This window comes from Pseudomonas sp. AN3A02 (assembly GCF_011765255.1).
Classification (GTDB): Bacteria; Pseudomonadota; Gammaproteobacteria; order Pseudomonadales; family Pseudomonadaceae; genus Aquipseudomonas.
On the sequence record NZ_JAARNI010000011.1, the window covers coordinates 1 to 111,728 of the forward strand.

A 111,728-nucleotide genomic window follows, 5' to 3' on the forward strand; every position below is an offset into this window, starting at 1 on the left:
TAATTGCCCGTGAGGCTTGACCATATAACACCCAAGCAATTTGCAGGCTTCGAGCTGAAAAGGCGAAAGAGCACCAGATTGCGGTGTGTGAAGACGAAACGAACCGAAAGTTCGAGATACTCACAAACACCGAAAGCTATCACATACCCAATTTGCTGAAGCGAGACCAACTGGTCACGACTCAGTACCCGAATTTCTTGACGACCATAGAGCATTGGAACCACCTGATCCCATCCCGAACTCAGCAGTGAAACGATGCATCGCCGATGGTAGTGTGGGGTTTCCCCATGTGAGAGTAGGTCATCGTCAAGATTAAATTCCGAAACCCCTGATTGCTAACGCAATCAGGGGTTTTGTTTTGGGCGGTCGGAAAGTTTTGCGAGCGTCCTCAAGTGTTCCTCACTTGCAGCCTACGACTGCCTTCAATGCTAAAGTCCATCCCTCGATTTTGCTTTTCCCAAGGAAGCCGTTATGCCGGATGCGACGTCCCTCAGTGCTGGATTCATGGTGGTTCACGGCAACCGCCTGGATGAGCTGCGCAGCCTGGTTGTCAGCTGGATGCGCCGTTACCCACTGGCTCCCCTGGAAAACGAAATCGCCCTGGTACAAAGCAACGGCATTGCCCAATGGCTCAAACTGGCACTGGCTGAAGACCCTGAAGATGACGGCATGGGTGGTTGCGGCATCGCTGCGGCTATCGACGTACAACTTCCCGGCAGCTTCATGTGGCAGCTCTATCGCATGGTCCTGGGCAAAGACGAGATCCCGCCCAAGTCCCTGCTCGACAAAGCCCCACTGACCTGGCGCCTCATGCGCCTGCTTCCCGAACTGATCGACCAGCCCCACTTCGAACCCCTGCAACGCTTCCTGACCCACGACACGGATCTGCGCAAACGCTACCAACTGGCAGAACGCCTCGCCGACCTGTTCGACCAATACCAGGTCTACCGTGCCGATTGGCTGGAAGATTGGGCTGCGGGTCGGCATCAACTACGCAATGGCCGAGGCGAATCCAAACCCCTGAGCCCAGCCAACTGCTGGCAAGCCGAACTATGGCGTGCCCTGCTGCTGGATGTCGGAGAGGAGGGCATGGCCCAGAGTCGCGCCGGCGTTCACCAGCGCTTTATCGAGCGCATCAACACCCTCGAAAAAGCCCCGGTTGGCCTGCCCTCCCGCGTGATCGTTTTCGGCATTTCTTCCCTGCCAGCCCAAGCCCTGGAAGCGCTCGCCGGCCTCGCCCGTTTCAGCCAAGTGCTGCTGTGCGTGCACAACCCTTGTCGCCACCACTGGTCCGACATCGTCGCCGACAAAGACCTGCTCCGAAACGAATACAAACGCCAGGCGCGCAAAGCCGGAATGCCGGTCACCATCGACCCGCAAACCCTGCACCAGCACGCCCACCCGCTGCTCGCTGCCTGGGGCAAGCAAGGTCGCGACTACATCAACCTGTTGGACAGCTACGACGACCCCAACAGTTACCGCTCGGCATTCCGTGACGGCCGCATCGACCTGTTCAGCGAGAGCGAGCCCACCACCTTGCTCAACCAGCTCCAGGACGACATCCTCGAACTGCGACCGCTCAACGAAACCCGCGAACTCTGGCCTGGCGTCGATCTGCAGCGTGACACGTCCATCCGCTTCCACATCGCCCACAGCGCCCAACGCGAAGTAGAAATTCTCCACGACCAGTTACTCCAGCGTTTCAGCGCCGACCCCACGCTACGTCCACGGGATATCATCGTCATGGTCCCCGACGTCGACAGCTACGCGCCGCACATTCGCGCCGTATTCGGCCAGCTTGAAAGAAGCGACCTACGCTTTATTCCGTTCACCCTGACAGATCAAGGCCAGCGCGGCCGCGACCCATTGCTGATCGCCGTCGAACACTTGCTCAAGCTCCCCGACAGCCGCTTCCCGGTCAGCGAAATCCTCGACCTGCTCGACGTCCCCGCCCTGCGTGAACGCTTCGCCATCAAGGAGCGCGACCTGCCGACCCTGCACCGCTGGATCGAAGGCGCAGGCATCCGCTGGGGCCTCAACGCCGAACAGCGCGCCGGTCTCGGCTTGCCTCAGGAGCTGGAGCAAAACAGCTGGCGTTTCGGCCTGCGCCGCATGCTCCTGGGCTACGCCGTCGGTACGGGTTCGGCCTGCGATGGCATCGAGCCTTACGATGAAATCGGTGGCCTCGACGCCGCACTGATCGGCCCGCTGGTCGCACTGCTCGACGCACTGCACGACGCCCACCAGGCACTGTCACAACCCGCCGCGCCGAGAGAGTGGGGCGAGCGCCTGCAGAACCTGATGCAGTTGTTCTTCCTTCCGAGCAACGAGCACGATGACTACCTCTTGGGGCAGCTTGAGCAACTGAGAGAAACCTGGCTCGAGACCTGCGAGTCCGTCGGCTTGCACGACGAGTTACCCCTGACCGTAGTCCGTGAGGCCTGGCTGGCTGGGCTCGACCAGGGCCGCCTGTCTCAACGATTTCTCGCCGGGGCTGTCAATTTTTGCACCCTGATGCCGATGCGTGCCATCCCGTTCAAGCTGGTGTGTCTGCTGGGCATGAACGACGGCGACTACCCGCGCGCGCAACCGCCGCTGGACTTCGACCTGATGGGCAGCGACTACCGCCCAGGTGATCGATCACGCCGCGAAGACGACCGCTACCTGCTGCTCGAAGCCCTGCTCTCGGCCCGCGACCAGCTCTACATCAGTTGGGTCGGCCGCAGCATCCGCGACAACAGTGATCGTCCGGCATCCGTCCTGATTGGCCAGTTGCGTGACCACATCGCCAGCGGCTGGCACACCACCAGCGGCGAACCACTGCTGGAAGCCACCACCCAGGAACACCCGCTCCAACCCTTCAGCGCCCGCTACTTCCACGAAGGTGATGAGCTGTTCAGCTACGCCCGCGAATGGCAGTTGCTCCACGCAACAGCGGACAACCTCCCAGATACCGGCAGCCTGGCGCCCTACATCCAGGAAGAACCGCTGAGCCTCGGCCAACTGCAAGACTTCCTGCGCAACCCGGTCAAACACTTCTTCAGCCAGCGCCTGAAAGTGTTTTTCGAAGCCGCCGAAGTCCCGCTGGAAGATGAAGAACCCTTCGTCCTCGACGCACTGCAGCGCTACAGCCTGAGCGACAGCCTGCTCGCCGCCGCATTGACCCGGCCCGACAACCTCGACGACGCCCTCAACGCCCAAGCCCTGCGCCTGCAAGGCAGCGGCTTGTTGCCCATGGTTGGTTTCGGCGAATGCCTGCGCAAAGAGCTGATTGAGCCCTTGCCGGATCTGCTGCAACGTTATCAGCAACTCCTGGCTCTCTGGCCAACACCGCACACCAGCGCCGAACCGATCATTTTTGAGCATCAGGGCATCCAGCTGGAAGGTTGGATCAGCGGCCTGCACCAACGCAGCGACGGCAGCTTTTTAAGTGTCACCGCCATTCCTAACAGCATCGGCTCGATCAAAACCCGCAAGTGGCATCGCCTGATTCGCCCGTGGGTGAACCACCTGGTGGCTTGCGCTTGCGGCCTCCCGCTAAGTACCGGCCTGGTCGCCAGCGATGACACCCTGCTATTGGCCCCGCTGGAGCAAGCCACCGCCCAGGAACTCCTCGGCAACCTGCTGCTCGCGTGGAAAACCGGAATGAGCGAACCACTGCCGATCGCCGTTAAAACAGCGTTCGCCTGGCTCGGTCAAACCGACCCGGCCAAAGCGCAAGCCGCCGCCAGCAAAGCCTATGAAGGCGACGGCCAAACCACCGACGGCGAGCGCCGCGAAAGCCCTGCGCTTACCCGGCAGTTCCCCGACTACGCTGCCCTGCTGGCCAGCGAAGAGTTTGAAGGTTGGTGCGAAACCCTCTATCGACCGTTGATCAACGCCCCCTGGCGATCACTCACCAGCGCGGAGGCCAGCGCATGAGCGGCACAAAACCCCTGGCCCTGGCGTTCCCGCTCAAGGGTAGCCAACTGATCGAAGCCAGCGCTGGCACTGGCAAGACGTTCACCATCTCGGCGCTCTACCTGCGTCTGGTACTCGGCCACGGCGGTGACGAATCGGGCTTCGGCCGCGAGTTGCTGCCGCCGCAAATTCTCGTCGTGACGTTCACCGATGCCGCCACCAAAGAACTGCGCGAACGTATCCGTATCCGCCTGGCAGAAGCTGCGCGTTTTTTCCGCGAAGAAATCGAAGAACCCGATGCACTGATCGCCGAACTGCGCGACCAATACAGCCCCGAACAATGGCCCGGCTGCGCCAATCGTCTGGATATCGCTGCCCAATGGATGGACGAAGCCGCCGTTTCTACCATCCACAGTTGGTGCCAGCGCATGCTGCGCGAACACGCCTTCGACAGCGGCAGCCTGTTCACCCAGACCCTGGAAACCGACCACAGCGACCTGCTCGGCGAAGTGCTACGCGACTACTGGCGATTGTTCTGCTACCCGATGCACGACGACGCATTGAACTGGGTGCGCAACAATTGGGGCGGCCCGGCAGCCCTGATGCCACGGGTACGCGCGTTGTTCAATAGCGAGCGGCCCACGGATGAAACTCGCGCCCCCGCCGAGCTGATCAACGAATGCCTACAGGAACGCCGCCAAGCCCTCGTCGCGCTCAAGGCACCCTGGCAACAATGGGCAGAAGAGTTGCGCAACATTTGCCTGCAGGCCGTCGCTGCCAAAGCGGTCGATGGTCGCAAGATGCAAGCGCGTTACTTCGAGCCTTGGTTTGAAAAAATCAGCGCCTGGGCGGCTGATGAATCCCTTGAGCAACTGGACATCGGCACTGGTTTCACCCGCCTGACGCCAGACGGCATGGCCGAAGCCTGGAAAGGCGAGCCACCAAGCCATCCGGGTATCGACGCCATGGCCAGTCTCAAGGCCAGCCTCGACGCCCTGCCAACGCCGGATGCCGCAGTGCTGCAACACGCCGCCGGCTGGGTTGGAAAACGCTTCGAAGAAGAAAAGCGTCGTCGCGCCGAAATGGGCTTCGACGACATGCTGATCCGCCTCAACGCCGCGCTGCAGGCCGACGGCGGCGAACGCCTGGCCAGTGTGATCCGTGAGCAATTCCCGGTCGCCTTGATCGACGAATTCCAGGACACCGACCCGGTGCAATACAGCATCTTCGACAGCATCTACCGCATTGAAGAAAACCACCTCGACAGCGGCCTGTTCCTGATCGGCGACCCGAAGCAGGCGATCTACGCGTTCCGTGGCGCCGATATCTATACCTACCTGCGCGCGCGCCAATCCACTACTGGCCGCCATCACACTTTGGGCACCAACTTCCGTTCGAGCCATGCCATGGTCGAGGCGGTAAACCATGTGTTCCAGCGCGCAGAAAAAGGCCGTGGCGCGTTCCTGTTCCGCGAACCCGACGGTACGAATCCGGTGCCGTTCCAGTCGGTATTGTCTCAAGGCCGCAAGGAACACCTGCAGGTCAACGGTCAGACGTTGCCCGCGCTGAACCTCTGGCACTTGCCTACCGATCAGCCGATCTCCAGCGTGCTCTACCGCCAACAGCTGGCCGCGACCTGTGCCAGTCAAATCGTCGCATTACTCAACGGCGGCCAGCAGGGTACTGCCGGATTCCTGAGCAAAGACGCTAGCTTCAAAGGCGTGCTGCCGTCAGATATCGCCATCCTCGTGCGCGACGGCAAGGAAGCCCAAGCGGTGCGTGGTGAACTGGCCGCCCGTGGTGTGCGCAGTGTCTACCTGTCTGATAAGGATTCGGTGTTTGCCGCCCAGGAAGCTCACGACTTGCTGGCCTGGCTCAAAGCCTGCGCCGAGCCGGACGTCGAGCGTCCGCTGCGTGCTGCCCTGGCCTGCGTTACCTTGAACCTGTCATTGCCCGAACTGGAGCGTCTGAACCAGGACGAACTAGCGTGGGAAAAACGCGTGATGCAGTTCCGCGACTACCGCACGATCTGGCGGACCCAAGGTGTGCTGCCGATGCTGCGTCGCCTGTTGCACGACTTCCAATTACCGCAAACCCTGATCACCCGCAGCGATGGCGAACGGGTGCTGACCAACCTGTTGCACCTCTCGGAATTGTTGCAACAGGCGGCCGCAGAACTGGACGGCGAACAGGCACTGATTCGCCATCTGGCCGAACATCTCGCGCTCTCTGGTCAGGCCGGTGAAGAGCAGATCCTGCGCCTGGAAAGCGATGAGCAACTGGTCAAAGTAGTGACGATCCACAAATCAAAGGGGCTGGAATACGACCTGGTCTTCCTGCCGTTCATCTGCTCGGCAAAACCGGTGGATGGCAGCCGCTTGCCGTTGCATTACCACGATGCAAACGGCAGATCCCAAGTCAGCCTCAGGCCCACCGCCGAGTTGATCGCCCAAGCCGACGACGAGCGCTTGGCCGAAGACCTGCGTTTGTTTTACGTAGCGCTGACCCGGGCCAAACACGCTTGCTGGCTGGGGATCGCTGACCTGAAGCGCGGCAATAACAACAGCTCGGTGTTGCACCTGTCGGCCCTGGGCTACTTGCTCGGCGGCGGTGCTTCACTGGGCGAGTCCGCCGGCCTGGCCCGCTGGCTGCTCGACTTGCAGCAAGGCTGCCCTGCGCTGCATTACTCAGAGATGCCCGAAGCCGATGCGGTCATCTTCCACCCGCCGCGCAACGAAGCCACTTTGCTTGCGCCGCTGTTGCCCAAACGCAAGGCCGCAGAAAACTGGTGGATCGCTTCCTACAGTGCTCTGCGCATCGGCGAAAGCATGAGCGCCGCCAGCCTCGAAGCACCGGAAAGCCCACAAGCGCAGAAGCTGTTTGACGACGAACGGCTCGACCCGGATGCCCCGCGCGAAGTGCCGGCTTCCGGTGGAGATATCCACCGTTTCCCACGCGGGCCAAACCCCGGCACCTTTCTCCATGGTCTGCTGGAATGGGCGGGCGGCGAAGGCTTCGACGTCACCCCCGAAGCCATCGAAGATGCGGTCGCCCGCCGCTGTAACCGGCGCGGTTGGGAAGGCTGGATCGGCACCCTCAGCGGCTGGCTCGGGCACCTGTTGCAAGCCCGGTTGCCGCTGGATAACGGGCAGTTGGCCCTTAGCGAGTTGCAGCACTACCAGATCGAAATGGAATTCTGGTTCGCCAGCCACAAGGTCGACGTCCTCGCACTCGACAAACTGGTGTGCCAGCACACTCACAATGGCGTATCCCGCGTGTCGGCTGAACCTGTGCTGCTCAACGGCATGTTCAAGGGCTTTATTGACCTGACGTTCGAGCACCAAGGCCGTTACTACGTGGCTGACTACAAATCCAACTGGCTCGGTCCCGACGATTCGGCCTACACACAACAGGCCATGGAACTCTCGATCCTCGATCATCGTTACGACCTGCAATACGTGCTTTACCTACTGGCCCTGCATCGCCAGCTCAAGGCTCGTCTGCCGGATTACGACTACGACCGCCATGTCGGCGGTGCGTTGTACCTGTTCCTGCGGGGCACTCATTCCTCGAGCCAGGGTGCGTATTTCACTCGTCCGCCCCGGGAATTGATCGAAAACCTGGACCTGCTGTTCCAGGGTAAACCGCTACCACCCAAGGCCGAGCCCGCCTGGGAACAAGGAGAGCTGCTATGAGCCTGTCGCCGTTACCGCTTGAGGAGTTGACGCCCCTCAGTCGCGCCGCCGACCTGGTGCAATTGCTCGATCTTTGGGTGCAGCGCGGCTGGTTGCGCGCGTTGGATAAAGCCTTCGTCGGCTTCCTCCACGAGCTTGATCCCCAGGCTGATCCCCTGGTGTTGCTGGCGGCCGCCCTGACCAGTCACCAACTGGGCCATGGCCATGTGTGCCTGGACCTGTTCGAAACCCTCAAGGCCCCGGATTTCGCCCTGTCGCTGCCGCCCGAAGGTGATGCGCAAACGGGCGTCATGCTGTTGCCATCGCAATTGCTCGACGGCCTGGATGGCGCTCACTGGTGCAACGTCCTGGCCGCCAGCCGCCTGGTGGCACTGGCCGTCGACGGCAGCGCGGACGCGCAAAGCCGGCCACTGGTGCTGTCGGGCAAACGCCTGTATTTGCGCCGCTACTGGACTTACGAACGGCGCATCGACAGCGCCTTGCGCCTGCGACTCGCCACCACCGAAAGCGTTGCCGACGATCTGCCCGAACGCTTGAATCGGCTGTTCGACCAAGCCCCGCCAGACGGTGTCGTCGACTGGCAAAAACTCGCCTGCGCCTTGGCCACACGCGGTGCATTCAGCATCGTCACCGGCGGCCCGGGCACCGGCAAGACCACCACGGTGGTGCGCTTGCTCGCGCTGTTGCAGGCGCCAGCGGTAGAGAGCGGTAGCGCGTTGCGCATCCGCCTGGCGGCACCCACCGGCAAGGCGGCCGCGCGCTTGACCGAGTCCATCAGCCAGCAAGTGCTGTCGCTGAAAGTGCCGGATGAGGTGAAGGAAAAAATCCCGACTCAGGTCACCACCGTCCACCGTTTACTGGGCAGCCGACCCGGCACCCGACACTTCCGGCATCACATCGGCAATCCGTTGCCCCTGGATGTATTAGTGGTGGATGAAGCCTCAATGATTGACCTGGAAATGATGGCCAACCTGCTGGACGCGCTGCCGCCCCATGCCCGCCTGGTGCTGCTGGGTGACAAGGACCAGTTGGCCTCGGTTGAGGCCGGCGCGGTGTTGGGTGATTTGTGCCGCGACGCCGAAGCCGGTTTCTACAGCCCGCAAACCCGCCAGTGGCTGCAACAGGTCAGCGGCGAAGACCTCGGCGCCATCGGCCTGCAGGAAGACCTCGACGGCAGTCATCCATTGGCGCAACAAGTGGTGATGCTGCGTTACTCGCGGCGTTTTGGCGAAGGCAGCGGCATCGGCCAACTGGCCCGTTGGGTCAATCAGCAAAACCCTGACCAGGCCCGCAAGCTGCTGGCCGCTCGCAGCCATGCCGATCTGTTTTGCGTCAGCCTCAAGGGCGAGCACGACCATGCCCTGGAGCGCCTGGTGCTGGACGGCCACGGTGACGGAGCCCACGGTTATCGCTATTACCTGAAGCTGCTGCAGACCGCGCGCCCGTCCCTGGAGACGCCACGGGATGCCGAGGCCTGGACGCTCTGGGCGCAAAAGCTGCTGAAAGCCTTCGACGCATTCCAGTTGCTCTGCGCCGTCCGCAAGGGCCCGTGGGGTGTCGAGGGCTTGAACCTGCGCATCACCGCGGCGCTGCTCAAGTCCCGGCTGATCGACAGCGATCAGCAGTGGTACGAAGGCCGCCCGGTGTTGATGACTCGCAACGACTACGGCCTTGGCCTGATGAACGGCGACATTGGCATCGCCCTGAAACTACCCGAAAGCGACGGCGGGCCGCAGGTGCTGCGGGTGGCATTCCCGCGCAACGATGGCCAGGGCGGCGTGCGCTTTGTGCTGCCCAGCCGGCTCAACGACGTCGAAACCGTTTATGCGATGACGGTGCACAAATCCCAAGGCTCTGAATTCACCCATACCGCACTGATTCTGCCGGATGCGCTGAACCCGGTGCTCACCAAAGAGTTGATCTACACCGGCATCACCCGCGCCAAGGACTGGTTCAGCCTGATCGAACCCCGGGGTGGCGTGTTCGAAGAGGCGGTGAGTCGCAAGGTGAAGCGCTTGAGTGGGCTGATGCTGGAGCTGGGCACTTGATCGTTAAAGAACCTGACCAATGGGTCATCTAAATTTTCTGATCCAAATGTGTGATTTTTCTTAATAAAATGTCGGAATCCTCCTGGGTGTCGCCTCGGGGGTTTTCCGCCGTTGTGCTATCGTTGCGGCATCATCCCGAGAAGATCTTAGAGAATCGCTGCATGAACGTGGCTGTCTCGCCCACAGAGCGAAGTTTGAGCTGGAGACGAATGCTGCTGTTGGCGCTTCTGTGGATCTTCACGCCTCTCGCTTTTGCCCAGCCCCCTGCCGACATGGCCGATCACCGGGCCAAGTCTGTCACGCAGGTGGTCCTCGGAATCCTCAGTTATGCCCGCTGGCCGGTAGAGCCCGCGCAATTGCGCCTGTGCATCGTCGGGCCGACCCAATACACCGATGACCTGGTCAAAGGCACCACCCAGGCTACCGGCCGTCCGGTAGTGGTCCAGCGCCTGCTGGCCGACCATCCCGACATTGCCAGCGCATGCGACGCGGTCTACATCGGCCAATTGACCAGCGAGGAGCGCAGCCGCCTGTTCACCGCATTGGCCGGCCGTCCGGTGCTCAGCATCAGCGAAGGCGGTGACCAATGCACCGTGGGTAGCCTGTTCTGCCTGCGAGTGGCCGACGAACAGGTGTCCTTCGAGGTCAACCTGGACTCCGTTGCCCGCAGCGGTGTGCGCATTCATCCGAGCGTACTGCAACTGTCCCGCCGTCGAGCGCCGGGCTCATGAGAGTTGATAAGGCGCCAGTGCGCCCTACTTTGCGTTCGGTGATCGGGCGTGGGCACCTGAGTCTGGCGCTGATGGCCGTCAGCATGGCCAGTATCTCCCTGACCCTGCTCGGCGTGCTCGCGCTACGGGTGTATGCCGACCACAACCTGCACCTGATCGCCCGCTCCATCAACTACACCGTGGAAGCGGCGGTGGTGTTCAACGACAGCGCGGCAGCCACTGAAGCATTGGCTGTGATTGCCTCGGAAGAAGAGGTGGCCGAGGCAGAAGTCTTCAACGTTGAAGGCAAGCAACTGGCACATTGGGAGCGCCCGGAAACCGGGATGCTGTCGATGATTGAGCTGCAGTTGGCGCATGCGCTGCTTGAACAGCCCATCACCCAGCCGATCCTGCACCAGGGCCAGGTCATCGGCAGCGTGCACCTGACCGGCCATGGCGGCAGCCTGTTGCGCTTCCTGCTCAGCGGCCTTGCCGGGATTTTGGTGTGCACCGCCCTCAGCGCCTGGGTTGCGCTGTATCTGGCGCGGCGCCTGTTACGCGGCATCACCGGGCCGTTGCACAGCCTGGCTTCGGTGGCCCACGCCGCCCGCAGCGAGCGGGCCTTTGACCGGCGCGTACCGCCGGCGCAAATCGCCGAACTCGACAGCCTGGGCAACGACTTCAATGCCTTGCTCGACGAGCTGGAAGCCTGGCAGACCCACCTGCAAAGCGAAAACGAAACCCTCGCCCACCAGGCCAGCCACGACAGCCTGACCGGGCTGCCCAACCGTGCTTTCTTCGAAGGTCGGCTGATTCGCGCCCTGCGCAGCGCCGCCAAACTCAACGAGAAGGTCGCGGTATTGTTCCTCGACAGCGACCGCTTCAAAGACATCAACGACAACTACGGCCACGCCGCCGGCGACGCAGTATTGGTGGCAGTGGCTGCGCGCATTCGTGCGCAACTGCGCGAACAGGACCTGGTGGCACGCCTGGGCGGCGATGAATTCGCCATCTTGCTGTCGCCCCTGCATAGGCTTGAGGACGCCCAGCGCATTGCCGAAAAAATCATCGCCAGCATGGACGCGCCCATTGCGCTGCCCGGCGACACCCACGTATTGACCTCACTCAGTATTGGCATTGCCATCTACCCTGATCATGGTGCCACCCCCGGTAACCTGCTCAACGCCGCCGACGCGGCGATGTACCAGGCCAAACGGCTCTCCCAGGGTGGCCAGCAAACGGCGGAATCCGAGTCTCCCGCCGCCAACGTTCAACACAGGAGTTGATCCCTTGTTCTCGACCGCACGCTTTTTATTCATCACCTTGCTCGTGGCCATGCTCGCCCTGAGTGGCTGCCAGACACCGCCGCCCAAAGGCCTGACACCGGCGCAAATCGCGGTGCTCAAACAGCAAGGCTTCGAACTGACTGACGAGGGCTGGGCCTTCGGCCTCTCGGGCAAGGTCCTGTTTGGCAGCGACGTCGAAAGCCTGAATGCCCCCAGCACCGAGATCGTCCAGCGCATCGGCAAGGCGCTGCTGGGTGTGGGCATTGAGCGCGTACGGGTCGACGGCCACACCGACGCCTCGGGCAAGGAAACCTACAACCAGCAACTGTCCCTGCGCCGGGCAAAAAGCGTCGCACAGGTGTTGGTGGGCGTTGGCATGAAAGAAGAAAACGTACAACTGCGCGGGCTGGGCAGCAGCGAGCCGGTGGCGTCCAACACGACAGCGGCGGGGCGCACCGAGAACCGCCGGGTGTCGATTGTGGTGATTGCGGACTAAGCCGACGCCCTGGTTCGCTCTATGGAATGCGTTCAAAAATGTGGGAGCGGGCTTGCTCGCGAAGGCGGTGGATCAGTTGATGTATTTGGCGACTGACACGCTGCTATCGCGGGCAAGCCCGGCTCCCACATTTATTTAATCCGCAAACCTCATCTCCCGCGTTTCCCCCATCAACAACGGCTGATTCTGCTCCGTCACCTCACGGATGTAATCCCACAGCAGGGTGATCCGTTTCAACTTCCTCAGATCCTCACGGCAGTACATCCAGAACTGCCGCGTAATGTTGATCTCCTTCGAAAGCACCGGCAGCAACCGCGGATCCTGCGCCGCCAAAAAGCACGGCAGGATCGCCAGCGACCGCCCTTGCTGCGCCGCCACGTACTGCGCGATCACGCTGGTACTGCGCAAGCTCGCGCTGGCGCCGGGCACCACGTTCGCCAGGTACAGCAGCTCCGAACTGAACGCTAAATCATCCACATAACTGATAAACGGGTGTTCGGCCAAATCCGCTGCCCGGCGGATGGGCGGGTGCTGGTCCAGGTATTCCTGTGTCGCGTACAGCTGCAGCTTGTAGTCGCACAGCTTGCAGCACACGTATGGCCCATGCTCCGGACGCTCTAGGGCGATGACGATATCCGCCTCGCGCTTGGACAGGCTGATGAAGTGGGGCAGGGGCAGGATGTCCACGGAGATCGCCGGGTAGGTGTCGACGAAGTGGCTCAGTTGCGGGGTGACGAAGAAGCTGCCGAACCCTTCGGTGCAGCCCATGCGCACGTGGCCGGACAACGCCACGCCGGAGCCGGAAACCTGTTCACAGGCCATGTGCAAGGTGCTTTCGATGGACTCGGCGTAACCCAGCAAACGCTGGCCTTCGGTGGTCAATACGAAGCCGTTGGTCCGGGACTTTTCAAACAGCAGAGTGCCCAAGGATCCTTCAAGGGAGGTAATGCGCCGCGACACGGTGGTGTAGTCCACCGCCAAGCGCTTGGCGGCGACGCTGGCCTTGCGGGTGCGGGCGACTTCGAGGAAAAACTTCAGGTCATCCCAGTTCAGGGAGCCTAGTGACGTGATGTTTTTTTGCATATTGGACCGGCTTTTATGTGCGTTCTTATTAGAAGTTTGCACATCTATACTCCAAAAACAGTCCGAACGCCTCATGTGTAGGAGCGAGCTTGCTCGCGAAGGGCGTTAGCGATAACGCGGGGAGCCTGAATGAATACGGCGCTCTGCGGTTCTTCGCGAGCAAGCTTGCTCCTACAAAAGTCCGAACGCCTCATCCTCAAGGCGATTCAACGCCTTGGTTCTCTGCATACCTACAAGAATTGGAGACCACATGAACGCATCTGCCGATATTTCCGTGAAACAGGTCAAGCTGCTGATCAACGGCGAGTGGGTCGAGTCCAAGACCACCGAATGGCAAGACATCGTCAACCCCGCCACCCAGCAAGTACTGGCCCGTGTGCCTTTCTCCACCCCCGAAGAAGTCAACGCTGCCATCGACGCCGCCCATCGCGCCTTCCAGACCTGGAAGCTGACGCCGATCGGTGCGCGCATGCGCATCATGCTCAAGCTGCAAGCCTTGATCCGCGAGCACTCAAAGCGCATCGCCGTGGTCCTCAGCGCCGAGCAGGGCAAGACCATTGCCGACGCTGAAGGCGATATTTTCCGTGGCCTGGAAGTGGTCGAACATGCGTGCTCCATCGGCACCCTGCAGATGGGCGAATTCGCCGAAAACGTCGCCGGCGGTGTGGACACCTACACCCTGCGCCAGCCGATCGGCGTTTGCGCAGGCATCACCCCGTTCAACTTCCCGGCAATGATTCCGCTGTGGATGTTCCCGATGGCCATCGCCTGCGGTAACACTTTCGTGCTCAAGCCTTCGGAACAGGACCCGCTGTCGACCGTGCTGCTGGTTGAGCTGGCAGTCGAAGCCGGTGTGCCAGCCGGTGTGCTGAACGTGGTTCACGGCGGCAAGGATGTGGTGGATGCGCTGTGCACCCACAAAGACATCAAGGCTGTGTCCTTCGTCGGCTCGACCGCCGTGGGTACTCACGTCTATGACCTCGCCGGCAAACACGGCAAGCGCGTGCAGTCGATGATGGGCGCCAAGAACCACGCCGTGGTGCTGCCGGACGCGAATCGCGAGCAAACCCTCAACGCTCTGGTAGGTGCCGGATTCGGCGCGGCCGGTCAGCGTTGCATGGCAACTTCCGTGGTGGTGCTGGTGGGCGCGGCCAAGCAATGGCTGCCGGACCTCAAGGCCCTGGCGCAAAAACTCAAGGTGAATGCCGGCAGCGAAGCCGGTACTGATGTGGGCCCGGTGATCTCCAAGCGCGCCAAGGCACGCATTCTCGACCTGATCGAAAGCGGCGTGAAAGAAGGCGCCAAGCTGGAGCTGGATGGCCGTGACATCAAGGTTCCAGGTTTCGAAGACGGCAACTTCGTCGGCCCGACCCTGTTCTCCGGCGTGACCACCGACATGCAGATCTACACCCAGGAAATCTTCGGCCCGGTGCTGGTGGTGCTGGAAGTCGACACCCTCGACCAAGCCATCGCCCTGGTCAACGCCAACCCGTTCGGCAACGGCACCGGCCTGTTCACCCAGAGCGGCGCGGCAGCGCGTAAATTCCAGAGCGAAATCGACGTCGGCCAGGTCGGCATCAACATCCCGATCCCGGTGCCAGTTCCGTTCTTTAGCTTCACCGGTTCCCGCGGTTCGAAACTCGGCGATCTGGGCCCGTACGGCAAGCAAGTGGTGCAGTTCTACACCCAGACCAAAACCGTCACCAGCCGCTGGTTCGACGACGACAGCGTCAACGATGGCGTCAACACCACCATCAACCTGCGCTGATCGAGGAGACGACCATGAAGATTGCATTTATTGGCTTGGGCAACATGGGCGCGCCGATGGCGCGCAACCTGATCAAGGCTGGCCACGCGCTGAACCTGTTCGATTTGAACCAGACCGTGCTCAAGGAACTGGCCGAACTGGGCGGCACCATCAGCGCCTCACCGCGTGCGGCAGCAGAAGGCGCCGAGCTGGTGGTGACCATGCTCCCGGCCGCGGCCCATGTGCGTAGCGTATGGCTCGGTGAAGATGGCGTGCTGGCCAGCATTGGCAAAGGCGTGCCGGCGGTGGATTGCAGCACCATCGACCCGCAAACCGCCCGCGACGTAGCGGCGGCGGCGGCGAAACAAGGCGTGGTGATGGCCGACGCCCCGGTGTCTGGCGGTACCGGCGGCGCCCAGGCCGGGACGTTGACCTTCATGGTCGGCGCCACCCCGGAACTGTTCGCCACCCTGCAGCCAGTGCTGACGCAGATGGGCCGTAACATCGTTCACTGCGGTGAAGTCGGCACCGGGCAAATCGCCAAGATCTGCAACAACCTGCTGCTGGGTATCACCATGGTCGGCGTCAGCGAAGCCATGGCCCTGGGCGATGCGCTGGGCATCGACACCCAAGTGCTGGCGGGAATCATCAACAGCTCCACCGGGCGCTGCTGGAGTTCGGACACCTACAACCCATGGCCCGGGATTATCGAAACGGCGCCGTCGTCGCGGGGTTATACCGGCGGGTTTGGTGCGGAACTGATGCTCAAGGACCTGGGGCTGGCCACTGAAGCCGCCCGCCAGGCGCACCAGCCGGTGATCCTCGGCGCAGTGGCGCAGCAGTTGTATCAATCCATGAGCCAGCGTGGGGAAGGGGGCAAGGACTTCTCGGCGATCATCAACAGCTATCGCAAGCCCCAATAGGGGATTTTCCGGGAACTGTGGCGAGGGGGCTTGTCCCCCGTCGGGCTGCGCAGCGGCCCCAAAAAAAGCGGGAGCGCTACGCACTGGAGCGCCAGCCCGGTCCAACGGGGGCAAGCCCCCTCGCCACAATGGCTGTCAGGCAAACACAAAATACTTACGCACCGTCTCCACCACTTCCCACGTCCCCTTCATCCCCGGTTCCACCACAAAGATATCCCCAGCCCGCAAATGGATTGGCTCCAGGCCATCCGGGGTGATCACGCAGTAGCCTTCCTGGAAGTGGCAGTATTCCCACTTCACATACTCCACCCGCCATTTGCCCGGGGTGCAGATCCAGGTGCCCATGATCTTGCTGCCGTCTTCGCTGGTGTAGGCGTTGAGATTGACGGTGTGGGGGTCGCCTTCGAGTTTTTCCCATTTGCAGGCGTCCAGCACCGGCAGTGGGTGGGTGTCGCGCAGTACGGTGATCGGCTTGGACATGATGATTCCGAGGCAGTGGAAGGGAAGTCTGAACCCTATCGCCTTGGGCCGCCCGCCTGTGGTCTGATCTCGACATCGGGATGCCCAGAAGCGCAGGCGGCCGTTGATCTTGATCCCCTGTAGGAGCGAGCTTGCTCGCGAAGGTCGTTAACGATGACGTTGGCATTCTGACTCCACGCGGGGCCCTCGAATTTTTCGCGAGCAAGCTCGCTCCTACAGGGGGCAATGCCTGACCGGGCGCTTTGAAACATCCAATCACCAATCGGCCATTTCCTCGCAGTAAGTGCGAAAGATTTCCCGCTTTGCGCTGGAATTCGCAAGAATATTTACAGCTGGCCCTCGTATCATTCACCCCAGTAACGATCGAGAGCCTTGAAATGAATCCAATAAAAACGTGGTGGGACATCAGCCCGCCCTTGAGCACCGCGACCCCGACTTGGCCGGGTGATACGCCGTTTCAGGAAGAGCGCGTGTGGCAGTTCGGCCCCGAGTGCCCGGTAAATGTCGGGCGCATCACCCTGTCGCCCCACACCGGCGCCCATGTGGACGCGCCGTTGCACTACAGCGCTGACGGTGCGCCCATCGGCGAAGTGTCCCTGGAGGTGTACATGGGCCCGTGCCGGGTGCTGCATTGCCTGGGCAGCGGCGTGCTGGTGCAGCCACATCAGTTGGAAGGCCGCCTGGAGAACCTGCCGGAGCGTGTGCTGTTGCGCACTTATCAACAGGTGCCGCTGGATACCTGGGATTCGAATTTCACCGCCGTCGCCCCGCAAACCGTCGAGCTGCTGGCCAGCCTCGGTGTGCGCCTGATCGGCATCGACACGCCGTCTCTGGACCCGCAGCAGTCCAAGACCATGGACTCCCACAACGCCGTCGCCCGTCATGGCATGGCGATTCTCGAAGGCATCGTCCTCGACGAGGTGCCGGAGGGCGATTACGAGTTGATCGCGCTGCCGCTGCGTTTTGCCAACCTCGATGCCAGCCCGGTACGAGCCATTCTCCGCCCGCTCAAGGAGCCCACGCGATGAGCCAGTGTCCTTTCTCCCCTGACTACCAGCCGCCGGAAGAATGGCATAACGCCGAGCTGAATTTTTCCGAGTCCATGAGCTATGGCGACTACCTGGACCTGGGCAAAGTACTCAGCGCCCAGCATCCGCTGTCGCCGGACCATAACGAAATGCTGTTCATCATCCAGCACCAGACCTCGGAGCTGTGGATGAAGCTGATGCTTCACGAACTCAAGGCCGCGCGTGAACACGTACGCCTGGGTGAGTTGCCACCGGCGTTCAAGATGCTGGCGCGGGTGTCGCGAATCTTTGACCAACTGGTGCACGCCTGGGCGGTGCTGGCGACCATGACGCCGTCGGAGTACAAGTCGATTCGCCCGTACCTGGGCCAGTCGTCGGGCTTCCAGTCGTTCCAGTACCGGGAAATCGAATTCATCCTCGGCAATAAAAGCGCGGCGCTGTTGCGGCCCCACGCCCATCGCCCGGACTTGTTGAACGAGCTGAAAGTGGCGATTGCCATGCCGTCGCTGTATGACGAGGCGATCAACCTGATGGCCAAGGCCGGGCTGGCGATCGACCCCACGCGCGCCGAACGCGACCCTACGGCGCCGACGGTTCACGATGATTCGGTGGAGGCGGCGTGGCGCGAGGTTTATCGCGATCCGAGCCGTTATTGGGACCTGTACCAACTGGCCGAAAAGTTTATCGACCTGGAAGATTCCTTCCGCCAGTGGCGGTTCCGCCATGTCACCACCGTGGAGCGGATCATCGGCTTCCAGCCCGGTACGGGCGGCACCGAAGGCGTGGGCTACCTGCGCAAGATGCTCGACACCGTACTGTTCCCCGAGCTGTGGCGAGTGCGCTCCACGCTGTAATCAAGGCCCAACAAAAAGCCCCGGTACTCACCAGTACCGGGGCTTTTCATTTGGAATGCGATCAAAATGTGGGGGCGGGCTTGCTCGCGAAAGCGGTGGGTCAGTCAATACATCAGGTGACTGACAGGACGCCTTCGCGAGCAAGCCCGCTCCCACACAAGCCCGCTCCCACATGGGTTATTGCGCTGTTACTGCCTTCGCGTTATTCAAGCGCAACCGGTACGCCACATAGATAATTCCGACCCAAACCGGAATCGCATACACCGACGCCCGTACACCCGGAATCGCCAGCATCACGCAGATAATCATCAGCATGAACGCCAGGCACAGGTAGTTGCTGAACGGGAACCAGAAGGTCTTGAACGTCGGCACCACGCCTTGCTCGCCCATGGCCTTGCGGAACTTGATGTGGGTCAGGCTGATCAGCGCCCAGTTGATCATCAGCGAGGCAACCACCAGCGCAAACAACAGCTCCAGTGCGTCATGCGGTGCGACGTAGTTGATCACCACGCACAGCAGCGTCACCAGGGCCGAAATACCCAGGGCACGCAGAGGCACGCCTTGCTTGTTCAGCTTCATCAGCGCTTTCGGCGCATCGCCTTGCTCGGCCAGGCCGAACAGCATGCGGCTGTTGCAGTACACGCCGCTGTTGTACACCGACAGCGCCGCGGTCAGGACCACGAAGTTGAGGATGTGGGCGGCGGTGTCGTTACCGATCAGCGAGAAGATCTGCACGAACGGGCTGCCGCTGTAGGCATCGCCCGATGCGCCGAGGGTTTGCAGCAGTTGATCCCATGGGTACAACGACAGCAGCACGGTAAGTGCGCCGACGTAGAAAATCAGGATCCGGTACACCACCTGGTTGATCGCCTTCGGGATCACCTTGCGGGGCTCGCTGGCTTCGGCGGCGGTAATACCCACCAGCTCCAGGCCGCCGAACGAGAACATGATGAACGCCATGGACATCAACAGCCCCATGCCGCCATTGGGGAAGAACCCGCCGTGGCTCCACAGGTTGCTCACCGAGGCTTGCGGGCCGCCGGTGCCGCTGAACAACAGGTAGCAGCCGAGCACGATCATGCCGACAATCGCCACCACCTTGATGATCGCGAACCAGAACTCGGTCTCACCGAAGAACTTCACGTTGAGGGTGTTGATCAGGTTGACCAGCACAAAGAACACCACCGCACTGATCCAGGTCGGAATCTCCGGCCACCAGAACTGGATGTACTTGCCCACCGCTGTCAGCTCGGCCATGCCCACCAGCACGTAGAGTACCCAGTAGTTCCAACCGGCGAGGAAGCCTGCGTAACCGCCCCAGTATTTGTGGGCAAAATGGCTGAAGGAGCCGGCGACCGGTTCCTCGACGATCATCTCGCCCAGCTGGCGCATGATCAGGAACGCGATGAAACCGGCCACCGCATAGCCCAGGATCATCGACGGCCCCGCCGACTTGAGCACGCCTGCCGAGCCGAGGAACAGCCCAGTCCCGATTGCCCCTCCCAAGGCGATCAGCTGAATATGCCGGTTCTTCAGGCCACGCTTGAGGCCTACCGGGTTAACCATGTCATCCGCCATTAACATTCCCTTCTACTTGTTTTTTTCAGGGTTGATCGCACACCGAACCAGCCCCTCATACCGCTGAGGGGTCAGATATTACTCTCGGTAAACTTTTCGTAATACAGCTGAACGCCATCAAGTGCCTGATCCAGCAGCCATTGTTTGATGGATTCGACCATCGGCGGCGGGCCGCACACGTACATATCTGCCGATTGATCCCGCAATTCGGCCAGGTCGAAATGCTCCGTGAGGTAGCCACGCTTGCCGGCCCAATCGGAGGGCGGATCGCTGAGTACTTCGGTGTAGCGAAAACCCGGGATTCTATCGGCGTAGGCTTTTATGCGTGTTGCCTCGCATAAATCTGCCGCACCGCGCACGCCGTAATACAGGTGCACCGGCTGTTGGCAGGCGCTGGCGGCCAGTTCATCAAGCATACCAAGCAGCGCCGATAAACCAGTGCCGCCGGCCACCAACACCAGCGGTCGGGTGACATGCCGAAGGTAGAAGGCCCCCAATGGCGCCTCCAGCAGCAACTCATCGCCGACCTGGCAGCGTTCGCGGATGTAGTTGCTCATGACGCCATCGGGCAGCAGGCGGATCAGGAACTGCAATTGATTGCCCGGGCGGTTGGCGAAAGAGTAAGAACGCCAACAGTCGGTGCCGGGAATCGACAGGCGGGCGTATTGGCCCGGCAAAAAGTCCAATGAGTTTTCCAGCTGCAGGTGCAGGATCGCGGTGCTGGTCGAGATCTGCTGCACATTGCTCACCGTGCTGCGGATTTGCACTGGCCCCGGCGCGTTGCACAGGCTGGAATCAAAATCGAAATAAAACGCCGCGTCGGACTGGACCCGGGTCTGGCAACTGAGCATTTTGCGTTGTTGCAGGTCCAGGCTGGAGAGGGCTTCCTCGTCCACGTAGTCCTGAGTGAAATCGCCGGACTCGCAACGACCCTGGCAGGTGCCGCACACGCCTTCGCGGCAGTCGAGCGGGATCTTGATGCCGTTGCGCAAGGCTGCGTCCAGCAGGATCTCATTGGCGCCCACCGGGAAAAACAGGGTTTTGCCGTCGGCAAAACTGAAGGCCACTTTGTGATTCATTCGCAGAACTCCGCGAGTTTGATGGTTATGCCTGACGAGTGAGCTTTTGTGGTGAGGGGGCTTGTCCCCCGTTGGGCTGCGAAGCGGCCCCCAATCCAGGCACCGCGATCTGTCTGTCAGAGCGCGTTTAGCTTATTGGGGCCGCTGCGCAGCCCAACGGGGGACAAGCCCCCTCGCCACAAGGTCGCGCTCGCCACAAAAGCTCGCTGTCAGAGGTGATAGAAATCCAGCACCGAGTTGATGGTGTCGTTGAGCAGCAGCGCATGCTTGCGGGTGATCAGCCAACTGTCGCCATCGGGCTTGAGGCTGTAAGTGGCGCTGCCGTAGAACTGCTCCGACGTCGCCAGCCGATAGAACAGCGTGTGCCAGTTCAGCTTCACTTCCAGCAGCCCGTCCGGTTGCTCGGCAATCCGCACGTTGTTGATCAAATGCAGCGTCCTCGGCATCGGCGTGGCCGACGCGGCCTTGCCCGTGCGCAGGCGAAACACCCGATCCTCCAGGCCCGAGCGGTTGGCGTAGTAGATCAGCGACATCTCGCGCTTCGGGTCGCGGGTGTAGACGTGTTCCGAATCCCACTGCGGCAGATGAAACTCACTCTGCGGGTCGAACAGCTGCACATACGCGTCCCAATCCTGGGCATCGCACAGCTCGGATTTACGGTAAAAAAACTGCTCGATCCGGTACTGCAATTGCGCATTCATCATTTCACCTCCCGCAGTTTCAGGGCTTGGGCATCGAGCCCGTCCAGCAGGAATTTCTGCCAGTTGCGGTGCTGGTTGACGTACAGCCCTTCGTGGGTGAATTCGGTGCCGGTCATCGCCGGCTGGATGCCGATGGATTCGCTATTGGGCGTCGGCCCGGTTTCCCAGCGATGGCTGCCACGGGAGATGTCGCTCCAGCGCTCCAGGCGGCCCTGGAAGCCGCGCTGGGCTTCGCGAAATTCCACCAGGTCATCCGGCGTGCCCATACCGGAGACGTTGAAGAAATCCTCGAACTGGCGAATGCGGTTTTCTCGGTCGGCGTCAGACTCGCCTTTCACCCCCAGGCACTGGCTGATGATCTCGGTCTTGTTCCAGGCGATGGGGCGGATGATCCGCAACTGCGAACTGATCTGGTCGAGAAAGAACAGGCTCGGGTAGATGTTCAGGTTGCGCAGGCGGTGCATCATCCACTCGGCTTTTTGCTGGCCGTGTTCTTCGATCAGGCGCGGCATGATGGTGGCGTAGCCGGAGCGGACCGTCGGATTCGGCATGTCACTGAACAGCAGGCTGTGGCCATTGTTGAAGGCGAACCAGCCGTCATCGGTATTCGCGTCGCCGGCGCCGAGCTTGCTGTAGTCCAGGGTCGTGCCCGAGCCGGTACCGTTTTCAGTGTTGACCTGCTGGCGATGCTGCACCGTGGCCACGTAGTTGTAGTGCACGGTGCTGACGTGATAACCGTCCAGGCCGTTTTCGTTTTGCAGTTTCCAGTTGCCGTCGTAGGTGTAGGCCGATTTGCCCGGCAGCACTTCCAGTTCACCGGTGGCCGACTGGGCGACCATCATGTCGAAGAACACTTTGGCGTCGCCGAGGAAGTCTTGCAGGCTATTGGTGCCGTTCACGTCCAGGCTGATAAACACGAAGCCCTTGTAGCTCTCGATCCGCGCCTTTTTCAGGCCGCGAGTGGCTTTGTCGAACCCTTCGGGGTATTCCCCCGGCGCCTTGACCTTCACCAGCCGGCCATCGCTCTTGTAGCACCAGGCGTGGAACGGGCAGGTGAAGGTGGACTGGTTGCCCTTGCCGACCCGCGTAAGGGTGGTGCCGCGGTGCTGGCAGGCGTTGATCAGTGCGTTGAGCTGGCCTTCGCCGTCGCGGGTGATGATCATCGGCTGGCGCCCGGCGCGCATAGTGATGAAGTCATGCTTGTTGGCCAATTCGCTTTCGTGGCAGGCGTAGATCCAGTTCTTTTCGAAGATCAGTTCCATCTCCAGATCAAACAGCTCCGGCTCGGTGAACATGTCCCGGGCGATGCGGAACACTTCATCCACCGGACGAAAGTCCAGGCAGCCTTCGATAAAGCTTTTCCACTGCTCGACGCTTCTTGCACCACTCATGGGAGGCACCTTTTTGATAATGGCTAAACGGGTAGGCCATTAAGAGGCTGCGGCGGGGTGGCGGGCTATCCGGTTAATGGGGGAAGGTGGGCCACTTAGTTGGGCACCAAATACCCACGGCGGTGCAGGGCAGTGGCGGAATGCGCTACTGTCTAGCAAGGCGATTGTCGGAAAAGTCGGCGTGTTATCCACTTAATCGACGGTTGCTATCCACCCAGTGGCAATGCCGCTGGCGTGGCGCAAAACTTGCTGTTGCTCTACCAGGACGCGCCGTCAGAGCGCGCCGGCCACAATTGCCGTGGGTGCCCCGTGATGAGTAGCAATACACGCGATATACGTATCGAGCGCTTCGACCTTGAAGGCGCCTGCAGCTGGATGTCCGGCATTTGCGGGCCACACCGGCTGCAGACCGCGACGCCAGAGCGCATCCGTTTTCACCACAGCGCCAATGTGTTCAAGTCCCGCGCCACCACGCTGGGGATTATTGAGTACGGCACCGACGTCACGATCGACATCGAAGACGCCGAGCACTTCAGCAGCTACAGCCTGAGCCTGCCGCTGGTGGGCGAGCAGGAACTGAGCAAGAACGGCGAACGGCTCAGTTCCAACCGCGACCAAGGCGTGATCATCTCGCCCAATGAGCATCAAGTGCTGGCGATTTCCGGCGACTGCCGCAAGTTGCAGGTGGTAATCACCCGCGCGGCGATGAGCGAATCCCTGGAAGGCCTGCTGCAACGGCCGATTGAGGCGCCGCTGCGCTTTGAGTCGGTGATGGATGCAGTGGATGGCGCCTCGGCGTCATGGTGGCGTATGGCGCGGTATTTCATTGCGGAGCTGGAGCGTAGCAGCGAGCTGTATGACCAGGCGGCGTTTACCCGGGATCTCGAAAGCTCGCTGATCAAGGGCCTGATTCTCGCCCAGCCGAATAACTACTCCGAAGAACTGCGGGACGTGCTGGGGGTGAAGCTGCCGCACTATCTGATCCGTGCGCGGCAGTACATCCACGACAACGCCCGGGAAGCGGTGCATCTGGAGGATTTGGAGACGGCGGCGGGTGTGTCGCGCTTCAAGCTGTTCGATGCCTTTCGAAAATACTTCGCCCTGTCGCCCATGGCCTATTTGAAGAAATACCGCCTGGGGGCTGTGCGCCAGGAAATCCTCGAACACGGCTCGACCCGCACCATCTCCGAAATCGCCCTGGGCTGGGGCTTTACCCATTTGGGGCGATTCTCGGCCGAGTACCGCAAGCTGTTCGACGAGTCCCCCAGCCAGACGCTGCAACGCAACGACGCACGGCGCATGCGGGGATGAATACTTTACTCAAAAACAACGGAGATCAAATGTGGGAGCGGGCTTGCTCGCGAATGCGGTGCATCAGCCAACTCATTCGGTGACTGACACTGCGCATTCGCGAGCAAGCCCGCTCCCACATTGGATGTGTGGTGTTCTTTTAAATCAACTCTTCCACCAATTGCAGGCAATGACTGAGCCCCGGCGACTGGTCATTGATCCGCCGGCTAAGAATGATCGGCGAAGTGGCGGTGGCTTCCACCACCGGCGTGTAGCCGATATCGGCACGATGCAGCACTTGCACCGAGGCCGGCACCAGGGTCACGCCCATGCCCGCGCCCACCAGGCCGATGGCGGTCTGCAATTCATTGGTCCACTGCGCCACCTTCAGGCTCAAGCCGTGGGCGTCGAACAGCGCGATCACATGGTCGGCGTAGCTGGGCCGCGGGTTACCGGGGTACAGCACGAAAGGTTCTGCGGCCAATTGCGCCAAGGTGGCCGGAGCGCCCAGCAAGGGATGCCCGGCGGGCAACACCGCCACCAGCCGATCCTCCACCAATACCCGCTGCACAATCGCCGGATCGTCGATGCGAATCCGCCCGAAACCCACGTCTATCCGCCCGGCCTTGAGGGCTTCGACCTGTTGCAACGTGGTCATTTCCGACAGGCCCAATTCCAGCTCCAGGCCATCGTGGCTGCGCAGCCGTCGAATCAACTCCGGCAGCACGCCATACAGCGTCGACGGCGCAAAACCGATGCCCAGCCAGGTCTTTTCGCCCAAGCCAATGCGCCGGGTGCTATCGCACACCTTGCCCAGTTGCTCCAGCAGCACATTGGCGTGCTCATAGAAAAACCGCCCGGCCTCGGTCAGGCGCAACGGCCGCCCGCGTTCCAGCAGGACCACGCCCAGTTCGTCCTCCAGTTGCTGGATCTGCCGGCTCAACGGCGGCTGGGCAATGTGCAGGCGTTCGGCGGCGCGGGTGAAGTTGAGGGTTTCCCCCAGCACCTGGAAGTAACGCAGATGGCGCAGTTCCATAAGGACTCCTTTCATACCTTGAGGGTATTGTTCGAGACTCATTCTATATTGGAAGCCAGCAGAGATCCGGAACAGAATCAGGCCAAATCTATAAAGAACCCAACGGGTATTGCCATGCCGATTTGCGCCATCGAGTCGATCGAGACCATCATCGTCGATCTCCCTACCATTCGCCCGCACAAGCTGGCGATGCACACGATGCAGAACCAGACCCTGGTGATCATCCGCGTGCGCTGCGCCGACGGTATCGAAGGCATCGGTGAATCCACCACCATCGGCGGCCTGAGCTACGGCAATGAAAGCCCCGACAGCATCAAGATCAACATCGACCGGCACTTCGCGCCGCTGCTTCTTGGCCAGGATGCGAGCAACATCAATGCCGCCATGTTGCGCCTGGAGCGCAGCATCCGGGGCAACACCTTTGCCAAGTCGGGTATCGAAAGCGCCTTGCTGGATGCCCTTGGCAAACGCCTGAACCTGCCGGTCAGCGAATTGCTCGGTGGCCGTGTGCGGGACGCCTTGCCAGTGGCCTGGACCCTCGCCAGCGGCAACACCGAAAAAGACATCGCCGAGGCCGAGAAGATGCTCGACCTGCGCCGCCACCGCATCTTCAAACTGAAGATCGGCGCCGGTGAAGTCAGCCAGGACCTGGCCCACGTGATTGCGATCAAAAAAGCCTTGGGCGATCGCGCCAGCGTGCGGGTTGACGTCAACCAGGCCTGGGACGAAGCCGTGGCCCTGCGCGCCTGCAAAGTGTTGGGCGACAACGGTATCGACCTGATCGAACAACCGATTTCGCGCAATAACCGTGGCGGCATGGTCCGGCTCAACCTGTCGAGCCCGGCGCCGATCATGGCCGACGAATCCATCGAATGTGTGGAAGACGCCTTCAACCTGGCCCGCGAAGGCGCGGCCTCGGTGTTCGCCCTGAAGATCGCCAAAAACGGCGGCCCGCGTGCGGTATTGCGCACCGCGGCGATTGCCGAAGCAGCGGGCATTGGCCTGTACGGCGGCACCATGCTCGAAGGTGGTATCGGCACCCTGGCCTCGGCCCATGCCTTTCTCACCTTGAACAAACTGGCGTGGGACACCGAGCTGTTCGGCCCGTTGCTGCTCACCGAAGACATCCTCGCCGAGCCGCTGGTGTACCGCGATTTCCACCTGCATGTCTCCACCGCTCCGGGCCTGGGCCTGGCCATCGATGAAGAGCGCCTGGCGTTCTTCCGTCGCGATAAATAACCCGAGGACACTTGCGATGTTGTTCCACGTAAAAATGACCGTGAACCTGCCCGTCGACATGAACCCCGAGCGCGCTGCCGGCCTCAAGGCTGAAGAAAAAGCCTTCTCCCAGCGGCTGCAACAAGAGGGCAAATGGCGCCACCTGTGGCGCATCGCCGGGCTGTATGCCAACTACAGCGTGTTCGATGTCGACAGCGTGCAGGAACTGCATGACCTGTTGATGCAACTGCCGCTTTATCCTTACATGGCCATCGAAGTGAATGCCCTGTGCCGGCATCCATCGTCGATCCGTGAGGATGATCGCTGAGTCTGTTTTTTCACCTAATAATTACAAGATGAGGATTGCACCATGTCCATCCGACTTTCCCAGACTGCTCACGCCCAACAGTTTCTCGAAGAAGCCAGCGGCAACCTTAACGACGGCGGTAACCCACGGGCCAAGGCGCTGATCTACCGGATCCTGCGGGACACGGTGAACATCATCGAAGACCTGGAAGTGACCCCGGAAGAGTTCTGGAAGGCGGTCAACTACCTCAACGAACTGGGCAAGAACCAGGAAGCCGGGTTACTCGCGGCCGGCTTGGGCCTGGAGCATTACCTGGACATGCTGATGGACGCGGCAGACGAAGAAGCCGGCAAATCCGGCGGCACCCCGCGCACCATCGAAGGCCCGCTGTATGTGGCCGGGGCGCCGCTGTCCAAATATGAAGCGCGGCTGGACGACGGGCAGGACCCGGGTGTGCCGCTGTTCATGCAAGGCCAGGTGCGCGACACCAACGGCAAGCCGCTGGCGGGGGCGATTGTCGACGTGTGGCAGGCCAATACCGGCGGCACGTATTCGTGGTTTGACGGCACGCAGTCGGAGTTCAACCTGCGTCGGCGGATCGAGACCGATGCCCAGGGCAACTACCGTTTCCGCAGCATCGTACCGTCCGGGTATGGCTGCCCGCCGACCGGTCCGACCCAGCAGTTGCTGGACCAGTTGGGCCGCCATGGCCAGCGGCCTGCGCATATCCACTTCTTCATCTCGGCGCCGGGCCATCGGCACCTGACCACGCAGATCAACCTGTCGGATGATCCGTACCTGCATGATGATTTTGCCTATGCGACGCGGGACGAGTTGATCGCCGAGATTCGTTTCAGCGAGGACGCAAACCTGGCGAAAGAGTTTGGGGTGGAAGGGCAGTTCGCGCAGATTGATTTTGACTTTGAGTTGCAGCCGGCGGCAGCGCCGGTGGAGCAGAAGCGCATGCAGCGAGTGCGCGCGCTCGAAGACTGAACGCGGTAAAAAATGTGGGAGCGGGCTTGCTCGCGAATGCGGCGGATCAGTCAATATTTCCGGTGACTGACACTCCGCCTTCGCGAGCAAGCCCTCTCCCACATTGGATCTGTATCGTTTGGCCTACTTGCGAACAACCAGGTCGAGCAAATCATCCCGATCCTTGATCTTCTGCAACACGATCTCCGACCGAATATCCATCACCCCCGCCGTGCGGTTCAGGTGGTTCACAATAAAGTCCGAAAAGTGCTTCAAATTACGCGCCTGCACCCGCAGCACATAATTGCTCGCCCCCGTAATCACATACGCACTGGCCACCTCCGGCCACCCTTGCACCTTCTTGATAAACGTCTCGTGCCAATCCTCCACATCCTGACGCAACGACAGGTGGACGATGGCTTCCAGCTCAATCCCCAACTGTTCGGCGTTCAACACCGCCCGATAACCGCTGATGATTCCTTCGCTCTCCAGCAGGCGCAAACGCCGCAGGCAAGCCGAGGGCGACAGAGCGACTTTCTCCGCCAGTTCCTGGTTACTGATACGGCCATCCTGTTGCAGGAAATGCAGAAGGCGCAGGTCGGTGGCGTCGAGAATCATGGTTAGAATAAATCCGCGTGTTTGGGGGTTAAATTCGAATTTCCTACAGCTTAATTAGCCTGTTGCCCACCACTTTGCACGAAAATTCTCTAAAGCTTCGTTCATTATTTGGCTCATTGTTACTACAAGAACAGGACTGACCATGACCACCCGCACCCATTGCCTGACCCTCGATGCCCAGGATCCGCTAGCGCCACTGCGCGACCAATTCGCCTTGCCTGCCGGGGTGATCTACCTCGACGGCAACTCCCTCGGCGCGCGCCCGGTGGCAGCGCTGGCGCGGGCGCAAGCAGTGATCGCCGAGGAGTGGGGCAATGGCCTGATTCGCAGTTGGAACAGCGCCGGCTGGGCCGACCTGTCCCAGCGCCTGGGCAATCGCCTGGCACCGCTGATCGGCGCCCGCGACGGCGAAGTGGTGATTACCGATACCACCTCCATCAACCTGTTCAAGGTGCTCAGCGCGGCGTTGACTGTGCAGCGCGAGCGAGCGTCAAGCCGCAAGGTGATCGTCAGCGAAGCGAGCAATTTCCCCACCGACCTGTACATCGCTGAAGGCCTGACCGAACTGCTGCAACAGGGCTATTCCCTGCGCCTGGTCAACAGCCCGGACGAACTGCCCCAAGCTATCGACCAGGACACGGCGGTGGTGATGCTCACCCACGTCAACTACAAGACCGGCTACATGTACGACATGCAGGCCCAGACCGCGTTGAGCCATGAGTGCGGCGCGCTGACGATCTGGGACCTTGCGCATTCGGCGGGCGCGGTGCCGATCGACCTGCATCAGGCCGGTGCTGATTATGCGATTGGTTGCACCTACAAATACCTCAACGGCGGGCCTGGCTCCCAGGCGTTTGTGTGGGTCAACCCGGCGTTGGTGGATGTGGTCATGCAGCCGCTGTCGGGCTGGTTCGGGCATACCCGCCAGTTCGCCATGGAGTCGCGTTATGCGCCAAGCCAGGGCATCGCCCGCTACCTGTGTGGCACCCAGCCGATTACCTCGCTGGCGATGGTGGAGTGTGGCCTGGATATTTTTGCCCAGACCGACATGGCCAGCCTGCGCACTAAATCCCTGGCGCTGACCGACCTGTTTATCGAGCTGGTGGAATCCCGTTGCGCCGCTCATGACCTGACCTTGATCACCCCGCGTGAACACGCGCGGCGGGGCAGCCACGTCAGCTTCGAACACCCGGAAGGCTATGCGGTTATCCAGGCCTTGATCGCTCGCGGCGTGATTGGTGATTATCGCGAGCCGCGGATCATGCGTTTCGGTTTTACCCCGCTGTACACCAGCTTTGCTGAGGTGTGGGATGCGGTGGAAATCCTGGGTGAGATTCTCGACCAGAAAACCTGGGACGAGCCGCAGTTCAAAGTGCGCCACAGCGTCACCTGAGTAAACACAGAGCAAAAATGTGGGAGCGGGCTTGCTCGCGAATGCGGTCTATTAGTCCCTGATGTATTGACTGGCACACCGCTTTCGCGAGCAAGCCCGCTCCCACAGGGGACAGTGTTTCAACCAGAAAGCAGTGCAATCACAATAATAAAGGGGCACGCCACGTGACCACGCCAGACCAAGGCTTTGCCGCAATAACCAATCGCGAACTGGGCCTCAGGCGCCAGCTCACTTCCGGCCAGATGAGCATGATCGCCATCGGTGGAGCCATCGGCACCGGGCTGTTCATGGGCAGCGCCTACGCCATCGGCTATGCCGGGCCCAGCGTGCTGGTGAGCTATGCCATCGGCGCACTGATCACCTTGTTGCTGATGGGCTGCCTGGCGGAGATGACCGTGGCGCATTCCACCTCGGGCTCCTTCGGCGCGTATGCCGAATTTTACGTCAGCCCGCTGGCCGGTTTCCTGGTGCGCTATGCGTACTGGGCGGCGATTGTGCTGGCGGTGGGCGCCGAGGTCACGGCGGTGGCGATGTACATGAAGTACTGGTTCGCCAACGTGCCGGAATGGGTGTGGATCGTGTCGTTTTCCAGCGTGTTGATCGTGCTCAACGCCATCAGCGTCAAGACCTTCGGCAACTTCGAATACTGGTTCTCCACGATCAAGATCAGCGCCATCGTCGGCTTCATCATCCTCGCGGTGTATGTGGTGTTCGGCTCCGGCAATCCGGATTACGGTATGCAGAACTACACCGCCCACGGCGGCTTTTTCCCGAATGGCTTGAGCGGCATGTGGATCGCGGTGATCGTCTCGATCTTCAGCTACCTGAGCGTGGAGATGATCGCGGTGGCCGCCGGTGAAGCGGCCGACCCGGAGCAGGCGGTGAAGAAAGCCTTCCGCGCGACCATCGTGCGGCTGGTGGTGTTCTACCTGCTGACCCTGGCGCTGATGCTCGCCATCGTGCCGTGGAACCAGGCCGGGCATGCTCAGAGCCCGTTCGTCACGGTGATGCAGACCATCGGCATTCCCGGCGCCACGGGCGTGATGAACTTTGTGATCCTGATCGCGGCCTTGTCGGCGATGAACAGCCAGCTCTACATCACCACCCGCATGATGTTCAGCCTGTCTCGCGCCGGCTTCGCGCCCAAGTCCATGGGTGCCTTGAGCAAGAGCGGCATCCCGTTGAACGCCTTGCTGCTGTCCAGCTCGGGCATTGCCCTGGCTACCTTGCTGAACGTGGTGTATCCGGAAAGCTCGTTCACCTTGATGATGGCGATCTCGATGTTTGGCGCGATCTTCACCTGGTTCATGATTTTCCTTACCCACCTGTTTTTCCGCCGCTACCGCAAGCGTCACGGCGGGCCGAAGCTGTCGTTCCAGCTGGCACTGTTTCCCTACAGCACGCTGCTGGGCCTGGTGCTGATGGGCGCGGTGATGATCACCACGTTCTTCACCGAGGCCTTCAAGATGACGCTGGTGTTCGGGGTGCCGTTCCTGCTGATTCTGTCGCTGGTGTACTACGTGTTCTTCCGCAAGGGTCGCCAAAACCCTGTAGGCGCGAGCTTGCTCGCGAAAAACCCGAGAGCGCCGGGTTAAATCAGAAAGCCCGCGTTATCGTTGACGTTCTTCGCGAGCAAGCTCGCTCCTACAGGGGGAAAGGGCGTTTAGCAGTTGGGCGGCGTAACCGGGCAATTGGTCGAACCCGCGCGCGCATAACAGCAGTTTGCGACAGGCCCAATCCTCGGTCAGGGGTTGGGCCTGGAAGCGCCGCTCCAACGGCCAGCGTTCCAGCGCGGCCAACGGCACGATCCCCAGCCCGGCGCCCCGGGCGACCATGCGAATCAAACCATCAAAGCCGTCCGCGCGGATGCGGGTCTGCAAGCGAAAGCCTGCGTGCAACGCCTGTTCTTCCAGGTATACCGCCAGCGCGCTGTCGGCAGCCAGGCCTACGTAGTCGTGCTGCAAGCTGTCGATAAAACTCACGGTGCGGTCTGCCAGCGGGTGATCGAGGGGCATGATCAGCACCAGCGGGTCGTCGCGAAAGGGCAGGGTCTGCAAGCCGTGGGTGTCCACCGCATCGGAAATAATCCCCAGGTCTGCCGCACCCTGGCGCAAGGCGTGGGTGATGCGCAGGCTCGGCAGTTCCTGCAGGTCGATATCCAGGTTGGGGTGTTCCCGCAGAAAGTCCGCCAGCAATTCCGGCAGGTATTCGCTCAGGGCCGTGGTGTTGCACAGCAGGCGCACCTGGCCTTTGACGCCGTTGGCGTACTCCGCGAGGTCTTGCTGCAGGTGCTCGGCCTGCTGCAACAGCAGGCGGGCGTGGCGGGCCAGGGCTTTGCCTGCTGCTGTTGGCGTTACGCCACGGCGGCCGCGTTCCAGGAACGCGATGCCCAGCGAGGCCTCCATCGCCCGAATCCGCGCACTGGCGGCGGCCAGGGACAAATGGCTGCGGCTGGCGCCGGCGGTGATGTTGCCGGTGTCGAGGATGTGCAGGTACAGGCGCAGGTCGATCAGGTCAAAGTGCATGGGCTGGGGATCTCGGTGTCTGGACGGGCCTCTTCGCGAGCAAGCCCGCTCCCACATTTAGATCTGTGAACCCTTTCAAAATGTGGGAGCGGGCTTGCTCGCGAAGAGGCCATCTGCCTCACGCGGAACAAGAGGCTGCCTCAGTATATGGCGAATTTTCAGACATCACCCAAACCTGCAAAATCCGACCCATGAATACCTTACTCGCGTTCTACCAAAATCTCGGCCCGGCCCTGACATTGCTGGTGATCGGCACCTTCCTGCTGGCCGGTACGGTCAAGGGCGTCATCGGCCTGGGCTTGCCCACCGTCGCCATGGGGATGCTCGGCCTGGCTATGTTGCCGGCGCAGGCTGCGGCCTTGCTGATCATCCCGTCCACCGTCACCAACCTCTGGCAACTGGCGTTCGGCGGTCATCTGAGCGCCTTGATCAAACGCCTGTGGCCGATGCTGCTGCTGATTTTCCTCGGCACCGGGCTGGGCTCGTTGTGGCTGGGTATGGACGGCGGGCACTGGGTGGTGCGGGCGTTGGGCGGGGCGTTGCTGGTGTATGCCTTGAGCGGGTTGTTGTTGCCGACCTTCCAGGTCAGCCCGGCCACCGAGCGCTGGCTGGGGCCATTGTGCGGCGTGCTGACCGGGGTCATCACCTCGGCCACCGGAGTATTCGTGATCCCGGCGGTGCCGTATCTGCAAGCGTTGGGCTTGAACCGCGATCAACTGGTGCAAGCGCTGGGGCTATCGTTCACCGTGTCGACCCTGGCGCTGGCGGCCGGGTTGTTCTGGCGCGGCAGCCTGGGCGGTGGGGAATTGAACGCCTCGTTGCTGGCATTGGTGCCGGCGCTGCTCGGCATGTGGCTGGGCCAGGCCCTGCGCCAGCGCATCAGCGCGGTGCTGTTCAAGCGGGTGTTTTTTATCGGGATGGCCGCGCTGGGTGGGCATCTGCTGATCAGTGGTTAAGAATCTGCTGTTGATTTGTGTATTTTGGTCAAATGCGTTTTGACCGTCCGGTACGTATTCCAAAGCACAGGCCCCGTTATCCTGAGTCTGTAATGCGGCTAGTATCCGTGTAGCCGCTATAAAGAGGATTCACGTTGAAAGCCCGATCCGATGAGCTACAGATCTTCGTCTGCGTAATTGAATGCGGGTCGATTTCCGCCGCCGCCGAACAGGTTGGGCAGACGCCGTCGGCAGTCAGCCGCACGTTGTCGCGCCTGGAAGCCAAGCTCGACACCACCCTGATCAACCGCACCACACGGCGCATGGACCTGACCGAAGAGGGCAAGTATTTCTTCGAGCGGGCCAAGGTGATCCTCGAGCAAATGGACGACCTGGAAGAGCGCCTGTCGTCGCGCCAGCAAACCCCCTCGGGGCGCCTGCGGATCAACGCGGCATCGCCGTTCATGCTGCATGCGATCGTGCCGTACATCGCCGAGTTTCGTGGCCTGTACCCGGACATCCAACTGGAGCTGAACAGCAACGACCTGATCATCGACCTGTTGGAGCAGAGCACCGACATCGCCATCCGCATTGGCGCCCTCGCGGACTCGACCCTGCACGCCCGCTCACTGGGATGCAGCCCGCTGCATATCCTCGCCAGCCCGGCTTACCTTGAACAACACGGCACGCCCACCACCGTAGCCGAACTGGCCGGACACAGCTTGCTCGGGTTCACCCACACCGAAACCCTCAACCACTGGCCGCTGCGCCATGTGCACGGCGATCGCTGGCAGATCCAGCCGAGCGTCGCCGCCTCCAGCGGTGAAACCTTGCGCCAGCTGGCGCTGGAAGGGCAGGGCATCACCTGTCTGTCGGACTTCATGACCGCCCAGGACATCAAGAGCGGGCGCCTGATACCGGTGCTGGCGGAGTTCAACAGCGGCTATCGCCAGCCGATCAACGCCGTGTACTACCGCAACTCGCAATTGGCCTTGCGCATCCAGTGCTTCCTGGACTTTATCCAGGGCAAGCTGGCCAGCTACGCCAGCTGATTCGTGACCCCTGCGCAAGAGTGAATTGGGCAATACGGACTTATTCGGAATGGATAGGTCCGCAATACTGACGCCATCAATTACTCACGCAGGGAGAAACCTCCATGAACGTATTCATTACCGGCGCTGCCGGTTTTATCGGCGGCTCCATCGCCAATGGCCTGGTCAAGGCCGGCCATAAAGTGACCGGCCTGGTACGCAGCGCCGAACAAGCCGAAGAAATGACTGCACTGGGCATCATGCCGGTGATCGGCACGTTGGATGACAGCGCACTGTTGACCGAGCAGGCGAAGAACGCTGACGCCGTTATCAACGCCGCCAGCAGTGACCATCGCGGCGCCGTGGAAACCTTGCTGGCCGCGTTGCGCGGTTCCAACAAAACCCTCCTGCACACCAGCGGTTCGAGCATCGTCGGCGATGCGTCGGGCGGTAAGTCCAGCGATGTCATCTATTTTGAAGACAACTTGCCGGAGCCGACCGTCGACAAGGCCGCTCGCGTGGCTATCGACAATTTGATCCTTGCTGCCGCCAAAGACGGCGTGAACTCGGCGGTGATCTGCAACACCCTGATCTACGGCCACAGCCTGGGCGTTAAGCGCGACAGTGTGCAGTTGCCACGTTTGCTCAAGCAGGCGCGTAAAAGTGGCGTTGTGCACCATGTGGGCACCGGCCAGAACATCTGGTCCAACGTGCACATCGAAGACGTGGTCGCGCTGTACCTGCTGGCGCTGGAAAAGAATGTGCCGGGCACGTTCTACTTTGTGGAAAGTGGCGAAGCGGCGTTTGTCGACATGACCACCGCGATTGCCGAAGCATTGAAGCTGGGCAAGCCACAGGATTGGCCGTTGGCAGATGCTGAAGCCGAGTGGGGCTATGAAATGGCCAACTACGGTTTGGGCTCCAACAGCCGTGTGCGTGGCAAGCACGCCCGCGAACTGCTGGGTTGGGCGCCGAAGCGCACTTCTGTAGTCGAGTGGATTCGCAACGAGATGGTGTGATGTTCGCTTGAAACCGAGGCGAGCCCTTCGCGAGCAAGCCCGCTCCCACATTTGACCGCATTCCAAAGTTGGAACTCGGTTAAGTGTGGGAGCGGGCTTGCTCGCGAAAGGGGCGACTCGGTCCAACAGTCTTATCCAACACTAGCCCCACTTCACTCATTTCCGTACCATCCCCCGCCTTATCCCTCGCAACTCCCCGGTACTTCAATGAACCTCACCCGTCTGCGCGCCGACGCCCTGGCCGGACTCACCACGTCTTTTGCCTTGCTCCCCGAGTGCATCGCCTTCGCCCTGGTGGCTCACCTCAACCCGCTGATGGGCCTCTATGGCGCGTTCATCATCTGCACCCTCACCGCGCTGTTCGGCGGCCGACCCGGCATGGTCTCCGGTGCCGCCGGTTCGATGGCGGTGGTGATCGTTGCACTGGTGGTGCAGCACGGCGTGCAGTACCTGCTGGCCACGGTGTTGCTGGGCGGCTTGATCATGGTCGCCTTCGGCCTGTTGCGCCTGGGCAAGCTGGTGCGCATGGTGCCGCACTCGGTGATGCTCGGGTTCGTCAACGGCCTGGCAATCATCATCGCCCTGGCGCAGTTGGAGCATTTCAAGAGCGGTGACACCTGGCTCAGCGGCACGCCGTTGTACGTGATGACCGGGCTGGTTGCGGCAACCATGGCCATCGTCTACCTGCTGCCGCGCCTGACCCGCGCGGTGCCGCCAGCCCTGGTGGCGATCCTCGGCGTGGGCCTTGCGGTGTACCTGCTCGGCTTGCCGACCCGCACCCTGGGCGATATGGCTCACATCGCCGGCGGCCTTCCGACCTTCGCGTTGCCGCAGATTCCCTGGACCCTCGAAACCCTGCACATCATCGCGCCTTACGCGATCCTGATGGCCATGGTCGGCCTGCTGGAAACCCTGCTGACCCTCAACCTTACTGACGAAATCACCGAAACCCGTGGCTACCCCGACCGCGAAAGCGTGGCCCTGGGCGCGGCGAATATGGTCTCTGGCCTGTTCGGTGGCATGGGTGGCTGCGCGATGATCGGGCAAACCGTGATCAACCTCAGCTCCGGCGGGCGCGGGCGGTTTTCCGGTGTGTTCGCCGGGGTGATGATCCTGTTGTTCATTCTGTTTCTGTCACCGCTGATCGAGCGCATTCCGCTGGCGGCGCTGGTAGGCGTGATGTTCGTGGTGTCCCAGCAGACGTTTGCCTGGGCTTCGTTGCGGGTGATCAACAAGGTGCCGCTGAACGACGTGCTGGTGATCATGGCGGTGACGGTGATTACCGTGTTCACCGACCTGGCGACCGCAGTGCTGTGCGGGATTGTGATTGCGGCGCTGAACTTCGCCTGGCAGCAAGCGCGCGAGCTGTACGCGGACGAGCATATGGAAGCGGACGGCAGCAAACTCTACCGCGTACACGGCACGCTGTTCTTCGCCTCGACCACGCCGTTCCTGAACCGGTTCGACCCGGCCAACGACCCGGCCCAGGTGACGCTGGATTGTCGTCATTTGAGCTTTGTCGACTATTCGGCAATTGCCGCGTTGATGACCCTTCGGGAGCGCTACACCAAGGCCGGCAAACATCTGCGGGTGCTGCACCTGTCTGAGCGCTGCCGCAAACTGCTCAAGCGTGCGCGGGTGCAGCACGACTGACAGTTGTGATCGTTCCCACGCTCTGCGTGGGAACGCCGCCCTGGACGCTCCGCGTCCGCTCTAGTCGTGACGCGGAGCGTCACAGGATGCATTCCCACGCAGAGCGTGGGAACGATCACGGTCCGACCAGGTTTTCCAGTTCCTGGGCGCGGGTCTGGGTCATGTCCAGCACGCAGCCGGAGCCGTTGACCTGATCAATGGTGCCGCCGGTTGCCGAGCCGATGAAGCCGCAGTTGGCATCGCGAAACTTGAGCCACTGGCGTTGTACGTCTTGCAGCTGCTGCTTGCGGTTGCCTTCCATCGCGGTCATGGCGGCTTTGTAGGCGGTGTTCAGGCGTGCGTCCTGCACCTTGGTTTCCTTGGCGTTGCAATCGACCATGTCGGCGGTGGTGTTGGCGCCGTCCATGCATTTTTTCAGCGCCGGATTCTCGTCGGCTGAAGCCGTGCCGCAAAAGGCCAGCAGCAGTGCTCCGGCAGCGAAAGGAACAAGCAGGTGGTTACGATTCATTCTGGGTTTTCCTGGTCATGAGTCGGTGTGCAGTTTAAGACTCGGCCTGCGCAGTTGAGTTTCCAGCCCCGGCGATCTTCATGTAAGAACGCCCCCCGAATTTTCATCCACTGACCCAGGGCATATCCCTGTGCGACAGGGCTTGTCTGTGGGCGAAAATTACTTTCATAAAAATTGAAAATCCACCCCGGTAATGATTTATGACTTTCACAACCTATTCGACGTGACCCTTTCCGAGGAGTACCGCATGGCCGCATCACCGGGGTATTGGCTGCTGATCTACGCCGCCATCGCCATCATTGCATTGATCGTATTGATCGCGCGTTATCGGCTCAACCCGTTTATCGTCATCACCCTGGTGTCTATTGGCCTGGCGCTGTTGGCCGGGATGCCGGCGGATACGATCATGGGTTCCTACGAGGCCGGCGTCGGCAAGACGCTGGGGCATATTGCACTGGTGGTCGCGCTGGGCACGATGCTCGGCAAGATGATGGCCGAGTCCGGCGGCGCCGAGCAGGTGGCGCGCACGTTGATCAATCGGTTCGGCGAGCGGAATGCGCACTGGGCAATGGTGTGCATTGCGTTCCTGGTGGGGCTACCGCTGTTCTTCGAGGTCGGTTTTGTGTTGCTGGTGCCGATCGCCTTTACCGTGGCGCGGCGGGTGGGCGTGTCGATCCTGATGGTCGGTCTGCCAATGGTGGCCGGCTTGTCGGTGGTGCATGCGCTGGTGCCGCCGCATCCGGCGGCGATGATGGCGGTGCTGGCGTATAACGCGTCGGTTGGGCAAACGGTTTTGTATGCGATTCTGGTGGGTATCCCAACGGCGATCATTGCCGGCCCGCTGTACGCCAAATTCATCGTGCCACGCATTCACCTGCCGGCGGAAAATCCGCTGGAGCGCCAGTTCATCGACCGCGAACCGCGCACCCGTTTGCCGAGTTTCGCCCTGACCATGGGCACCATCCTGTTGCCGGTGGTGCTGATGATGATCGGCGGCTGGGCCAACCTGATTTCCACACCGGGCACCGCCTTTAACCAGTTCCTGTTGTTTATCGGTAACTCGGTGATTGCGCTGCTGGTGGCGACCCTGGTGAGCTTCTGGACGCTGGGCCTGGCCCAGGGTTTCAACCGCGAATCGATCCTCAAGTTCACCAACGAATGCCTGGCACCCACCGCCAGCATCACCTTGCTGGTGGGCGCGGGCGGAGGTTTGAACCGGATTCTGGTAGACGCTGGCGTCACCAATGAAATCCTCGGGCTGGCCCATGCCTTCAACCTGTCGCCCTTGGTGATGGGTTGGCTGTTTGCCGCGTTGATGCGCATCGCGACCGGCTCGGCCACGGTGGCCATGACCACCGCCTCGGGCGTGGTAGCGCCGGTCGCCATGGGGCTGGGTTATCCACACCCTGAGTTGCTGGTGCTGGCCACCGGTGCGGGCTCGGTAATCTTTTCCCACGTGAACGACGGCGGCTTCTGGCTGATCAAGGAATACTTCAATATGACGGTGATCCAGACCTTCAAGACCTGGACCGTGCTGGAGACCCTGATTTCGGTGGTTGCCTTCGGTCTGACGTATGGTCTGTCCTGCATCCTGTAACCGGAGACCTCATGGACATCCTCTACCAGATCCGCGCCCGCCAGGATTCCTTCAGTGCCGGCGAAGGGCGTATCGCCAAGCTGATGCTTGATGACGTTGGTTTCGCAGCGTCCGCCAGCCTGGAAGCGTTGTCCCAAAGGGCCGAGGTCAGCACCGCCACCTTGTCGCGTTTTGCCCGCAGCGTCGGGTGTCGTGACTTGCGTGACCTGCGCCTGCAACTGGCCCAGGCCAGCGGCGTCGGCAGTAGGTTTCTCGACCCGGCGGGTTTGCCTGAGCAGTCGGCCTTTCACCGGCAGATTCTCAGCGATATCGAATCGACGTTGCGCCGGCATTTGTCCGGTTTCAACCAGCGCAGTTTTGTCGACGCCGTGAGCCTGCTGGGCAAAGCGCGGATGATCCACGCGTTCGGCATGGGTGGGCCGTCGAGCCTGTGCAGCGACGAGTTGCAAGTGCGCCTGGTGCGGCTGGGCTACTCGATCGCCGCCTGCCACGACCCGGTGATGATGCGTGTGACCGCCGCCACCTTGGGCCCGGAACACGCGCTGATTGTTTGCTCGCTGACCGGCATCACCCCGGAGGTATTGGGCGTGGTGGCGCTGGCGCGTAATTACGGCGCCAAAATCATCGCTATCACCCTGCCGGATTCCCCGCTGGCGCAGTTGGCCGATGTGCTGCTGCCGCTGCAACCGGCGGAAACCAGTTTTATCTACAAGCCAACGGCGGCGCGCTACGGAATGCTGTTGGCCATCGACGTACTCGCCACCGAGCTGGCCTTGGCCATGCCGGACGACAACCAGGAACGCCTGCGACGGATCAAGCTGGCCCTGGACGATTATCGCGGCGGCCCCGACAGCCTGCCGCTTGGAGATTGAAATGAAGTACCACACGTTGATCCGCCAGGCGCTGATCATTGATGGCAGCAATACCCCCGGCTATGTCGCCGATGTGGCCGTGCACGAGGGCCGTATCGAGAAGATTGGCGACTTGTCCCGAGACAGCGCCGAGCATGAAATCGACGCCACCGGGCGCGTATTGGCGCCGGGGTTTATCGACGTGCACACCCACGACGACACGGTAGTGATCCGTCACCCGCAGATGCTGCCAAAGCTGAGCCAGGGCGTGACCACGGTGATCGTCGGCAACTGCGGCATCAGCGCTTCGCCGGTCAGCCTGCGGGCCGATCCGCCGGACCCGATGAACCTGCTGGGCAAGCGCGAGGCCTTCGCCTATCCGCGGTTTGCCGATTACCGCGCGGCGGTGGAAAGTGCCCATCCGGCGGTCAACGTGGCGGCGCTGATCGGCCACACGGCGCTGCGCAGCAACCATATGGACGAGCTGCACCGCACCGCCACTCCCGATGAAATCGCCGCGATGCGCGTGCAGTTGCAGGAGAGTCTTGCGGACGGTGCCCTTGGGTTATCCACTGGGCTTGCCTACGCCAGCGCCTTCAACGCCGAGACCGATGAAGTGCTGCAACTGAGTGAAGAACTCACGGCGTTCGGCGCGGTGTACACCACCCATTTGCGCAGCGAGTTCGAACCGGTGCTGGAGGCCATGGACGAGGCGTTTCAGATTGGCCGGCATGCCAAGGCGCCGGTGATTATTTCTCACCTCAAGTGCGCGGGCGCCGGTAACTGGGGACGCAGTCCGCAGTTATTGGCTTCGCTGGAGCACGCGGCGAAGACTCATCCGGTGGGTTGCGATTGCTATCCCTATGCGGCCAGTTCATCGACCCTGGATCTGAAGCAGGTTACCGACGCGTTTCGCATCACCATCACCTGGTCCACGCCGCATCCGGAAATGGGCGGACGGGATTTGCAGGACATCGCCGCCGAGTGGGCGGTGCCGCTGATGGACGCCGCCCGCCGCCTGCAACCCGCCGGGGCGGTGTATTACGGGATGGATGAGACCGACGTGCAGCGCATCCTGGCGCATCCACTGTCGATGATCGGTTCGGATGGTTTGCCGGAAGACCCGTTCCCTCATCCGCGCTTGTGGGGCGCGTTTCCACGGGTACTCGGGCATTTCAGCCGAGACCTCGGCTTGTTCCCGCTGCACACCGCCGTGCACAAGATGACCGGCTTGTCGGCGGCGCGCTTTGGCCTGGCCGAGCGCGGTGAGATCCGTGAAGGGCATTGGGCGGACCTGGTGCTGTTTGACCCGTTGCGGGTGCGGGATGTGGCGGACTTCAAGGAGCCGCAGCGCGCGGCGGAAGGGATTGACGGAGTGTGGGTCAATGGCGTGCTGAGTTACTGCGACGGGCAGGCCAACGGACAGCGGCCCGGCCGATTCCTGGCGCGAAACGGGGATTTGCGTAAGGGGTTTGCGGCCGTATAGTGGCCGCTCTCAAACACGGAGCAATCGCCATGCACTTAGGAAAAGTCACCCCCATTTTGCGCAGTTTCGACGAGGCCAGGACACTGGAGTTCTACGTCGACTTCCTGGGGTTCAAGGTCGATTGGCAGCACCGGTTTGAAGACAACTTTCCGCTGTACCTGCAGGTGTCGCTGGGGGAATGCGTACTGCACCTGTCCGAGCACCATGGCGACTGCACGCCGGGTGCGGCGGTGCGGATTCAGGCTCAAGGGCTGGAAGCGTACCAGCAACAATTGCTGGCCAAGAATTACCGCAATGCCAAGCCGGGGATTGAAGACACGCCATGGGGCAGTCGCGAAATGAGCATCAGCGACCCGTCGGGGAACCGGTTGGTGTTTGTTGAAGAAGTAGCGGTTTAAACCCGTTCTAATGTGGCGAGGGAGCTTGCTCCCGTTGGGCTGCGCAGCAGCCCCAAAACCAGGCGCCGGGTTTACCTGAACGGTCTCGGTTGTTTGGGCTGGAGCCGCTTCGCGGCCCAACGGGAGCAAGCTCCCTCGCCACAGTATGAGGGTGCTTGCGTTGAAGGTGTGTTTACACCCGGAAATGGCTGACCATCTGCTGCAACTGCCCGCCCAAACGTGCCAGTTCCACACTCGACTTGGCCGTCTCATCGCTGGCTGCCGCCGTCTGCTCCGACACGTCCCGCACGTTCACGATACTGCGGCTGATCTCTTCCGCCACGGCACTCTGTTGCTCGGCGGCTGCGGCAATCTGCTGGTTCATCGACTGGATGTTCGACACCGTACGGGTGATGTTTTCCAGTGATACACCGGCCTTGCGCGTCAGTTCGACGCTGCTGTCGGTGAGGCTGCGGCTGTTGTTCATCACGGCAGCCACTTGCTGGGTGCCATTCTGCAAACCGGCCACCAGGCCTTCGATTTCTTCGGTGGATTTCTGGGTGCGCTGGGCCAGGCCGCGGACTTCGTCGGCGACCACGGCAAAACCCCGACCGGCTTCACCGGCACGAGCCGCTTCGATGGCGGCGTTGAGTGCCAGCAGGTTGGTCTGTTCGGCCACGGCCTTGATCACGTCCATCACGCTGCCGATCTTGTTGCTCTCTTGTTGCAGGTGCGTCATGGCGTCGGTGGAACGCGCCACTTCGGCTGCCAAACGCTCGATCTGGGCGATGGCTTCGGCCACCACCTTGTCACCGGCGCGGGCTTCCCCGTCGGCGGCCGAGGCAGCCTGGGACGCTTGTTCGGCGTTACGGGCGACTTCCTGCACGGTAGCGGTCATCTCGTGCATGGCGGTGGCCACTTGATCGGTCTCGATCTTCTGGCTGTTGACCCCGGCGCTGGTCTGTTCGGTCACGGCCGACAGCTCTTCGGCGGCAGCGGCGATCTGGGTCACGCCGTCGCGGATGCCGCTGATCAATTCACGCAGGGTGGTGCCCATGCGCTGGATGCCTTGTTGCAACACGCCGAGTTCGTCGCGGCGGGTCACCTGGATGTTGTGGCTAAGGTCGCCGGAAGCGATGCGCTCCACCACGGCGAGGGTCTCGCGCAATGGGCGGGTGATCTGGCGGGTGATGATCACGGCAGCCACGATACCCACCAGCAATGCCAGCAATGTGCTGATCAGTTGCAGGCTGCGGGCCTGGGCGCTTTCGGCGTCGCGGCGTTGCAGTTGGATGTCGTACAGCTTGTCGCTGATGGTGACGATGTCGGTGCCCTGGGTAGTCATTTCTGCCCGGGCCGAGACGATGTTGGCGTTGGCTGCCTTGTAGTTCTGGACGGCGCTGCGATAGGCGCCGAGGGCGGTTTCCAGTGAGCTCAGGGCGGTCTGTTGGCTGGCGCCGAACACCGCATGCAGGCCTTTCAAACCGTCGATGGCTTTCTCGATCTGCGCGGCGGCACGGGCTTCAGTCTCGGCGTTGACGTTGCCGGTGTAGCCGCGCACTTCGTAGCGGGCCAACTGGAACTGTTCCTTGGCGGAGTTCACGGCCTCGAACTGAGCGAAGCGTTCGGTGCTCTCAGGCATCTGGCGCACGCTGGAGTCCAGGGCACTGATCTGCGCGTTGGCGATGTCAGCCTTGTCACCCATGACCTGGCGCGCGGCGTTACCGTTGCGGTAGGCCTCGCGCATTTTGTTCAAGGACTGCTGGTAAGCGGTGATGATCGCTTTTTGCTCGTTGAGCAGCTTGAGGTTGTCCGGGCTCTTGAAGCTGTCCAGCAGCTTCTGTTGTTGGGCGACAAAACCGTCGAGGTTAGTCTGCACGTTTTGCGCCACGGCTTCGTCGCCGTTGGCCAACATGTATTGCAGGCGCACGATTCGCAGTTTGGTCAGCGAAGCGTTGAGCTGGGTGATGTCGCTCATCCAGTTGCTGCGGTCGATCAGGCCGCCCAGGCTGGTCCAGCCGGTGAGCGCGAGGATCGAGGTGAGTACCAGTACCAGGCCGAAGCCCAGGCCCAGTTTCATGTTGACGCTGATGTTGCCGAACCAACTATTCATCGCATTCCTCCAGGAACAGATTTGCGGGTACATCCGGTTGCTGGAAGTAGCGACCAGCCGATGGGTAGTCAGGAGGTATCGGCAGCCCTGGCGAGAGCTGAAACGGTTTTTTCGTGAGGGGAAGATTTATGGACCGTGAGCGACGAGCGGTCGCGCCGCCCTCATGCAGAGGGCGGTACGAGGGTCATTGGACTTGGCGCATTTTTTTGATGGTTGTGATGATGTCGATCAACGCTTCCCTGCTGATGAAGCGGCGGTCATCCAGGTTCCAGCGATTGACGAAGTGACCCCTGGCGTCCTGCTGCAACGCAGTGTGGACCAGGACGCCGTCGCGGTTTTCATGGACCATCTCCAGCCCGTCGTCCAAGGTGCGCTGAAGCAGGTAATCGCCTTTGCGCCGCAGGCGTTGTTCGAGGCTGAGCGTTAACGCGGGCACGACAGGTTGCGGCAATGGCGCACCGGCGACTTCGACGTTTTTCTTGAAGTCGTAGCGCACCAATGGCCATTGCTGCTCGCGTGTCATGGCCAGCACTGCTGCGGGTTCGCGCAAAAAACCTGTGGCCGAGCCTGGAGGCACGTCGTCCAGTAGTACGCTGATACCCTTGTTGAGGTCGGCAATGCCCGGTACGCCACGATGAGTGTTGAGATGCGTCTCACCGACCAGTGCAACCCACTTGTGTGGCCCGTGTTGAAGCTGGTCGGCGCGTATCACCTGGGTCGCGAAGTAGTTGAACATTGATGTTCTGGAGGCGGTCATGCCGTCCACCCGCAAACTGGCGACACAATCGAGTGCACGGATCCGAACGTTATGTTTCATCGCCACCTGTACCAGGCTGACAAAGCTATAGGGGTTGTCGGCCGGTACGCCGTGGCCTTTGTCCAATGCGTTGAGGTAGCTCCACAGCTCATCTGGCATAAAGCCCAGGCTGTGGACGATATCCAGATCGGCCTGATGCAACTCGGTGGTGAGTTGCTCCATGTACAGGGTTTTTACCTCGCGCTGGCCTTTCAGGTATTCCATGTGCCGGCTAAGGAAGCCTTTACTTGACGTACTGGAGTGCGCTTCGCCGACCACCAGGCCATCGGCAATGTCCAGCAGTTGGTCGATAAACCTCGCCTCATCCAGAGCGGCTTCGACCGGGGGGACTACCACCCGCGCAGGCGGTGTGTGTTCGGTAAAAAACGCCTGGGCCTGGGCCCGAAGTTTTGTGCGGGTCTGGTCGAAAGTGGTTTGCGCTGCTCGACGGCTGCTGGCGGTCTCCCGGTAGGCAGTAGCGAAGAGCGCATCACGCGTGCCCATTGGCAGGGTGATTTCATCGCTGATCAGGCTCAGGTGTTCCTGTGGCAGGTCAAAGGTGCTGAAGTGGCGCGGCGCTTCGGCAGGAAGAGGGCGGGTTGGCCGTAACGAGTGCGAGCGTTCCACCCAGGGCCCTGGGCGCTGCGCGGGTGCGGCGACCCGGCCGGCGCTGCTCAAAGACAGCTTCAGATCAGCCTTGGCCAATACATCACCCGGAATGCCGCCCGCCACATCCGCAATGACTTGGGTAGGTTGCTCGAAGGCATCATCGACCCGCAGGGCAATGCTCTTTTGCAGGTCGGCCAGGCCCGGCGTACCGCGATAGGTGCTCATGCGTTTTTGATCAACCAATGCTATCCAGCGTTCGCCCGGTTTTTTGGTTTGGTCGTCGTTAATGATCGTGTGGGAGTAAAAGTTGGTCAGGCGGGTGGAGCGAATCGGGGCCGGGCGTGAATCAACCAGGCACAGGGTGTTTTCCAGGTCGTAGGAGCTAGAGGCATTCAACGACCGGACCTCAATCCCGTGCTGTTGCGCGGTTTTTACCAGCATCCAGTGGCCGTGCAACCCTTCGGGGTCGCGGTAATTTTCCTTGTCGATGGATTTGAGCTGGCCCTCGGCCCGTTTGGAGAAGCCACTGGAAAACCGTGAGTGGGTTTTCAGATGATGAATGTCGCGCCACAGCGGTTCGATATAGAGGACCGTCACGTCGAGTTCGCGCAGGTACTGCATGTTTTCGATCAGCACCTGTTTAGCTACGGTGGAAAACGGTGCCTCGCCCACCACCAGGTTGTGCGCGTCATCGATCAGCAGCTTGAGCAGGTCGCGCACCGCAATGTCTGGCGCGGGGTTCAAGGTTTCGGCCCGGGGAACCACGGCCGGCAAACGAGCAAAAAAAGCGTCGGCGTCATCCGTCAGCGCCTTGACGTTGTCCAGGTGTTGCCTGAGTGCCGGGTCGAGTTGCCGGCGCGAGATCCAGATGCTGTGGGTATTAAGGTCACGATCCAGGAAGGCGATCTGCAAGAACAGCGCCGACCTGTCTTCGGGGGCGATGACGGCCGCTACGTTCGTGCGATATTTTTCCGACAACTCGTAGGGCTGCCCGAGCCTTTCAGGGCCTGGCATGCCACCGATGACACCAGAGCGTTGCCACTGGCCATCCGCTGTCTGGCTCACCAGCTTGCCAGTGGAGCGCAGCTGCCCGCTGGTGGTGTCATAGCGAAACAGCAGGAATCGTCCCAGGCTGTCCGGGGTATGTGAGGCCCATAGGTTGTCGCCGCCCAACAGCACGGGCTGCATGCCCTGAGGTACCGGGGGTTGCGGTTGCAGTTGCTTGATCAGGGTGATTGCCTGCTGCTCCTTGGGGGCCCGAGCGATATGGCGCAGCGGCGGGCGGATGAGCCGGGTGGGCGCGAACAACAGTGGCCGCAGGTCGGTCAACAACGCCCCGCCGGCATTGAGCAGCGCTCCCAGGTAGTGGCCCAGTGCGACGGCAGTCTGGTTGCGGCTATAGGCATGCAGCGCGAGCATTGAATCCTTGAACACCAGCAAGCCGCCCAAGGCCAGGCTCAGGGCCGGGAAGGGAGCGGTGAGCACGGCAATGGTGATTTCACCGATGACGCTGACCAGTTCCATGATCATCTGCAGGCGCCCGGACGTGGTGTTTTTGACTTCATCGATGCGATGGCGCAGTGGCTTGTCGTAGCTGTGATACTGCAGGTCTTTGAGTGGCAGTGCGGTGCGGGGCGCTTCGTCGAATACGGGCTTGGAGTAAACCCCCTTGAGCTGTGCTGGCAGGCCGGTCACCAATGCTTGCAACTTGGGTTCGAACGCCGCGCGTTCAACGCTGGCAACCCGGCTGATGTAGTAGGTATCCATGCCCTCAAGGTTTTTCAGGCGCTCGTTGAACTCCCGTTGCGGCCTGAAGGCGATACCGTCGGGCGCGTTGGGGGTGTAGAGCAAGGGCAGGTTGTTGGCGTGGTGGAACAGGTAGCAGCCATCGATCACTTGGCCGCTGATGTGGAGTGGGTAAAGGCGATACAGGTTGCGCACGGCATTGCTGTTGTCGGCCAGACTGTCGATGCTCTTTTCCAGCCAGACCAGGTCGGCCGATGCCAAGTAGCCTTGCAGGCAACACTCCAGCGCGGCGACTCGCATGTGCAATTGGGTGACTTCCAGGGCCATCCCACGGTGCCAGCCATAGCTGGCATGTTGCGGGTCCAGCAGGTTTTTCTCGACCTCGGCGACGTAACGATCGCCGACCCAGATGCCCCTTACCGAGTTGCTCACCGTTTGCGCGGTGAGTCGACTCAGGTCGACGCCGGGCGGTCCCTTGAACTGTGCGGTGGTGCTGGCGTCAGGGTTGATAAAACCCAGGCTGGCGTCATAACCATTGCGGTACAGCGTGGTGTAGCTGACGCGTTCGCGCGGGGTGATTACGCCCACCAGGTTTGGGTCTACCGCGGGGGTCGGATTACCCAGCAGTTGGTTGAGTGCGGTTTTTGCCGCCTTGTGCAAGTAACGGTCGAAGTCGGGAAACTGTTGCGGGCTACCCGGGCTTGCGCCGTAGGCCTGTGCAGCGCCCAGCGCCTGTTCCTTGAGGTCGGCGAGTTTCTGTCGGTCAGCCGCTGAAGCCTGGCTCAGCCAATTGGGCATCTGATGCAGGTATTCATCGGCCTGCATGGCCAGCGTCGTGGTGCTCATTTCCACCAGGCAGGCTTCATAGGTCGAAGGCGCTCCGAAACTGATCATCAAGTAATCGCGGTTGGCCGGGATAAAACCCAAAGCGGAAAGCATCGCGCTGTATTTGGGCCGGATCCTGCTTACCACTTGTTCAAGCAGGTAGTCTTTCATGCTGCGCGAGCCTGGAGCGGACGCCACCTCCTGGCTCCAGCCGAGGATGTGCGCCTGCAGTTCCCGCTCGCTGCCAAAGGCCTGGAACTGTTCGGCGCGCGGTGCGTGAGGCGTGCACAGCAGCAAGCGTTTTACAGCGCCCGTTGCATCGGTCTGGCGCAGGACCCAGAGGTCTTTGAGCGGTGCCTTGTGCAGGAACAGGCAGCACGCGGTGAGCGTTTGCGAAGGGCCTGCACTGAGGGTCTGAAGCAGTACGTAGTCGTCAGCACTGATGTGGTTTTGCAACGATGCACAGTAGGCCAGCGCGTGCAGACGGCTGTCGAGCATTTGCTGCATGGCTTCCTGCACCGCGGGGAAACTATGGGCCCGCTTTTGTTCTTCGGCGAAGTTGAGGCTCGGCTGTACCCTGGCCAGCAGGTCGGCCAGGTAGGCAGGTGTTATGTCCTGGAACTCGGGCGGTAGTGACTGCTGGGCGTAGGTCAGTTGGGTGTGTTTGAGAAACGCGGAGTCGGCGTGTTCATCTCCACGGTGCAAGCCACGTACCGCCAGTTGCACCAGGTTGTTGTACTGACGGTACGAGTTGCCTGACTTCAGGGTGCGCTCAGTGCTGATTTGCAGCTGCTCGGGGATCAGGCCCTGGATATCCAGGTCTTCATCCAGGTGCTCAAGCAATTGCACACGCGCCATAGCCTCGGGCGAGGCCGCCGGGCCTAGCCGCGCAAGGACTTGCAGGCTGAGATGTTCATAGGTGCGCAAGTGCGCGGCGAGGGTGCTGCGCTGTGCCTCGCTGGCGCTGCGGTACCAGTCGGGGGCGGATTGGAGCAGCAGTTTTTCGAGCAACTGCTGCGCGCGCAACTCCAGGCGAGACGTCAGGTGCCACGGTGAATTGCGCAGCGCCCGGTCCAGTTCGAGAGCCATTTGGGCGACGTCTGTCGGCGCTGGATGACCGTCCAGGCCAAGGGCAAACGCGATGTCCTGGCGCTGTTTGTCCTGCAGGGCGCTGTAGGTGTGTTCGTTCAGCGGTACGCTGTCGACAGGGCTCAGCACCAGGGGCCAGATACTGGCGGTATGCAGATGCTGGTGGCGGCGCGGCAGGTGCTGCAACAGCTCCTGGCGCCAGGCCGCCTGGTCCATGCGCTCTCGCAACGTGCGGTCCAGATGCTTGAGCGAGGTGAAGGCTTCCAGGCCTCTGGAGGGGGTGAACAGCACCACATCGCCGTCTTCCGTCTCCAGGTGGGTGACCGCTGCCTGGCTGCGGGTGAGGACAAACGCCCCGGCGAACTCGATGGTTTGTTGACGGTAGCGAAAGGTCAGGCGATGGATCCCCGGACGAAGCTCGGGGCCGCTGACGATGTTCATCACCAACTGTTGGTCACCGGGGTTGAGCAGGCGATCGGCAACCTTCAGTTTGACTTCGGCTTCCAGCATCTGCTGGTGGCTGTCGAGTATCCAGTTCTTGCGCAAATGGCCGTTGGGCCGCCGTTCGATTTCCAGGGCGGCCAACTTCTTGTGCAATGCCAGGCTGATGCGCGTGCGGTTCAGCAGGCCCGGCTCGCCCTGGATCACCCAGTCGCGGGGCAGGGTGTAATGCACTTGTGCGTTCTGCAGGACCCAGCGGCTTTCCTCTGCCAGCGCTGCGTGCAGCACCTGCACCGCCAGCAACTCGGCAGAGGACTGCGCTGAGGGCGCTTGGCCATTGGGGAAAACCTGCAAACGATGACCGATTTGCAGCAGGTAGTTGTTCAGTTGTTCGGGGGTTAGCGATGTTGTTTCAGGGGGCTGGGCGGGCATGGCCGGTCCTCAGGGTTGATTGAGCCCTGAGGGTGCGCAGTCTTGCGGTGTGGATGGCGGTAGTTAGTTACTCGTGCTCCACACCTCTTTCATCACTGCTCGACGAAATAGTACGGCTGACGGTTGATCGCCATCTCCTTGACCACCGTCACCGGTACGTTCAGCCGGTCAGTATTGTCCACCAATGCCACGTTGCCGGGCTTGGCCGCGAGGTAGCGCTTGAGCTCCTCCGGCGTCTGCAGGATCGTCAAATAACCCTGCATGTAAAACACTCCGGCGCCGGCGATTCGTTCGTTCGCCTGGTACAGCACCACCTCTTTGCCTTGCGCCTGCATGGCCTGGATCTGGCTGATCACCGGCACAAACGACTGACGCACATCGGCCTTGGGAGCGAACCAGAAAGCGGCAATCAGGTAGCAGGCAACCACGACGGTGAAAAAGCCGCCCACCAGCCCACGGCGATGCTCATAAACGTGTTCGGCGATGTTGGAAACCTGCCCGCGACTTTTCAGCCAGCCCAGCAGGACACCGCCATACTCGGCGGCCAGCACTGCCGCGGCGGGCGTCAATGCCATCAAGTAAACCGTGCGCTTGCTGGAGGCGAGCGTCAGCAGGGTGAACTGCGCCACCAGCCATAGGCTGAAAAACAGCCGGTAGCGGTTGCGCACCAGGCTTTTACGGAAGTGCCACAGCCCCAGGTACACCAGGATATTCCACGGCAAAAAGGCTTCGGGCAATTTGACGATGTAGTAATAGAACGGCTCGTAGTGACCGGCTTCGACAAACGAACCGCTGAAGCGCCCGACGCTGTTGGTCAGCAGCACTTCACGTACCGCTTGCAGCCCGTCGCGCTGGTACAGGAAACCCAGCCAGATCATCAGCGGCACCAGCGCCAGCAGCGTGAACAGCCCGGGTTTGATCCAATCGCCGAGCTTGAATCGTTTATCCATCAGGCTGGTGCTGGCCAGATAGACGAAGATCACCACGCCCGGCATGGCCAGGCCTAGAACGCCTTTACTCAGCGTGGCGATGATCATCCCCAAGGTGAACAACAACCAGGTGCCCAGGTTGGAACGGTCGCGCTCCGACTCGGGGCGGTTGGCCTGATAGAACGCCAGCAAGGCCATGGTGACCCCGAGGGTGAGCAGCGAGTCTTCACCCACACCGCGCACGTTGCTCCAGTAACTGGCCATGGTCGCCAGCATCAGCCCCGCGACAAACGCCAGCGTTTTGGGCCGGCCAAACTTGCGCAGCATCCCGTACAGCAGCATCACACTGAACAGCCCGGCAAACGCCGACGCCAGGCGCACTGCCCAAGTGGTACCACCAAACAACCGGATCGCCCCGGCGTCGAGCCACAGGCTCAGCGGCGGTTTTTCCAGGAAGGGTTCACGGAACAATCGCGGCACCACCCAATCGTTATCCAGGTGCATGGCCATGGCGATCCCGGCCACACGGGCCTCGGTCGAGCCTTGCAACTCGTGATTGCCAAGGGCAAAGAAAAACAACAGCGCAGCAAGCAGGAGCAGCAAAGGAGCGGAACGCGTCATGGATTCTGGCTACCGGGGCAGGGGGCTGTTCGGGGGAACAGTCCGGGCGATCGGCGAGTATACGAGGGCGATTCTTAATAATTCGTGAATGAATGTGAGGTTTTTGTAGGGTTAGGGTTGTTTCAGCAGTGGCCAGTGGTTTAGCCAGCCTTTGGAGGTGATGCGTTGTTGGTAAATGGCGTGTTTTTCTTGGGTGAAGCGGGGCGTGGGTTTGAGTTGAAGATTGAATAAATCTTCCAGGCCTAGTGGTGCCGATACTTCGCAAAAATCTTCAGCGGTTCTTCTGACGGCCACTGCGGTGGCTGTTTCTGGCCAGTGGCGCATGGCATCGCTGACGTCGCGATAGGGCGCATCGCCGTTTCGCAGGTGCATGCGGGCCTGGTTTTTTACTGACCAGTCGATGGAGGGTTCTGCTGCGCGTAACAGGGCTTCGAGGCGGCGGTCTTCGTTGGGGTCTGTACAGGAGGCGTCAAACCACAGCACGTCGACGTCGCCAGACGGTGCCGATAGCGGGCGCCCGTGCAGGTGATCCCACACGGCGTTACGGACGAAGCCGGCGCCGATCCAGCAGTCGGGGAGCGCGAGGGCGCGGACGACGTCCAGCAAACGCCAGCGCAAAGGATCGCCGCCGATCAGCATCTGCACCATCGCGTGATGGTTATGCACTCAAGGCATCTTCAGGCTGGCAAGTGCGGCTTTACCCTTGGCCGACAAAACAGGCTCCAACTGCACCCAGGTGAAGCTCAGGTCATTGTCGCAACCGTCGCCATTGGCCGGTGTCGACAGCTTCATGCCTTGAGTGTCGAAGCTCAGGTCGAAGCTCGAGTAACTGGTGATCGCCGGGCAACCTTCATCGGTGGTGGTTTGCTTCTCCAGCCAGGCGCTGAATGTGGCGGGCAGCTTCAGATGGCCGGAGTAAGCGTCATACCATTCCTGGTGCCCGCCGAGCCAAGTCCATGGGTCAACGCTCTCGCCGGTTTGCAGGTTCCAGGAATGCAGCCCCCAACTGATACCCTTGGCGCCCGTGCCGGCGGCCCATCGGTAAAACCTGACAGTGATCCACTGGGATGACCAATACGTGGGTTCGACGCTGATTTCGCTGGTATAGGCTGCACCGTTGCGTCCCAGGTATTCCCGTCGTTCGCTGAAGTAGTCGGCTTGATCCTCAGCGCTGACGGCCAGGCTCGCCAACTGCCGGTTGATCTTCTGAATCGCCGGGCTATCGCCCTCAAGCTTGAGCGTCACCTGGGCGCCTTGGGTCTTTAGCTGGTAGCTGTGCCCGGCGAAGGATTGTTTCTGCGTCTTGACCGGTAGGGGCGCGGCTTCCATGGGAGCGTTATACGCATCGCTGGCACAACCTTCGGGCGGCGTTGCCACGCGCTGCAATGCCAGGGGCAGTGGATTGCCGCCCTTGGTTTTGCTCCAGACGCCCTTGAGCGATTCGCCTTGTGGCGCCTCCAATTGCCAGACACCGCTGTTGCCTTCTTCGGCCCAGGGAGCATCGGGTGTTTCCTGGGTGAGCTGGATCGGTGTCAGGAATCGCTGGTAATAGTAACTGCCGCCGGTGTTGGGCGCGGCGTTGAAACAGGCGGTGATCGGCGTCTTGCCGAGCGTGCCTTGCCAGACCCCTGCGAGGTCGGCGTTGGCGAGCGTGGAGAGCGTGGAGAGCGTGGCGAGGGCCAGGAATGAACAGGGCTTGAGCATGAGGTATCGGACTTCCGGTTGTCTGATAGAGGTGGTTTCAGGTGGGGCGGTGCTGGGTACGGGGTGGAGAAGTACCACAACCATCCCCAATAGAAAAAGGTGACGGATTTATTTTCGAAGAAAATAGCCCGCTCACCCTTTGGTTACTTTTTGGCGATTTCCTGCTGGGTCGCTATTTTTAGTACTCGGAAGCCGTCCTTTCCTGCGTTTTCGAGTCTGCCGTTGGCACAAGAATGTCCAGTGCGCGCGTCACCAGCAACTCGCCCAAAACGCTTAATTGCTGGGTGGCCAGAAGCTTATGGCGAAAGGCGCCGTCAAGTTCGAAAGCCAGGTCAGTAGTGAGCGCGTTTAGCGAGGCGAGGGTTTCGCAGGCCTGTACCAGCAGGGTTTCGGGGTCGATGCCTTGAGCGATGCAGAAGATATCCGTGCAGGATTGGTCCGGGCTCGGAGGATTGGGACTGTTCTTTTTCATGAGTGCAACTCCTTGATTGGTGGAGTCGCCAGACATCGCTGCTAAACGAAAAGGGTGGCGACCGTACGCGGGTTAGCAGACCAGGAATCAAGGAACCCAGCGCACTCGAAAGTGCCCCACGCACAGCCGCCATAACGCGGACAAGCGGACGTAAGATGCTTCGCTTGAACGGATGGTGGCATTGCATGCCTTGATATTAACCGAGCTGCTAAACCCGGTCGCTGATTTTGCAGCGACGTTTCAAGGCTAGTCGTGTCGATTGATGAGCACCAGTTCACCAAGGGCGCGATGTCTTGCGGGAAAAATCCGAAGGGCCATTCGGCGGTGTGTTTTCAGGAGCCCAGAAACAGCAAAACCCGCACGAGGCGGGTTCTGGTGGTGCTTCGTATTTGCCGGAGCCGGCGTCGATTAAATTGGATGGTTTTAGGCCCGATTTTTTGAGGACTGTAGATGGTCAGGTTCGGTTGGGGACACATGCAGGCAAACACAGTAGTGGCTGCTGGTCGAGTTTTTGCGTCACTGCATCACCCAACACGAAGAAAATTCCTACGGTTCCCAGAGCCTGCTTCTGACGCTATGCTGGCCCGACCAAGTAGCTCGGCGACACCCGCGTGAGCATCGTCAAATCCCGTCAGCCCTATGGATACGAAGAGACTTCAGAAGAAACTGGCTCAGTTCGCCTCAGAGCGAGACTGGGACCAGTTTCACAACCCCAAGAATCTCGCCATTGCCCTTTCCGTTGAGTGCTCAGAGCTGTTGGAGGAGTTCCAGTGGTTAACAGACAGTCAAGCCTCCAGTGTTATGGAGTCCCCTGAGCAAGCCGAACGTATCCGCGAAGAGATGGCAGATATCGCCTCTTATTTGCTTCAGCTAGCAAGCAAGTTAGGGATTGATCTTGAAGCAGCGTTACTCAAGAAAATCGATACCAACGCTGCCAAGTACCCTGTGGATAAATTTAAGGGTAGTGCCAAGAAGTACAATCGCTGAGTTTTCAAATGACCAACCTCTGGCTAATTCCTGCTTCAAATCCACTTGCCACAAAAAATCTCGCTCGCTCAATGGAAAACGAGATTGATATAGAGATTCGACATGCACTTCGGGATCTCGGCGTAAGGCAACAGTACGCCTGGGGAGCTCAACGAGGCACCAATGACTCCAATGTTTCAATATACGAGGCGATGCAAGCAGGAGATATCTGCTTGTTCTACACGGCGGACCAGCGAGAAGTTGACGAGCCTGTCAAAGCATACCGTTGGGCCGCCCGAATCACCGAAACGTTTCCTAACCAAGCTATAGCTGACCAGATTTGGCCACCACGACGGCCAGGAGAGTCCTTCGAGTTGATGTACTTCCTCACGACCCCGGTGAAGATCTACATCACTACTGAAGAGCTAGCAGTACTCCTGACAGAGCACGGGGAGAAATATGCCTCGCCGCCAAAGGGCTTTATGAAGCTGAATCAAGATAACCTCGATTTTCTCAGCCAGAAATACGGCTCCCCAGAAGGCTTTCTAGCATATGTACTTACCAATCATGCAGAGGAGGATGCCCCTCTCGAGGAATATCCTGAGAGCTCACTTACAGTTACTTCGAGCGAGGCTCCACCTAGCTTTGTGAGCAACCTGCTATCGGTTAAGAAAGAGACCAAAAAGGGGAAGAATACGGTCGTACGGCAACGGAGATCAAAGCACTCCAAGGTGGTAGGTGATGAGGCTGAGCTCTATATCTTGAAACTGCTGCGAGACGGCATAGTGCCAGGGGTCGTCGCAACTAACGTAGACCACGTTGCGGATCAGAAGGTCGGATGGGATATCCAGTACACGGACGAGTGGGGCAACCTCGTAAAGGTCGAGGTGAAGGGCTCTACAGCTAAAAAGTTCAGCAACTTTGAGCTCACCATCAATGAGCTTAACTGCCTTATGGAACATACCGATCTGTATCATTTCTACCTGGTTGGTGGCTGTATGTCGGAGAGCCGACAGATCCAGATCATCAAGGACATGGCCGCACGGTTGATAAAGAACCATGCGTCAGCCTCACCGATCACCTTTAGGGTTGAGCTACTACAGCCATAACAGCTGACGTCATCACCAGGACACCTCTTACCAGAGACCTTAAGGGGTCTACAATTTCGTTACTTGGGCTGCTATCAATGATGGCATAGGGGAATGCCTGGGTAACAGATGATTTAGCTCGACGCATCTGATTCAGCCCAATTAACTGAGCACCTCCCCAGCATTTACTTGCCTAGTGAACAAGCATCATGACTGCGATTGCACAGCTGCCGGGGATTGAGAATAAATAGCTCCTCATGTTGAGCATTAGGGATGCTTCGTCAGCGGGCTGTAACTGGACTGGCTTGGGAAAAATTTTGGTCTTAGTGAAGTCGGTGAAAAAGCACCCCAGCTATTGGATTCTCAATAATCAGACTCAGGCTATGAGCGCGCTTAAACGCAACCTTTCATGGAGAGTGGTTGCGAGTTTATTTTCAAAGAAAATATCCCGCTCATCTTTTTCTGACGTTTTGCGCATTCCAGTCGGAGAGCTATTTTTAGCGTTAAAGCGCAGTCCTTCGCGCATCCTCCGAATCTGACGTTGGCACAAGAATGTCCAGTGCACGCGTCACCAGCAACTCTCCCAAAACGCTCAATTGCTGGGTGGCCAGAAGCTTATGGCGAAAGGATCCATCAGACTCGAAGGCCAGATCAGTAGTGAGCGCGTTCAGCGAGGCGAGGGTTTCGCAGGCCTGTACCAGAAGAGTTTCGGGGTCGACGTCTTGGGCGATACAGAAGATATCCGCGCCAGATTGGCTCGAGCATGGAGGATTGGGAGTGATCTTTTTCATGGTGAAGCTCCTACACTGGTGAAGGGAGATGCTATTCCCCCTGCTGTCAAACAGGTTTGGGTGGCAGCTGTACGCGGGTTGACAGACCGGAAGTGTAGGAACCCGGCGCACCCGAAGATGCCCCACGCACAGCCGCCATGAAAGAGGCGGAATGCGCGAAGCTTGCCGACTTATCAAGCGGGAGTGAAAGGTTACACTTTTCGGCCTGTCAAAGCCGGTTGCTGATGAGCAGCAACCAGCGAAGGCTATCTCCGTGAGGTGGCTCGCGCCAGTTCATGCGGGGCGCGATGACTTGCGGGAAAAATCCGAAGGCCCGTTCGGCGGTGTGTTTCCAGGAGCCCAGAAACAGCAAAACCCGCACAAGGCGGGTTTTGATGGTGTTTCGTATTTGGTGGAGCCGGGGGGATTTGAACCTCCGTCCACCCCAAGTACTGCGGGGCTTTCAGCGCAGAAGCTGCCATTTTGCTGTCATTTATTTAGGGGCGCGTGCAAAGCTCACCTACATTCAAAAGGCCCTTGACGTCTAAGAATCTTCCATTGAAAGGGCGGTTGAAGGCATTGTCTTCTGCGAGCCCTTCTAGATCAGCTTTGGTGTCTGCACCAAAAACTGACCTTACCCTCTCGAAATACTCCCTAGAAGCGGCACGGACAAAAATCTCAAAAGGCCTTGGATAGTGATCTAGGTATACAAGCGTGTCGGACCAGTAGGGAATCCCAAGTAATCTGGATCTTACTAACAGCGTGAAGTCAGCTTGCATGAGGTTCTCGAACGATAGTGGTGAAGCAAGTGAACGCTCTTTTAGAAGATCGGCCTCTGGTGACATTCTTCCGAGATTTAAGCGCTGATTCCTTGTGTGAAGACTGCTACAGTTCGAGGTGAAGCTCGAGTAATCATGTAAGGATTTTGATTGATTGGAACTGTCGAGGAAATAGAAGCCTCGCTTTAGTAGGCGATCAAGACTTGAAAACTTTTGTTCTTTTAGGAAGATTCCAACGACATTTAAAAAGAGCTCTTTAGCGAAAAATACAAAGTTGTCAAAGTCAGCCGTGTTGTAGTGGCTGATATTTTCCGGTCGCGTGGTATATGGTAGAATTCCTTCAAGAAAATTATGTATCTCGTCTTCTACTTGGGGTGATCCTGAATAGGACAAGCTGGTTTGTATTACTTGTAAGATCTCATCACGATGTGGTCTAAAGGATGAAATGCTATCGATCACTTGCTCGTCAAATAAAACGCTAGCGTCTTTAATTATTCTATATGACTCAAGCTTTGCTAGCGAATCGCTAAAGTATTCACGCAACGCTGGAACTGCTTGGACCTTGCCTTCCTTTAGAAAAGTTGTCGCTCTATTATAGAGAAGTCGAGATGAGGAGTTGTTACTTGACTGCTGATCTAGGAATGAGGGTTTTCTGCCTAGTGGTGGTTTTTGATGGAGTGGTTTTCCGTATATGGCTCTGATTAATGTCTCAAGATTTTCTGAGTAAGCATCATTGGTGCTCAGATCTACGTACATTCTAGAGGTGTAAAATGTGGGTATGTATGGGCTACCGATTTCATTTTTTTCCGCAATCACAGCGATGAATTTGTTTTCACCTGCGGAATCATACACTTCTTTGGAGATAATTTGAGTTTCTACGCCTACGCCGCCGCTTCGTTGGTTAGCCTTTTCGGTATATGTTTTATCGGCGATGATTAAAGTCTTTGTAATGTTCTTGTCGTTAACAATTCGTTCCATGAAGTGATTGGTGTCATGACCTAGGTCTAACTCCCAGATGTCCAGCACTACATCTATACCGCAATCTACAAGGTGGTGTGCTAAGTCCTTCACCCACTCACGATGTGGAATTGAACTCCAGCTATAGGAGATGAAAACCTTTGGTGGACTATCCATAGTTATCCCTTTAAAGCGCTTGATTTAGTCAGTCCGTCGCTCGAAGGGCTCGGGGAGCTTGGTTTGACCGCCGAACTTGATGCTCGCATATCCCATAATGCTTCGCCGCGCTTCCCCGCGCAATCATCAGCTGCAGGCATCCATCTCCCGTAAACTCTCGCAATCATAGTCCAGTCTGTGTGGCCCATCTGCTTAGCCACCCACATCGGATGCTCTCCAGCTGAAAGCATCATTGAGGCGTAGGTGTGCCGGGTTTGATAGGGGCGTCGATATCGAACGCCCGCTTTCTTCATCGCCGGCACCCACATCGTCTTCCGGATCGGCCCATCGCCCGCCCACCGTTCAAGAGTGCGCGGGTTCTGGAATACCTCAGCATCCGCCAGGAACGTGTGTGCCTTTTGCGCTTTCAATGCCTCCAGCGCAGGCCGGAGCAACTTCACGCTACGGCGCCCGGCAGCGGTCTTCGTGGTCTCCGCTTTACCCTTGCCGGCCTGGGTCATCGCGCGGGTCACCAGTACCTCTTCGCGCAGCCAGTCGATGTCGCCCCAGTCTAGCGCCACAAGCTCGCTGGTACGCAGACCCGTCCACAGGGCGAACTGCATCATGTTGCGTGCTTGCCCGGAGAGTGCTTCCAGCACGGCTTTTTGTTCTTCGGGGCTGAATGGATCAACATCATCATCTTTCGGTGGTGCTGCCTTGCGTGAGTAGGTCCAACCCGCCAGCGGATTCAGCTCGATCAACTCTTCCTCGGCGGCATCGTTCAGCGCGGAGCGAAGGCAGCTCTGAATATTGCTGAGCGTCTTGTTACTCACCTCTAGGGTGTCGAGCCAGTCGCGTACCGCCTTCCGTTTCAGGTCCACCAGCATAGTGTCGCCCAGGGCCGGGATTAGGCGCAGCGTTACCAACTTTCGGTAACCGTCGAAAGTGCTGCTGGCGACGTATTTTTCCTTCGCGGCCAGCCACCTGGTCAAGAACCCGTTGACCGTCTCGCGGGAGGCCTCGGGCGTAAATTTTGACGCCCGGGCAGATCCCGGAAACGTCACCGAATAGTCAAAGGTGCCGATCGATATCGCGTGTTCAATCGCCGCCTTGTGCTGCTCGGCTTTCTTCAGGTTAGTGGCGGTGGGCTTGAGCGTGATCCGCTCGCGGCACCTAACACCCCGATACATGAACGTGATTTCGATACTCGTATCGGAGACTGCCCGAACTCCCCTCCCGCCTCTACCCATGACTCATATCCCTCTACGTCGAGAAGCGTCCGGCCATCCGGCGCCTTGATCCATATCTCACCGAGCCGCCAGATGCCGTCGCGGATCTTTGAGCGGATCGCGTCTTCTGTATAGCCAGACTCGCTGGCAAATTTCCTAACGGTCATATAGCGCATAGCTTCACCGCTCTTCGTGTCGCGACACGTTTTCGTTATCCGTGGATGGTGTCGCGACCTGTTCTGCAATTGCTGCATCAATGATCTGCGCCTGATCTGCTGTCACGCGGTCATGGTGGCGTAGGGTTTTCAAGGCTGCCTTGAGCCGGATGAGATCCTGCTCAAGGGTATAGAGCGTCATGCGTGCGCCCATCACTTCCTTGGCGCGCTCGGTGGCGATGTCAATTTCGGCCTGAACCAAGGTTTTCAAACGGGCGATTTCGGAGTTCATATTTCGTAGCGCCTCGTCCGGCACTAGGGTGTGCCCAGGCAGATCGCCGCCCAAGAACGCCAGCAAGGACTGCGCCTCGTCGTGGTACATGTGGCGCTCGGCCTGGTTCTCGTCCTGGTCGTTTTCGCCATCCACGAAGCGCTTGAGCAAAAAGGCCAGCGAGTTCCGCTCGGCCAGCAGCGAGCGGAATGCAGACGCCGTTTCAGGCGCTTGGCAACCGCCATGGGGTGAACACATCCCCGGCGTCTGGCAGCGGGTCATGGATTTACGGCAGATCAGATCAGTCATGACCAGCACCCCGCTGAAAGTGGTCAGCCAGCACCCTGCGTGCGTCGATGCCGCACGATGCCGACATTGCGTAGATCTGGCCGAAGGTGGTCTCCCGGCGCTGCAGGGCGTTGAACAGTTCGATCAGGCGCTGGCCCTTGGTTCCGTTGCGGCGCGTCATAGCTGGAACCCCTTTTGCTGCGGGAGCGGGGTGGCGGTCAATTTCTCGGTTTGGTGCATGGAAGTTGCCAGAGAGGCACGTGCCGCTTGGCTTTCGTCGGCGGTGGTGCTGGCGGGCATCTGTAGGAGCGAACTGTCCGGCAGGCAGCTGATACCGGTGCCGGCGATGATCCAGCAGGTGACGCCGCGCACGCTGTCGTGCTGGACGTCGATCAGTTGCTCGTCGGCGGCGGCCTGGCCAACGATCACCGACAGGATGATGAGCATCAATTTGCGCATGTGAGTACCTCCCAGGTTTGGCCGTTGAAAATTTCGCAAGTCAGCTTCGAGAGCGGGATAGGCGTTGCGGTGGCCAGCCAGTCGGAGGCCGTGCCACCACGCTTCTTGCCATTGCGCTCCATGACTCGACGTTCATCGCGGCAAATGCTCGCGTACTGGCATGCGTCCCGCCATTCCATGAGGCGTGGATCATCAGCAGGAAGGCCGAAGCGAGCGCAACCGAAGCTCTCGTGTTGTTGGCGCATACTCAGCAGCTTGAGCTTCCCGCGATGCATCACGGCCTTGCCGGCTGTGGCCTCCCAGGAGCGATTGCGGGAGAACCAGAGCAGTGCCGGCTCGCCTTCGCGGCCACCAACGTTGGAAGGGCGCAGCTCGCCGGAATCGAGGATCAGTGGCAGGTGCTGGGAAACGCTGGTGTAGTGGTAGACGAGCGTCATGGGTGCAACTCCTCGAGTCGGGCCTGGCGCATTGCGTCGTCAACGTTCTTGTCCAGGTCGTGCCCGAAGTAAACGGTTTCATCGCGAGCCACGCACAGATCGGTATCGATGTCGGTTACGCGGTCGCGGTCGCGAAGCCACTCGTAGCGCTTGGCATTGGCTGCCATCTTCACTCGGTCGTCGATGTGCATCGAGTCTGCAACTACCGAGGATTCCTCTGCTGTTCGTTTGTCCTGCACTGCATCTGCAAGGCCAAGTACCGCGAAAATTCCGTACATCCCAGCGGAAAGCGCGACAAACAGAAACGCAAACATCGCGTTTTCGCCGCACGATGGGCTAACTAAGTCCGGCGCGGTTTCCATCAGCACAACACTGATAATGGCAGCGACAACTGCTCCGATGATCACGTTCCGGAGAAGCCTCCAGAGGTTGAATTTTTCACGTTCCATGTCCAACTCCTGCTGTTGATTTTGATGATGATGGAGGGGGTTAGTAGCCCAGCCAGGCGAGGACATCCGCCGACTTGTATTGCTCGTGAACACCGAGGTCGTCGTCGAACTCATCGACGCTTGAGCCGTGCTTTTTCACTTCTGCCAGGGCCTCTGCGCGGGTGACGACGGGCGGCCAGCTCTCTTGGTAGGTATCCATTTCGCTTTCCTTGGGCCGAACAGATCCCGGCCGCGTTTTTGGCTTTCGCAAAAATCAGGTTGGGTTAGGCGATAAACGTACCTTGGTACTGGTCGCTGTCCTCCTGGCGCTGCGGGCCAGGGTTGGGCGTAGCCATGCTGATCATGCCGAGGCTGAAAGCCTTCATGACTAGGCCGCGCATCGTCTTGACGCCCAGCTTGAAGCGGGCACTGTCGAGACGCTTCTCGGCGGTAGTAGGGCTTATACCCATGGCGCGAGCCACCTCCTTCACCGTCAAATCGGCAGCAGCCCACAGGGTGGCTTCAAGCTCACGAGGAGCCAGGCCCATCTTGAGGGTGCCCTGCCAGTTGCCGGCGGTGAGGGTGTTGGTGGTCATGTCTGAAGCTCCATGCAGGGGTGCGATAGAGATAAAGTTACCTGTGGGTTATTTTTAAGTCAACACCTGTGGGTTACTATCTTTTGCGTTGACGAAAAAAAACCGCCAAGCGGCGGCTTATTAAATGCCTTTTGATTACCTGGCAAACATTCCCCACCAGAAAATATGCCCCAGAATGGTTAGATTCTGGTCCTGCATATCTTCAAAAGTATAATCTTCGTCGGGATGCTCTTCTCGGTTGAAGCTGCGCAGCCTAAGGCCTGTAGGGATGCGATATATCTGCTTGACCCGCAATTGACCATTATGATTGATGGCGTACAGGTCCCCATCAATAATGTCCCCAAGGGATGTTTTGCCGGTATCAACACCTACGGTCGCCCCATCGCGAAGGACGGGGGTCATGCTATTTCCGCGCACAGTGACGCATCTTGCGCGATCGAACTGCACACCGTTCTTGCGAAGGCTCTGCTTTCCAAACCGAAGCGTTGAACCCTCGACCTCCTCAATTGCAAACCTGCCGGAGCCGGCCGAAAGCTCAACCTCCTGAAGAAATGGCACGCAGACCTCATCGTCCAGAATCGGCGAAGAGCCATCCCATATGGATACTTCGCGCAGCCCCGGATGCGCGCTGTGATCTTCCTGGCTGAGCTTTCTTTCGGCTATAAGGGCGCCTACTTCATGCGCCCGGTCTAGCCAAAGCGCATCAAGGAACAGAGCTTCCTCGATATCCCTAGCCATCTGCTCACCGATACGCTTCCGATGCTCTGGTTTTCCGGTAAGGCAGCGAGACATATAGCTGGGTGCTTTCCCCACGGCCTCAGCAAGCCCGGCTATGCGGCCGTTGAATTGAGAGGCGACTAGATATCTAAGGTTTTCGCGGCGAGTTTCATATATGTCCATGCGTCAATGATCCTCAATTATGCTCCGCAGGTAAATTCCCTGTAGGTGTTGAACATTGGTAACCCGTAGGTTATCTTTTGTGCATATAACCGAAGGGCAAACCATGGATACCAAGATTTCCTCGTTGCTGGCCTGGCTAAAAACCGCCAGTGACTTAGATATTGCCGAGACGGGCACCACTCGCGGTTACCTGCGGCGAATCGCTTACGGACAGAAAGTCGCGTCGGCTGAGACGGCCGCCGGGATCGAGCGCGCTACTCTTGGAGCTGTTACCCGAAAGACTTTGAGGTCTTCCGACTGGCATCGAGTATGGCCTGAGCTGGCAAACCCCTCGCCAACCTTGAATCAAATGATGCCTCAGATCTCGTCCGCCGATCAGTCTGGCAAACCCTCTGTTCATCCATCCAGTGCCGCGCAGGCATCGAACTGATGTCTCGCCCGCCATCCCAGTTTTTGCTGAGCGGCTGACTTTTCAGGCGCCCACAAAAAAGCCCAGCCTGAGCTGAGCTTCTAAGTTGCTACCCGCGCCAACGGGTGGCTTTGGCATCACTTTGTCTATCGAAGGGCAAAAACAATGCAAAACGAAAATACCACCGCGCCACCCAAAGCGCAACACCGGCCCTTGAGGCAGCCCTTTGAGGCGCGCCGCGGGTTCACCTATTACGAAGTTCAGGTCATCTACCAGGACGCCGGTATCAAGCGCACATACCCAGGCGTTCAATACGAGGCTTTAGCGTTGGAGTTGAAGGGGATGATCGAGCCGGAAGTCGCCCCTTACCCTGTTCGCATACTGTGGATCGCCGGGCAAAAGGAAGAGGCAGAGCGCTTCCTCCGGATGGAATCCCGCGTAACCGACATGATCAAGTCGGTTCGTTCGGCGGATCGCCCCGGCCATGAGTTCATGGCGCGCCTCGGGCAGTTCGGGCCGTATGAAGGTTACGCGCCACAAAACGCGCAATCCGAAAACGTGGCGCGGGAAAGCGAGGTGGCGAAATGAACGCTCCCTTGCCCGTCCCCACTCACGTTCCCGGCGAGCCTTTGCGCGCCGTGCTGCTGGATGCTCAGCAGATGTGCAGCATGAACTTTGCTCGCGAGGAGTTCGACAAGCTGTCGCGCATCCTTCAGCCCCTGCTCGACACCATGCTGTGCCGCCAGGATGAAGGGCCCGCCTGCGATATCGCCCGCCATCTTGAGCAAATCCGCATTTTCAGTGGCAACTTCCTTGTGCGCCACCGCGACCTCGGCGCCTCCTTTGGCGTCGTCGGTAGTCGGCCCGGCATTGATGTCGAGGTGCGGCCATGAAAACCGACACAACGCTTCGCCTCACCCGCACCCAATACCGGAACTTCGCCGAGCAGGCCAAGCAGGCCGGTTGCTCGCTCAGCCTTTCAACTTTCCGCGCCCTCGGCAATTGCTGGGGCATCTTCGATCCTCGTGCCAGGCTGGTGTGCTTGGATGTGTCGGCAGACAACCTTGAGTTCACCGAGGGTTGCGGCATACAGCTTTCTACCAGTGTGGAAACCGCTCGACTGCGCGGCAATCAGCGGCCTGAAATCGACTGGTCCGTTCTCGAGGATCACGAAATTTACCCGTTCATCGTTGCTCATGAGATCGGGCACCGCGTTGACAACTTCTGTTATTGGGCGCCGGCGCGCATCGAGGATGGCCAGGTCAGAACGCGTTGTGAGCGAACGATCCGCAGCATCAACGAAGTTTTGGCTGACCGTTATGCCTGGAGCCAGATTCGCCCGGGTGAACCTGTGCCCCTGTGCGAACTCGGCAAGAGCCTTCAGGAGGAGATCGCCGCCGATATCGCTTTGATGGATGAGCATATGCCCAGGGTTCGGCGCGAACCTCGCAAGCTCCCGGCCGGCCAATACCTGCATATTCCTGAGGTGATGCTCATGACCGACTCTATGGTTTCGTTCATCGGCACTGGTGTCTCGGCGAGTGCGGTCGCCCATGCGCGCACCAGGCCAAGAACCTACCGCCGCGACTCTCGCTCGAGGGCTTACTGATGACTATCACCCCATTCCAAGGCGGCGGTGCCGTCACCATGACCAGCCTCGAGTTGCTCGACCTGGTCAACGAAGCCCGTACTGAGTTTGGCGAGGGAGATGTTCGCCGCAACGACTTCACCGCCCGATGCCGAGACGAGCTCGCCGGCGATCACTACGAAACTTTCGTAGTTCAAAATTTGAACAAAACCGAGTCTGTAGAGCTTCGCATGACTCGCGATCAGTGCATGTGGGTACTGATGCGCGAGTCGAAGGCTGTTCGCCGTCGGGTCACCGCCAAGCTCAACTGCCTTGAGCAGCAGCCAATAGTGCCCGCCTTGCCGCAGGACTACATCGGCGCCTTGGAGCATCTACTGGAATCCAAACGCTCCCAAAAACTCGCGATCGAGCAGCGTGACCATGCAATCGAAACTAAGGCTGAGATCGGTTCGCGCCGTGAAGCGACAGCCATGGCCACTGCATCCGCCGCTGTGCGGCAGGCCAACCAGCTGAAAGAAGAGCTCGGCCGCGGGCTTCGGCAGGCTACCGTCGCCGCCGTTGAGAAGGTCGGCAAGCGCAAGTTCGGCAGGCAGGGCTTTCGTCCGCTGAAAGCATGGTGCGCCGAGAACGGCGTGCTAGCCCCAAAAGTCCACGATTCGCGTTATGGCTGGGTTCGTTCCTGGCCCGCCGCTGCATGGGCAGCCGTTTATCAAATTGACCTGGCTGACCTGTTTGGCGCCGACGGAGAACACGCATGAACAAGAAATCTACCCACGAACAACTCATGACTCTGATCGCCGAGGCTGCCATTGACTTCCAACAGGCCGAGATTCTGCGCAACTCGTTGAAGCGCGAGCTGAGTGCCATGTACGCCACCTATTTCCGTGCCCACGGTCGCCCAGGTAACGGCGAGCGCACCCGATTCGACTTCGAAGATCCGGCGTATCGCGGGGTAGTGGAGTTCACCCAGGGCGCCTACAGCCGCTGGTTTGATCAGCGCGCCCTCACCACACGGCTCAAGCGCAAGCTCCGCAACCTTGTCGAGCGTCTGGAGCGTGTCCAATGAAAAACGTTATTGATTTTCCATCGCCGCTGCCCGTTGAACATATCGACGAGGAGAACATGGCCAAGCATGGCGATGCCGCACTATTGCTCAGGTGCTTCGAGGTAGTGAAAGACACCTTGGAAGTGATCAACGAGCCTGAGTATTCCATCGAAAAGGAGGACGACACCCATGTCGACCTCATCCGGGCGTTTTACGCACTCAAGGTACTGTTCAAGCGCAAGACTGGTCATGACGCCGATGTGGTCGCCCGCGAACACTGGGAGGCCATGGGGCGGCACCTGCTGGAAGGCGCGCCATTGCCTGAGCAGCGCATCTCCATCGTCACCGTGCCCGGTAATCCTCATCCGCCTAGCGCCTTTGATGCGATGACGGACCTGCAGCTGGCTACAGCCAGCCTCAGCTATGCCCGGCGAGTCAGTGAATCGATCATGACGCATTCGCCCGAAGCCTTGGATATGGCGGAAGCGCGGCTGCTCTCGATTGATGCCACCACCGCCATGCACGTCTTGAAGCAGCGCCTTGCCGTTCACGCACCAGGTGCTGCTTCGGCAGCAGTGACGCGGACTACGGCCCGCGGGGAGACGCTGCAATGACCACCACCAACCCTCTTGCCCCCCCCCCAGGACGCCCGCACAGCCGAAGTGATCGCCGGCCCATGGCCTTGCTATTCCGGCTGCCGCCATCTGCCCGAGCGCGAACGCTGGGAGGTATACGGCCTTGCCAAAGCGGGCCGTGCAGCGCTGGAAGACAGGGGCATCGTCATGGATGAAAGCTATGACGACTTCATCACCCGGGTAACGCGGGAGTTGAACGTATGAGCATGGATCTGATGGTCAAGGCCATGAAAACTAAGGTCGGCAATCCGCTGCGCAAGCTGGTGCTGGTCAAGCTGGCCGATAATGCCAGCGACCAGGGCGAGTGCTGGCCGTCGTACCAACACATTGCTGACCAGTGTGAGATCGGCCGATCCACGGTGAAATTGCACATCCGAGAGCTTGAAAAGTCGGGTTTTCTTCGCCGGGAATACCGACGTAAAGGCGAGCTGAATCAGTCGAACGTCTTTCATTTGTCTCTCGATGGTGGGGCAGCATCTGCCCCAGGGGGTGGGGCACCAGATAACCCACCTGGGGCAGGAGATAACCTAGGGGGTGGGGCAGGAGCTGCCCCCAGAACCAGTCACTCTTCTGAACCAGTCAAGGAACCTAAAACCTTGTGTGCATCGGAAGTTGAATTGACCGAAGCCTTCGAGGTGTTCTGGAAGCTGTACCCAAACAAGAAATCGAAGAAAGACGCTCGCAAGGCATGGGACAAGCTCAAGCCAAGCGCTGACCTTCGCCTGACCCTGATGACCGCTCTGGGTAACCACCGCCTTTCCCGTGACTGGACCAAGGATGACGGCCAGTACGTGCCCATGGCGTCGACCTGGCTGAACGGCGAGCGTTGGACTGATGAGCTGGTACCGGCGTCTGCGGCGAAAGCCTCGGCCTTCACCGGCCTGCCCAACCACACCCCGGATATGTACCAAGGAGACGGCAATGGCCCAGCGTTCTAATTTCCGTCGCCAGCCTGAGCAGCGCGTCTTCGCCGGTGAGTGCCCGGTCCACGGTTCGATTGATCGTTCCGAGGTTGAGCAGTTCGACGGCTCGATGGCTACTCGCCCGTGCAAGCAATGTCAGTACCACGGCCTGCGCGTAGCGCCGCAGGGCAGCGAAGAGCATTCGCAGGCGCTGGCTAACATGCAAGCCGAAAGCGTCAACAGCGCGCTTGTGGGCTCGGGTATCACGCCTAGGTTTGCCGATAGCACTTTCGCGACCTACCGCGGCACCACCCCGGCGATGGCCCAGGCGCTGGAAACCTGCCAGGCCTACGCCGACAACTTCGGCGAGCACTTCCAAGCCGGCCGCAACCTACTGCTGTGCGGCAACGTCGGCAACGGCAAGACGCACCTGGCCAGCAGCATCGTCCAGCATGTCATTCGCCAGCACCGGGCCGTGGCGGTGATCACCACCGCCGCCGAGATCATCCGCGTGTTCAAGCGCTCGATGGTCAGGGATTCCGGTTACACCGAGGGCGACGTCATCAATGAACTGGCGAGTTTCGACTTGCTGGTGATCGATGAGGTTGGCGCCCAGGCGGGCACTCACTACGAGCTATCTGTCCTGCATGAGGTGCTGGATCGGCGATACAACCTGATTCGCCCGACGGTGGTGGTGTCCAACCTCAACGCCCAGGGCCTGAACCAGTATATCGGCGAGCGAGCCCTCGACCGTCTGCGCGAGAACAAGGCGCTGTTGGTTGGCTTCACCTGGGAATCGGCACGGGGGCGCGTATGAACCAAGAGGACAAGTATTACCGCCTCGAATCGGAGCACGGCGTGCTGGGCGCGATCATGATCGCCTCGCTCAACGAAAGCTCTGGAATGGTGGACGAGATCCTTTCGCAGATGAAGTCGGGAGACTTCTGGCACCAGGACAACGCCGCGCTGTTTGATGTGATTCACGACTGCCATGCGCAACGGATGCCCGTAGACGCTGTGACGCTTGGCTCGATCCAGCGCTATCTGCCCAGCGGGAAAACCACGCTGGAATACACCATCGACCTTTGCCGCAACGTCCCATCGGCCGCCAACTGGAAGACTTACGCGCAGCAGGTTAGGAAGTGGGCGCTGGTCCGGCAGTTTCGTGACCTTGGGCGGATCGTCGACACCGGTGTCTACGATGACCTGCCAGCGGATGAAATTCTCGACCAGTGCGACCTGGCGTTGGCGGACCTGCGAGACCTGAAGGCATCGGGCAAGGCAGGTTACAAGCGCATGAGTGAAGTGCTGCCGATGGTGCTGGACCACATGGATGACGTACTCAATGACAAGGCGCCGCCCAAGTTATCCACAGGCTTGGCGGACCTCGACAAGCTGATTGGTTTCCTGCGGCAAAAGTCGATGGTTGTTATCGGCGGGCGCCCGGGCAGCGGCAAGACGATGCTTGGCCTGCAGATCATGAATCACGTTGCGACTCGCGGTCGTGGTGTTGGCTTGGTCGTCAGCCTTGAGATGCCGGGCGAGCAGCTGACGCTGCGGACGATCGCTAGCCTGGGCGGCGTGGATCTGCGCCGCATGGATGAGGTCAAGTGCCTGGAACAGGATGAATGGAACCGGATAGGCCTTGCGGCTGGGAAGATCAACGAGGCCGAACTCTACCTGCTGGACACCCCAGGCCTGACCATGCCGGCGATCCGCGCTGAGGCATTGAAGCTCAAGCGCGAGGTTGGGCTCGACATCCTGATGATCGACTACGTGCAGATTGTCGGCACAGACGGCAAGTCGCAGAACCGTGCGGACGCGGTGGCCAAGGTATCGATCGCCATCATGAACCTCAGTCGGGAACTCGGGATTCCGATCCTGGTGCTGGCGCAGCTAAACCGCGGGCCAGCCAATCGACCCAACAAGAAGCCTCAAGCCAGTGATCTCAAGGAGAGCGGCCAAATTGAGCAGGACGCCGATGCCGTGATCCTGGTGCATTACGACCGGGATTCTGAAATGGGGCAGCAGGGCGTCACCGAACTGATTCTCGACAAAGGGCGGCAAGCCGAGGCCGGCTCATGCTTGGTACAGCGCCAAGGCCAGTTTGGCCGGTTCGTCAACTTCGCAGGGCGCGAGCCCACCCAGGAAGAGGTGGAGATCAACCGCCCCTTCTCCGAGCAGTACAAGGGGAGAAAGAAACCATGAGCAACTCAAATCGTGCGCCAGTTGTCGCGCCGCGCCTTATGCCAGCGACCCTTCCCGAGTGCGAGATCCTCGACGAAGAATTGAGCCGCGACTCCATCCGGCTGGAGTGTCAGCTTGGAGTTGCGAAAGGAAAATCTCAGGCTGATGGCGAATACGCCGATCCGGTTTGGTACCACCGGGCCACCGCGGCACTCAAGCACATCAGGCGCGACCGCCAGAGGCTTATGGTGCATATGAAGCAACTCAAGATCGAGGCTCGCCGCACAGATCCGCACTGGCAGAGCCGGGACCAAGCCATCATCCGAGCCCTGCGTAATGAGTTGCCTCCAGGGCGCTTTGAGCAAATCGTCGAGTCGGTAGAGCTGAACATTGAAGCGGGGCTACCCCAATGAGTAACGTCACTGCGGCATCGCCGCGCAAGAGCCTGTTCGATCATGAGCGCAAATTCCTCAAGATCGCCGGCGCGAACCTGGCCAAGGAGAAGCTCGGCGGTGCCGCCGCTATGGCTTGCCTCTTGGATATGGTCGCCAGCTGGCACGCCACCAGGGTCAACATCGAGTTCGGTGATTACTGCAAACGCTGGGTGGCCGAGGGGAATGCAAAGAGCAAATCGGCTGACAAGCTGCTGCGCAATATCCTTGGCCTGGACGACAACCCACCACCACGTCGAATCCGGAGGGCTGCATGAGCGTATACCGCAGCGCAGAGCACGCCGTAATGCGTGCAATGAACGTCGACTCGATATCGCTCCACAAAGGCGCTGGGTGGCAGAACAAGTACAAACCTGACGCATGGGAGGCTGAGCGCGCCGACAATCCTTGCCCAATGGATCGGTTTGATCAACTGACCCAGGACAGCATGACCCGAGCGCTATTACGCCGAGTACTGGCGGCGCCGCAGTGGCATATCTTGGTGGCCCACTTCATGGTCGACCTTGACGGCTCAACCCAGCAGCAGCGCTTCGCCGCGATTGCGCACCTGGCCCGGTCAGCACCCGGCAAGTCTCACCACCTGTTCAGGACCAAGTGCGTGACGGCATGGGCAACACCGCGCCTTCCGGAGTCTTTCATGGTGCTGCACACCTGGGACAATGCCGAGACGCCCACGCCAGAAAAGACGCTGTATCGGTGGCGGTCTGACCTGCGCAAATGGCTGGAGGCCGAGCGGGACACGGCAATCGCTTCAGCCTGGGTTATTCTCAATGAAGCGGGGCTGATAGCAGAAGCGGCTTGACGAACTGAGAAAATGAGAATCTAATTCACCACATTGCGGTTGTGTGTCTAGGAGATGCACTGCCGCCGAACCCGACCATAGTGTTGGGTTTTTTTATGCCTGGGTTTAAGGCGTTGCTGTGATGATCCGTTGACAGCCTCCGCTGGTTGGGCAAAGGTTGAGCTCTATTCAAAATGGAGCAGTACCGATGCGGAAGATCCTCGCCATAGCAGCACTTCTTATGTCCACGGCTGTAATTGCAGATGACCGGGTAACGTTGTCCGATATTCATGCAGGCCAGGCGCCGGAAGGATTCACCGCAGTAATGGGCACGGCTCATAACAATACCAATGCGCCGCTGAAAGCTGTATTTGTGAAGTTCAAACTCTATGACGCGGGCGGGAATGTCATCGGAAACACAGTGGCTCACGCAACGGACATTGGCGCCGGGGAGAACTGGAAGTTTTCAGCACCAACCACCGCGCCATTTGCCCAAGCCAAACTGAGCGGCATTGACATCTACTGATTCCGTTTTATGAAAGCCCGACCACAGCGTCGGGTTTTTTTATGTCCAAAAAACGATGTGAGAGCCATAGCCAGGGTGGGCCTTAGGGCAGGGCCTGGACGCTAGTGCAGCGCTATCGCGTGCTACCGGCCTTGAGCATTGCCACAAACCTGGATAGTCGGGCACTAGATTCTGCATAGCCCCCGAAATCCGGCGAGTCAACGAACCGCCATTCACCGTCACGCCATTCAGCATCGCAATTTGTGGGCTTCTGCGGGTTGAAGACTACCTCGCAATCACCGAAGCCCTGCCCAGCACTGTATATGGTTGCAACGACAGCGATAGTTTGCCCTATTTGTATCCATTGACCTGGTCTAATTTCAGGACGATCAGACATGATAGATATGACCCCGAAGCAGAGAGTGTTTGGCGCACTCAAGAAACTGTTGGAGATGACTGATTCTGATATCAGCCTTGATGTCGAACGTGCCCGTATCAAGCTTGCACTCGAGAGATGCATTTCCTGGGAAGAGCAACTGCGCGACGTTGACGATTCTGAGCATCTTAGCGCTTGAAGCGTAGACAAACGAACTGCGTTCCGCTTGCGCAATTCTGCGCAGTAAATGCGCACCTGCGCAGTTTGCGCAAAAGCAGACGCAGCGCGGGTTGTGTGTAGTTTGGTTGGGATTGAAATTGCGCATATTGCGCAGCTGATGCCCGATTGTTTTATGCAGGTTATCGCCCAGGCAGCTGGGCTAAGTCGGTAGAGGCGTCGTCTAATCCCGTGCGGACAATGGGCGGCTACGCGATGAGAGGGCAGGGTATGTGACCCGGCGATCTGCCCCACCAGAGCTGGAGAGTTGCACCAGCCACCTGCACCTATTAAAGAGCCCCGCCAATGTGCGGGGTTTTGCGTTTCTGGAAGGTGGCGCCAAGTGGTAGGCAAGCCTTTCGCCGATAGCCAGCACCCCCCCGAGATAACGCCAATGCCCGCAGCAAACGTCGCTCAGTCAATCGAGATGACGCAGGAGTCGCTTGCTCAAATTTTGGATTACGAGCCTCTTACCGGAGCGCTCAAATGGAAAGTTCGGCCTGCCCACATGTTCGATAAGGAAGTGTCAGCAGCTGCATGGAATGGCCGCCACGCAGGTCGTGCCGCTGGTTCAAAGCTGCATAAGCAAGGCGGGATTTCATATTTCCAAGTAGGCATTGGCATGAGGACGGTGAGAGCCCATCGGGTCATCTGGATTCTCGTCTATGGCGCCATTGATGACTCTCTGGTCATTGATCATGTGAACGGTAATGGTCTCGACAACCGTTTAGTGAATATCCGATTGGTAAGCAGGGCAGCCAACTCCCGGAATGTTGCTGTCGGTAAGCGCAATACTTCTGGCGTTGTAGGCGTTTACTGGAATGCGCAGAAACGAAAGTGGCGAGCGCAAATATGCCTCGATGGTGTGCAGACATTCATCGGGTACTACGACGAGTTCTCTGATGCAGTTGAGGCCAGGAAGGCGAGGGAGCATCAGCATGATTACCACCAGCTTCATGGGATGAATAGAGATTTGAGAGCGGCTTCGGTTTGAACCCGGTGCTGCTGGAAACGGTAAGGGTTCGACTCCTTCGCCTTCCGCCAAACAACAGTCATGTGGGTGAATGCTCAAGGATGAGCAAAGGCCGGATCAGCAGCATGGATCGCGTCCGGTTGCCCGCGCCTATTCAACCGCTGGCCGATGACCCGCCCCTAAACTCGTAGGTGACGATATGCCGTTCGTAGTGATCCCCCAGCCTTTCCCAAAGTCACCACTGCAAACGCAGTTCGACACTGAGGATGAGGCGAACGCCCGCGCTCAAGCGATGATCGAGCAAGCGCCGCAGCAAGCCGTTTATGTCGCTGAGTTGAAGACGCTGTACCAGGGCCAGGTGACCGTCACCACGGCCCCAGCGGTCACTCAGCCAAAGAATCCCGAGCAGGGGTGATTGCACCGCCACGCCGTGAGGCGTTGCATCGACGTGCCGTATCGTCGTGATGACGACACATAAGCACAAACCGCCAGGGTTCGCCCTGGCACCTATTCAGGCCGCCTCGACAGATACCGACAGGCGTTTACCGAGAGCGGCCAAGGCGTTTTCCAGCTGCTCCATCTTCGATGTGTGCAGGAAGTCGACCAGGCGATCCCCCTGGGCCTGGTGTACGCCCAGCAGCCGGCACAAGTCGGCCTTGCGCATATCCCGATCCATCATCGAGTTCCACAAGGCGATCTTGGCCACCGTCACCGCTGGTAAGTGGATGACGTGTTCGCCCGCCTGTGCAGCGGATGCCTCCGGAATAGCCCGGCGCTCGTCGACGTAGATGGACAGCGCGCTTTCAATCGCATCCAGCGCTTCACGGATCGCGTGTTCTTTGTCGTCGCCGTAGCTGTTGAGCTCTGGCAGGTCGCGGCAGAACACGGCCAGGCCGGGAGCGCTGTCGTCCTGCTCGAAGCGGATTGCGTAGTCGTACATGGTCACTCCTCTGGAGGTGATCGTTCAGCGTGCAGATGTGGTGAAGGGGCTCATCAGAGCCCCAGTTGTTTAATGATCGCCTTGCGGGTCGGTTCGGGCATTTCCTTGCTTCCGTGATCCGCGAAGGTGGTCCTGTTGCCGTTTGGGGCGGTTACTTTGAAGTGGCTTCCCTTGCCAGCTTCGAAGGTCACCCCCTGGGCCTTCAACCATCGTCTGAACTCGCTGAACTTCATCACCTCGCCTCGTTGTTGGGGTGAGATCAGTCTACAACACTTCTGTAGTAGAACAACACTTTTGTAGTTTTCTTTATGGAGTAGCACCGATGGCCGAACTGAGTACCGGTGCACTCGCCGCGACAGCCACCATTGGCATGACCACTGCGAGCCTGATTCCCGGTGTGGATATAAACGCGATGATCGGCGGATTCGCGGGCGCCATGTTCTTTGTGGCATACGCGAAGGATCTACGCCCCCGGGCATTGCTGGGCTATTTCTTCGCCTCTTGGGCGCTCGGGTACTACGTGGCCAGCGAGATCATCAGTCGCGACTGGGCCAAGACATCCGGCCTCGTTGCATTCTTCGGCGCTCTGTTCTGCGTCGTCATCTGTATCAGCCTTTTGGAATGGTTCGAAGGCGGCAAGGTGCCGGGCTGGTTGCGGTTCATTGCTGCCTTCTTCGGACGCTCGGGAGGTCGCAATGGTTGACCCTTGGACATTCATAGCCGGCGCCCTATGTGGCGCCATATGCCTGCGCATCGCCGTGTATCGCCGACAGGGCGCCCGGTACCGCGCCGGCGTCTCATGGATGGCGTACCTGCTTGCCGTCGGCACAGGGTGCGAATCGCTGAGTATCACGCTGTCAGTGATGCTCGCTAAACCGGTGCCAGCCGTTTCCCCTTTCATCCTTGCGGTGTTGTTCGTCCTCCTGGTGCTTGTCTATCGAGCGCGCGGGAATGTCGCACGCATTCTGCGAATGGATTAAGTCCGCGCCACGTTTTCGAATGCGCAAAATCGTGGCGCGCAATTGGAGAGAATCCATGACCCCCGAGCAATTTGCATACTGGCTGCAAGGCTTCACTGAGCTGAACCCAGACATGGATCAGCCCACCCCGGCGCAATGGAAGGCCATCAAGGATCACTTGGCCACTGTGTTCAACAAGGTCACTCCTACGGGCGAAAGACGCTGGCGGCGTCCGGCTGATCCCAACTCAGACCCGGCCAGCCCTGGCTTTCTGCTGCTCCAGGCGCACCTGAATGGCCAGCCTCCAACGGTTACCTGCTAGGTGGCTGCGCCTCCCCGCTCAAAGCCTTAAATCATGGTGCCTCAATGACGACGATTGCCTACAAAGACGGCGTAATCGCCTATGACGGGCGCCAGGTCCGTAACGATCGCATCGTTTCTGACAGCGCGCCGAAGTGCGTGGTTGTCGATGGTGTCAGCTTCTTTCTGTCAGGCGCCGTATGCGACGAAAAGGCTTTGATCGCTGCCTACTTCGGAACTCCATCGTCAGTTCCCGTGGAGTGCTCAGGTTATGCCGTTGACGGCGGCAAACTGATGATGATCGGTCACGACGACACGACCGGGATATGGAAACAGGATCTCGATCCAGCGAACCCGGACGCGATCGGCAGTGGTACGCCCTACGCTCTTGCCGCAATGGATATGGGTGCTAGCGCGGAGGAAGCAGTACGCGCTGCGGCGAAACGGGATGTCTACACCGGCGGCATGGTCCGCTCCGTCACCATTGCTCCAGTGCAGCCGAGGACTTCGACATGACCACGATCACAACGCCTCGCGGCGTGCGCAACAACAACCCCGGGAACATCGACTACAACCCGCGCAATGCCTGGCAAGGGCAGCTTGGGCTGGAAGTCGGCGTGTCATCTCCACGGTTTGCACGCTTTGACACACCAGAGAACGGCATCCGAGCCCTGGGCAAGCTGCTGATCAACTATCGCGGCAAGGACGGCATGCCTGGTGTTGGCGGCCCTGGGATCGACACGCCGCGCGAGATCATTACGCGGTGGGCGCCGGGCAAGGAGAACAATACCGAGGCGTATATCGCGGCTCTGTGCAAGCGCCTGGGCGTTAAGCCAAATGACGTGATCGAGATCAAGAACCCGACGACGCTTCGCGAGGTGATGCTCGGCATCATCATTCACGAGAACGGCGGCAACCCATACACGCCGGCGGTGTTTGCCGAGGGCGTGCGCAGGGCTCTGTCGTGATCCGGTATCTGATTGCAGCCCTGATTGGCTGCCTGATCATCATTTACGGCGGCTATCAGCGCATCCAGTCTCAGTCTGAGGACATGGCCACCGCCAAATCCCTGGTCACGGCCCTGAATAAGGCGGCCGACTCACGCCGGAATACTCAGCGGCTGCTCGCCCAGCTCGATACGGACCACACAAAGGAATTGGAGAATGCCCAAGCCGCTAATCAGCGTCTTCGCACTGCTGTTGGTACTGGCGCTCGCCGGTTGTCAGTCGAAGCCACCTGTCCCGCAGTGGGAACCACCACCGCCGCCTCCGGCCTGGGTCATGAAAAAGCGAGAGCCGAACTTGACCCAGCGGCTGGAGAAAGAATTGTCGCCATCGCAAACGACGGTGACGAAGGACTGATAGCGCTGCGCGCCGCCCAGGACTACATCAACACCTTCTGCCAGGCGCCCAAGCAGTAACACCGCACACCACGATACTCACGCAAAGGAAGCTCTCCCATGGCTGCTAAATGTGATTGGGCAGCCGTCGAGAGGGATTACCGGACGGGCTGCTTTACGAACCGCGAGTTGGGCCGCCGGCACAATGTGTCGGAAAGCTCCATCCGCAACCGTGCCGATAAGCACGAGTGGCAGAAAGACCTTTCCGAGATGATCCGTCAGCGCGTCAGGGAGAAGACCGGGCGCGCCGCCGCTGCTGCTATCGCTGAGGCTACCAACGACGCCGAGATCGTCGAGCAGGCCGCCGAGGCTGGTGCCCAGTTGGTACGCGGCCACCAGCTAGTGATTGCCAGAACCCGAGACCTGACCCAGCAGTACGTCGAGCGCATTCACGAGCAGGTCGCCGCGGGCAAGATCACTGTCATGACCCAGAAGGGTGACCCGGTCGAGATCGACATTCCCCTGGACTACGTGGGCAAGAGCATCGGCCACGCCACGCAATCCTTGGAACGACTGATTAAGATGGAACGCCAGGCCCACGGCTTGGACACTGACAAAGAACGGGAAAGCGCAGGTAAATCCCTTGAGGATCTCCTGGCTGAGGCTGCTGGTGATGGGGAATGAAACTGACCGCCAGCGCCTGGTGCGTGAGGGTGACGAGTTAATCGCCCTACACCTCGCCAAGCAGCTCAAGGGCAAGGCTTTACTGTTGAAGGCCCTGAGTAACAAGTGGTACAGGCTCAACGCCCTGTACAAGATCAAGGATAAGAACGGCAAGGTTCAGCGCTTCAAGCCGAACCAACAGCAGCGCGAGCGGTTCCTCAATGAGCATAACCGCGACATCATCCTCAAGGCCCGGCAGTTGGGCTTTACCACCTTCGAAATGATCGACGCGCTCGACGATTGCCTGTTCATCAGGAACTACAGCGCCGGCTGCATCTGCCACACGTTGCCGGACGCGAAAGAGATCTACCGTAACAAGATCAGGTTTGCCTACGAAAAGCTGTCAGGCGACCCGGCGTGGTCTGCAGTTTTCAAGCTGATCGGAATGCGCCTGCCGGTGCCGCGCAGTGACAAGGATCAGGGTTACATCTTCGACAACGGCTCCAGCATCCAGGTGTCGACCTCGTTCCGGGGCGGTACGCTCCAGCGCCTGCATGTGTCGGAGTTCGGCAAGATCTGCAAGCTGAGCCCGGACAAGGCCCAGGAAATCGTCACCGGTGCGTTTGAGGCCGTGGGCCTGGGCAACCGGGTCACCATTGAAAGCACCGCAGAGGGGCGCGAAGGCTACTTCTTCACCTACTGCGAGTTGGCCAGGGCCATTAAGGACGCCGGCCGCACGCCGACGGTGATGGATTGGCAGTTCCACTTCTTCCCCTGGTTCAAAGACCCCACGTATCGCCTGGAGGCATACGAGCAGGTAGTGGTGCCGCAATGGTTGCAGGAGTACTTCGCCGAGCTGGCAGCCAAGCATGGCATCCGCCTCGACCGCGCCCAGCAAGCCTGGTACGCCAAAAAGGCCGAAGCGCTCCACGACGATATGAAGCGCGAATACCCAGCCACGCCTGACGAAGCTTTCGACCAAGGCATCAAGGGTGCTTACTACCTCACGCAGATGCGATTCCTGCGGCAACAGGGCCGGATCACCAAGGCGGTGACCCGAAACCCTACGTTGCCGGTTTTCACTGCCTGGGACTTGGGTATGGGGGACGCTATGTCCATCGTGCTGTTCCAGGTGGTGGGCCGCCAGGTGCACATCATCGATTACATCGAGCATTCCGGCGAGGGCATGGAGTACTACGGCGATCTGCTCAAAAAGCTGGGTTATTCCTACGGCGCCCACTACGCCCCGCACGACATCGTGGTGCGCGAGATCGGCACAGGGAAATCCCGAATCGACGTGGCAAAGCAGTACGGGATCACGTTCCAGATCGTCCCGCGCGTCTCCCGCAACAGCGAGGGCGTGCAGGCGGTGCGTAACTTCCTGCCGCTGTGCTGGTTCGCCGAGGATGAGCAAGACACCCGCGCGTCGACTGGCGATGCCGATACTGGCAAGCCAAGGACTGCCGGCGTGTCGAGGTTGATCGACTGCATCGACAACTACCGCAAAGAGTGGGATCTGAGGTTGGGCGTGTACAAGGACCAGCCGCGTCACGACTGGGCAAGCCACGGGGCCAAGGCATTTGAAACCCTGGCCCGCTGCGGAGTCTTCGAGGCAACGGCAGGGGTAATCCCCTCGACCCCAACAACATCAAACACAGATCGAGCCCGACGCAACTGGAGCGCGCACACATGACCACTATGTTTATTGAATGGAAGCAGGTCGCCGACGTCATAGCCCGCCTGGTTGCCCCGCTCACCGTCCAGAGCTTTCAGCTGCGTCGAGATATCGGTTTGGTCCAAGTCGACGCGGTAGAGATCAAGGAGCCGGATGGCGCGCACCCTGCAGTTCGGGTGCAGTTCGAGATGGCTCACGACCTGGGCGTGACACTCAACGTCAAGTTGGCCGAGTTTGCGGCCGACCCTGTCAACTACATGCAGGATCTGCTGGCCAACCTGCGGCAACTAGAGCACGGCGCGAAATTGCGCCGCTCCGGCCGGCAGGCTGAAATCAACAATGTTCATGAGGCAATGATCCATGGCTGAATTAGGTTTGCTGCAATTCAGGAGCGCCGCAGACCTGCATGCTGATGACGTCGCCGCTGAGGAGCAGGCGCTGCAAAGCCGGCGCGCTCTACAGGTGCAGTCGTCTTTGGCAGCGCACATCCGTCGGTGCTTCGAGTCTGCCAAAAACGCCAAGCGTGAAATCGATGATCGGCTGCTGGACTGCGCGCGGCGCCAGAAAGGAAAGCATGAGGAGACGAAGCTCCAAGCGATTCGGGAGGCTGGCGGCAGCGAGATTTATCCCAAACTGACAACCACCAAGTGCCGAGCGGGCGCTTCATGGATTCGTGACATCCTGATCCCGGTCAATGGGCACCCGTGGGGACTTGATCCAACACCGGTGGCGGACATCCCGCCCGAGTTTCTTGCTGCATTTCAGCAGAAGCTCGCCCAGCAGATGATGCAGGCCCAGCAGGCCCAGCAGGGGGAGCAGGGGCAAGAGTCGCCGCCTCAGACGATGCCTGATCCGACCGAACTGGAAGTGAAGCTGCGTGAGCTGATCCAGGCCAAGGCCAAGGAGGCAAGCGAGGCACATGAAACGCTTATCGCCGACCAATTGGCCGAGGGCGGGTGGGAAACCGCGCTCGAGGAGTTCATCGACGACTTCACCATCTATCCGGCGGCATTCGTTAAAGGGCCATTGCTTCAACGTGTGCCGCAGATTGCCTGGGGCCAAAACTGGCAGATGATCGAAACAGAGGAGATTCAGCCCCTGTTTCACCGGGTCTCGCCCTTCGATATCTACCCGTCGCCAGACTCGACGAATACTGATGACGGCGCATTCATCATCGAGCGCGAACGCTACACACGGTCGCGCCTCAACGCTCTAACGGGTGTTCCCGGCTACAGCGACAACGCGGTTCGCGCCGTGCTTACCGAGCATGGCCAGGGTGGCCTGCGTGAATGGCTCGCAACGGATTCGCAGCGCGCACGGCTTGAGGATAAAGCCGGCGACTGGATGATCAATAACGGAGAAACCATCGAAGGTCTGCACTATTGGGGCGGTGCCCAGGGGCTGATGCTGCTGCAATGGGGCATTGATCCCTCCCAGGTGCCGGACGTGCTCGATGAGTACCAGGTTGATGCGATTCTGATCGGCAATCACGTTATCCGCTGCGTGTTCAACCGCAACCCTTTGGGTGGTCGGCCATATCACAAGGCGTCGTTTCAGATCGTGCCTGGCTCGTTCTGGGGGATGGCGATTCCTGAGTTGATGAGTGACGTGCAGGACTTCTGCGGTTCAACAGCTCGCGCACAGGCCAACAATATGGCGTTCGCCAGTGGCCCGCAGGTGGAGGTTGATGAAGACCGCTTGCAGCCAGGTGAAAACCCGAACGAGATGTACCCGCTGAAACGCTGGCGGGTGAAAAGCGGCCAAACGCCAGGGATGCAGGGAGGGGCGACGTCACCAGTGATTCGCTTTTACCAGCCGGTCAGCATGGCTGGAGAGCTGCAGGCGGTCTATGACTCCTGGGAGAAGCGTGCGGACGACGCAACGAACATCCCGCGTTACATCTACGGCGCGGAAAAGGTCGGCGGTGCAGGTAACACGGCCAGTGGCCTGTCGATGCTCATGGAGTCGGCCAACAAGGGTATCAAGGACGCGATCCGCCATATCGACCGTGGGGTGGTTCGCCGCGTCATCGAAGCGCTGTGGTTGTTCAACATGCGCTACTCCGATGACAACGCGATCAAGGGCGACTGCAAAGTTGTGGCCCGTGGCGCAAACGCGATGCTACAGCGTGAGCAGACGCTGAACGCGCGTACGCAGTTCCTGGGCTTCACCAACAATCCGACCGACATGCAAATCCTCGGCCTTGAGGGCAGGGCCGCTATCTTGCGCAAGGTTGCCGAAAGCTTGGATATGCCAGGCCTGATCCCGACGAAAGCCGAGATGAAGGCCCAGCAGGAGCAACAGCAGGCTCGGCAGGCCCAACAGCAGCAACAGCAAGCCGCTGCGATGGGGCAGCAGGTTGAAGCAGAAACTGGGAAAACCGCTGCCCAAACGGCTGAATTGACCGCGAAAGCCGAGAAAACCCGTGCGGAGGCCCAGCGCCTCGGCATGAGCAACGGTGCTGTGGTTGCCCAACTTCAACATGCAGGTGGCGGAGCCAATGAAACCCAGCAACCAACAGTGGCAAGCCCTGGTCAACCTGACCAACAGCCCGGAATGGAAGCACCTCAAGGAAATACTGAGCGGCCATTTGACGGAAGCGCAGCAGAACCTGGAGGGGGTGAACAGCCTGGAGGCTTTATTCAGAGCCCAGGGCCGGGCGAGCCTGGCCAGGGAGCTGATCAAGTCGTTTGAAGAATCCCGCGAGATGCTTGAGCGAATCCAGGCAAGTGCCTCGCGGCCCACCCAGTAGCTACAGAAAAAGCCGCCCAACTTGAGGCGGTTTTTTTGTGGCCACTCTCCGGTCATTCGGCCAGATGCTCGGAACCAGTAGCACACCCAGAAGCCCGGACCTGCCGGCTCTACCCAAGGAGAATACGATCAATGAGCACGCTACCCCGCAACGTACAGGCGCAGATCGATGAAGCAACGGCGATTCAGGAAGCACTGAACAAGCCGGCCGAGAACCCCGCACCAGATGCGGCTCCGGCAGCAAATCCCGATGCGCCTGTGATCTCAGACCAACAAGCACCCGCCAAAACGGACCTGGCCCCGGCCGCCCGCGACGACGGTGCTGATTACTGGGAGCAACGCTTCAAAGTCATGCAAGGGAAATACAACGCTGAAGTACCGGCGTTGCAACAGGAAGTGTCCCGGCTGACCACAGAACTGACAAAGGCGCAAAAGCCGGCAGGCAATGCCGTGCAGCGCGCCGTGTCGGATCTGACCCCCGAGGAGATCGAGGACTACGGGCCTGATCTCATTGCGATTATCCAGCGCGTGGCTGGCGGGCAAGCATCTGCCGCCAATCCCGCGGAGCTGGAAACGCTCAAAACCGAAATCGAGGGGTTGAAGCAGAACAACCAGCGTAGCGAACAGGAAAAAGCTGAGCAGGCCCGGGAGGAGTTCTTCCGGCAGTTGCTCCAGCGAATCCCCGACGCTGTTGAGATCAACGGATTGCCCGCGTTCCATGAATGGCTGAGCCATATGGACACGTTCAGTGGCAAAGAGCGGCAGCAGCTATTGATCGAGGCCCAAAACGCCAACGACGCATACCGCGCCGCTGCGCTGTTTCAGGCCTTCAAAGACGCGCAGCCCGCTTCGGCAGCAGCGAACCCAGATCGCACCATCCCACCGGAAAACGTTCAGCCACGCTCCTCTCGCACCGATCCCACGCCGCCGGCGGAAGGCAAGTGGTGGAGCAATGCTGAAATCAACGAGTTCTACAAGGATGTGGCGTTGGGCAAGCGGTACACGAAAGCCGAAGCGGCTGCGATTGAACAGGACATTTCAGACGCGGTAGCAACCGGTCGCATCTCGCGATAGCACGCGCTCTGTAACGCCGCGAGGCGTCAGGAAATAGGAGCTACACCATGGCAGGTCCAGTACGCGCCGCAGGGCAACCAGACTACAGCTCCACCAGCGCATCGGGTTTCATCCCGGCGCTCTGGTCGGGCAAGCTGGTGCAGAAGCTGTACGCCGCAACTGTTTTCGGTGAAATCGCCAACACCGACTACGAAGGCGAAATCAAAAACCAGGGCGACACCATCAACATCCGCACTGTGCCGTCGATTGTCATCCGTGACTATAAGATCGGCGGCGGTGTCACTTACGAAAAACCGGTGAGTGACAAAGTCACGCTGCAGATTGACCAGGGCAAGTACTTCGCGTTCGAGGTGAACGACGTCGATGCTTACCAGGCCGATATCAAGCTCATGGATGAGTTCAGCACCGACGGCGGCGAGCAGATGAAGGTGGCTATCGACACGCAGTTGCTGAACCGTCATTACGCCGACGCGGCTGTGGCCAACCGCGGCGACGACGCCGGTGCCAAGTCGGGCGGCATCAACCTGGGCAAGGCCGGCGCGCCCGTGCAGATCACCAAGGAAAACATCCTTGATGTGCTGGTGGACTGCGGCACCGTCCTCGACGAGCAGAACGTACCCGAGCAAGGCCGCTGGGTGGTTCTGCCGGCTTGGATGAACGGCATGCTGAAAAAGTCCGATTTGCGTGATGCCAGCATCATGGGCGATGCCACGTCGGTGTTCCGCAACGGTAAGGTCGGCATGCTCGACCGTTTCACGGTGTACATCAGCAACAACACCACAGCGGTTGACGACGTCGCCGCGACGAAGCGTGCGAGCAATGTGATGTTCGGTCACAAGAAGGGCCTCACCTTTGCCAGCCAGATGACCAAGATGGAAACCCTGCCGAACCCGAACGACTTCGGCAAACTCGTTCGTGGCTTGAACGTGTTCGGTTCCGGCGTTATCGACCCGAAAGCGATCGGCAATCTGTACTGCAGCCGCTGATCACCTTCATCTCCACCCATAAGCGGCCACCCGGCCGCTTTTTGTTTTCCCGGAGAAAACCATGATTCGCGAATTGATTGAAAAGGCAAAAACAGCCGACAAAGACGGCTTGCTCGAGATGCTTAAAGATCTGGGCTTGAAGGTCGACCAGCGCAAAGGCGAGGACACGCTCCGCGCCGAACTGCTCGCAGGGCTCGAGAAGGCCCTGGCTGATGAGGCTGCCGACGAAAATGCGCCGAACCCTGATCTGGAGCCTGGCAATGCCGGCACTGCTGGCCTCGCTGATCCAAAGACTACCGGCGATCCTGACGCCGGTACTGATTCCAGTGTGCACACCACATCGGTTGATGGTGCTGATCAAGCGTCGGCCGGCGACGACACCGCCGACCACAGTGCTGCTGTTGAAACCGTGCAGGTAGCTGCTGACCCAGGCCCCGGGCGTCACGTCGGGCCGGTCACCTTGAATGGCGAAGACGGCCAGGTGTACATCCCGCAGGCACTCGTCGATGAGATGAGTATCACCGGCATCAACATGAAGTTGGTGGCCGGCGATCCACCGAAAGCCCAGCCTGAAGCCCATGCGCCGGACCTCGAAGACGATGAGCAGGAGCGTTCGGTTCCTGTCACCGGCAATCGCCTGCTGCGCAACACCAGAACCGGCTGCGAGTTCGTATGGACCACCGAGCTGGCGAAACTTTCCTACATGCAAGAGGTGTAAACCGTGGCCGTGACGACTGTAGGCAACATCCTGACCCGTGCCAAAAAGATCCTGCAGGAAGTCACTTCCAACGGCACCCGGTGGGCAAACACCGAGCTGCTGGACTGGCTGAACGAAGCGTATGCGGCGATCTGCAACATCAAGCCGAACGCAAGTTCTGTCACGGCCGAAATTACTTGCGCCCCGGGTACCAGACAATCCATTCCCGAGGGCGGTCTGCGCCTGCTGGAGGTGGTGCGAAACATCACCCCCGCGGGCGGTGGGCTGAGCGTGATTCTCACGACCCGGGGTGCCATCGATTCAACCAGGCGGCGGTGGCACGCCGAGCAGCAGGTTGAGGAGATTGAGCAGTACATCTTCGATGAGGCGGCGCCGAGACAGTTCTACGTCTACCCACCGGCGATGGCCACCAGCAAGCTGGAGATCATTTACTCGTCAGTGCCAGACCCGCACACCCAGGCAATGGCGACCGATTCAGCCGCTGAGAAAATTCGCCTGGACGATTCGTTTGCGCCGGTGCTGGTGGATTACATCCTCTCCAGGGCCTACGCGAAAGACGCCGAACACGCGGCAAACCTCAACCGCGCAACGATGCACTTCCAGATGTTCCAGACTGCCCTGGGCATGAAGGTACAGACGGATCGCATGCTTGGCCCTCTGCCAGTCGCCGCCATATCTCAGCAACAGGTACCGCAGCAATGAACGTGAGCCAGCTGGTCGACCAGATCCTGCCGAACTTGCCGGGGGTGGTAATCGCCTCCATCCGCGACGGTGTGGCCTGGGCGTTGCGCGAGCTGTGCACGGAGGTGCCGGCCTGGAAGGTCAGAATCCAGCTGTCCGATGGTGAGCAGCAGATCACCGCCGGGCCAGGCCTGGAGCCTATCCGTATCCAGGCGCTGTATCAGGATGGTCGGCCTGCATATTGCCAGGTGTTCCAGCCTTCGCCGGAAACGGTCATTGTCACCGGCGGACCTTCGGGGCTGACCGCTGATGTGGTTGTGCGACCCACGTTTGGTTCCACCGCAGCTGTGCCCCCGGACTGGCTTCTGGACCGTTACTGCGAGGCACTGACGCTCGGCACCCAGTACTGGCTACGCAAGATGCCCGAGAAGCCGTGGTCCGACATGCAGCGCGCCTTGATGGATCAGGCGGCGTTCTATGCCCTCTGCACCAATGCCCGATCTGAGGCGCTGGCCGGTCACCAGTACGGCAGCACAAGGATGAAAACACCGAGGTTCCCATGACATCGATTGCGATCACGTCTTTCAAGGGCGAGTTGCCAGCACTGACTCCGCGTCTTTTGCAGCCGACCAACGCCCAGGCGGCCCGCAACGTAAATCTGCGCAAGGGTTCGCTGCGGGCTGAAAATGCGCCGCTGCCCGTGCTTGGAATTGGCGGTGTGATCAATCCGTCATCTATCTACCGGTACCCATTCGGTAACAATGGCGCCGGGTTCTGGTTTGCCTGGGGCGATGGCCAGCAGGTCAATGCAGCCAAAAGCCCGCTGGCGAAGGATGCTTGGTCGCGGGTTTATTGGACTGGCGACTCATTTCCAAAAATGGCACCGATTGGTGTCGCAACTCAGGGGGCTGGACCTTACCCGTCAGGTTTTTACCGCCTCGGAGTTCCAGCCGCAGACGGCGCGCCGCTGGTGACCGAGGCCGGCGACAGCGGTGCCGCCCCGGCCACAGTGGTCAATGCAACGTACATCGTGACGTACGTTACGGCGTACGGCGAGGAAGGGCCTCCCAGTTCAGCATCGAACATCATCACGCGCTGGGATGGCGCCGAAGGTCAGTTGCCTGGCAAGGTCAATATTCAGTTGCCGGCGGCTCCGGCAGGCCCTTACAACATCGTCACGAAGCGCCTCTACCGGTCAGAAAGTGGTGGCGAGTTCCTATATCTCGCTGACTTTCCCGTGGCCCAGAACAGTTGGGTGGACGATATCAACAGTGACGAACTTGGCATCGCGTGCCCGTCGCTCACTTGGGATATGCCAGACGCCACGATGGTAGGTTTGGTGGAAATGCCGAACGGCATCTTCGCCGGTTTTTTCGACAATACGCTGTGTTTTTGCGAGCCGTACTATCCTCACGCCTGGCCCGTCGACTACCAGATATCGTTTCCCGACAAGATCGTGGGCATTGGTGTCACCACTGCCGGGTTGGTGGTGGCCACCACTGGGCGGCCTCGGCTCGTTACTGGGACTACGCCGGCCGCAATGACGGCCTCAGACCCTGATGCCGACCGCGTGTGCATCTCCAGGGGATCAGTGGTGGATATGGGGGAGTATGTCGTCTATGCCTCAACGGAGGGGCTGGTGGCGGTATCTGGAGGCGAGCCCCAGCTGATCACTGACGGAGTTCTAACACCTGAGCAATGGCAGGCGCTCAATCCATCCTCAATCCACGCCTGCCGGTATGAGGGGCGATACCTGGCCTTCTACAGTGGCGGCTGTTTCGCCCTGGCCCCGGGAGAAGGCATTGAGTTCATCGATGCGGCCGCTGCCAATTCCTACTACGACATTGCTGCATCGTCGCTGTACCTCATCCAAGGCAGCAGTATTTCCAAGTGGCGCGGCGGGCCGCCGATGCAATATCGATGGCGGTCGAAGATCTTCGAGTTCCCTCCTGGAGCTGCAAACTTCAACTGCGGAAAGGTGGTTGCCGACACTTACCCAGTTCAATTTCGGGTGTTTGCGGACAAGGAGCTGGTGCTTGATGTGCCAATTGAAGCAGCCGGAATGTTTCGGTTGCCTGCTGGGTACGCGGAGGCGCGTGAGTGGCAGGTCGAAGCGGCAGGCTCTAACGAAGTTTTCTCAATCCAAATCGCGAATACGCCCTCTGAGTTGACCTAATGACGACCAAACGCTCAAGCCTTCCTGCACCAAGCAGCAAGGTTTCGGCGGAGTTGCGCCCGTTTTTCAGTGCTCTCACCGAGATCATCGAAACGGGCGAGGGGAATCGCGGGAACGGCCTCGACAAGAAGCTGACCTTCCGGGATCTGCTGGAAAGCGGGGCGTTCACGCTCCGGCCAGGCTGGAAGCCAGGTGGTACCGGTGGTTTGGTTCCCACGCCTGGTGTTCCAGATCGCGCAGTACCGCCGGCCCCGGTCGGGTTTCAAGCGGTAGGCGTCTTCGGCATGAACACGCTGACCTGGGAAAACCCCTACAAGCTCTACCGCAACCACTCGCTGACCAACATCTACCGCAGCGAAACTGACAACTTCGGCCAGGCCACGCTGATCAGTCGTGCCACCGGCATGATCTATAGCGACCCGATTCGCGGTGATGCGGTAGATCCTGATGACCCGAAGAAAGGCATCAGCTATTACTACTGGATCACTTGGGTTTCGACTTCAAATGTAGAGGGGCCGCCTAACAGCCCTGACGGCACCTACGTTGAGTCGATGCTTGATATCGACTACCTACTGGAGCTGATAACAAAGGAGACGAGTCAGAGCGAGCTGGCGAAGGCACTCGCCAAAGCCATCGACCTCGAAGGACTGAACCAGACGATCGCGATGCTTGGTGCCGCTGCCCAGTCCGCGAAATTGATGACTTCGGCCGAGCGCTACCTGCGCGACGATGAGAACGTGCAGATTCGGCGCCAAGTATCCGATCTGCGGGTGCAAACTGGAAAAGACATCACTGCCGCTATCACTCAACTGCAGGAGGTGATTACCTCCGACCAGCAGGCTATCGCGCACCAGATTGACCTGATGCAAGCCAGCATCGGTGAGAACTCCGCAGACATCGTCTCTGAGCGTACCGCGCGGATTAATCTGCAAGAGGCCGCCACTGAGGCGCTGAACAGCATGTCCTCGCGCCTTGAGGGCGCTGAGGCTGTGCTGACTCAGTACAGCGAAACCTTTGCCAGCGCGATCGAGGCCCAGGCCAGAAATCTGGAAGGACTGGTGTCGCGGATGGATAACACCGCGGCCCAGTACCTCAGTGACCAGCAGACCATCGCCACCGAGTTTGAGGCGACGGCGAATTCGATCACCTCACTGCAAAGTAGCGTGAATGAGCAGTCTGCGGCCGTCCAGCAAACGCTGAGCACGCACACCACGGCGCTTGAGGGGCTTTCCGCTCAATACACGCTGAGGCTCGACGTAAACGGGCTGATCAGCGGATTTGGTGCGTACAACGACGGCACGGTTGCCGACTTTGCAATCCTGGCCAACCGCTTCTGGATTGCAACGCCAGGCGTGCACGGGCCGAACTATGTGAATCCCTTCACCATCGATGGGGAGAAGGTCTACATCAACACGCTGCTGGTGAAAGAGGCATCCATCCAGCAAGCCCAGATTGGACCGATCAGTATCGGTAAGCTCACGGCAAACGATGGTGTAACGCCGGTGACTACTGTCGGCGGTCAGTTGCGTGCTGAGGCAATCGACGTTGCCAACATCACTATCGGGTTCGGGCAGGTATACGGGCAGCTCAAAAGCTCCCAGGTCGGCGCCGGTGGCTTGCCGAGGTTCGTGATTGACCCGCAGGCGGGGATATTTATGAACGGCCTCCTTGGCGGCACCAGGATGGTGATGACCGACAGCTATCAGCGCTGGTACGACCCCGCCGGCGACTTGCGAATTGAAATTGGGGAGCTGCTGCTATGACATCGATCATTCGATGCCGCGACAAAAACAAGCAGGTCACCTTTGACAGTTCGGTGCGGACCATTCGCAAAATGGAGTCGATCAGAACCCAAAGCAACGCTGCGGGTAGCCTGGATCTAACGCCGTATGCCGGGTTGAAACTGGACATTAGCCTCATGCCCGCCGAGAACGTCGGCATCTCGCCGGTTCCGCTGGTGGTGGTCAATGGCAACTTGCTTACTTGGTCGGCCGCACCCGTGTCGTGCTTTCTGATTTTAGGGATTTCATCATGAGCACCGGTTTTAGGGTGAAAAACGACTGGGGAAACCTCTCCGTCGATGAAAATAATCCCATTTTTGTCGCGGTTGACGATGGTGCGGGACACATAGATAACGGCGGGTGGACAGATGTTCGCCTCTACAAGGAAAGGGACGGCATACCACCGGTAGCCATTTTTTTTGAGTACACCTTTTTCGGGGTTTCAACCAGCCCGACGCCACCACTAGTGTTTGCACGGCCACGCAACATTGCTTCTCAGGTAGCGACAGTTATCGGTTACATCGCGCCCAAAGGCGCCCCAGGCGCATGGACGGGTGTGATAGTGGCCTTCACCATCGTTAACTTGCCCGGAAATCCTCAAAACCACGCTCAGCTTTACCCGCTTATGCGCGCCTATATGTGCGAGTTCATGGTCATTGCATCCGGTGGATACATCAGCGGTGAAACCCATGGAATTCGGGTTTGGGCACCTGGTTCGGTAGTCGTTTTTGACTCTGGCAATAACGCGGTCAGCTACAAACGCTCCAGTGGCGTGTGGAACTACAGCAGCAGGGACCAGGTAGAGCCAGACCAATACGTCGAGTTTTGGCAAGGGTCTGACACCTTTGGCGCTCGCAATGAGTGGATGCTCGTCAGCTCCATCGGAACAGGCTATTTCATGCGGTACAACGGTGAAGTGGCTGGCAGCCGGCTTTATGTGCCCGGCCTCATCGGCGAGGTCATTCCCCGAGTCATCCTGACAGGGCGCTCTGGAACGCTGATTCACATGCCGTTTTTGTTCATCGAAACCAGAAGGCCCGTCGATCAAGGGATCATCCTCCCGGCCGGCCCCGGTCCCGCGTAATACATCTCAGGAAAAATTATGGCTACCCATATCTACCGCGCCGGAACGGTCTCTATTGCTGCGGGCGCAGTAATTGCGACCGGCGCCGGCACTTCATGGTTATCGAATGCCGTGCGCGGCGACGTTTTGGTGGTGCCGAGCGGTCAGTGCTTCGAGCTGGTCACTGTGGAGACCGATACCCGTGTGACGCTGGACGCGGCTCCTGCTGGTGCCATTGCGAACGCACCCTATGTGCTGCTCCGCTTCGTCACCAACCAAGGCATTCGGGATCTGCTGGAGAAGATCGAAGAATTTTTGAAAGATCGCCAAGTCAGCCTGGCCGAATTTTCGGATTGGACCACGGGCACCGCCACCGGCGGCCCGAACAAGGATGGCAAATACCCGCTCACTGATCGATACGGCAAAGTGACGATGGCTGAGTGCCCGGCGAAGCTTGCGGCGATGGCAGGAGCGGGGGGTGGCGGGGGTGGCGTAGGAACAGTCAAGCAGCTGAACGATGTGCTGCCCAGTCCCGAGGGCAAGTTGACGGTAACTGCGGGCGATATCGGCGCCGCCACGGCAGAGCAAGGCTCGAGGGCTGATAGTGCGGTGCAGAAGGCTCAGGCCAGGCTTTACCGGCCACTGCTTACTGACGTGCTGGTGCTGGGTGATAGTCGCGCATTCCAGTGCACCAAGGGCAACGTAGGCTTTACCGATTGGGCTGTTTCCGAAACAGGGGGGCTCGCCGCGTTTCCGCTGACCCTCAACAAAGGGATCGATGGCAACACCACGTCGCAAATGCTTGCCCGTCTGCAGGCGGATGTAATTGCGAACAGCAGCGCTTTCGACGTGATGGTGCATTTCGGCACCGGCAACGACCGATTGAACGGGATGACCCTGGAGCAAACAATCCGTAACTTGGAATACCTATATGCCGCGCTGCTCAAGCGTGGAAAGGTGGTTATTGCCATCGCCGAGACCCCAGTAATAGGGGCGAACGTGGGGCTGCCACCACAGCAGACAGCCAACCATTTCGCGGTTCACAACTGGTATCTAAACGTCGCGCCAAGCCTGGGCATCATCGTCGTGAATCCGTGGGATGAGATGGTCGACCCCGCATCAGGAGTGAGCTACTGGCCCAAAGAAGGTATGACCGGCGACGGCCTGCACCCGACCCCAATGGGGGCACTAATCATCGGCAGAAAGGTGGGTGAAGCGTTGAAACGACTATTCACCTTTCCGGCGATCCTTCCAACATCGAACGTTCTTTACGACGCTGCAGCGGTGCCCGGGGGCAGCCTGATCCCCAACGCGCTGTTGACTGGCACCAACGGCACGCTGGGCGCAGGAAGCAACGCTACGGGCCAATTGGCGACGTCCTGCACCCTGCAGGGTACAAACCTCAATGGTTTGGCGGTGACGGCGTCGAAAGAGGCTGCAGATATCGGGGAAAAGCAGGTTTTGCGTATTACCGGCATGCCAAGTGCAGCAACGCCGACGCTTATCCTGGAGCAGTCTGTGGACGTCTCCAAAGTTGCCGTTGGCCAGCGCTTACGCGCTATTGCCGGCTGGGAGTTCTCAAGCGTCAACACCAGCGTGCTGCAGGTTGCTCTGCAAGTCGTGGCAGTGAGTGCCAGCGGCACAACCATCGCTCAGATCGGCCAGAACCAGGAACTCAACCACGCCATGCCTATCGGCAACATCGCCGGAACATTGGTGACCCAGATCCTGGCGCTGGCCCAGGTGCCGACAAGCCTTAAGTTCAGGCTTTCCATCATTTTCAAAACAGGCACCGGCCAGGACGCAACAATCAAGCTGCGCCAGGTCGATCTGACCCGAATTTTCGTGTGAGGGCGAACCGATGAGTGAAACACAAGAGCAATTGCTAGCCCGGGTACTCAAGGGCCACCCCGATGCAATTTCGTTCTGCGAGACGCTGTTTTCTATTTCGCAGACCCTGGATGACATCGTGGACGGTGATAAGCCGCTGACCCCCAACGACGTCTATCAGGCGTTCTGGCTCGCGCTGATCGAGCTGCCCATCAATCCGTTCTACCGTCACTTTGAACATTTCGTTCGCCCGCTCATGGCTGGCGCGCTGCAGGATTGGCGCGACAGCGTCACGCTTGAGCGGGACGGCGACCATCATGGGCGCAGCCTGGCTTTTGTCCTCAGGGACCAGCTTACCGGCCTAGTGGTGCAGTGTGCGTATCTGGTCGGTGGCGCCGGCTGGATGGCAGAAGTATCTGCCGGCATTCGTCGACACTTTCACGATGAGACCTTTTCTGCCTACAACCAAGACCTGATCAAGCGAGGCGAATTATGAGCGGCGGCAGCAAGACCGATAACTCAATCCAGGATACGCCGGAGCAAAAGTATGCCGCGCAGGTGGCGGCCGAAAAGTGGAACTATGCCCAGGAGCGCCTGGCTCCGGTTGAAAATGCGTACATGAAGCGTGTTGACGACATGGATTCCGAAGGGAGCATGGCCTACGTCCGCGGCAAGACCAACGCTGGGACGCAAAAGGCGCTCAGCTCCGGAATGGAGCAACTGAACCAGGGTGTCACCCAGCAATATGGGCTGAACCCGAATAGTGGTCGCTTCACTTCTGCCCAGGGCGATCTGGCAACAAGTGTAGGGATGGCCGGCGGCGACACTATGGCGCGCGCGCAGTTTGAACAGAAAAGCCAAAAAATCGCCGGGCTCAGCAATGTCGCGGCGATTGGTCAGGGGCAATCATCCCAGGCACAGGCCGGCCTGAATACCGTGGCAAGCCAGGCAGCTCAGGATGCCCAAGGGGCGGCCTTCACCAACTTCAACCGCAAGTCAGCGAACCTACAACTCGCCGGCACGGCGCTAGGGGCAGTTGCTGGTGGCGTCTCCTACGGCCTCAATAATATGGCTCCAGCAAGGACAACCGCGGCCAATTCCACCGTTCTCAATCCATCAGGCACCAGCGGCAAGATTTATGACAATGTCGCAGGCGGTGCCAACTTTGCGGGCTACGCATAATGACCTACTACGTTGATCCGAGCGCCGCATTCGCCGGCAAACAAGGGGCCTCTAACGTTCTTGGGCAGCTCAGCCGAGCTCAGTGGGACGACTGGAAGGCGCGCTTTCAGCCATACGTCGACAAGCTGGCGAACATCGCAACCAGCGATTCTTTTGCCGGCGAACAAGCAGCGACCGCCACCGAGTCGGTGAACAAGTCGTTCGATAGCGCGAATCAAGGGCTCCAGCTACAGCAGCAGGGGATGGGCCTCGTCTTATCGCCAGCTCAACAGGCCGCGCAAGATCGGAAAATGCAGCTCGGTCGAGCTACGGGTTCGGTGGATGCGAGCAATAACGCACGAATCTCCGCGCGAGACCTGCAGGAGCAAGTCATGGCCGGCGGCATGGGCCTCAGTGGCCTGAAGCAGGGAGGGTAATGCTATGGCATACGGACTAGTTGGACTGAAGCAAGAAATGCAGGGTGAGGCCATGCAAGGTCTTTCCCAGTTGTCACAGCAGCAGCAACAGGCAAAGCTCGCCGAGGATCAGATGAATCAGCAGGCGAAGGCCAACACGCAATCCAGTCAGGTAGGCATGGCTACCACGGGAGCCATGGTGGGCTCCGCTTTTGGCCCGGTTGGTACTGCTATCGGAGCGGGAATTGGCTACATTGCAGGCTCTTTTATGTGATAGGTATAGTCAGATAGTCGCGATGTAATCGCTCTCTGTATAGGAAGGATGCCTGCTATGTATGTTGAATTTTTCACCGTGTTGGTAATTCTATGGTTCTTGGGGAGTTACATTTACAACTTTCATTTAGCATCTAAAGAGTGTGAGCGGCGAGCCCGGAAATATAACAAAGTAATGGAAGCGCTTGTCGAAGAGCTGGGTTATGCAAAATCCAGCCGGTTCTTTGACGAACACTCTATTTTCCCTTTTATGGAGGCGGGCGTAAAGAAAGGCAAGTGGGGTATTCGTCTTGGCTGGTAACTCGCATGGTTGAAGCGAGTCAGTGGTAAGCCACTGAATTATATCGAAAGCTACTAGAAGTCAAGTTATCAGCGGTGGACCATTAGGTTCAGCTGTTTCTTATTGTCGGGAGACAACAAATGGCAGGCGGATTAGATACCCGTGGCGGGATGGATGGATTCTCCCAAGGCTTCGGCCTGGTCACCAACTTACTCGCGCAAAAAGATCAAAAAGAGCTCCAGCGCGTGCAAATCGCGCAGCAGGCCGAGGATCGCCAGTACGGTCGAGATATTCAGCAGCAGGAGATGGGGCTACGCAAAGATGATCTTGCGTACCGTCGGGAGACAGACCAGCGTAACTACACTGATACGCAGGATCAGCGCAATTACCTGCGCCAGCGCGATTCGGACAACGCTTCGCGCCAAGATAGACAGGTCCAGGCAACTTACGGTCTGCAGGTCGCGGGCCAGCAGCAGGCAGCGGTGCGTATGCAGCACGAGGATCAGCGCTTTGATCTTCAGCAGCAACAGCTGACTCGCCAGATCGGACGGCAGGACAAAGCCGAAATGCAGAAGCAGGATGCGCTCACCGCGCAATCCGCCTACGCCAAGATTGCCGCGGGCGCGGATCTGGACGACAACGATCTTGAGGTTTTCAAGCGCAACCCTTGGATGGACCCCCGTCACGTCCTTTCCCCTACCATGCAGGGCGATGTAGCGACTGCTGGCAAGGTGTTCACCGGTGAAATCAACTCAAACTCGCCTGAGGCTTTGGACGCGGTAAATCGTATGTTTGCGCCGAACATTCAGCAAGGCGGAGGCGGCAAGAAGCGCATTGTGCAAGTGATGCCTGGGCGGACGGAGGGTACCGTTGCATTTGAGCTCGAGATAACTGGTGATGATGGGAAAAAATATACTGCCCCGATGACCAAGAGCCGCGGCACCGCCAATGATGCGGATGATGAAGTGCTCGAGATGCCCATCGAGAAATTGGTTGACCGTGTATCCGGGTACAAGCTGCTGAGTGGAGTCTTCAACACTCCCGAAAACAGGCAGGCCGCGTTGCGATACGGTCAGCAAATGGGGCTGGCCCCGAAAGATCAGATGAGCAAGCCCCTCGCGGCTCCGGTTCAAAAAGCCGAGGACAAGGATCTGGAGGCGATCGCCGCTGCATCCACCATGAACGATCAGCTATCGCGCATCGGCGAGCAGATCACGTCGGGGAAGCTCAACCTCGGCCCAGTCAATAACAAACTTGCAGCAGCACGTAATGCGATGGGCATGAGCACCGAGGAGTCGAGGAACTACGGCTCGCTGAACTCGACGCTTGAGCAATTGCGCAATGCCAGCCTGCGGCTCAACTCTGGAGTGCAAACGGATGGTGATGCCCAGCGCGCCTGGAATGAGCTCATCACCAATATCAACGACCCCGCGCTGGTGCAGCAGCGCCTGACTGAAATCCGGGCCCTGAACGAAAAGGCGATGGAGCTAAAAACCAACATGATCCAACAGCGCCGCCAAAACGCCCGGGCTGAACCCTTGGACATCGGTACCGTAATTCCTCAGGCGGGCCCGGCTCAGCAGCGAGGTTTGCAATTGCCGCAGGCAACTGCGCCGGCCCGGCAGCAGAGTGCCTCTGCGCCGAGCATCGCGACTGACGATGACTACAACCGCTTGCCGTCGGGCACGGTGTTCATCGATCCAAATGGAAAACAAAGGGTGAAACCATAATGGCCGCTTGGGAAGATGCTCCGCTCTATGACGCGGGCGCCGGCGCAACAGGCGCCGGCAATGTCGCAAAACCGGAAACCGCCTCTACCAGGCCAGCTTGGGAGGCTGCACCGCTCGCAGGCAAGGAAGAGCCCCGAGATCGCGGCTTTATCCAGGGTGTGAAGGAGATGTTCACGGGTTCCGAACGTCAGACGCGCGCCACTAAAGAGTTGCCGGAGTTGCAGAACTCCGGCCTGTTCAAAGGGCTCGATATCCCGGCTGGACAGCAGGCAGCACTTTTTGCAGCGCTGCCGACCACCACCGATCCGGGCGAAATTGCAAAAATGCTGCGCTCCAGCTCTCCCTACATCGGCATTTCTCAAGATGAAAAGGGCAACCTGATCGCGGCGAACAACAAGACCGGTGCTCAGGCGGTCATCAACAAGCCCGGGCTAACAGGGCTTGATGTTGCCCAGGCTGTAGGTATTGGCGCGGCATTCACCCCTGCCGGTCGTGTAGCAACATTGGCTGGTGGCGGTCTGGCCCGCCAGGCGGTGGTGTTGGGGGCGGGCTCTGCTGCTACACAGGCGGGGCTTGAGGGACTGCAAGAAAATGCCGGCGGCAATTTTGACGGCGGTGATATTGCAATTGCTGGCGCGCTCGGCGCGGCAACGCCATTTGTAGCGAGTGCTGCGGGCGGTGTTGTGGACGCCGGCAGGCGTGCAGTCAGGGCAATGCGAAATCCTGCTCAGGGCGAAAACGCTCAGCTTGTTCGAGCAGCTGAGCAGACCAACATCCCTTTGATGACTTCCGATGTATTTCCGCCTGAAACGTTCATGTCTCGAAGCGCGCAGGTAGCCGGTGAGCGAATTCCGTTCGCAGGTACGGCTGGTGCGCGGCAAGCACAGCGAGAAGCACGGATAGCCGCGGTTGAGGATCTCAATAATCAATACCCGCCACCCCAGGCTGATCAGATCATGGAAAGCCTTCAGGCAAGGGTGGGCCGCCGCCGTAAAGCTGCTGGTAACAGGATTGGCAAGTACGAGGCCCAGCTGGATCAGGTAGGAGTTGTGCCGTATGCCAGAACGACCCAAGCCGCGGATGACGCTCTTGCCGAGCTAAACCGGCCGGGGATTGTAGGGAGCCCGGAGGCGGCGAGCGAAATCCAGCAGTTCATGCAAACGCTGAACGCGGCACCGCAAACATACTCCTCACTCAGGGAGAACCGCACAGCGTTGCGAGACATCGTTAAGTCTTTCGACGGTGCCGCGCGAAGCCAGTTGCCGACAAGGGCTAAGGCGTTGCTGACGCGACTGCAATCGTCGTTATACGACGATATGAATGATGTTGCGCGGGCGAACCTACCGGCGCAAGACGTGCTCAAGCTTCGCCAGGCAAATGCGATTTATGGCGAGGAGGCCGGGAAGGTCAGCAAGTCCCGCATGAAGTCTGTGCTTGATCGCGGAGATGTCACCCCGGAACTGGCCGAGAGCTTGTTGTTCAGTCGCAAGCCAAGCGAGGTTAGGAACCTTTTCCAGAGCCTCGACACGGAAGGCCGGCAGGCAGCGCGGGCAACCATTATCCAGAGACTTCTCAGAAACTCGCAGGGCGCTGACGGACTGTCTCCCGATCGATTCATCAATAACATGAACAAGATGCCGGCTCAGGCCAACATCTTTTTCAGGGATGCTGACCGTCGGCAGCTTGAAGGGTTGCGGCAGGTTTTAGATGCGACTCGGCGTGCGGGTCAGGCTGGCGTCATGACCAATACCGGGCAGCAAAACTACAGCATCGGAGGTTTTGCCGCTGCGTCCGCTGCCGGTCTCAAGGCGATCCCTATCGCTGGTTCGATCGGTGGGTTTGCACGACTTTACGAGAGCGCGCCAGTGCGAAACGCACTGATTCGTCTCGCAGAGAACCCAAATACTGGGGCGTCCGCTGCATCCGCCCGGGCTCTGGCCGCAAGGTTTTCTCCTTACATCCAGGCCTTAGAAGCCGGCGGTGGTGACGAGGACAACTCCGAGGCGACTGAGCCTGTGCAAAGGCCTGCCGCCGACGGGCAGCCCGTGCTGCCAGCATTGCAATCTGCCAATCCGACGCCGGAGCCGTCAGGTGGAGCTGCAGTGCTGCCCAATCAGGGCTTACAGCCGCAAGAGCAAGCACAGCAGGCTGATGACGATACTGGCTTGCCTGGGTCTGGCACAGGTGGCCTGATCACCGCCGGCAACATCGACCTGAACACCAGGCCAACGGTGCGCAATGCGGATGGCTCTATTGGCACCGTGCGCTCTATGTCGATCGGAGTTGACGGTAAGGAGGTTCTAATTCCGACCGTCAGCGATGACGGCAGGATCATGTCTGATCGTGAGGCGATCAAGACGTATGAGCGAACCGGTAAGCACCTGGGGGTCTTCAAGGATGTACAAAGTGCCGACGACTACGCCCAGAAGCTTCATGAGGACCAGGCGGACCAGTATGGTGACAAGGAAGACACACAGCCTACTGACCTGCTGCCTTCTTCTAAAGCAGATCGCGCGAGTTTGCCGCCGGCGGAAGCCCTGGATATTGCGGCGCGTGACGCAGCAACCTCTCCCGACAATAATCTCCCGGAACCCAGCACCGCCCAGAAAGAGGCGGGTAACTACCGGAAAGGCCATATCAACCTGCAAGGGCTGAATATTGCGATCGAGAACCCCCGCGGTTCGGAGCGCAAAGGCGTCGACAAGGAAGGCAATGAGTGGTCGCATTCAATGTCCGACCATTATGGCTACATCAAACGCACCACCGGCGCTGATGGCGACCAGGTTGACGTGTACGTTGGCCCTGAGCCATTCAGCCAGCGGGTGTTCGTCGTGGACCAGAAAGACCAAGGCTCGGGTAAGTTTGATGAGCACAAGGTCATGCTGGGCTACACCAGCCAGGCTGCGGCGATCAAAGCCTACAAATCCAACTTCGATAAGGACTGGAGCGTGGGCGACGTCACCGAGATGAAAATGCCGGAGTTCAAGGCCTGGCTTAAGGCCGGCGACACAGCAAAGCCTCTGGCGGCTGGCGCTTCCAAGCCAACCGTGAAAAGCATCAATGCCAAAATGGCAGCGGTGCGCCTCGGAGGTATGAGTGCCGAGCGCAAACAGCAGGAGTTGACCAAGCTGACCCAGGAACGGGAACAGCTTGCCAGTTGATGCAGCGCGGCCTGCTTGTATAGGGGCCGCTCCCCACTTTATCCGGCCGCGAGGCCCCACCCAATAGGTACTCCAGATGCCTGGACAATCTCCAGACTCGACACTTTTCACTGATCCGGACCGTTTGAAACCCGGGGAGCGAGAGCCGATCCGCGCACTGAATCCGCTTCCGTTGAACGGACAGGCGCTGTGTTCATGCAATTGCGGCTGGTTTGGCCCCGCCGGGCAGCGAAAGGGCGGCGCGTGCCCAGCGTGCGGTTCAACTACGGCTAAAGCGCCCAGCAAGGCGGTTACCCATGTTTACGAAGCCCTGGCCAAGCTGCTGAGCGACACCAGTGAACGACTTAAGGGCGCCCAGGTTGACTGCATATCACTGCGCGCGATGGTGGATCAGTCGGTCCAGAATTGCCGAATGCTTCAGGACGTCCAGACGCCACTCACCGCAAAGGCGGCTGCATTTGACGCCTCAATGAAGCTGATCGGCCTGCCGGCGGATACGGCTCCTGATGTTTACCCCGGGTTTATTCAGTCTATTCTGCACGACCAGCTTCGCTACACCATGCACCGCGACGTGCTTCGCCTCGATCAGGCCGCGTGGGATGCCGTGCAGGACTTCCCGCAACATAAAATGTCAGCCTTGGACTACGACCAGGCGGTCGACCGGCAGATATCGCGCTGGCGCCAGATTCAGCACCAGGCTGAAATGCAGCGCCTGGCCAAGGAAAACGCCGAGGCTGATCAACTTGAAGAGGCGAGTGAGCAGCGAGTCGAATCTATGGATGACACTGAACGGGTGCGACTGGAAACTGGGCCAACCTGAAGTGGTTGAGTCGTCAGGACTTTAGTAGGGCATTTCTTCATGTCGTGTAAAAAGATAAGTCCTCAACTTCCATTGCAACCAGTTTGGTTGTGGCCCACCGCATGATGGAATTGAGCCCGCACTCTACCATTCGTGGCGTACAGCCACCATTGAGCGCTTGGTTGTTAATGGTGGAGGGGCCATGATGATCAAATATCCCGCTACCAATAGGCGCTCCAATGAGAGAAGCACAGCGGAGATTGGCACTGACAGCCTGGCGTGAGCTATTCGCGCTTGCTGAGAGCAAAATAGAGGCAGAGGAGCGGTACTTTTCATTGCTGAGGCGCGCCGACGCTATGGAGCGCGCTGACCTGATCGGCAGCGACGAGTGGCGTAAACTTGTTCAACAGGCCGGGAGTTCTTTCTCGCAGGGTGCGGAATGTATGCTCGACGCTGCAAAGGGGAAAGGTGTTCGCTGATAGCTTGAGTAAGCAAGGTGCTGACCCGGGTCGGTAATTTGGGGGCTAATTATGGCGACCGTGTATGCTCAAATTTTCTTGGGAGGGGGCTCATGAATACTTACCGCATTGAGAAAACGAGCACAGGTTGGGCGTTATTCCAAGCCCGAAGAACGCGAGCTACAATTGAGGCCAGGACAAAGGAGGAGTTGATCAAGCTGGCGGCTGAGTTCCTTGCTGGCGCCAAAGCCTCTGTACGCATTGATAACGCGAATGGGACCTTTCAGGAGCTCCGGTTTTAGTCGGGCAACATTGATGCAGACCAACTCAATCAAATTTCTGATACAAAAAGCCCGCATGCGCGGGCGAAAAAGCCAAACGAAGGCTGAACACGTTGGCACTGTAGATTTTAGACCAAGGATTATGGAAATCAAGGTAGGGAAGAGCGCCGCTGGCACTTACCCTGAGAACAGATTGCCGCGCTTAGTCAAAAGGATTGCTTCAGCAGAAGTCAGAAGAAACCCAAGCGGGTCCGCAATAACGCCGTAGCTGAACTCCCTGGTGATCATTTCCAGCTGAAGTAGATCCCGCAGGCCCATGAGATTGTGGGCAACGTCGCCTGTCAGCGAGAACGAAGATCTGCCGTCGACGTCCGAGAGCTGAAAGATCAGGCTCTGGAGAAGTACCGAATTTTCGTGAATGAGCATGGCTGATGTCTACCTGGGCTATAAAGCGTAGAGCGCAGGAGGGACGCATTCGTTCAGTTATATGCTCGTTCAAATCGGGGAGGGCAGATACAAGAAGCCCGGCGCTGGGCCGGGCTCTATGGTTGGTCGCTTCTACTCAGTGCAATCGAGCGACACCGGCGGCGTCTTCCATTTGTTGGATGTATGCAATTTTATCTCTGGCGCTGTTGAGGTTGTAGATAAAATCTGATCCCTCATTAAGAAGGTCAATAGCTTCTGACTTATCCTTCTCATCGGAGGAGTTGGCTGAGTAAACCGCATAACATCTGGTTTCGTTCCCAAGTTCAAGCTTGGCTTTAGCAAGAATAAAGGATTTTAACCCTGCCTCCTTAAACTTCATTGATGAATCTCTTGCTGCGAGATCAATAGTTTCCGTGATGTGGTACACGCCGTTCTTCATTGCGAAATCCGCATGAAGATTTGCACGCTCAGAAATAGGAAATTTCTCAACCACGCGATGGTTTAAAATGTCTTCGACACTAGTACTGAAAAGATTATGTTGCTGAAACAGCTTGCGAAGATTTGTGATGATCCGCGTGCCGGATGCTCGCGTAGCTCTTGGCCTCGGTGGGATTACCAAGTCCTCCATCAGCTTCGCTATCTTGAGATTGGCTTGCTCAGTTGATTCACATTTGAAATAGCCTAGAGACGTAAGCTGGTATGAGCTAGGCAGCATACTACGAAGAAAATCGAATTCACGCTGAAAGCTATCAGAGCCAGAGTCGATAGAGCTAAAGATTTTCCTGATGCGCGCTTCGGCTATTTTTAGTTCATTGGCGGTGGTGATACCATCTACAGCGCGAATCTTTCTAATCGACTCACACATGTGAATAGAAATCTCTTCTTGTAGAAATACCAGAAGACCGATATTGACGGTCTCGTTGCGTTTTCTGTCGGGAGTGAACTGAATCAAGCTGTACCTAACAATGTTCATTTTAGCACTCCTCTAATTTGTTCGCAGCGATCCAGTCTTTCTTGGCTCTCCCACCACTCAACAGCCAAATCAATTTCATTCCCTAGCTTCCATTGCTCAGGTATAGCCTCTGCACACGGTACTATCCAGCCCGCAGGCAGCCCAGCAATAGAATCTATCATCCTGAGAGCTGTCGGTGCGTCAAAACCGTACTCTCTTTCCAAAAAACGATGGGCCATCATCGTATTTGAGTCGGCTGACGGGAAGCCGCGCAACTGAGGCCCGTGAGCGAGCCAAGCCAGACTGAAATCGAATGCAAGCAAAACTACCCTGTCGAGACTTGTACGGAACAGATAGTTTTTTCCGTGGCGGTCAACGTTGTTCAAAAACAGATCGAGCGCATAGATGGAAGAGAGGCGCTCTTTCAGATTAGAAATCTTGCCGCTCATCTCGCCAGCCTGGAGCGCCAAAATACAATCGTCCTCGTCGAGCTTGCCACCCTCAATGCGAGACCCAAACCAAGGCTCCCCACTCTCAGAAAAAATTATTTCAAATGGCGGGGTAGCTACTCTGCAAGCTTGAGCGACACTGGTGCATAGCCATTCTGCGGCGGGCACGTACCTGTGGTCAGGGTGACTAATCTTATAGGCGTAATCCATACCGTCGTCACACCGACAAAACCCGCCCGCGTGCGCAGTGTCCGTTTTCTGAGGGTAAACTTCCTCAACATTTATTCTGACAAGGCTTTGCTGGATCAAAAACACTACTCCAATGTGTATTTACCACTGATCATCCGTGGCCATTTTCTACAGCTACCCGACCGCTCCAGCCTTACCCCGCACAATCGTTCCCGCCTTCACCTCTTCCGCATACCCCGCCAGCCGATCCTCGTCAGCACGAAGTACGGTGCACATCTTCAGCACGGCCTGGGCGTCCGCCTCATTGCCGGCAAGGCTCAGCCGTTCCGCAATCCTCATCAGCTCGACGGCGGACCACTTGAGGTCTGAGGCGATACCTTGAAGATCGCGACGCAGATCATTTTGGTTTTGCATTCGCGACCTTGCTCCGGATTATTTGCCCAGCCTTCACCTCATCCGCATACCCGATCATCCTGTCCTCGACAGCCTGGTAGCTCGCTGCGATCCTCAGCAGTTCTCTGGAATCGTCTTCCTGTCCAGCCGCCGATATCCGCACGGCGGCCTGCATCAGGTCGACCCCTGACCACTTGAGCAGGGCCGCAGCCTCTTTCAGGTCGCGGCGCAGCTGCTGGTTGGGCTTGGTTAGGGACATACCTACTCCTCCATCATCTTTCTGAGATCGGCTATGATGCGCTTCAGTTGCCGCGCCTGGTCAAAGGCCGTGTCCGCCAACTCACCAAGCCCACCCTCTCTGAATTTTTTGCCCTGGTCCAAAAGCGTCTGGACCACCTTCTCAAGCTCCTTGATATGCAGCTCTGTTTGATAATCAGCGGAGTGACCCATTGCTAGCCTCCTGTACAGATCCGGTTTTCAGTGATTAACCCAGTATCGGCAGATCTCGGCGTAGTTGCTGGCTAGGCTTGGTGAGGGGCATAGTTTCGTACTATCAGATCGCTATCTGGTGAGTATGATCAGAAACAAGGGCCGAACTCAAGAATGCGGCATGCTCAAAGAACTATCGCCATCACCGGCGATGGGGATAACGGATTGATCGCGCTGCGGGCGTGCCAGGGAGTAGGCGTCTGCCGAACCCGTCTTGAACAACTGGATTGGAATTCCGATTTACCTATTTTCGAACTTCCATTGAGGTCGCTGGGTAGGCTCAGGTCACTATGACAGTAGAGGCAGCGTCCCTATAGGCCGCACTGATTTCGGTGCGTGGAGGTTGAAGTTATCGGTACTGTTGCTATAGGATCTTCTCAGGAGATGGCATTCCTCCTTGAAACCGCCTCGTGCTGATGATGCCTACGTAAACCCTGGACAGGGTGCGTAGGTGTGCCTCCCTGTCCCCTAATGTAGGACAGGATCTTGACTCCAAATCTCATATCAGCTCTCTATCGCAATCTGCGATTATCAGCACCTCCTCGGCGCTACCAGCCCAGAGGAGAATTGCAGCCATGCTGAAATCACTATTAGTTATCGCCATCGGTGCATCACTTGGTGCTTGGTTGCGCTGGCTCCTGGGCATGAAGCTCAACGCACTCTTCCCGACAATTCCCCCAGGCACTGTGGTGGCGAACATGGTCGGGGGGTACATCATCGGCCTAGCCATCGCGTTCTTGGCCGCATCTCCCTCCTTAAGCCCCGAATGGCGCCTGCTAATCATCACGGGTTTTTGTGGGGGACTTACCACCTTTTCCACCTTTTCAGCCGAAACAGTTGCCCTAATCCAAGAAGGGAGATTGCTGTGGGCGCTCGGCTCAATTTCATTGCACGTCGTAGGTTCGTTAGTGATGACCGCTGCCGGACTACTGTCCTACCAAATGATTGGTACTCGCTGAGGAGATTAAAATGAAAGGTTATATGGTCGTTTTCTTCACCCAACAAAACCGTCGTTATCAAGGAAAGATGCTTGGCGAATGGATCGTCGACGTAGCTAAGGAAATGGGGCTGCGCGGTGCCACGCTATGTACTGGAATCGAAGGTTTTGGACACACTGGGAAACTACACTCATCGCACTTTTTTGAGCTGGCTGATCAACCCACGGAGATTCGCTTGGCAGTCACGGAGGATGAGGCAGAGCGGTTATTCAAGCGACTGGACTGTGAGGAAATATCGGTGTTTTTCACCAAGACGCCAATCGAGATGGGCACACTTGGAAAAACGCCTTCCAGCGCAGCCCCCTCCAAAGCTTCGGAGCTATGAACATGAGCTATACGGACATTCCAGCTGGTAACGCGATCCCCGATGACTTTTTCACCGTTATCGAGATTCCTGCAAACCACTCTCCGATCAAATACGAAGTGGACAAGCCAAGTGGGCAGCTCTTCGTCGACCGCTTCCTCAGCACACCAATGTTCTATCCGGCCAACTACGGGTTTATTCCGAACACTCTAAGCGATGATGGCGATCCACTGGACGTACTGGTGGTCTGCCCCTATCCGGTCTCTCCTGGTGTTGTCATTCGCAGTCGTCCGGTTGGCGTGATGTACATGACAGACGAAGCAGGCGCCGATGCCAAAGTAATCGCTGTTCCTCATGACAAACTCAGCTCGATGTACAGCGATATCAAGAAGTGCGAAGAACTTCCCGCACTTCTGCTTGCGCAGATCCAGCATTTCTTTGAGAACTACAAGGCGTTGGAACCGGGTAAGTGGGTGAAGATGGGGCGCTGGGGTAGCGCAGATGAGGCTAGGGAAGAAATCCGCAGGTCAGTAGCAGCCTACGTTCCAAAAAGCCTGGTGTCTCACTAGAAAATCTGCACTGTTAGATGTGACCCCACTTATGCGGGAGTAGCTCAGTAATCTCACTCGCCCGCTGTGTCGGCAGGCGGGTGAGGACGTCCTTAAGGTACGCATATGGATCATGCCCATTAAGCCGAAGCCGATGGCCATGCTACCGAACGCACGAATGCGCTTGTGCAAAACTGCTGAACCAGCTTGTTTAGACATACCCATAGGTATTCCTCCCTAGCTGTTTTCCCAGTCTCATATGGTGGCCTGCGGGGAAATTCAGACTGTTGCTGTCTTTGCGTGTTCGCTGGACACAATGGGACAGCAGCCTGAATCGCCCCTAGTTTCGTAGACACCTCCAAGCCTTAAAATGAGGCCCATTAGGAGGTGCCATGAGCAACCAGCGATATCCCGAAGAATTCAAAATCCAGGCGGTCAAGCAAGTGACCGAAAAGCAGCTTCCTGTCTCGGAGGTGGCTGCACGATTGGGTGTGTCCGTGCACAGCCTCTATGCCTGGGTTAAGCGCTACACCAAGCCCCAGGAACAGCGCGTTGAGGAGGATGATCAGAGCGCTGAGGTTCGTCGTCTACGTGCCGAGCTGAAACGGGTGACGGAGGAGCGAGACATCTTAAAAAAGGCCGCCGCGTACTTTGCCAAGGAGTGCGGCTGAAGTACGCCTTTATTAAGCAGCAAGCGGGTCATTACGCGATTCGACGGCTTTGCCTGACGCTCAAGGTTCATCCCAGCGGCTACTACGCGTGGCTATCAGAACCAAAATCTGCGCGAGCCAAGGACGATCAGCGACTGCTTGGACTGATCAAACACTCCTGGTTGGAAAGCGGTGGTGTTTATGGCTATCGCAAGATCCATGATGACCTGCGAGAGGTTGGTGAGAGCTGTGGCCGTCACCGGGTGGCTAGGTTGATGCGCCTTGAAGGTTTACGTTCTCAGACTGGGTATCGACGGAGGCCGGGAAAATATGGCGGTAAACCAGCCGTTGCCTCACCGAACTTACTGAAGCGCCAATTCGATGTCAGAGAACCCAACAAAGTCTGGGTCACAGACATTACCTACATCCGAACATATGAAGGCTGGCTGTATTTGGCCGTGGTGCTCGATCTGTTTTCACGCCAGATCATTGGTTGGTCAATGAAGTCGCAGATGACCAGCGACGTAGCCATTGATGCACTGCTGATGGCGGTTTGGAGACGTAAGCCGAAGCAAGAGGTGATGATCCACTCGGATCAAGGCAGTCAGTACAGCAGCTCAGACTGGCGAAGCTTCTTGAAAGCTAACAACCTGGTGGCCAGCATGAGTCGTCGAGGTAACTGCCACGACAACGCTGTGGCGGAGAGCTTTTTCCAGCTGCTAAAGCGGGAACGGATCAAGCGTAAAATCTACACTACACGCCAGGATGCTCGGGATGATGTGTTCGATTACATCGAGATGTTTTACAACCCAAAACGACGCCACAGTTTCAACAATCAGCTGTCACCGGTAGAGTTTGAAAAGCGTTACGCAGCGAGCCTGGAGAGTGTCTAGAAAACCCGGGGCGATTCAGCCCAACCAGTTTGAAGGCACCACTGATAATTGCCAGTGATGTCAAAGTGCTGCGATTCTCTCAGGGCTTTTGATAAAGCGCAACAGGATGTCTAAAAACGGTCAAGCTGAGATACGAAAGGTGTCTAAAACTACCTCGGCCTTTCCCGGTTTCATTGGGCTAAACAGACGCTATCTCGTCGAATAGTTTTAGACAGAGGGTCGCTGTAAGCCACGCAGTCAGCGGCGTGAGACATTCTCCAGCCCATGCTGCTGCATTACCAAAGCCGAGTGTTCAAGAGCCACCATTTATGAATTGTTTGAAAAATTCGGTGTATTTCGCGATAGCCCCCAACGCGATAGCGATCACCGTAAAGGCGGTGAATAGAGGATGGCCTTTTAGGATTTCCAGCATTGCAATTGGACGGACACCAAACTTATCTGCCCAGGTAGCGTTAGTTTTAAGGCGCTTTTCATGAGTACGCTCGAAGAAATTCGCAAACATATCCAGCTTTCTGAGCGTTGACCTGTGCATTTTAAGATAGTCACCACTGACGAATGCGTCAGCTTCCTGTGCACCTGTCAGCGCGTCTACGTCCGACACGCGGTTCAGTTCTGTCAGGCTCATTATCCTGCCTTTGCGGCCTTTGCTATCTTCGTGCGGAGCATAGGACTTACCGTATAGGCTAACTAGTACCCTAGCCAGATCCACTTTTTTGTCATCCTGAAGCTCAAAAGGCTGCCCACCCATGACGCGGTGTCTATGCTCAAGGGCGAAAAAGCCGAAATGCTCGTCTCGCATATTCCAGTGAATGAACCGGCAATCTCTATGCTGCTCTAGAAAAGCAAAATAACCATCGAGCATCGATTTTTCATGACTGTCCAGCTCATCTGCCATCGTCGCAAGTGAGCCCTTGAGCTCCGCTGATTTGTGAAGCGACCAAGATTTTGTCTGTGCAGACTTTAAATTTCTCACGGCGATGGACGTCACCCTCTTCGAGGCGCCGGTGGATCCTTCGTAAAACGATTCGCATGAGTAATGCACGACATACACGCGGCTTGCGTCTTGATAGAGATCGTCCACCAAGGCCCGACTTTTTGCGCGATCCCTTACCCGGTCAATCTCCGAACTCATATCCTGCCCCAGTCGCTTCACGTGACGCTGTCATTAAGCTGGCATAACCGAGCCAAAACAGCCCATCCAGACACAAAAAAGGCACTTGCGTTAACCGCTAAGTGCCTGATTTGTATAGCTTATTTGGTGGAGCCGGGGGGATTTGAACCCCCGTCCGCCAGTACTCCGCTGTCGGTACTACATGCTTAGCCGTATCTATTAAGTTAACCCTCAGCGACCCGAAGGGCAGGGTGCTTTGGGCGAGTTGTGTAAGTTTTAGCCGATTCGTCCACAACGTACTGCACGGCGATTCTGTTCTATATGACAATCACTTTGGGTTTACAGACATCCCCTGGTGATTGCTGGACCCGAAGGTACCAGAAGCTCAGGATCTAAAGCTGCTTACGCAGCGAGAGAGAATTCCTGGCCGTAGGTTTCGTCATTGGCAACTATAAGTAGTTGCAACAGTGGATTTACGAGTTCTGTTACCAACTCGGCATGCACCTAAAGTTTCGCGACCGGCGTCGAATCCTAAACGGCCCCGTGCTTGTAACTCGTTGTTTCTTAGTGAGTGACAAGCCTGTGCAGTGTACGCCAATCGCTCACAGAAGGCCAACCCGAAGGTTGGCCTGAGCAGTCAGCGGGTTACTGATTGCCGCCTTTGTCCGAGTCCTGCAGGCTTTGCAGCGCCTTGGAGGTGATCTCGATGCATTTTTTGTCATCGCCTGCCGCATGGGCCGCCTTGGCTTGGGAAACGGCGGTGTCGATTTCGCCAGATTTGCCGCTGGTGTCGGTGGCGAGCAACGCTTTCCCGTTGTTGATTTTGTCCAGGTTGATTTGGCACAGATCGTCTTTTGTTCCGGCGGCAAACGCGGGGGACGCCAGCATCGCAGCGGTAATGAACAAACCAGCAAGAGCGGAACGCTTCATGGGTATCTCCTTGTGCAAATAGGGCTCGATGCTGCCGGTTTTCCGTGCAGCCAGCGAGGTCACTGATGAGCCTCGTTTGTCGAGGCCTATGCAGATGACTACGCCGGCGCGCAGGGGTTCTGTTTTGTCGCTGGATTAGTCGAAAAACCCCGAAATCATTAGGTTCGGCACCAAAAAGGGGCGGCTCTAATGGGCCCGCGCCTGGGTCACTCGGTCCACCAGGTACACCAGGCCGTGGTAATCAATTCCACCGTGTTGCGTCAGGCCAATCTCACACGTACGGCTGGTGGAAATGCCCTCGCTGCAATACTGCACGGCGTCCTTCAGGCTGCGCAGTGAGTGCGCATTCAGCTCCGGCGTGGTGAAGCCTTTGTCGCCAGCAAACCCACAGCAATGAATGCCTTCGGGGATCACCACGTTTTTGCTGCACTGCCTGGCCAAGTCGATCAGCGCCTGGCTTTCTCCCAAATGCTGGGTGCTGCAGGTGACATGCACCGCGATCGGGGCTTCCTGGGGGGTGAAGTCGAGGCGGTCCATCAGGTGGGTGCGGATAAAACGCACGGGGTCGTAGAGGTCGAGACGGGTTTCGGCCAGGTCCTGGACCAGGCGCAGGGTGCACGGGCTGGTGTCGCAGTAGATCGGGTCGAGGCCGCCACGGCTGGCGTGGAGCAGGGCGCCGATCAGTTCCTGGCGTTTGTGTTCGGCTTGTTCGGCGTAGCCTTTGGACGCGAAAGGCTGGCCGCAGCAGAGGTTGTCCTGATTGTCGGGAAAGACTACCTGGTAACCGGCTTTTTCCAGCAGGCCGCGGGTTTTGTCGTACAGCGACATCTGTTCCTTGTCACCGGCTGCCGGCCCCATCGCACGTGATACGCAGGCAGCGAGGTACACCACCCGTGGACGCTCATCGTTCACGGCGGGGCTGAAGCGAATGGCCTTTTCCGGTTGCGGCATGGCGTTGGTCCACTGGGGGATTTGCCCCTTGGACAGGCGGGTCACCGTGGCCGAGAGCTTCGCCAGTCGCGGCGCGCCCAGCAGCATGCGCGCGCCGTCGGCTACGTGCAGGGTGAAGCGCGCACCTTGCAGTGCCGTGGCGAAATGCGTCGACAGCCATTCGGCTGTTTTGGTGCGGTCGGCGTCGCGGCTGCGCAGCTTTTTCACCAGGTCGCCGGTATTGATGCCTACCGGGCAGCGTTGGGCGCAAAGCCCGGTGGCCGCGCAGGTGTCGATGCCTTGGTATTGATAGGCCGCTTCCAGTTCGGTGGTGTCGATGCCGGCACGTTTTCGGGCCTGGATATCGCGCCAGATCACAATGCGCTGGCGCGGGCTCAGGGTCAGTCCCTTTGATGGGCAAACCGGCTCGCAGAAGCCGCACTCGATGCACTTATCCACAAGCTCGTCGGCGGCGGGCAGTGGCTTGAGGTGCTTGAGGTGGATTTGCGGGTCTTCGCTGAGCACCACATCCGGGTTGAGAATGCCGTTGGGGTCGAGCAGGCGCTTGAGTTGCCACATCAACTGGTAGGCATCGCTGCCCCATTCCAGTTCGACGAAGGGCGCCATGTTGCGACCGGTACCGTGCTCGGCCTTCAGCGAGCCGCCAAACTCCACTGCCACCAACTGGGCGACGTCGTCCATAAACGCCTGGTAGCGTGCGACTTCCTCCGCGCTGTTGAAGCCTTGAGTGAACACAAAGTGCAGATTGCCTTCCAGGGCGTGTCCGAAAAGGATCGCTTCGTCGTAGTGATGTTTGTCGAACAACTCGATCAGGCGATTAACGCCAATAGCCAGTTGTTCCACCGGGAAGGTCACGTCTTCGATGATCACGGTGGTGCCGGTTTTACGCACGGCGCCGACGGCGGGGAAGGTGTCTTTGCGGATTGCCCACAGGCGGGCGTTTTCCACCGGGTCTTCGGTGAAGTCGACTTGTTTCTCCACCGGGAAGCTGGCCAGGGAGGCCATGATCAGCGCCAATTGCTCATGCAGTAATGAGGGCGAGGCTGCGCGGGATTCGATCAGCAGGGCGCAGGCATTTTCCGACAGCTGTTGTACGAAAGCCGGCATGCCGGGTTTGTCCTGCACCGAGCGCATGCTGCGTCGGTCCAGTAGCTCAACGGCTGAAACAGGTTGGGTTTTGAGGGCGGTCACCGCGTTGCAGCAGGTTTCCACATCGGGGAATACGATCAGGGCCGAGGCTTTGTTCGGGTGATCGATCACCGTGTCGTAGGTCACTGCGCTGATAAAGCCCAGGGTACCTTCGGAACCCACCAGCAGATGGCTGAGGATATCCAGTGGCTCGTCGAAGTCCACGAGGGCGTTGAGTGACAACCCGGTGGTATTTTTCAGGCGGTATTTGTGGCGGATTTTTGCAGCCAATTCGGCATTGGCCCGCGTTTCGCGGCCCAGTGTCGCCAGGCGCTCAAGCAGTTTGCCGTGATGTTGGCGAAAGGCCGCAACACTGGCCGGATCTTCCGTGTCCAGGCGGCTGCCGTCGGCCAGCACCAAGCGAATGCCTGCCAGGGTGTGATAAGTATTCTGCGCGGTGCCGCAGCACATGCCGCTGGCATTGTTGGCGACGATGCCGCCAATCTTGCAGGCATTGATCGACGCCGGATCCGGACCGATCTTGCGCCCGAATGGCGCTAGCCAAGCGTTGGCCTGCGCCCCGATCACACCGGGCTGCAAGCGGATTTGTGTGCCCTTGCCGCGAATTTCGCGCCCGTTCCAGTTGTCCCCCAGTACGATCAGTACCGAGTCGCTGATGGCC

Annotated in this window: 114 protein-coding genes, 1 rRNA gene, 1 other RNA gene, 3 pseudogenes and 1 riboswitch (1 of these 120 running past the window's edge); of the genes and pseudogenes, 77 read left to right on the top strand and 42 right to left on the bottom strand. The window is 59.1% G+C overall.

What is annotated here, in order from left to right; genetic code table 11:
• Positions 1-196 precede the first annotated feature (196 nt).
• The 7 genes from rrf (at position 197) to HBJ59_RS26665 (ending at position 12,135) form a co-directional block, all read left to right on the top strand.
• A 5S ribosomal RNA gene (gene rrf, locus HBJ59_RS26635) occupies positions 197-312 on the top strand.
• Between the two features lie 159 nt (positions 313-471).
• On the top strand, positions 472-3,921 hold the full coding sequence (gene recC, locus HBJ59_RS26640) for an exodeoxyribonuclease V subunit gamma (protein WP_167665274.1): 3,450 nt from the start codon (positions 472-474) through the stop codon (positions 3,919-3,921).
• On the top strand, positions 3,918-7,595 hold the full coding sequence (recB, locus tag HBJ59_RS26645) for an exodeoxyribonuclease V subunit beta (protein WP_167665275.1): 3,678 nt from the start codon (positions 3,918-3,920) through the stop codon (positions 7,593-7,595). The genes recC and recB overlap by 4 nt, the downstream gene beginning before the upstream one ends.
• Positions 7,592-9,643, top strand: coding sequence for an exodeoxyribonuclease V subunit alpha (gene recD / locus HBJ59_RS26650; protein WP_167665276.1), 2,052 nt, complete (start codon positions 7,592-7,594; stop codon positions 9,641-9,643). Before recB ends, recD begins: the two co-directional genes overlap by 4 nt.
• Positions 9,644-9,804: 161 nt before the next feature.
• Positions 9,805-10,374, top strand: a complete 570-nt coding sequence (locus tag HBJ59_RS26655) for a YfiR family protein (RefSeq protein WP_167665277.1) — start codon at positions 9,805-9,807, stop codon at positions 10,372-10,374.
• On the top strand, positions 10,371-11,639 hold the full coding sequence (locus HBJ59_RS26660) for a diguanylate cyclase domain-containing protein (protein ID WP_076013827.1): 1,269 nt from the start codon (positions 10,371-10,373) through the stop codon (positions 11,637-11,639). Before HBJ59_RS26655 ends, HBJ59_RS26660 begins: the two co-directional genes overlap by 4 nt.
• A 4-nt stretch (positions 11,640-11,643) precedes the next feature.
• Positions 11,644-12,135 (top strand): OmpA family protein, encoded by a 492-nt coding sequence (locus HBJ59_RS26665; RefSeq protein ID WP_076013826.1) that lies wholly within the window; start codon positions 11,644-11,646, stop codon positions 12,133-12,135.
• Between the two features lie 135 nt (positions 12,136-12,270).
• Here the strand turns inward: HBJ59_RS26665 and HBJ59_RS26670 are convergent, their stop codons facing one another.
• A complete protein-coding gene (locus tag HBJ59_RS26670) occupies positions 12,271-13,218 on the bottom strand; it encodes a LysR family transcriptional regulator (RefSeq protein ID WP_076013825.1) in 948 nt (315 codons plus the stop codon).
• A gap of 250 nt (positions 13,219-13,468) precedes the next feature.
• Between HBJ59_RS26670 and HBJ59_RS26675 the strand changes: the two genes are divergently transcribed.
• Both HBJ59_RS26675 and mmsB read left to right on the top strand, forming a co-directional pair.
• The gene (locus HBJ59_RS26675) at positions 13,469-14,986 is read left to right on the top strand and encodes a CoA-acylating methylmalonate-semialdehyde dehydrogenase (protein WP_076013824.1); all 1,518 of its coding nucleotides are present in this window, start codon (positions 13,469-13,471) and stop codon (positions 14,984-14,986) included.
• 14 nt (positions 14,987-15,000) lie between these two features.
• Entirely contained in the window at positions 15,001-15,888 is an 888-nt protein-coding gene (gene mmsB, locus HBJ59_RS26680; protein ID WP_167665278.1) for a 3-hydroxyisobutyrate dehydrogenase, read from the top strand.
• 135 nt (positions 15,889-16,023) lie between these two features.
• Here the strand turns inward: mmsB and HBJ59_RS26685 are convergent, their stop codons facing one another.
• Positions 16,024-16,368 carry a cupin domain-containing protein gene (locus HBJ59_RS26685; RefSeq protein ID WP_003212331.1) on the bottom strand — a complete coding sequence of 115 codons (345 nt, stop codon included), beginning with the start codon at positions 16,366-16,368 and terminating at the stop codon, positions 16,024-16,026.
• 377 nt (positions 16,369-16,745) lie between these two features.
• Between HBJ59_RS26685 and kynB the strand changes: the two genes are divergently transcribed.
• Entirely contained in the window at positions 16,746-17,396 is a 651-nt protein-coding gene (gene kynB, locus HBJ59_RS26690) for an arylformamidase (protein ID WP_167665279.1), read from the top strand.
• Positions 17,393-18,250, top strand: coding sequence for a tryptophan 2,3-dioxygenase (kynA, locus tag HBJ59_RS26695; protein WP_167665280.1), 858 nt, complete (start codon positions 17,393-17,395; stop codon positions 18,248-18,250). The genes kynB and kynA overlap by 4 nt, the downstream gene beginning before the upstream one ends.
• A gap of 177 nt (positions 18,251-18,427) precedes the next feature.
• On the opposite strand, the gene HBJ59_RS26700 is transcribed toward kynA, so the two are convergent.
• The 4 genes from HBJ59_RS26700 to antA form a co-directional block, all read right to left on the bottom strand.
• Positions 18,428-19,828 (bottom strand): amino acid permease, encoded by a 1,401-nt coding sequence (locus HBJ59_RS26700; protein WP_167665281.1) that lies wholly within the window; start codon positions 19,826-19,828, stop codon positions 18,428-18,430.
• Positions 19,829-19,899: 71 nt separating this feature from the next.
• Positions 19,900-20,907, bottom strand: coding sequence for an anthranilate 1,2-dioxygenase electron transfer component AntC (antC, locus tag HBJ59_RS26705; RefSeq protein ID WP_167665282.1), 1,008 nt, complete (start codon positions 20,905-20,907; stop codon positions 19,900-19,902).
• A gap of 209 nt (positions 20,908-21,116) precedes the next feature.
• Positions 21,117-21,608 carry an anthranilate 1,2-dioxygenase small subunit gene (gene antB, locus HBJ59_RS26710; protein ID WP_003212320.1) on the bottom strand — a complete coding sequence of 164 codons (492 nt, stop codon included), beginning with the start codon at positions 21,606-21,608 and terminating at the stop codon, positions 21,117-21,119.
• Entirely contained in the window at positions 21,608-22,999 is a 1,392-nt protein-coding gene (gene antA / locus HBJ59_RS26715) for an anthranilate 1,2-dioxygenase large subunit (protein ID WP_167665283.1), read from the bottom strand. Before antA ends, antB begins: the two co-directional genes overlap by 1 nt.
• Positions 23,000-23,311: 312 nt before the next feature.
• Here antA and HBJ59_RS26720 point away from each other — a divergent pair, with 312 nt between their 5' ends.
• A complete protein-coding gene (locus HBJ59_RS26720; RefSeq protein WP_167665284.1) occupies positions 23,312-24,310 on the top strand; it encodes a helix-turn-helix domain-containing protein in 999 nt (332 codons plus the stop codon).
• A 139-nt stretch (positions 24,311-24,449) separates the two neighbouring features.
• Here HBJ59_RS26720 and HBJ59_RS26725 read toward each other — a convergent pair whose 3' ends face one another.
• Complete coding sequence (locus HBJ59_RS26725) at positions 24,450-25,325, bottom strand: LysR family transcriptional regulator (protein ID WP_167665285.1); 876 nt, start codon at positions 25,323-25,325, stop codon at positions 24,450-24,452.
• 114 nt (positions 25,326-25,439) lie between these two features.
• On the opposite strand from HBJ59_RS26725, the gene HBJ59_RS26730 reads away from it, so the two are divergent.
• Genes HBJ59_RS26730 through catA form a run of 3 tightly spaced genes read left to right on the top strand, consistent with a single transcriptional unit; the run spans position 25,440 to position 27,843 of the window.
• Entirely contained in the window at positions 25,440-26,564 is a 1,125-nt protein-coding gene (locus tag HBJ59_RS26730; RefSeq protein WP_008436677.1) for a muconate cycloisomerase family protein, read from the top strand.
• 16 nt (positions 26,565-26,580) lie between these two features.
• Positions 26,581-26,871 (top strand): muconolactone Delta-isomerase, encoded by a 291-nt coding sequence (gene catC / locus HBJ59_RS26735; RefSeq protein ID WP_093202109.1) that lies wholly within the window; start codon positions 26,581-26,583, stop codon positions 26,869-26,871.
• A 42-nt stretch (positions 26,872-26,913) separates the two neighbouring features.
• Positions 26,914-27,843 (top strand): catechol 1,2-dioxygenase, encoded by a 930-nt coding sequence (catA, locus tag HBJ59_RS26740; RefSeq protein WP_076013815.1) that lies wholly within the window; start codon positions 26,914-26,916, stop codon positions 27,841-27,843.
• Positions 27,844-27,966: 123 nt separating this feature from the next.
• Here the strand turns inward: catA and HBJ59_RS26745 are convergent, their stop codons facing one another.
• The gene (locus HBJ59_RS26745) at positions 27,967-28,440 is read right to left on the bottom strand and encodes an Lrp/AsnC family transcriptional regulator (RefSeq protein WP_003212305.1); all 474 of its coding nucleotides are present in this window, start codon (positions 28,438-28,440) and stop codon (positions 27,967-27,969) included.
• A 142-nt stretch (positions 28,441-28,582) separates the two neighbouring features.
• On the opposite strand from HBJ59_RS26745, the gene kynU reads away from it, so the two are divergent.
• On the top strand, positions 28,583-29,833 hold the full coding sequence (kynU, locus tag HBJ59_RS26750) for a kynureninase (protein ID WP_167665286.1): 1,251 nt from the start codon (positions 28,583-28,585) through the stop codon (positions 29,831-29,833).
• 164 nt (positions 29,834-29,997) lie between these two features.
• Positions 29,998-31,428, top strand: coding sequence for an amino acid permease (locus HBJ59_RS26755; protein ID WP_076013813.1), 1,431 nt, complete (start codon positions 29,998-30,000; stop codon positions 31,426-31,428).
• Between the two features lie 15 nt (positions 31,429-31,443).
• Here HBJ59_RS26755 and HBJ59_RS26760 read toward each other — a convergent pair whose 3' ends face one another.
• A complete protein-coding gene (locus HBJ59_RS26760) occupies positions 31,444-32,358 on the bottom strand; it encodes a LysR substrate-binding domain-containing protein (RefSeq protein ID WP_167665287.1) in 915 nt (304 codons plus the stop codon).
• A gap of 191 nt (positions 32,359-32,549) precedes the next feature.
• On the opposite strand from HBJ59_RS26760, the gene HBJ59_RS26765 reads away from it, so the two are divergent.
• The 4 genes from HBJ59_RS26765 to HBJ59_RS26780 all read left to right on the top strand — a co-directional run bounded on the left by HBJ59_RS26765 (position 32,550) and on the right by HBJ59_RS26780 (position 36,996).
• Entirely contained in the window at positions 32,550-33,314 is a 765-nt protein-coding gene (locus HBJ59_RS26765) for a sulfite exporter TauE/SafE family protein (protein WP_167665288.1), read from the top strand.
• Positions 33,315-33,448: 134 nt separating this feature from the next.
• Positions 33,449-34,345 (top strand): LysR family transcriptional regulator, encoded by an 897-nt coding sequence (locus tag HBJ59_RS26770; protein ID WP_076013810.1) that lies wholly within the window; start codon positions 33,449-33,451, stop codon positions 34,343-34,345.
• A 104-nt stretch (positions 34,346-34,449) separates the two neighbouring features.
• Positions 34,450-35,343, top strand: a complete 894-nt coding sequence (locus HBJ59_RS26775; RefSeq protein ID WP_167665289.1) for an NAD-dependent epimerase/dehydratase family protein — start codon at positions 34,450-34,452, stop codon at positions 35,341-35,343.
• 207 nt (positions 35,344-35,550) lie between these two features.
• Positions 35,551-36,996, top strand: coding sequence for a SulP family inorganic anion transporter (locus tag HBJ59_RS26780; protein ID WP_167665290.1), 1,446 nt, complete (start codon positions 35,551-35,553; stop codon positions 36,994-36,996).
• A 115-nt stretch (positions 36,997-37,111) separates the two neighbouring features.
• On the opposite strand, the gene HBJ59_RS26785 is transcribed toward HBJ59_RS26780, so the two are convergent.
• Entirely contained in the window at positions 37,112-37,504 is a 393-nt protein-coding gene (locus HBJ59_RS26785; RefSeq protein ID WP_167665291.1) for a lysozyme inhibitor LprI family protein, read from the bottom strand.
• A 193-nt stretch (positions 37,505-37,697) separates the two neighbouring features.
• On the opposite strand from HBJ59_RS26785, the gene HBJ59_RS26790 reads away from it, so the two are divergent.
• From HBJ59_RS26790 to HBJ59_RS26805, 4 genes are read left to right on the top strand one after another with little or no spacing between them, the layout of a single operon-like run.
• The gene (locus HBJ59_RS26790) at positions 37,698-39,101 is read left to right on the top strand and encodes a gluconate:H+ symporter (RefSeq protein ID WP_076013806.1); all 1,404 of its coding nucleotides are present in this window, start codon (positions 37,698-37,700) and stop codon (positions 39,099-39,101) included.
• Positions 39,102-39,112: 11 nt separating this feature from the next.
• Positions 39,113-39,973, top strand: coding sequence for a MurR/RpiR family transcriptional regulator (locus HBJ59_RS26795; RefSeq protein ID WP_167665292.1), 861 nt, complete (start codon positions 39,113-39,115; stop codon positions 39,971-39,973).
• A 1-nt stretch (position 39,974) separates the two neighbouring features.
• Positions 39,975-41,438, top strand: coding sequence for an amidohydrolase family protein (locus HBJ59_RS26800; protein WP_167665293.1), 1,464 nt, complete (start codon positions 39,975-39,977; stop codon positions 41,436-41,438).
• A 29-nt stretch (positions 41,439-41,467) separates the two neighbouring features.
• The gene (locus tag HBJ59_RS26805) at positions 41,468-41,836 is read left to right on the top strand and encodes a glyoxalase superfamily protein (RefSeq protein ID WP_010174227.1); all 369 of its coding nucleotides are present in this window, start codon (positions 41,468-41,470) and stop codon (positions 41,834-41,836) included.
• A 172-nt stretch (positions 41,837-42,008) separates the two neighbouring features.
• Here the strand turns inward: HBJ59_RS26805 and HBJ59_RS32100 are convergent, their stop codons facing one another.
• The 7 genes and pseudogenes from HBJ59_RS32100 to HBJ59_RS26835 form a co-directional block, all read right to left on the bottom strand.
• Positions 42,009-42,872: a methyl-accepting chemotaxis protein gene (locus HBJ59_RS32100; protein WP_371857023.1), complete on the bottom strand. Its 864-nt coding sequence runs from the start codon at positions 42,870-42,872 to the stop codon at positions 42,009-42,011.
• A pseudogene (locus tag HBJ59_RS32105) lies at positions 42,864-43,961 on the bottom strand (methyl-accepting chemotaxis protein); the annotation flags it as partial. The gene HBJ59_RS32100 and the pseudogene HBJ59_RS32105, both read right to left, overlap by 9 nt.
• Before the next feature lie 151 nt (positions 43,962-44,112).
• Entirely contained in the window at positions 44,113-49,866 is a 5,754-nt protein-coding gene (locus HBJ59_RS26815; protein WP_167665295.1) for a membrane-targeted effector domain-containing toxin, read from the bottom strand.
• Between the two features lie 92 nt (positions 49,867-49,958).
• Positions 49,959-51,416 carry a glycosyltransferase family 39 protein gene (locus tag HBJ59_RS26820; RefSeq protein WP_167665296.1) on the bottom strand — a complete coding sequence of 486 codons (1,458 nt, stop codon included), beginning with the start codon at positions 51,414-51,416 and terminating at the stop codon, positions 49,959-49,961.
• A 111-nt stretch (positions 51,417-51,527) separates the two neighbouring features.
• The gene (locus HBJ59_RS26825) at positions 51,528-52,064 is read right to left on the bottom strand and encodes a nucleotidyltransferase family protein (RefSeq protein WP_167665385.1); all 537 of its coding nucleotides are present in this window, start codon (positions 52,062-52,064) and stop codon (positions 51,528-51,530) included.
• Between the two features lie 18 nt (positions 52,065-52,082).
• Positions 52,083-53,120, bottom strand: a complete 1,038-nt coding sequence (locus HBJ59_RS26830; protein ID WP_167665297.1) for a hypothetical protein — start codon at positions 53,118-53,120, stop codon at positions 52,083-52,085.
• A 178-nt stretch (positions 53,121-53,298) separates the two neighbouring features.
• On the bottom strand, positions 53,299-53,592 hold the full coding sequence (locus tag HBJ59_RS26835) for a DUF6124 family protein (protein WP_167665298.1): 294 nt from the start codon (positions 53,590-53,592) through the stop codon (positions 53,299-53,301).
• 639 nt (positions 53,593-54,231) lie between these two features.
• Here HBJ59_RS26835 and HBJ59_RS26840 point away from each other — a divergent pair.
• Together HBJ59_RS26840 and HBJ59_RS26845 are read left to right on the top strand one after the other, a co-directional pair.
• The gene (locus tag HBJ59_RS26840) at positions 54,232-54,579 is read left to right on the top strand and encodes a nucleotide pyrophosphohydrolase (RefSeq protein ID WP_167665299.1); all 348 of its coding nucleotides are present in this window, start codon (positions 54,232-54,234) and stop codon (positions 54,577-54,579) included.
• Between the two features lie 8 nt (positions 54,580-54,587).
• A complete protein-coding gene (locus HBJ59_RS26845) occupies positions 54,588-55,667 on the top strand; it encodes a DUF3883 domain-containing protein (protein ID WP_167665300.1) in 1,080 nt (359 codons plus the stop codon).
• Between the two features lie 482 nt (positions 55,668-56,149).
• On the opposite strand, the gene HBJ59_RS26850 is transcribed toward HBJ59_RS26845, so the two are convergent.
• From HBJ59_RS26850 to HBJ59_RS26900, 11 genes and pseudogenes are all read right to left on the bottom strand, one after another.
• The gene (locus HBJ59_RS26850) at positions 56,150-56,437 is read right to left on the bottom strand and encodes a DUF6124 family protein (protein WP_167665301.1); all 288 of its coding nucleotides are present in this window, start codon (positions 56,435-56,437) and stop codon (positions 56,150-56,152) included.
• A 476-nt stretch (positions 56,438-56,913) separates the two neighbouring features.
• Positions 56,914-58,329, bottom strand: coding sequence for a toll/interleukin-1 receptor domain-containing protein (locus HBJ59_RS26855; RefSeq protein WP_167665302.1), 1,416 nt, complete (start codon positions 58,327-58,329; stop codon positions 56,914-56,916).
• 2 nt (positions 58,330-58,331) lie between these two features.
• Complete coding sequence (locus HBJ59_RS26860) at positions 58,332-59,558, bottom strand: Arm DNA-binding domain-containing protein (protein ID WP_167665303.1); 1,227 nt, start codon at positions 59,556-59,558, stop codon at positions 58,332-58,334.
• Between the two features lie 159 nt (positions 59,559-59,717).
• A complete protein-coding gene (locus HBJ59_RS26865) occupies positions 59,718-60,272 on the bottom strand; it encodes a hypothetical protein (RefSeq protein ID WP_167665304.1) in 555 nt (184 codons plus the stop codon).
• Positions 60,265-60,432, bottom strand: a complete 168-nt coding sequence (locus HBJ59_RS26870) for a hypothetical protein (protein ID WP_167665305.1) — start codon at positions 60,430-60,432, stop codon at positions 60,265-60,267. Before HBJ59_RS26870 ends, HBJ59_RS26865 begins: the two co-directional genes overlap by 8 nt.
• Entirely contained in the window at positions 60,429-60,710 is a 282-nt protein-coding gene (locus tag HBJ59_RS26875) for a hypothetical protein (RefSeq protein WP_167665306.1), read from the bottom strand. Before HBJ59_RS26875 ends, HBJ59_RS26870 begins: the two co-directional genes overlap by 4 nt.
• Complete coding sequence (locus HBJ59_RS26880) at positions 60,698-61,147, bottom strand: hypothetical protein (protein ID WP_167665307.1); 450 nt, start codon at positions 61,145-61,147, stop codon at positions 60,698-60,700. Before HBJ59_RS26880 ends, HBJ59_RS26875 begins: the two co-directional genes overlap by 13 nt.
• On the bottom strand, positions 61,144-61,596 hold the full coding sequence (locus tag HBJ59_RS26885; RefSeq protein WP_167665308.1) for a hypothetical protein: 453 nt from the start codon (positions 61,594-61,596) through the stop codon (positions 61,144-61,146). The genes HBJ59_RS26880 and HBJ59_RS26885 overlap by 4 nt, the downstream gene beginning before the upstream one ends.
• A gap of 40 nt (positions 61,597-61,636) precedes the next feature.
• The gene (locus HBJ59_RS26890) at positions 61,637-61,795 is read right to left on the bottom strand and encodes a hypothetical protein (RefSeq protein ID WP_167665309.1); all 159 of its coding nucleotides are present in this window, start codon (positions 61,793-61,795) and stop codon (positions 61,637-61,639) included.
• 130 nt (positions 61,796-61,925) lie between these two features.
• Positions 61,926-62,171, bottom strand: a pseudogene (locus tag HBJ59_RS26895) (helix-turn-helix transcriptional regulator); the annotation flags it as partial.
• Positions 62,172-62,306: 135 nt separating this feature from the next.
• Complete coding sequence (locus HBJ59_RS26900) at positions 62,307-62,963, bottom strand: S24 family peptidase (protein WP_167665386.1); 657 nt, start codon at positions 62,961-62,963, stop codon at positions 62,307-62,309.
• Between the two features lie 211 nt (positions 62,964-63,174).
• Between HBJ59_RS26900 and HBJ59_RS26905 the strand changes: the two genes are divergently transcribed.
• The 17 genes from HBJ59_RS26905 (at position 63,175) to HBJ59_RS26985 (ending at position 73,161) form a co-directional block, all read left to right on the top strand.
• Complete coding sequence (locus tag HBJ59_RS26905; protein ID WP_218585980.1) at positions 63,175-63,501, top strand: helix-turn-helix domain-containing protein; 327 nt, start codon at positions 63,175-63,177, stop codon at positions 63,499-63,501.
• A 144-nt stretch (positions 63,502-63,645) separates the two neighbouring features.
• Positions 63,646-64,068 carry a hypothetical protein gene (locus HBJ59_RS26910; protein WP_167665310.1) on the top strand — a complete coding sequence of 141 codons (423 nt, stop codon included), beginning with the start codon at positions 63,646-63,648 and terminating at the stop codon, positions 64,066-64,068.
• Positions 64,065-64,373 carry a hypothetical protein gene (locus HBJ59_RS26915; RefSeq protein ID WP_167665311.1) on the top strand — a complete coding sequence of 103 codons (309 nt, stop codon included), beginning with the start codon at positions 64,065-64,067 and terminating at the stop codon, positions 64,371-64,373. Before HBJ59_RS26910 ends, HBJ59_RS26915 begins: the two co-directional genes overlap by 4 nt.
• Positions 64,370-65,089 (top strand): hypothetical protein, encoded by a 720-nt coding sequence (locus HBJ59_RS26920; RefSeq protein ID WP_167665312.1) that lies wholly within the window; start codon positions 64,370-64,372, stop codon positions 65,087-65,089. Before HBJ59_RS26915 ends, HBJ59_RS26920 begins: the two co-directional genes overlap by 4 nt.
• Positions 65,089-65,826, top strand: coding sequence for a hypothetical protein (locus HBJ59_RS31735; RefSeq protein WP_167665313.1), 738 nt, complete (start codon positions 65,089-65,091; stop codon positions 65,824-65,826). The genes HBJ59_RS26920 and HBJ59_RS31735 overlap by 1 nt, the downstream gene beginning before the upstream one ends.
• On the top strand, positions 65,823-66,134 hold the full coding sequence (locus tag HBJ59_RS26930) for a hypothetical protein (RefSeq protein ID WP_167665314.1): 312 nt from the start codon (positions 65,823-65,825) through the stop codon (positions 66,132-66,134). Before HBJ59_RS31735 ends, HBJ59_RS26930 begins: the two co-directional genes overlap by 4 nt.
• Positions 66,131-66,727, top strand: a complete 597-nt coding sequence (locus tag HBJ59_RS26935) for a hypothetical protein (protein WP_167665315.1) — start codon at positions 66,131-66,133, stop codon at positions 66,725-66,727. The genes HBJ59_RS26930 and HBJ59_RS26935 overlap by 4 nt, the downstream gene beginning before the upstream one ends.
• Before the next feature lie 15 nt (positions 66,728-66,742).
• Positions 66,743-66,952, top strand: coding sequence for a hypothetical protein (locus tag HBJ59_RS26940; protein ID WP_167665316.1), 210 nt, complete (start codon positions 66,743-66,745; stop codon positions 66,950-66,952).
• The gene (locus HBJ59_RS26945; RefSeq protein ID WP_167665317.1) at positions 66,949-67,686 is read left to right on the top strand and encodes a helix-turn-helix domain-containing protein; all 738 of its coding nucleotides are present in this window, start codon (positions 66,949-66,951) and stop codon (positions 67,684-67,686) included. Before HBJ59_RS26940 ends, HBJ59_RS26945 begins: the two co-directional genes overlap by 4 nt.
• Positions 67,670-68,467, top strand: a complete 798-nt coding sequence (locus tag HBJ59_RS26950; RefSeq protein ID WP_167665318.1) for an ATP-binding protein — start codon at positions 67,670-67,672, stop codon at positions 68,465-68,467. The genes HBJ59_RS26945 and HBJ59_RS26950 overlap by 17 nt, the downstream gene beginning before the upstream one ends.
• On the top strand, positions 68,464-69,858 hold the full coding sequence (locus tag HBJ59_RS26955; RefSeq protein ID WP_167665319.1) for a DnaB-like helicase C-terminal domain-containing protein: 1,395 nt from the start codon (positions 68,464-68,466) through the stop codon (positions 69,856-69,858). Before HBJ59_RS26950 ends, HBJ59_RS26955 begins: the two co-directional genes overlap by 4 nt.
• Positions 69,855-70,250 (top strand): hypothetical protein, encoded by a 396-nt coding sequence (locus HBJ59_RS26960; RefSeq protein WP_167665320.1) that lies wholly within the window; start codon positions 69,855-69,857, stop codon positions 70,248-70,250. The genes HBJ59_RS26955 and HBJ59_RS26960 overlap by 4 nt, the downstream gene beginning before the upstream one ends.
• Positions 70,247-70,546 (top strand): hypothetical protein, encoded by a 300-nt coding sequence (locus HBJ59_RS26965; RefSeq protein WP_167665321.1) that lies wholly within the window; start codon positions 70,247-70,249, stop codon positions 70,544-70,546. Before HBJ59_RS26960 ends, HBJ59_RS26965 begins: the two co-directional genes overlap by 4 nt.
• Positions 70,543-71,091, top strand: a complete 549-nt coding sequence (locus HBJ59_RS26970; protein ID WP_064450962.1) for a hypothetical protein — start codon at positions 70,543-70,545, stop codon at positions 71,089-71,091. The genes HBJ59_RS26965 and HBJ59_RS26970 overlap by 4 nt, the downstream gene beginning before the upstream one ends.
• A gap of 187 nt (positions 71,092-71,278) precedes the next feature.
• Positions 71,279-71,596: an FxLYD domain-containing protein gene (locus HBJ59_RS26975; RefSeq protein ID WP_167665322.1), complete on the top strand. Its 318-nt coding sequence runs from the start codon at positions 71,279-71,281 to the stop codon at positions 71,594-71,596.
• Between the two features lie 374 nt (positions 71,597-71,970).
• Positions 71,971-72,150, top strand: a complete 180-nt coding sequence (locus HBJ59_RS26980; protein ID WP_167665323.1) for a hypothetical protein — start codon at positions 71,971-71,973, stop codon at positions 72,148-72,150.
• 411 nt (positions 72,151-72,561) lie between these two features.
• Positions 72,562-73,161 carry an HNH endonuclease gene (locus HBJ59_RS26985; RefSeq protein WP_167665324.1) on the top strand — a complete coding sequence of 200 codons (600 nt, stop codon included), beginning with the start codon at positions 72,562-72,564 and terminating at the stop codon, positions 73,159-73,161.
• A gap of 214 nt (positions 73,162-73,375) precedes the next feature.
• Here HBJ59_RS26985 and HBJ59_RS26990 read toward each other — a convergent pair whose 3' ends face one another.
• From HBJ59_RS26990 to HBJ59_RS27000, 3 genes are all read right to left on the bottom strand, one after another.
• Positions 73,376-73,561, bottom strand: coding sequence for a hypothetical protein (locus HBJ59_RS26990; RefSeq protein ID WP_167665325.1), 186 nt, complete (start codon positions 73,559-73,561; stop codon positions 73,376-73,378).
• A gap of 90 nt (positions 73,562-73,651) precedes the next feature.
• Entirely contained in the window at positions 73,652-74,080 is a 429-nt protein-coding gene (locus tag HBJ59_RS26995; protein ID WP_167665326.1) for a type II toxin-antitoxin system HicB family antitoxin, read from the bottom strand.
• Between the two features lie 53 nt (positions 74,081-74,133).
• The gene (locus HBJ59_RS27000; RefSeq protein ID WP_038413159.1) at positions 74,134-74,313 is read right to left on the bottom strand and encodes a type II toxin-antitoxin system HicA family toxin; all 180 of its coding nucleotides are present in this window, start codon (positions 74,311-74,313) and stop codon (positions 74,134-74,136) included.
• 89 nt (positions 74,314-74,402) lie between these two features.
• Between HBJ59_RS27000 and HBJ59_RS27005 the strand changes: the two genes are divergently transcribed.
• The 29 genes from HBJ59_RS27005 (at position 74,403) to HBJ59_RS32110 (ending at position 100,656) form a co-directional block, all read left to right on the top strand.
• Positions 74,403-74,783 carry a putative holin gene (locus HBJ59_RS27005; protein ID WP_167665327.1) on the top strand — a complete coding sequence of 127 codons (381 nt, stop codon included), beginning with the start codon at positions 74,403-74,405 and terminating at the stop codon, positions 74,781-74,783.
• On the top strand, positions 74,776-75,060 hold the full coding sequence (locus tag HBJ59_RS27010; protein WP_167665328.1) for a phage holin family protein: 285 nt from the start codon (positions 74,776-74,778) through the stop codon (positions 75,058-75,060). Before HBJ59_RS27005 ends, HBJ59_RS27010 begins: the two co-directional genes overlap by 8 nt.
• A gap of 55 nt (positions 75,061-75,115) precedes the next feature.
• Positions 75,116-75,361, top strand: coding sequence for a hypothetical protein (locus HBJ59_RS27015; RefSeq protein ID WP_167665329.1), 246 nt, complete (start codon positions 75,116-75,118; stop codon positions 75,359-75,361).
• Between the two features lie 44 nt (positions 75,362-75,405).
• Positions 75,406-75,855 carry a proteasome subunit beta gene (locus HBJ59_RS27020; RefSeq protein WP_167665330.1) on the top strand — a complete coding sequence of 150 codons (450 nt, stop codon included), beginning with the start codon at positions 75,406-75,408 and terminating at the stop codon, positions 75,853-75,855.
• Positions 75,856-75,860: 5 nt separating this feature from the next.
• A complete protein-coding gene (locus HBJ59_RS27025) occupies positions 75,861-76,307 on the top strand; it encodes a structural protein P5 (protein WP_167665387.1) in 447 nt (148 codons plus the stop codon).
• On the top strand, positions 76,304-76,759 hold the full coding sequence (locus HBJ59_RS27030) for a lysis protein (protein WP_167665331.1): 456 nt from the start codon (positions 76,304-76,306) through the stop codon (positions 76,757-76,759). Before HBJ59_RS27025 ends, HBJ59_RS27030 begins: the two co-directional genes overlap by 4 nt.
• Positions 76,760-76,798: 39 nt before the next feature.
• Positions 76,799-77,362, top strand: coding sequence for a hypothetical protein (locus tag HBJ59_RS27035; protein WP_167665332.1), 564 nt, complete (start codon positions 76,799-76,801; stop codon positions 77,360-77,362).
• Positions 77,352-79,034: a terminase gene (locus HBJ59_RS27040; RefSeq protein WP_167665333.1), complete on the top strand. Its 1,683-nt coding sequence runs from the start codon at positions 77,352-77,354 to the stop codon at positions 79,032-79,034. The genes HBJ59_RS27035 and HBJ59_RS27040 overlap by 11 nt, the downstream gene beginning before the upstream one ends.
• Positions 79,031-79,384: a hypothetical protein gene (locus HBJ59_RS27045; protein ID WP_167665334.1), complete on the top strand. Its 354-nt coding sequence runs from the start codon at positions 79,031-79,033 to the stop codon at positions 79,382-79,384. Before HBJ59_RS27040 ends, HBJ59_RS27045 begins: the two co-directional genes overlap by 4 nt.
• Positions 79,377-81,710, top strand: a complete 2,334-nt coding sequence (locus HBJ59_RS27050) for a hypothetical protein (RefSeq protein WP_178124293.1) — start codon at positions 79,377-79,379, stop codon at positions 81,708-81,710. Before HBJ59_RS27045 ends, HBJ59_RS27050 begins: the two co-directional genes overlap by 8 nt.
• 189 nt (positions 81,711-81,899) lie before the next feature.
• Positions 81,900-82,841: a hypothetical protein gene (locus HBJ59_RS27055; protein WP_167665335.1), complete on the top strand. Its 942-nt coding sequence runs from the start codon at positions 81,900-81,902 to the stop codon at positions 82,839-82,841.
• A gap of 47 nt (positions 82,842-82,888) precedes the next feature.
• On the top strand, positions 82,889-83,827 hold the full coding sequence (locus HBJ59_RS27060; protein ID WP_167665336.1) for a hypothetical protein: 939 nt from the start codon (positions 82,889-82,891) through the stop codon (positions 83,825-83,827).
• Between the two features lie 61 nt (positions 83,828-83,888).
• Positions 83,889-84,545 carry a hypothetical protein gene (locus HBJ59_RS27065; RefSeq protein WP_167665337.1) on the top strand — a complete coding sequence of 219 codons (657 nt, stop codon included), beginning with the start codon at positions 83,889-83,891 and terminating at the stop codon, positions 84,543-84,545.
• 3 nt (positions 84,546-84,548) lie between these two features.
• Positions 84,549-85,247 (top strand): DUF6682 family protein, encoded by a 699-nt coding sequence (locus HBJ59_RS27070; protein ID WP_167665338.1) that lies wholly within the window; start codon positions 84,549-84,551, stop codon positions 85,245-85,247.
• A complete protein-coding gene (locus HBJ59_RS27075; RefSeq protein ID WP_167665339.1) occupies positions 85,244-85,789 on the top strand; it encodes a hypothetical protein in 546 nt (181 codons plus the stop codon). Before HBJ59_RS27070 ends, HBJ59_RS27075 begins: the two co-directional genes overlap by 4 nt.
• On the top strand, positions 85,786-87,402 hold the full coding sequence (locus tag HBJ59_RS27080) for a hypothetical protein (RefSeq protein WP_178124294.1): 1,617 nt from the start codon (positions 85,786-85,788) through the stop codon (positions 87,400-87,402). The genes HBJ59_RS27075 and HBJ59_RS27080 overlap by 4 nt, the downstream gene beginning before the upstream one ends.
• Positions 87,402-89,165, top strand: coding sequence for a DUF1983 domain-containing protein (locus HBJ59_RS27085; RefSeq protein ID WP_167665340.1), 1,764 nt, complete (start codon positions 87,402-87,404; stop codon positions 89,163-89,165). Before HBJ59_RS27080 ends, HBJ59_RS27085 begins: the two co-directional genes overlap by 1 nt.
• Entirely contained in the window at positions 89,162-89,437 is a 276-nt protein-coding gene (locus HBJ59_RS27090) for a hypothetical protein (RefSeq protein ID WP_167665341.1), read from the top strand. Before HBJ59_RS27085 ends, HBJ59_RS27090 begins: the two co-directional genes overlap by 4 nt.
• Positions 89,434-90,267, top strand: a complete 834-nt coding sequence (locus HBJ59_RS27095) for a hypothetical protein (protein WP_167665342.1) — start codon at positions 89,434-89,436, stop codon at positions 90,265-90,267. The genes HBJ59_RS27090 and HBJ59_RS27095 overlap by 4 nt, the downstream gene beginning before the upstream one ends.
• 18 nt (positions 90,268-90,285) lie before the next feature.
• The gene (locus HBJ59_RS27100; protein ID WP_167665343.1) at positions 90,286-92,097 is read left to right on the top strand and encodes an SGNH/GDSL hydrolase family protein; all 1,812 of its coding nucleotides are present in this window, start codon (positions 90,286-90,288) and stop codon (positions 92,095-92,097) included.
• A 10-nt stretch (positions 92,098-92,107) separates the two neighbouring features.
• Positions 92,108-92,572 carry a hypothetical protein gene (locus tag HBJ59_RS27105; protein WP_167665344.1) on the top strand — a complete coding sequence of 155 codons (465 nt, stop codon included), beginning with the start codon at positions 92,108-92,110 and terminating at the stop codon, positions 92,570-92,572.
• Positions 92,569-93,258 carry a hypothetical protein gene (locus HBJ59_RS27110; protein ID WP_167665345.1) on the top strand — a complete coding sequence of 230 codons (690 nt, stop codon included), beginning with the start codon at positions 92,569-92,571 and terminating at the stop codon, positions 93,256-93,258. The genes HBJ59_RS27105 and HBJ59_RS27110 overlap by 4 nt, the downstream gene beginning before the upstream one ends.
• Positions 93,258-93,674 (top strand): hypothetical protein, encoded by a 417-nt coding sequence (locus HBJ59_RS27115; protein ID WP_167665346.1) that lies wholly within the window; start codon positions 93,258-93,260, stop codon positions 93,672-93,674. The genes HBJ59_RS27110 and HBJ59_RS27115 overlap by 1 nt, the downstream gene beginning before the upstream one ends.
• A 4-nt stretch (positions 93,675-93,678) precedes the next feature.
• Complete coding sequence (locus HBJ59_RS27120; protein WP_167665347.1) at positions 93,679-93,927, top strand: bacteriocin; 249 nt, start codon at positions 93,679-93,681, stop codon at positions 93,925-93,927.
• 57 nt (positions 93,928-93,984) lie between these two features.
• On the top strand, positions 93,985-94,227 hold the full coding sequence (locus tag HBJ59_RS27125) for a hypothetical protein (RefSeq protein ID WP_167665348.1): 243 nt from the start codon (positions 93,985-93,987) through the stop codon (positions 94,225-94,227).
• Between the two features lie 119 nt (positions 94,228-94,346).
• Positions 94,347-95,936, top strand: coding sequence for a hypothetical protein (locus HBJ59_RS27130; protein WP_167665349.1), 1,590 nt, complete (start codon positions 94,347-94,349; stop codon positions 95,934-95,936).
• The gene (locus HBJ59_RS31740) at positions 95,936-99,097 is read left to right on the top strand and encodes a hypothetical protein (protein WP_256670907.1); all 3,162 of its coding nucleotides are present in this window, start codon (positions 95,936-95,938) and stop codon (positions 99,095-99,097) included. The genes HBJ59_RS27130 and HBJ59_RS31740 overlap by 1 nt, the downstream gene beginning before the upstream one ends.
• A gap of 76 nt (positions 99,098-99,173) precedes the next feature.
• Positions 99,174-99,917 (top strand): hypothetical protein, encoded by a 744-nt coding sequence (locus tag HBJ59_RS27140; RefSeq protein ID WP_167665350.1) that lies wholly within the window; start codon positions 99,174-99,176, stop codon positions 99,915-99,917.
• 550 nt (positions 99,918-100,467) lie between these two features.
• Positions 100,468-100,656 carry a DUF2188 domain-containing protein gene (locus HBJ59_RS32110; RefSeq protein WP_167665351.1) on the top strand — a complete coding sequence of 63 codons (189 nt, stop codon included), beginning with the start codon at positions 100,468-100,470 and terminating at the stop codon, positions 100,654-100,656.
• Positions 100,657-100,812: 156 nt separating this feature from the next.
• Here the strand turns inward: HBJ59_RS32110 and HBJ59_RS27150 are convergent, their stop codons facing one another.
• The 6 genes from HBJ59_RS27150 to HBJ59_RS27175 form a co-directional block, all read right to left on the bottom strand.
• On the bottom strand, positions 100,813-101,061 hold the full coding sequence (locus tag HBJ59_RS27150; protein ID WP_167665352.1) for a hypothetical protein: 249 nt from the start codon (positions 101,059-101,061) through the stop codon (positions 100,813-100,815).
• A 136-nt stretch (positions 101,062-101,197) separates the two neighbouring features.
• Positions 101,198-102,034, bottom strand: coding sequence for a DUF3037 domain-containing protein (locus tag HBJ59_RS27155; RefSeq protein ID WP_167665353.1), 837 nt, complete (start codon positions 102,032-102,034; stop codon positions 101,198-101,200).
• Positions 102,031-102,672 (bottom strand): hypothetical protein, encoded by a 642-nt coding sequence (locus HBJ59_RS27160; RefSeq protein WP_167665354.1) that lies wholly within the window; start codon positions 102,670-102,672, stop codon positions 102,031-102,033. The genes HBJ59_RS27155 and HBJ59_RS27160 overlap by 4 nt, the downstream gene beginning before the upstream one ends.
• Before the next feature lie 153 nt (positions 102,673-102,825).
• Positions 102,826-103,065 carry a hypothetical protein gene (locus HBJ59_RS27165; RefSeq protein WP_167665355.1) on the bottom strand — a complete coding sequence of 80 codons (240 nt, stop codon included), beginning with the start codon at positions 103,063-103,065 and terminating at the stop codon, positions 102,826-102,828.
• Complete coding sequence (locus HBJ59_RS27170; RefSeq protein WP_167665356.1) at positions 103,049-103,303, bottom strand: hypothetical protein; 255 nt, start codon at positions 103,301-103,303, stop codon at positions 103,049-103,051. The genes HBJ59_RS27165 and HBJ59_RS27170 overlap by 17 nt, the downstream gene beginning before the upstream one ends.
• 2 nt (positions 103,304-103,305) lie before the next feature.
• Entirely contained in the window at positions 103,306-103,494 is a 189-nt protein-coding gene (locus tag HBJ59_RS27175) for a hypothetical protein (RefSeq protein WP_167665357.1), read from the bottom strand.
• Between the two features lie 410 nt (positions 103,495-103,904).
• Positions 103,905-103,966: riboswitch (Fluoride riboswitch) on the top strand.
• A 142-nt stretch (positions 103,967-104,108) separates the two neighbouring features.
• Between HBJ59_RS27175 and crcB the strand changes: the two genes are divergently transcribed.
• From crcB to ppa, 3 genes are read left to right on the top strand one after another with little or no spacing between them, the layout of a single operon-like run.
• Entirely contained in the window at positions 104,109-104,492 is a 384-nt protein-coding gene (crcB, locus tag HBJ59_RS27180; protein WP_167665358.1) for a fluoride efflux transporter CrcB, read from the top strand.
• Positions 104,493-104,502: 10 nt separating this feature from the next.
• On the top strand, positions 104,503-104,856 hold the full coding sequence (locus HBJ59_RS27185) for a DUF190 domain-containing protein (RefSeq protein WP_167665359.1): 354 nt from the start codon (positions 104,503-104,505) through the stop codon (positions 104,854-104,856).
• A gap of 2 nt (positions 104,857-104,858) precedes the next feature.
• Positions 104,859-105,404 carry an inorganic diphosphatase gene (gene ppa, locus HBJ59_RS27190; protein WP_167665360.1) on the top strand — a complete coding sequence of 182 codons (546 nt, stop codon included), beginning with the start codon at positions 104,859-104,861 and terminating at the stop codon, positions 105,402-105,404.
• A 13-nt stretch (positions 105,405-105,417) separates the two neighbouring features.
• Here ppa and HBJ59_RS27195 read toward each other — a convergent pair.
• Positions 105,418-105,531: pseudogene (locus HBJ59_RS27195) on the bottom strand (transposase domain-containing protein); the annotation flags it as partial.
• Positions 105,532-105,775: 244 nt separating this feature from the next.
• On the opposite strand from HBJ59_RS27195, the gene HBJ59_RS27200 reads away from it, so the two are divergent.
• Positions 105,776-106,926 (top strand): IS3 family transposase gene (locus tag HBJ59_RS27200; protein WP_104502081.1). Its coding sequence is split into 2 segments (ribosomal slippage): positions 105,776-106,010 and positions 106,010-106,926, totalling 1,152 coding nucleotides; the frame shifts between segments, so codons are not numbered across the junction.
• Positions 106,927-107,218: 292 nt separating this feature from the next.
• On the opposite strand, the gene HBJ59_RS27205 is transcribed toward HBJ59_RS27200, so the two are convergent.
• From HBJ59_RS27205 to HBJ59_RS27220, 4 genes are all read right to left on the bottom strand, one after another.
• The gene (locus HBJ59_RS27205; RefSeq protein ID WP_178124295.1) at positions 107,219-108,058 is read right to left on the bottom strand and encodes a hypothetical protein; all 840 of its coding nucleotides are present in this window, start codon (positions 108,056-108,058) and stop codon (positions 107,219-107,221) included.
• A gap of 124 nt (positions 108,059-108,182) precedes the next feature.
• Positions 108,183-108,580: a transfer-messenger RNA gene (gene ssrA, locus HBJ59_RS27210) on the bottom strand.
• 102 nt (positions 108,581-108,682) lie between these two features.
• Positions 108,683-108,967 (bottom strand): hypothetical protein, encoded by a 285-nt coding sequence (locus HBJ59_RS27215; RefSeq protein WP_008436825.1) that lies wholly within the window; start codon positions 108,965-108,967, stop codon positions 108,683-108,685.
• A 186-nt stretch (positions 108,968-109,153) separates the two neighbouring features.
• A protein-coding gene (locus HBJ59_RS27220) for an FAD-binding and (Fe-S)-binding domain-containing protein (RefSeq protein WP_167665361.1) crosses the window boundary here: on the bottom strand, positions 109,154-111,728 show its 3' portion. The gene runs 236 nt beyond the window's last position; the window shows 2,575 of its 2,811 coding nt (coding positions 237-2,811); the start codon falls outside the window, past its right edge; it ends in the stop codon at positions 109,154-109,156.

Bases quoted from the DNA above. Each gene is read 5' to 3' on its own strand.
- HBJ59_RS26835 (WP_167665298.1), bottom strand. From the start codon at position 53,592: ATGAAAAAGAACAGTCCCAATCCTCCGAGCCCGGACCAATCCTGCACG.
- HBJ59_RS26790 (WP_076013806.1), top strand. From the start codon at position 37,698: ATGATTTATGACTTTCACAACCTATTCGACGTGACCCTTTCCGAGGAG.
- HBJ59_RS26995 (WP_167665326.1), bottom strand. From the start codon at position 74,080: ATGTACGACTACGCAATCCGCTTCGAGCAGGACGACAGCGCTCCCGGC.
- HBJ59_RS27110 (WP_167665345.1), top strand. From the start codon at position 92,569: ATGAGCGGCGGCAGCAAGACCGATAACTCAATCCAGGATACGCCGGAG.
- mmsB (WP_167665278.1), top strand. From the start codon at position 15,001: ATGAAGATTGCATTTATTGGCTTGGGCAACATGGGCGCGCCGATGGCG.
- HBJ59_RS26825 (WP_167665385.1), bottom strand. From the start codon at position 52,064: ATGGTGCAGATGCTGATCGGCGGCGATCCTTTGCGCTGGCGTTTGCTG.
- HBJ59_RS27175 (WP_167665357.1), bottom strand. From the start codon at position 103,494: ATGGGTCACTCCGCTGATTATCAAACAGAGCTGCATATCAAGGAGCTT.
- HBJ59_RS26745 (WP_003212305.1), bottom strand. From the start codon at position 28,440: ATGATTCTCGACGCCACCGACCTGCGCCTTCTGCATTTCCTGCAACAG.
- HBJ59_RS27140 (WP_167665350.1), top strand. From the start codon at position 99,174: ATGCCTGGACAATCTCCAGACTCGACACTTTTCACTGATCCGGACCGT.
- HBJ59_RS26830 (WP_167665297.1), bottom strand. From the start codon at position 53,120: ATGCTCAAGCCCTGTTCATTCCTGGCCCTCGCCACGCTCTCCACGCTC.
- HBJ59_RS27045 (WP_167665334.1), top strand. From the start codon at position 79,031: ATGACCACTATGTTTATTGAATGGAAGCAGGTCGCCGACGTCATAGCC.
- HBJ59_RS27010 (WP_167665328.1), top strand. From the start codon at position 74,776: ATGGTTGACCCTTGGACATTCATAGCCGGCGCCCTATGTGGCGCCATA.
- HBJ59_RS27065 (WP_167665337.1), top strand. From the start codon at position 83,889: ATGATTCGCGAATTGATTGAAAAGGCAAAAACAGCCGACAAAGACGGC.
- HBJ59_RS27080 (WP_178124294.1), top strand. From the start codon at position 85,786: ATGACATCGATTGCGATCACGTCTTTCAAGGGCGAGTTGCCAGCACTG.
- HBJ59_RS26865 (WP_167665304.1), bottom strand. From the start codon at position 60,272: ATGACTGATCTGATCTGCCGTAAATCCATGACCCGCTGCCAGACGCCG.
- HBJ59_RS26915 (WP_167665311.1), top strand. From the start codon at position 64,065: ATGAACGCTCCCTTGCCCGTCCCCACTCACGTTCCCGGCGAGCCTTTG.
- HBJ59_RS27000 (WP_038413159.1), bottom strand. From the start codon at position 74,313: ATGAAGTTCAGCGAGTTCAGACGATGGTTGAAGGCCCAGGGGGTGACC.
- HBJ59_RS27130 (WP_167665349.1), top strand. From the start codon at position 94,347: ATGGCAGGCGGATTAGATACCCGTGGCGGGATGGATGGATTCTCCCAA.
- recC (WP_167665274.1), top strand. From the start codon at position 472: ATGCCGGATGCGACGTCCCTCAGTGCTGGATTCATGGTGGTTCACGGC.
- HBJ59_RS27115 (WP_167665346.1), top strand. From the start codon at position 93,258: ATGACCTACTACGTTGATCCGAGCGCCGCATTCGCCGGCAAACAAGGG.
- HBJ59_RS26850 (WP_167665301.1), bottom strand. From the start codon at position 56,437: ATGAAAAAGATCACTCCCAATCCTCCATGCTCGAGCCAATCTGGCGCG.
- HBJ59_RS27205 (WP_178124295.1), bottom strand. From the start codon at position 108,058: ATGAGTTCGGAGATTGACCGGGTAAGGGATCGCGCAAAAAGTCGGGCC.
- HBJ59_RS27085 (WP_167665340.1), top strand. From the start codon at position 87,402: ATGACGACCAAACGCTCAAGCCTTCCTGCACCAAGCAGCAAGGTTTCG.
- HBJ59_RS26985 (WP_167665324.1), top strand. From the start codon at position 72,562: ATGCCCGCAGCAAACGTCGCTCAGTCAATCGAGATGACGCAGGAGTCG.
- HBJ59_RS27090 (WP_167665341.1), top strand. From the start codon at position 89,162: ATGACATCGATCATTCGATGCCGCGACAAAAACAAGCAGGTCACCTTT.
- HBJ59_RS27095 (WP_167665342.1), top strand. From the start codon at position 89,434: ATGAGCACCGGTTTTAGGGTGAAAAACGACTGGGGAAACCTCTCCGTC.
- HBJ59_RS31740 (WP_256670907.1), top strand. From the start codon at position 95,936: ATGGCCGCTTGGGAAGATGCTCCGCTCTATGACGCGGGCGCCGGCGCA.
- HBJ59_RS27075 (WP_167665339.1), top strand. From the start codon at position 85,244: ATGAACGTGAGCCAGCTGGTCGACCAGATCCTGCCGAACTTGCCGGGG.
- HBJ59_RS26975 (WP_167665322.1), top strand. From the start codon at position 71,279: ATGCGGAAGATCCTCGCCATAGCAGCACTTCTTATGTCCACGGCTGTA.
- HBJ59_RS26875 (WP_167665306.1), bottom strand. From the start codon at position 60,710: ATGCGCAAATTGATGCTCATCATCCTGTCGGTGATCGTTGGCCAGGCC.
- antB (WP_003212320.1), bottom strand. From the start codon at position 21,608: ATGAATGCGCAATTGCAGTACCGGATCGAGCAGTTTTTTTACCGTAAA.
- HBJ59_RS27160 (WP_167665354.1), bottom strand. From the start codon at position 102,672: ATGGATTACGCCTATAAGATTAGTCACCCTGACCACAGGTACGTGCCC.
- HBJ59_RS32100 (WP_371857023.1), bottom strand. From the start codon at position 42,872: ATGGGCACCACCCTGCGTGAATTGATCAGCGGCATCCGCGACGGCGTG.
- antC (WP_167665282.1), bottom strand. From the start codon at position 20,907: ATGAATCACAAAGTGGCCTTCAGTTTTGCCGACGGCAAAACCCTGTTT.
- HBJ59_RS26815 (WP_167665295.1), bottom strand. From the start codon at position 49,866: ATGCCCGCCCAGCCCCCTGAAACAACATCGCTAACCCCCGAACAACTG.
- HBJ59_RS26885 (WP_167665308.1), bottom strand. From the start codon at position 61,596: ATGGAACGTGAAAAATTCAACCTCTGGAGGCTTCTCCGGAACGTGATC.
- ppa (WP_167665360.1), top strand. From the start codon at position 104,859: ATGAGCTATACGGACATTCCAGCTGGTAACGCGATCCCCGATGACTTT.
- HBJ59_RS27015 (WP_167665329.1), top strand. From the start codon at position 75,116: ATGACCCCCGAGCAATTTGCATACTGGCTGCAAGGCTTCACTGAGCTG.
- HBJ59_RS32110 (WP_167665351.1), top strand. From the start codon at position 100,468: ATGAATACTTACCGCATTGAGAAAACGAGCACAGGTTGGGCGTTATTC.
- HBJ59_RS27040 (WP_167665333.1), top strand. From the start codon at position 77,352: ATGGGGAATGAAACTGACCGCCAGCGCCTGGTGCGTGAGGGTGACGAG.
- HBJ59_RS27105 (WP_167665344.1), top strand. From the start codon at position 92,108: ATGAGTGAAACACAAGAGCAATTGCTAGCCCGGGTACTCAAGGGCCAC.
- HBJ59_RS31735 (WP_167665313.1), top strand. From the start codon at position 65,089: ATGACTATCACCCCATTCCAAGGCGGCGGTGCCGTCACCATGACCAGC.
- HBJ59_RS27215 (WP_008436825.1), bottom strand. From the start codon at position 108,967: ATGAAGCGTTCCGCTCTTGCTGGTTTGTTCATTACCGCTGCGATGCTG.
- HBJ59_RS27165 (WP_167665355.1), bottom strand. From the start codon at position 103,065: ATGCAAAACCAAAATGATCTGCGTCGCGATCTTCAAGGTATCGCCTCA.
- HBJ59_RS26955 (WP_167665319.1), top strand. From the start codon at position 68,464: ATGAACCAAGAGGACAAGTATTACCGCCTCGAATCGGAGCACGGCGTG.
- HBJ59_RS26960 (WP_167665320.1), top strand. From the start codon at position 69,855: ATGAGCAACTCAAATCGTGCGCCAGTTGTCGCGCCGCGCCTTATGCCA.
- HBJ59_RS26855 (WP_167665302.1), bottom strand. From the start codon at position 58,329: ATGGATAGTCCACCAAAGGTTTTCATCTCCTATAGCTGGAGTTCAATT.
- recB (WP_167665275.1), top strand. From the start codon at position 3,918: ATGAGCGGCACAAAACCCCTGGCCCTGGCGTTCCCGCTCAAGGGTAGC.
- HBJ59_RS26860 (WP_167665303.1), bottom strand. From the start codon at position 59,558: ATGGGTAGAGGCGGGAGGGGAGTTCGGGCAGTCTCCGATACGAGTATC.
- HBJ59_RS27185 (WP_167665359.1), top strand. From the start codon at position 104,503: ATGAAAGGTTATATGGTCGTTTTCTTCACCCAACAAAACCGTCGTTAT.
- HBJ59_RS26765 (WP_167665288.1), top strand. From the start codon at position 32,550: ATGAATACCTTACTCGCGTTCTACCAAAATCTCGGCCCGGCCCTGACA.
- HBJ59_RS26920 (WP_167665312.1), top strand. From the start codon at position 64,370: ATGAAAACCGACACAACGCTTCGCCTCACCCGCACCCAATACCGGAAC.
- catA (WP_076013815.1), top strand. From the start codon at position 26,914: ATGTCCATCCGACTTTCCCAGACTGCTCACGCCCAACAGTTTCTCGAA.
- kynA (WP_167665280.1), top strand. From the start codon at position 17,393: ATGAGCCAGTGTCCTTTCTCCCCTGACTACCAGCCGCCGGAAGAATGG.
- HBJ59_RS26905 (WP_218585980.1), top strand. From the start codon at position 63,175: ATGGATACCAAGATTTCCTCGTTGCTGGCCTGGCTAAAAACCGCCAGT.
- HBJ59_RS26945 (WP_167665317.1), top strand. From the start codon at position 66,949: ATGAGCATGGATCTGATGGTCAAGGCCATGAAAACTAAGGTCGGCAAT.
- HBJ59_RS26805 (WP_010174227.1), top strand. From the start codon at position 41,468: ATGCACTTAGGAAAAGTCACCCCCATTTTGCGCAGTTTCGACGAGGCC.
- HBJ59_RS26935 (WP_167665315.1), top strand. From the start codon at position 66,131: ATGAAAAACGTTATTGATTTTCCATCGCCGCTGCCCGTTGAACATATC.
- HBJ59_RS26775 (WP_167665289.1), top strand. From the start codon at position 34,450: ATGAACGTATTCATTACCGGCGCTGCCGGTTTTATCGGCGGCTCCATC.
- HBJ59_RS27055 (WP_167665335.1), top strand. From the start codon at position 81,900: ATGAGCACGCTACCCCGCAACGTACAGGCGCAGATCGATGAAGCAACG.
- recD (WP_167665276.1), top strand. From the start codon at position 7,592: ATGAGCCTGTCGCCGTTACCGCTTGAGGAGTTGACGCCCCTCAGTCGC.
- crcB (WP_167665358.1), top strand. From the start codon at position 104,109: ATGCTGAAATCACTATTAGTTATCGCCATCGGTGCATCACTTGGTGCT.
- HBJ59_RS26950 (WP_167665318.1), top strand. From the start codon at position 67,670: ATGGCCCAGCGTTCTAATTTCCGTCGCCAGCCTGAGCAGCGCGTCTTC.
- HBJ59_RS26880 (WP_167665307.1), bottom strand. From the start codon at position 61,147: ATGACGCTCGTCTACCACTACACCAGCGTTTCCCAGCACCTGCCACTG.
- kynU (WP_167665286.1), top strand. From the start codon at position 28,583: ATGACCACCCGCACCCATTGCCTGACCCTCGATGCCCAGGATCCGCTA.
- HBJ59_RS26840 (WP_167665299.1), top strand. From the start codon at position 54,232: ATGGATACGAAGAGACTTCAGAAGAAACTGGCTCAGTTCGCCTCAGAG.
- HBJ59_RS26800 (WP_167665293.1), top strand. From the start codon at position 39,975: ATGAAGTACCACACGTTGATCCGCCAGGCGCTGATCATTGATGGCAGC.
- HBJ59_RS26980 (WP_167665323.1), top strand. From the start codon at position 71,971: ATGATAGATATGACCCCGAAGCAGAGAGTGTTTGGCGCACTCAAGAAA.
- HBJ59_RS27170 (WP_167665356.1), bottom strand. From the start codon at position 103,303: ATGTCCCTAACCAAGCCCAACCAGCAGCTGCGCCGCGACCTGAAAGAG.
- HBJ59_RS26910 (WP_167665310.1), top strand. From the start codon at position 63,646: ATGCAAAACGAAAATACCACCGCGCCACCCAAAGCGCAACACCGGCCC.
- HBJ59_RS26970 (WP_064450962.1), top strand. From the start codon at position 70,543: ATGAGCGTATACCGCAGCGCAGAGCACGCCGTAATGCGTGCAATGAAC.
- kynB (WP_167665279.1), top strand. From the start codon at position 16,746: ATGAATCCAATAAAAACGTGGTGGGACATCAGCCCGCCCTTGAGCACC.
- antA (WP_167665283.1), bottom strand. From the start codon at position 22,999: ATGAGTGGTGCAAGAAGCGTCGAGCAGTGGAAAAGCTTTATCGAAGGC.
- HBJ59_RS26780 (WP_167665290.1), top strand. From the start codon at position 35,551: ATGAACCTCACCCGTCTGCGCGCCGACGCCCTGGCCGGACTCACCACG.
- HBJ59_RS26820 (WP_167665296.1), bottom strand. From the start codon at position 51,416: ATGACGCGTTCCGCTCCTTTGCTGCTCCTGCTTGCTGCGCTGTTGTTT.
- HBJ59_RS27035 (WP_167665332.1), top strand. From the start codon at position 76,799: ATGGCTGCTAAATGTGATTGGGCAGCCGTCGAGAGGGATTACCGGACG.
- HBJ59_RS26845 (WP_167665300.1), top strand. From the start codon at position 54,588: ATGACCAACCTCTGGCTAATTCCTGCTTCAAATCCACTTGCCACAAAA.
- HBJ59_RS26965 (WP_167665321.1), top strand. From the start codon at position 70,247: ATGAGTAACGTCACTGCGGCATCGCCGCGCAAGAGCCTGTTCGATCAT.
- HBJ59_RS26785 (WP_167665291.1), bottom strand. From the start codon at position 37,504: ATGAATCGTAACCACCTGCTTGTTCCTTTCGCTGCCGGAGCACTGCTG.
- HBJ59_RS27060 (WP_167665336.1), top strand. From the start codon at position 82,889: ATGGCAGGTCCAGTACGCGCCGCAGGGCAACCAGACTACAGCTCCACC.
- catC (WP_093202109.1), top strand. From the start codon at position 26,581: ATGTTGTTCCACGTAAAAATGACCGTGAACCTGCCCGTCGACATGAAC.
- HBJ59_RS27005 (WP_167665327.1), top strand. From the start codon at position 74,403: ATGGCCGAACTGAGTACCGGTGCACTCGCCGCGACAGCCACCATTGGC.
- HBJ59_RS26870 (WP_167665305.1), bottom strand. From the start codon at position 60,432: ATGACGCGCCGCAACGGAACCAAGGGCCAGCGCCTGATCGAACTGTTC.
- HBJ59_RS26675 (WP_076013824.1), top strand. From the start codon at position 13,469: ATGAACGCATCTGCCGATATTTCCGTGAAACAGGTCAAGCTGCTGATC.
- HBJ59_RS26890 (WP_167665309.1), bottom strand. From the start codon at position 61,795: ATGGATACCTACCAAGAGAGCTGGCCGCCCGTCGTCACCCGCGCAGAG.
- HBJ59_RS27155 (WP_167665353.1), bottom strand. From the start codon at position 102,034: ATGAACATTGTTAGGTACAGCTTGATTCAGTTCACTCCCGACAGAAAA.
- HBJ59_RS26720 (WP_167665284.1), top strand. From the start codon at position 23,312: ATGAGTAGCAATACACGCGATATACGTATCGAGCGCTTCGACCTTGAA.
- HBJ59_RS26930 (WP_167665314.1), top strand. From the start codon at position 65,823: ATGAACAAGAAATCTACCCACGAACAACTCATGACTCTGATCGCCGAG.
- HBJ59_RS27100 (WP_167665343.1), top strand. From the start codon at position 90,286: ATGGCTACCCATATCTACCGCGCCGGAACGGTCTCTATTGCTGCGGGC.
- HBJ59_RS27050 (WP_178124293.1), top strand. From the start codon at position 79,377: ATGGCTGAATTAGGTTTGCTGCAATTCAGGAGCGCCGCAGACCTGCAT.
- HBJ59_RS26700 (WP_167665281.1), bottom strand. From the start codon at position 19,828: ATGGCGGATGACATGGTTAACCCGGTAGGCCTCAAGCGTGGCCTGAAG.
- HBJ59_RS27120 (WP_167665347.1), top strand. From the start codon at position 93,679: ATGGCATACGGACTAGTTGGACTGAAGCAAGAAATGCAGGGTGAGGCC.
- HBJ59_RS27020 (WP_167665330.1), top strand. From the start codon at position 75,406: ATGACGACGATTGCCTACAAAGACGGCGTAATCGCCTATGACGGGCGC.
- HBJ59_RS26795 (WP_167665292.1), top strand. From the start codon at position 39,113: ATGGACATCCTCTACCAGATCCGCGCCCGCCAGGATTCCTTCAGTGCC.
- HBJ59_RS26655 (WP_167665277.1), top strand. From the start codon at position 9,805: ATGAACGTGGCTGTCTCGCCCACAGAGCGAAGTTTGAGCTGGAGACGA.
- HBJ59_RS26660 (WP_076013827.1), top strand. From the start codon at position 10,371: ATGAGAGTTGATAAGGCGCCAGTGCGCCCTACTTTGCGTTCGGTGATC.
- HBJ59_RS26730 (WP_008436677.1), top strand. From the start codon at position 25,440: ATGCCGATTTGCGCCATCGAGTCGATCGAGACCATCATCGTCGATCTC.
- HBJ59_RS26900 (WP_167665386.1), bottom strand. From the start codon at position 62,963: ATGTCTCGCTGCCTTACCGGAAAACCAGAGCATCGGAAGCGTATCGGT.
- HBJ59_RS27125 (WP_167665348.1), top strand. From the start codon at position 93,985: ATGTATGTTGAATTTTTCACCGTGTTGGTAATTCTATGGTTCTTGGGG.
- HBJ59_RS26685 (WP_003212331.1), bottom strand. From the start codon at position 16,368: ATGTCCAAGCCGATCACCGTACTGCGCGACACCCACCCACTGCCGGTG.
- HBJ59_RS26670 (WP_076013825.1), bottom strand. From the start codon at position 13,218: ATGCAAAAAAACATCACGTCACTAGGCTCCCTGAACTGGGATGACCTG.
- HBJ59_RS26760 (WP_167665287.1), bottom strand. From the start codon at position 32,358: ATGCACTTTGACCTGATCGACCTGCGCCTGTACCTGCACATCCTCGAC.
- HBJ59_RS27150 (WP_167665352.1), bottom strand. From the start codon at position 101,061: ATGCTCATTCACGAAAATTCGGTACTTCTCCAGAGCCTGATCTTTCAG.
- HBJ59_RS26725 (WP_167665285.1), bottom strand. From the start codon at position 25,325: ATGGAACTGCGCCATCTGCGTTACTTCCAGGTGCTGGGGGAAACCCTC.